At 64.6% G+C, this 113,827-nt stretch carries 104 protein-coding genes and 2 pseudogenes (1 of these 106 cut by a window edge); 58 read left to right on the plus strand and 48 right to left on the minus strand.

From position 1 onward, the window contains the following. Window positions 1-25: 25 nt before the first annotated feature. From IQ16_RS04565 to IQ16_RS04575, 3 genes are all read right to left on the minus strand, one after another. Window positions 26-589, minus strand: a complete 564-nt coding sequence (locus IQ16_RS04565) for a hypothetical protein (protein ID WP_018648187.1) — start codon at window positions 587-589, stop codon at window positions 26-28. A gap of 36 nt (window positions 590-625) precedes the next feature. Beyond that, entirely contained in the window at window positions 626-1,801 is a 1,176-nt protein-coding gene (locus IQ16_RS04570; RefSeq protein WP_018648186.1) for a TAXI family TRAP transporter solute-binding subunit, read from the minus strand. A 172-nt stretch (window positions 1,802-1,973) separates the two neighbouring features. Beyond that, complete coding sequence (locus IQ16_RS04575) at window positions 1,974-2,657, minus strand: GntR family transcriptional regulator (protein ID WP_018648185.1); 684 nt, start codon at window positions 2,655-2,657, stop codon at window positions 1,974-1,976. Window positions 2,658-2,832: 175 nt separating this feature from the next. On the opposite strand from IQ16_RS04575, the gene IQ16_RS04580 reads away from it, so the two are divergent. The 4 genes from IQ16_RS04580 to IQ16_RS04595 all read left to right on the plus strand — a co-directional run bounded on the left by IQ16_RS04580 (window position 2,833) and on the right by IQ16_RS04595 (window position 7,656). Continuing rightward, a complete protein-coding gene (locus IQ16_RS04580; protein ID WP_035668339.1) occupies window positions 2,833-4,548 on the plus strand; it encodes an IlvD/Edd family dehydratase in 1,716 nt (571 codons plus the stop codon). A gap of 59 nt (window positions 4,549-4,607) precedes the next feature. Then, on the plus strand, window positions 4,608-5,603 hold the full coding sequence (locus tag IQ16_RS04585) for a TRAP transporter substrate-binding protein (RefSeq protein WP_018648183.1): 996 nt from the start codon (window positions 4,608-4,610) through the stop codon (window positions 5,601-5,603). A 137-nt stretch (window positions 5,604-5,740) separates the two neighbouring features. Beyond that, entirely contained in the window at window positions 5,741-6,319 is a 579-nt protein-coding gene (locus tag IQ16_RS04590) for a TRAP transporter small permease (protein ID WP_018648182.1), read from the plus strand. Continuing rightward, window positions 6,316-7,656, plus strand: a complete 1,341-nt coding sequence (locus tag IQ16_RS04595; RefSeq protein WP_018648181.1) for a TRAP transporter large permease — start codon at window positions 6,316-6,318, stop codon at window positions 7,654-7,656. The genes IQ16_RS04590 and IQ16_RS04595 overlap by 4 nt, the downstream gene beginning before the upstream one ends. Here the strand turns inward: IQ16_RS04595 and IQ16_RS04600 are convergent. Continuing rightward, the gene (locus tag IQ16_RS04600) at window positions 7,616-8,221 is read right to left on the minus strand and encodes a histidine phosphatase family protein (RefSeq protein WP_018648180.1); all 606 of its coding nucleotides are present in this window, start codon (window positions 8,219-8,221) and stop codon (window positions 7,616-7,618) included. The genes IQ16_RS04595 and IQ16_RS04600 overlap by 41 nt on opposite strands. Further along, window positions 8,218-9,012 carry an enoyl-CoA hydratase/isomerase family protein gene (locus IQ16_RS04605; RefSeq protein ID WP_020608148.1) on the minus strand — a complete coding sequence of 265 codons (795 nt, stop codon included), beginning with the start codon at window positions 9,010-9,012 and terminating at the stop codon, window positions 8,218-8,220. The genes IQ16_RS04600 and IQ16_RS04605 overlap by 4 nt, the downstream gene beginning before the upstream one ends. 229 nt (window positions 9,013-9,241) lie before the next feature. Between IQ16_RS04605 and IQ16_RS04610 the strand changes: the two genes are divergently transcribed. Then, a complete protein-coding gene (locus IQ16_RS04610; protein WP_018648178.1) occupies window positions 9,242-10,462 on the plus strand; it encodes an NAD(P)/FAD-dependent oxidoreductase in 1,221 nt (406 codons plus the stop codon). On the opposite strand, the gene IQ16_RS04615 is transcribed toward IQ16_RS04610, so the two are convergent. Further along, a complete protein-coding gene (locus tag IQ16_RS04615; RefSeq protein WP_018648177.1) occupies window positions 10,459-11,391 on the minus strand; it encodes a ribokinase in 933 nt (310 codons plus the stop codon). The two genes, IQ16_RS04610 and IQ16_RS04615, sit on opposite strands and share 4 nt — an antisense overlap. A gap of 6 nt (window positions 11,392-11,397) precedes the next feature. Further along, window positions 11,398-12,291, minus strand: a complete 894-nt coding sequence (locus IQ16_RS04620) for a sugar kinase (RefSeq protein WP_018648176.1) — start codon at window positions 12,289-12,291, stop codon at window positions 11,398-11,400. 217 nt (window positions 12,292-12,508) lie between these two features. Between IQ16_RS04620 and IQ16_RS04625 the strand changes: the two genes are divergently transcribed. From IQ16_RS04625 to IQ16_RS04665, 9 genes and pseudogenes are all read left to right on the plus strand, one after another. Then, complete coding sequence (locus IQ16_RS04625; RefSeq protein WP_018648175.1) at window positions 12,509-13,357, plus strand: VOC family protein; 849 nt, start codon at window positions 12,509-12,511, stop codon at window positions 13,355-13,357. 152 nt (window positions 13,358-13,509) lie between these two features. Next, a complete protein-coding gene (locus tag IQ16_RS04630) occupies window positions 13,510-14,217 on the plus strand; it encodes a TetR/AcrR family transcriptional regulator (RefSeq protein WP_208751626.1) in 708 nt (235 codons plus the stop codon). A 358-nt stretch (window positions 14,218-14,575) separates the two neighbouring features. After that, a complete protein-coding gene (locus IQ16_RS04635) occupies window positions 14,576-15,385 on the plus strand; it encodes an ABC transporter permease (protein WP_018648173.1) in 810 nt (269 codons plus the stop codon). 52 nt (window positions 15,386-15,437) lie between these two features. Next, window positions 15,438-16,430, plus strand: a complete 993-nt coding sequence (locus IQ16_RS04640) for an ABC transporter substrate-binding protein (RefSeq protein ID WP_026312842.1) — start codon at window positions 15,438-15,440, stop codon at window positions 16,428-16,430. Between the two features lie 172 nt (window positions 16,431-16,602). Beyond that, window positions 16,603-17,445 carry an ABC transporter ATP-binding protein gene (locus tag IQ16_RS04645; RefSeq protein WP_018648171.1) on the plus strand — a complete coding sequence of 281 codons (843 nt, stop codon included), beginning with the start codon at window positions 16,603-16,605 and terminating at the stop codon, window positions 17,443-17,445. A gap of 4 nt (window positions 17,446-17,449) precedes the next feature. Next, window positions 17,450-18,847 carry a beta/alpha barrel domain-containing protein gene (locus tag IQ16_RS04650; RefSeq protein ID WP_018648170.1) on the plus strand — a complete coding sequence of 466 codons (1,398 nt, stop codon included), beginning with the start codon at window positions 17,450-17,452 and terminating at the stop codon, window positions 18,845-18,847. After that, window positions 18,844-19,995 carry a Gfo/Idh/MocA family protein gene (locus IQ16_RS04655; protein ID WP_018648169.1) on the plus strand — a complete coding sequence of 384 codons (1,152 nt, stop codon included), beginning with the start codon at window positions 18,844-18,846 and terminating at the stop codon, window positions 19,993-19,995. The genes IQ16_RS04650 and IQ16_RS04655 overlap by 4 nt, the downstream gene beginning before the upstream one ends. A gap of 166 nt (window positions 19,996-20,161) precedes the next feature. Next, window positions 20,162-21,355: a dihydrodipicolinate synthase family protein gene (locus IQ16_RS04660; RefSeq protein ID WP_145831288.1), complete on the plus strand. Its 1,194-nt coding sequence runs from the start codon at window positions 20,162-20,164 to the stop codon at window positions 21,353-21,355. After that, window positions 21,355-22,211: pseudogene (locus IQ16_RS04665) on the plus strand (sugar phosphate isomerase/epimerase family protein). The gene IQ16_RS04660 and the pseudogene IQ16_RS04665 overlap by 1 nt, the downstream one beginning before the upstream one ends. A gap of 107 nt (window positions 22,212-22,318) precedes the next feature. On the opposite strand, the gene IQ16_RS04670 reads toward IQ16_RS04665, so the two are convergent. Together IQ16_RS04670 and IQ16_RS04675 are read right to left on the minus strand one after the other, a co-directional pair. Continuing rightward, window positions 22,319-23,791: an adenylate/guanylate cyclase domain-containing protein gene (locus IQ16_RS04670; protein ID WP_244635553.1), complete on the minus strand. Its 1,473-nt coding sequence runs from the start codon at window positions 23,789-23,791 to the stop codon at window positions 22,319-22,321. A gap of 133 nt (window positions 23,792-23,924) precedes the next feature. Further along, window positions 23,925-24,680, minus strand: coding sequence for a hypothetical protein (locus IQ16_RS04675; protein WP_018648166.1), 756 nt, complete (start codon window positions 24,678-24,680; stop codon window positions 23,925-23,927). Between the two features lie 359 nt (window positions 24,681-25,039). Between IQ16_RS04675 and IQ16_RS47465 the strand changes: the two genes are divergently transcribed. Beyond that, window positions 25,040-25,609 (plus strand): hypothetical protein, encoded by a 570-nt coding sequence (locus IQ16_RS47465; RefSeq protein ID WP_321175593.1) that lies wholly within the window; start codon window positions 25,040-25,042, stop codon window positions 25,607-25,609. A gap of 75 nt (window positions 25,610-25,684) precedes the next feature. Here IQ16_RS47465 and IQ16_RS04685 read toward each other — a convergent pair whose 3' ends face one another. The 7 genes and pseudogenes from IQ16_RS04685 to IQ16_RS04715 all read right to left on the minus strand — a co-directional run bounded on the left by IQ16_RS04685 (window position 25,685) and on the right by IQ16_RS04715 (window position 34,143). Then, window positions 25,685-25,906, minus strand: a complete 222-nt coding sequence (locus IQ16_RS04685) for a hypothetical protein (RefSeq protein ID WP_145831289.1) — start codon at window positions 25,904-25,906, stop codon at window positions 25,685-25,687. Between the two features lie 143 nt (window positions 25,907-26,049). Then, on the minus strand, window positions 26,050-26,613 hold the full coding sequence (locus IQ16_RS04690; protein WP_018648163.1) for a hemerythrin domain-containing protein: 564 nt from the start codon (window positions 26,611-26,613) through the stop codon (window positions 26,050-26,052). Window positions 26,614-26,837: 224 nt separating this feature from the next. Next, on the minus strand, window positions 26,838-28,391 hold the full coding sequence (locus tag IQ16_RS04695) for a Spy/CpxP family protein refolding chaperone (RefSeq protein WP_244635531.1): 1,554 nt from the start codon (window positions 28,389-28,391) through the stop codon (window positions 26,838-26,840). A 540-nt stretch (window positions 28,392-28,931) separates the two neighbouring features. Further along, the gene (locus tag IQ16_RS04700) at window positions 28,932-30,119 is read right to left on the minus strand and encodes a 6-phosphofructokinase (RefSeq protein ID WP_026312838.1); all 1,188 of its coding nucleotides are present in this window, start codon (window positions 30,117-30,119) and stop codon (window positions 28,932-28,934) included. Between the two features lie 90 nt (window positions 30,120-30,209). Further along, the gene (locus IQ16_RS04705; protein ID WP_347340195.1) at window positions 30,210-31,361 is read right to left on the minus strand and encodes a fructose-1,6-bisphosphatase; all 1,152 of its coding nucleotides are present in this window, start codon (window positions 31,359-31,361) and stop codon (window positions 30,210-30,212) included. A gap of 117 nt (window positions 31,362-31,478) precedes the next feature. Further along, window positions 31,479-32,694 (minus strand): annotated as a pseudogene (rocD, locus tag IQ16_RS04710) (ornithine--oxo-acid transaminase). A gap of 228 nt (window positions 32,695-32,922) precedes the next feature. Next, window positions 32,923-34,143: a cytochrome P450 gene (locus IQ16_RS04715; RefSeq protein WP_018648159.1), complete on the minus strand. Its 1,221-nt coding sequence runs from the start codon at window positions 34,141-34,143 to the stop codon at window positions 32,923-32,925. 105 nt (window positions 34,144-34,248) lie between these two features. Between IQ16_RS04715 and IQ16_RS04720 the strand changes: the two genes are divergently transcribed. The 9 genes from IQ16_RS04720 to cnbZ all read left to right on the plus strand — a co-directional run bounded on the left by IQ16_RS04720 (window position 34,249) and on the right by cnbZ (window position 45,702). Further along, on the plus strand, window positions 34,249-34,791 hold the full coding sequence (locus IQ16_RS04720; protein ID WP_026312837.1) for a thiamine pyrophosphate-binding protein: 543 nt from the start codon (window positions 34,249-34,251) through the stop codon (window positions 34,789-34,791). Beyond that, window positions 34,788-35,378 (plus strand): thiamine pyrophosphate-dependent enzyme, encoded by a 591-nt coding sequence (locus IQ16_RS04725; RefSeq protein ID WP_018648157.1) that lies wholly within the window; start codon window positions 34,788-34,790, stop codon window positions 35,376-35,378. The genes IQ16_RS04720 and IQ16_RS04725 overlap by 4 nt, the downstream gene beginning before the upstream one ends. Before the next feature lie 141 nt (window positions 35,379-35,519). Then, window positions 35,520-36,221, plus strand: coding sequence for a TetR/AcrR family transcriptional regulator (locus IQ16_RS04730; protein ID WP_063710371.1), 702 nt, complete (start codon window positions 35,520-35,522; stop codon window positions 36,219-36,221). Window position 36,222: 1 nt separating this feature from the next. After that, window positions 36,223-37,416 carry an efflux RND transporter periplasmic adaptor subunit gene (locus IQ16_RS04735; protein ID WP_026312835.1) on the plus strand — a complete coding sequence of 398 codons (1,194 nt, stop codon included), beginning with the start codon at window positions 36,223-36,225 and terminating at the stop codon, window positions 37,414-37,416. A 68-nt stretch (window positions 37,417-37,484) separates the two neighbouring features. Next, window positions 37,485-40,580 carry a MexW/MexI family multidrug efflux RND transporter permease subunit gene (locus IQ16_RS04740; RefSeq protein ID WP_145831290.1) on the plus strand — a complete coding sequence of 1,032 codons (3,096 nt, stop codon included), beginning with the start codon at window positions 37,485-37,487 and terminating at the stop codon, window positions 40,578-40,580. Window positions 40,581-40,730: 150 nt separating this feature from the next. Continuing rightward, window positions 40,731-43,313: a sensor histidine kinase gene (locus IQ16_RS04745; RefSeq protein ID WP_018648153.1), complete on the plus strand. Its 2,583-nt coding sequence runs from the start codon at window positions 40,731-40,733 to the stop codon at window positions 43,311-43,313. After that, the gene (locus tag IQ16_RS04750) at window positions 43,310-43,699 is read left to right on the plus strand and encodes a response regulator (protein WP_018648152.1); all 390 of its coding nucleotides are present in this window, start codon (window positions 43,310-43,312) and stop codon (window positions 43,697-43,699) included. Before IQ16_RS04745 ends, IQ16_RS04750 begins: the two co-directional genes overlap by 4 nt. Continuing rightward, a complete protein-coding gene (locus tag IQ16_RS04755; RefSeq protein WP_018648151.1) occupies window positions 43,696-44,946 on the plus strand; it encodes an adenylate/guanylate cyclase domain-containing protein in 1,251 nt (416 codons plus the stop codon). The genes IQ16_RS04750 and IQ16_RS04755 overlap by 4 nt, the downstream gene beginning before the upstream one ends. Window positions 44,947-44,955: 9 nt before the next feature. Further along, a complete protein-coding gene (gene cnbZ / locus IQ16_RS04760; RefSeq protein ID WP_018648150.1) occupies window positions 44,956-45,702 on the plus strand; it encodes a 2-amino-5-chloromuconate deaminase CnbZ in 747 nt (248 codons plus the stop codon). A gap of 143 nt (window positions 45,703-45,845) precedes the next feature. Here the strand turns inward: cnbZ and IQ16_RS04765 are convergent, their stop codons facing one another. From IQ16_RS04765 to IQ16_RS04820, 12 genes are all read right to left on the minus strand, one after another. Next, window positions 45,846-46,736: an ABC transporter permease gene (locus IQ16_RS04765; RefSeq protein WP_018648149.1), complete on the minus strand. Its 891-nt coding sequence runs from the start codon at window positions 46,734-46,736 to the stop codon at window positions 45,846-45,848. A 4-nt stretch (window positions 46,737-46,740) separates the two neighbouring features. Next, window positions 46,741-47,682: an ABC transporter permease gene (locus tag IQ16_RS04770; protein WP_018648148.1), complete on the minus strand. Its 942-nt coding sequence runs from the start codon at window positions 47,680-47,682 to the stop codon at window positions 46,741-46,743. 157 nt (window positions 47,683-47,839) lie between these two features. Next, window positions 47,840-49,351: an ABC transporter substrate-binding protein gene (locus IQ16_RS04775; protein WP_018648147.1), complete on the minus strand. Its 1,512-nt coding sequence runs from the start codon at window positions 49,349-49,351 to the stop codon at window positions 47,840-47,842. 24 nt (window positions 49,352-49,375) lie between these two features. Then, on the minus strand, window positions 49,376-50,476 hold the full coding sequence (locus IQ16_RS04780) for an ABC transporter ATP-binding protein (protein WP_035668302.1): 1,101 nt from the start codon (window positions 50,474-50,476) through the stop codon (window positions 49,376-49,378). Further along, complete coding sequence (locus IQ16_RS04785; protein ID WP_018648145.1) at window positions 50,476-51,465, minus strand: ABC transporter ATP-binding protein; 990 nt, start codon at window positions 51,463-51,465, stop codon at window positions 50,476-50,478. The genes IQ16_RS04780 and IQ16_RS04785 overlap by 1 nt, the downstream gene beginning before the upstream one ends. Further along, window positions 51,462-52,172: a DUF1028 domain-containing protein gene (locus IQ16_RS04790; RefSeq protein WP_018648144.1), complete on the minus strand. Its 711-nt coding sequence runs from the start codon at window positions 52,170-52,172 to the stop codon at window positions 51,462-51,464. Before IQ16_RS04790 ends, IQ16_RS04785 begins: the two co-directional genes overlap by 4 nt. 9 nt (window positions 52,173-52,181) lie before the next feature. Beyond that, a complete protein-coding gene (locus IQ16_RS04795) occupies window positions 52,182-53,987 on the minus strand; it encodes a gamma-glutamyltransferase family protein (RefSeq protein ID WP_018648143.1) in 1,806 nt (601 codons plus the stop codon). Window positions 53,988-54,074: 87 nt separating this feature from the next. Beyond that, on the minus strand, window positions 54,075-55,064 hold the full coding sequence (locus IQ16_RS04800) for an ABC transporter ATP-binding protein (protein WP_018648142.1): 990 nt from the start codon (window positions 55,062-55,064) through the stop codon (window positions 54,075-54,077). Next, entirely contained in the window at window positions 55,061-56,047 is a 987-nt protein-coding gene (locus IQ16_RS04805; protein WP_018648141.1) for an ABC transporter ATP-binding protein, read from the minus strand. The genes IQ16_RS04800 and IQ16_RS04805 overlap by 4 nt, the downstream gene beginning before the upstream one ends. Before the next feature lie 13 nt (window positions 56,048-56,060). Then, on the minus strand, window positions 56,061-57,029 hold the full coding sequence (locus IQ16_RS04810) for an ABC transporter permease (protein ID WP_018648140.1): 969 nt from the start codon (window positions 57,027-57,029) through the stop codon (window positions 56,061-56,063). A gap of 10 nt (window positions 57,030-57,039) precedes the next feature. Further along, complete coding sequence (locus IQ16_RS04815) at window positions 57,040-58,020, minus strand: ABC transporter permease (protein ID WP_026312834.1); 981 nt, start codon at window positions 58,018-58,020, stop codon at window positions 57,040-57,042. A gap of 104 nt (window positions 58,021-58,124) precedes the next feature. Beyond that, window positions 58,125-59,720, minus strand: coding sequence for an ABC transporter substrate-binding protein (locus tag IQ16_RS04820; RefSeq protein WP_018648138.1), 1,596 nt, complete (start codon window positions 59,718-59,720; stop codon window positions 58,125-58,127). 398 nt (window positions 59,721-60,118) lie between these two features. Here IQ16_RS04820 and IQ16_RS04825 point away from each other — a divergent pair, with 398 nt between their 5' ends. The 6 genes from IQ16_RS04825 to IQ16_RS04850 all read left to right on the plus strand — a co-directional run bounded on the left by IQ16_RS04825 (window position 60,119) and on the right by IQ16_RS04850 (window position 67,845). After that, window positions 60,119-60,376, plus strand: coding sequence for a DUF6489 family protein (locus tag IQ16_RS04825; RefSeq protein ID WP_018648137.1), 258 nt, complete (start codon window positions 60,119-60,121; stop codon window positions 60,374-60,376). Next, window positions 60,376-61,176 (plus strand): esterase/lipase family protein, encoded by an 801-nt coding sequence (locus IQ16_RS04830; protein ID WP_018648136.1) that lies wholly within the window; start codon window positions 60,376-60,378, stop codon window positions 61,174-61,176. The genes IQ16_RS04825 and IQ16_RS04830 overlap by 1 nt, the downstream gene beginning before the upstream one ends. Window positions 61,177-61,221: 45 nt before the next feature. After that, window positions 61,222-62,772, plus strand: coding sequence for a WS/DGAT/MGAT family O-acyltransferase (locus tag IQ16_RS04835; protein ID WP_018648135.1), 1,551 nt, complete (start codon window positions 61,222-61,224; stop codon window positions 62,770-62,772). Window positions 62,773-62,782: 10 nt separating this feature from the next. After that, window positions 62,783-63,778 carry an alpha/beta fold hydrolase gene (locus IQ16_RS04840; RefSeq protein WP_018648134.1) on the plus strand — a complete coding sequence of 332 codons (996 nt, stop codon included), beginning with the start codon at window positions 62,783-62,785 and terminating at the stop codon, window positions 63,776-63,778. Window positions 63,779-63,903: 125 nt separating this feature from the next. Then, window positions 63,904-67,140 carry a bifunctional cytochrome P450/NADPH--P450 reductase gene (locus IQ16_RS04845; protein WP_018648132.1) on the plus strand — a complete coding sequence of 1,079 codons (3,237 nt, stop codon included), beginning with the start codon at window positions 63,904-63,906 and terminating at the stop codon, window positions 67,138-67,140. Window positions 67,141-67,170: 30 nt separating this feature from the next. After that, entirely contained in the window at window positions 67,171-67,845 is a 675-nt protein-coding gene (locus tag IQ16_RS04850) for a polyamine aminopropyltransferase (protein ID WP_018648131.1), read from the plus strand. A gap of 119 nt (window positions 67,846-67,964) precedes the next feature. On the opposite strand, the gene IQ16_RS04855 is transcribed toward IQ16_RS04850, so the two are convergent. Both IQ16_RS04855 and IQ16_RS04860 read right to left on the minus strand, forming a co-directional pair. After that, window positions 67,965-68,429, minus strand: coding sequence for a nuclear transport factor 2 family protein (locus IQ16_RS04855; RefSeq protein ID WP_018648130.1), 465 nt, complete (start codon window positions 68,427-68,429; stop codon window positions 67,965-67,967). 124 nt (window positions 68,430-68,553) lie between these two features. Then, window positions 68,554-69,468, minus strand: coding sequence for an alpha/beta fold hydrolase (locus tag IQ16_RS04860; protein WP_026312833.1), 915 nt, complete (start codon window positions 69,466-69,468; stop codon window positions 68,554-68,556). A 161-nt stretch (window positions 69,469-69,629) separates the two neighbouring features. On the opposite strand from IQ16_RS04860, the gene IQ16_RS04865 reads away from it, so the two are divergent. From IQ16_RS04865 to IQ16_RS04940, 16 genes are all read left to right on the plus strand, one after another. Next, window positions 69,630-70,013 carry a hypothetical protein gene (locus IQ16_RS04865; RefSeq protein ID WP_026312832.1) on the plus strand — a complete coding sequence of 128 codons (384 nt, stop codon included), beginning with the start codon at window positions 69,630-69,632 and terminating at the stop codon, window positions 70,011-70,013. Beyond that, window positions 70,010-71,092: a PHA/PHB synthase family protein gene (locus IQ16_RS04870; RefSeq protein ID WP_018648127.1), complete on the plus strand. Its 1,083-nt coding sequence runs from the start codon at window positions 70,010-70,012 to the stop codon at window positions 71,090-71,092. The genes IQ16_RS04865 and IQ16_RS04870 overlap by 4 nt, the downstream gene beginning before the upstream one ends. Then, a complete protein-coding gene (locus IQ16_RS04875; RefSeq protein WP_026312831.1) occupies window positions 71,089-71,682 on the plus strand; it encodes a GNAT family N-acetyltransferase in 594 nt (197 codons plus the stop codon). Before IQ16_RS04870 ends, IQ16_RS04875 begins: the two co-directional genes overlap by 4 nt. Window positions 71,683-71,902: 220 nt before the next feature. Then, entirely contained in the window at window positions 71,903-72,358 is a 456-nt protein-coding gene (locus tag IQ16_RS04880) for a phasin (protein WP_011085671.1), read from the plus strand. A gap of 143 nt (window positions 72,359-72,501) precedes the next feature. Then, window positions 72,502-73,788, plus strand: a complete 1,287-nt coding sequence (locus IQ16_RS04885) for a DUF445 domain-containing protein (RefSeq protein WP_020608147.1) — start codon at window positions 72,502-72,504, stop codon at window positions 73,786-73,788. 188 nt (window positions 73,789-73,976) lie between these two features. Then, the gene (locus tag IQ16_RS04890) at window positions 73,977-74,747 is read left to right on the plus strand and encodes an alpha/beta fold hydrolase (RefSeq protein ID WP_026312830.1); all 771 of its coding nucleotides are present in this window, start codon (window positions 73,977-73,979) and stop codon (window positions 74,745-74,747) included. Between the two features lie 206 nt (window positions 74,748-74,953). Beyond that, window positions 74,954-75,820, plus strand: a complete 867-nt coding sequence (gene paaX, locus IQ16_RS04895; RefSeq protein WP_018648123.1) for a phenylacetic acid degradation operon negative regulatory protein PaaX — start codon at window positions 74,954-74,956, stop codon at window positions 75,818-75,820. Between the two features lie 76 nt (window positions 75,821-75,896). Next, on the plus strand, window positions 75,897-76,889 hold the full coding sequence (gene paaA / locus IQ16_RS04900; RefSeq protein ID WP_018648122.1) for a 1,2-phenylacetyl-CoA epoxidase subunit PaaA: 993 nt from the start codon (window positions 75,897-75,899) through the stop codon (window positions 76,887-76,889). 10 nt (window positions 76,890-76,899) lie between these two features. Then, window positions 76,900-77,187: a 1,2-phenylacetyl-CoA epoxidase subunit PaaB gene (gene paaB / locus IQ16_RS04905; RefSeq protein WP_014496929.1), complete on the plus strand. Its 288-nt coding sequence runs from the start codon at window positions 76,900-76,902 to the stop codon at window positions 77,185-77,187. A 167-nt stretch (window positions 77,188-77,354) separates the two neighbouring features. After that, window positions 77,355-78,131: a 1,2-phenylacetyl-CoA epoxidase subunit PaaC gene (gene paaC / locus IQ16_RS04910; RefSeq protein ID WP_018648121.1), complete on the plus strand. Its 777-nt coding sequence runs from the start codon at window positions 77,355-77,357 to the stop codon at window positions 78,129-78,131. Further along, entirely contained in the window at window positions 78,125-78,628 is a 504-nt protein-coding gene (gene paaD / locus IQ16_RS04915) for a 1,2-phenylacetyl-CoA epoxidase subunit PaaD (protein ID WP_018648120.1), read from the plus strand. The genes paaC and paaD overlap by 7 nt, the downstream gene beginning before the upstream one ends. A 174-nt stretch (window positions 78,629-78,802) precedes the next feature. Continuing rightward, window positions 78,803-79,885, plus strand: coding sequence for a 1,2-phenylacetyl-CoA epoxidase subunit PaaE (gene paaE / locus IQ16_RS04920; protein WP_018648119.1), 1,083 nt, complete (start codon window positions 78,803-78,805; stop codon window positions 79,883-79,885). Between the two features lie 51 nt (window positions 79,886-79,936). Beyond that, window positions 79,937-80,386: a hydroxyphenylacetyl-CoA thioesterase PaaI gene (gene paaI / locus IQ16_RS04925; RefSeq protein ID WP_018648118.1), complete on the plus strand. Its 450-nt coding sequence runs from the start codon at window positions 79,937-79,939 to the stop codon at window positions 80,384-80,386. 40 nt (window positions 80,387-80,426) lie between these two features. Further along, window positions 80,427-81,758, plus strand: coding sequence for a phenylacetate--CoA ligase PaaK (gene paaK, locus IQ16_RS04930; protein WP_018648117.1), 1,332 nt, complete (start codon window positions 80,427-80,429; stop codon window positions 81,756-81,758). Window positions 81,759-81,938: 180 nt separating this feature from the next. Next, on the plus strand, window positions 81,939-82,943 hold the full coding sequence (locus tag IQ16_RS04935; protein WP_018648116.1) for a quinone oxidoreductase family protein: 1,005 nt from the start codon (window positions 81,939-81,941) through the stop codon (window positions 82,941-82,943). Window positions 82,944-83,058: 115 nt separating this feature from the next. Beyond that, window positions 83,059-84,114 (plus strand): YeeE/YedE family protein, encoded by a 1,056-nt coding sequence (locus IQ16_RS04940; RefSeq protein ID WP_018648115.1) that lies wholly within the window; start codon window positions 83,059-83,061, stop codon window positions 84,112-84,114. Here the strand turns inward: IQ16_RS04940 and IQ16_RS04945 are convergent. Next, window positions 84,093-85,007 carry a DMT family transporter gene (locus tag IQ16_RS04945; RefSeq protein WP_018648114.1) on the minus strand — a complete coding sequence of 305 codons (915 nt, stop codon included), beginning with the start codon at window positions 85,005-85,007 and terminating at the stop codon, window positions 84,093-84,095. The genes IQ16_RS04940 and IQ16_RS04945 overlap by 22 nt on opposite strands. Before the next feature lie 101 nt (window positions 85,008-85,108). Between IQ16_RS04945 and pdxR the strand changes: the two genes are divergently transcribed. Continuing rightward, window positions 85,109-86,539 (plus strand): MocR-like pyridoxine biosynthesis transcription factor PdxR, encoded by a 1,431-nt coding sequence (gene pdxR / locus IQ16_RS04950; protein ID WP_018648113.1) that lies wholly within the window; start codon window positions 85,109-85,111, stop codon window positions 86,537-86,539. Between the two features lie 82 nt (window positions 86,540-86,621). Here pdxR and IQ16_RS04955 read toward each other — a convergent pair whose 3' ends face one another. The 5 genes from IQ16_RS04955 to IQ16_RS04975 are packed head-to-tail and all read right to left on the minus strand — an operon-like array spanning window position 86,622 to window position 91,383. Further along, the gene (locus IQ16_RS04955; protein ID WP_018648112.1) at window positions 86,622-87,845 is read right to left on the minus strand and encodes a bifunctional alpha/beta hydrolase/OsmC family protein; all 1,224 of its coding nucleotides are present in this window, start codon (window positions 87,843-87,845) and stop codon (window positions 86,622-86,624) included. A 25-nt stretch (window positions 87,846-87,870) separates the two neighbouring features. Then, window positions 87,871-88,533, minus strand: a complete 663-nt coding sequence (locus tag IQ16_RS04960) for a sulfite oxidase-like oxidoreductase (protein ID WP_018648111.1) — start codon at window positions 88,531-88,533, stop codon at window positions 87,871-87,873. A 3-nt stretch (window positions 88,534-88,536) separates the two neighbouring features. Next, complete coding sequence (locus tag IQ16_RS04965; protein ID WP_018648110.1) at window positions 88,537-89,859, minus strand: MFS transporter; 1,323 nt, start codon at window positions 89,857-89,859, stop codon at window positions 88,537-88,539. A gap of 33 nt (window positions 89,860-89,892) precedes the next feature. Then, window positions 89,893-91,113 (minus strand): cytochrome P450, encoded by a 1,221-nt coding sequence (locus IQ16_RS04970; protein ID WP_018648109.1) that lies wholly within the window; start codon window positions 91,111-91,113, stop codon window positions 89,893-89,895. A 60-nt stretch (window positions 91,114-91,173) separates the two neighbouring features. After that, window positions 91,174-91,383 carry a ferredoxin gene (locus IQ16_RS04975; RefSeq protein ID WP_018648108.1) on the minus strand — a complete coding sequence of 70 codons (210 nt, stop codon included), beginning with the start codon at window positions 91,381-91,383 and terminating at the stop codon, window positions 91,174-91,176. A 157-nt stretch (window positions 91,384-91,540) separates the two neighbouring features. On the opposite strand from IQ16_RS04975, the gene IQ16_RS04980 reads away from it, so the two are divergent. After that, the gene (locus tag IQ16_RS04980; RefSeq protein ID WP_018648107.1) at window positions 91,541-92,188 is read left to right on the plus strand and encodes a TetR/AcrR family transcriptional regulator; all 648 of its coding nucleotides are present in this window, start codon (window positions 91,541-91,543) and stop codon (window positions 92,186-92,188) included. Here the strand turns inward: IQ16_RS04980 and IQ16_RS04985 are convergent. The 4 genes from IQ16_RS04985 to IQ16_RS05000 all read right to left on the minus strand — a co-directional run bounded on the left by IQ16_RS04985 (window position 92,185) and on the right by IQ16_RS05000 (window position 96,232). Beyond that, window positions 92,185-92,835 (minus strand): aspartate/glutamate racemase family protein, encoded by a 651-nt coding sequence (locus IQ16_RS04985; RefSeq protein ID WP_018648106.1) that lies wholly within the window; start codon window positions 92,833-92,835, stop codon window positions 92,185-92,187. The genes IQ16_RS04980 and IQ16_RS04985 overlap by 4 nt on opposite strands. Before the next feature lie 148 nt (window positions 92,836-92,983). Continuing rightward, window positions 92,984-93,994: an amino acid ABC transporter substrate-binding protein gene (locus IQ16_RS04990; RefSeq protein WP_018648105.1), complete on the minus strand. Its 1,011-nt coding sequence runs from the start codon at window positions 93,992-93,994 to the stop codon at window positions 92,984-92,986. Window positions 93,995-94,006: 12 nt separating this feature from the next. Continuing rightward, window positions 94,007-95,356, minus strand: a complete 1,350-nt coding sequence (locus IQ16_RS04995) for an aspartate aminotransferase family protein (protein ID WP_018648104.1) — start codon at window positions 95,354-95,356, stop codon at window positions 94,007-94,009. Between the two features lie 3 nt (window positions 95,357-95,359). Further along, window positions 95,360-96,232, minus strand: coding sequence for a MurR/RpiR family transcriptional regulator (locus IQ16_RS05000; RefSeq protein WP_018648103.1), 873 nt, complete (start codon window positions 96,230-96,232; stop codon window positions 95,360-95,362). A gap of 87 nt (window positions 96,233-96,319) precedes the next feature. On the opposite strand from IQ16_RS05000, the gene IQ16_RS05005 reads away from it, so the two are divergent. From IQ16_RS05005 to IQ16_RS05015, 3 genes are all read left to right on the plus strand, one after another. Next, a complete protein-coding gene (locus tag IQ16_RS05005) occupies window positions 96,320-97,504 on the plus strand; it encodes an amino acid ABC transporter permease (protein WP_018648102.1) in 1,185 nt (394 codons plus the stop codon). Window positions 97,505-97,506: 2 nt separating this feature from the next. Then, window positions 97,507-98,616 carry an amino acid ABC transporter permease gene (locus tag IQ16_RS05010; RefSeq protein ID WP_018648101.1) on the plus strand — a complete coding sequence of 370 codons (1,110 nt, stop codon included), beginning with the start codon at window positions 97,507-97,509 and terminating at the stop codon, window positions 98,614-98,616. 122 nt (window positions 98,617-98,738) lie between these two features. Beyond that, window positions 98,739-98,951, plus strand: a complete 213-nt coding sequence (locus IQ16_RS05015) for a hypothetical protein (protein ID WP_018648100.1) — start codon at window positions 98,739-98,741, stop codon at window positions 98,949-98,951. 106 nt (window positions 98,952-99,057) lie between these two features. Here IQ16_RS05015 and IQ16_RS05020 read toward each other — a convergent pair whose 3' ends face one another. Beyond that, entirely contained in the window at window positions 99,058-100,476 is a 1,419-nt protein-coding gene (locus tag IQ16_RS05020) for an amidase (protein WP_018648099.1), read from the minus strand. A gap of 120 nt (window positions 100,477-100,596) precedes the next feature. Then, window positions 100,597-101,373, minus strand: coding sequence for an SDR family oxidoreductase (locus IQ16_RS05025; RefSeq protein WP_018648098.1), 777 nt, complete (start codon window positions 101,371-101,373; stop codon window positions 100,597-100,599). Between the two features lie 156 nt (window positions 101,374-101,529). Here IQ16_RS05025 and IQ16_RS05030 point away from each other — a divergent pair, with 156 nt between their 5' ends. Continuing rightward, entirely contained in the window at window positions 101,530-102,603 is a 1,074-nt protein-coding gene (locus IQ16_RS05030; RefSeq protein ID WP_018648097.1) for a tartrate dehydrogenase, read from the plus strand. 158 nt (window positions 102,604-102,761) lie between these two features. On the opposite strand, the gene IQ16_RS05035 is transcribed toward IQ16_RS05030, so the two are convergent. The 5 genes from IQ16_RS05035 to IQ16_RS05055 all read right to left on the minus strand — a co-directional run bounded on the left by IQ16_RS05035 (window position 102,762) and on the right by IQ16_RS05055 (window position 107,910). Then, window positions 102,762-103,403 (minus strand): suppressor of fused domain protein, encoded by a 642-nt coding sequence (locus tag IQ16_RS05035; RefSeq protein ID WP_020608145.1) that lies wholly within the window; start codon window positions 103,401-103,403, stop codon window positions 102,762-102,764. A 164-nt stretch (window positions 103,404-103,567) separates the two neighbouring features. Next, window positions 103,568-104,641, minus strand: coding sequence for a malate/lactate/ureidoglycolate dehydrogenase (locus IQ16_RS05040; RefSeq protein WP_018648095.1), 1,074 nt, complete (start codon window positions 104,639-104,641; stop codon window positions 103,568-103,570). Between the two features lie 144 nt (window positions 104,642-104,785). Beyond that, window positions 104,786-105,697: an NAD(P)-dependent oxidoreductase gene (locus IQ16_RS05045; protein WP_018648094.1), complete on the minus strand. Its 912-nt coding sequence runs from the start codon at window positions 105,695-105,697 to the stop codon at window positions 104,786-104,788. A 12-nt stretch (window positions 105,698-105,709) separates the two neighbouring features. Further along, window positions 105,710-106,960, minus strand: coding sequence for a Zn-dependent hydrolase (locus IQ16_RS05050; protein ID WP_018648093.1), 1,251 nt, complete (start codon window positions 106,958-106,960; stop codon window positions 105,710-105,712). A gap of 32 nt (window positions 106,961-106,992) precedes the next feature. Beyond that, window positions 106,993-107,910 (minus strand): LysR family transcriptional regulator, encoded by a 918-nt coding sequence (locus tag IQ16_RS05055; RefSeq protein WP_018648092.1) that lies wholly within the window; start codon window positions 107,908-107,910, stop codon window positions 106,993-106,995. A gap of 120 nt (window positions 107,911-108,030) precedes the next feature. On the opposite strand from IQ16_RS05055, the gene IQ16_RS05060 reads away from it, so the two are divergent. The 6 genes from IQ16_RS05060 (at window position 108,031) to IQ16_RS05085 (ending at window position 113,490) form a co-directional block, all read left to right on the plus strand. Further along, window positions 108,031-108,846: a putative hydro-lyase gene (locus IQ16_RS05060; protein WP_018648091.1), complete on the plus strand. Its 816-nt coding sequence runs from the start codon at window positions 108,031-108,033 to the stop codon at window positions 108,844-108,846. A 92-nt stretch (window positions 108,847-108,938) separates the two neighbouring features. After that, a complete protein-coding gene (locus IQ16_RS05065) occupies window positions 108,939-110,183 on the plus strand; it encodes an ABC transporter substrate-binding protein (RefSeq protein WP_018648090.1) in 1,245 nt (414 codons plus the stop codon). 32 nt (window positions 110,184-110,215) lie between these two features. Continuing rightward, window positions 110,216-111,094: a branched-chain amino acid ABC transporter permease gene (locus tag IQ16_RS05070; protein WP_018648089.1), complete on the plus strand. Its 879-nt coding sequence runs from the start codon at window positions 110,216-110,218 to the stop codon at window positions 111,092-111,094. Then, window positions 111,094-112,074: a branched-chain amino acid ABC transporter permease gene (locus tag IQ16_RS05075; RefSeq protein ID WP_018648088.1), complete on the plus strand. Its 981-nt coding sequence runs from the start codon at window positions 111,094-111,096 to the stop codon at window positions 112,072-112,074. Before IQ16_RS05070 ends, IQ16_RS05075 begins: the two co-directional genes overlap by 1 nt. Next, window positions 112,071-112,802 carry an ABC transporter ATP-binding protein gene (locus IQ16_RS05080; protein ID WP_018648087.1) on the plus strand — a complete coding sequence of 244 codons (732 nt, stop codon included), beginning with the start codon at window positions 112,071-112,073 and terminating at the stop codon, window positions 112,800-112,802. Before IQ16_RS05075 ends, IQ16_RS05080 begins: the two co-directional genes overlap by 4 nt. Then, the gene (locus tag IQ16_RS05085; protein WP_018648086.1) at window positions 112,786-113,490 is read left to right on the plus strand and encodes an ABC transporter ATP-binding protein; all 705 of its coding nucleotides are present in this window, start codon (window positions 112,786-112,788) and stop codon (window positions 113,488-113,490) included. The genes IQ16_RS05080 and IQ16_RS05085 overlap by 17 nt, the downstream gene beginning before the upstream one ends. Before the next feature lie 16 nt (window positions 113,491-113,506). Here IQ16_RS05085 and IQ16_RS05090 read toward each other — a convergent pair whose 3' ends face one another. Continuing rightward, a protein-coding gene (locus tag IQ16_RS05090; protein WP_018648085.1) for a hypothetical protein crosses the window boundary here: on the minus strand, window positions 113,507-113,827 show its 3' portion. 81 nt of this gene lie beyond the right edge of the window; the window shows 321 of its 402 coding nt (coding positions 82-402); its start codon lies beyond the right edge, outside the window; it ends in the stop codon at window positions 113,507-113,509.

The raw sequence follows: 113,827 nt of genomic DNA on the forward strand, positions 1-113,827 counted from the left end.
ACCGCATCGGCGGTGCTGTCGTACGTCATTTTGCAACGCGCGCTTCCTGTTTCTTGGTCACATGCCAGAGCACCACATGGTAATGCGGCATATCCACGCCGGGGTGACCCGGGTTGAAGTAGAGGCTGACGTGGTCAACTGGTCCTGCTGACCCTGCCGCCTCCAATGTCTTGCGATCGTCGATGTCCTTGTTCGGGACCATGTACACGGTCGCGACCAGACGGTCCCTGCGATCGAAGCTCAGGAACGGCCCCAGTGGCAAAGTGTCGGGCTTGACGAAGATTATGCCGAGGCCTGGAAAGAACCTCGGGAAGTTCACGAGATCGCTGACCCGCTTGTATCCGTTTTTTTCCGCGACCTCCCGCTGATTTGGCGGCGGCCGAACGACTTCGTGCTTTCTGTGCGCCTTGCTCTTTCGATGAGGGGCGGCCCTGGTTTGCTTGACCTCATCGGTCGGTGGCGCGGTGGCCGGGGGGAGCAGCTGCGGCGCTTGTGGCCAGAAGGGAGCAAATTGGGCGGCGGGGCGCCTCACATCGGCGATCAAGGCGAGCAAAGCAACCAGGGCCGCCGTCACCACGGCTTTGCGCATCGACAACTCCCGAGGTTTGTGTTTGCCAAAGTTTGCTCACTTGACCGGATTGCGTTCTCTCCAGCGCAGGAAATCCCGGAACAATTCTTCTTGGTCGGGTAGATCGGCGGTGGGCTTTCCCTCGAGGAACCGGCCGAACGCCTTGCGAAGCGCGGCTTCGCCTCCCGATTGCTGCTGGAGCCAGCGCTCTGCCGGTCGGAATCGTCGCCATCCGGGGAGCTGCGCGGCCAGGTTTACCTCGCGCCATTTAGGGTGATGGGCGTCGCTCAGAAATTCGGGAAAGCGCGTGAACAATGTCTGGACGAAGAATTCCAGCAACCGAAATCGCTCGTTGCCCCTCGGCCAGTTGTAGGCGAAGAGAGCTGATTTGATCGCAATCGTGTCGACGCTCGCTTCGGCGGCGATCAAATTCGGGTAGTCCTTGTGGCGGAGCGTCGATGGCAGATAATCCTGTTGCAGCAGCTCCTTGAAGTAGGGGATCGGCACTATGTGAATACGATCGAGTTGCGAGACCTGCGTCAGGACGCTGACCGGTTTTCCCGAGACCAGCAGAGCGGCGGAGAGATCTCCCTTCCTGAGACCATCCAGCGCGGCCTCCGGCCCCAGGTTCGACTCGATGATCTTGACGCCCAGATGGTTCAACACTTCCCGGCCGAGAATGGCGCCGGCACTGCCCTCTTCCCCAAGATTGACCCTCTTTCCCGACAGCTCCGCCAAGCTTTTGATATCCACCCGCGCGAGAAGATGGAACTCCTCGATATGGAGCGGGACAATGTAGGTCAGCCTGTCAGAGATATCCCCGAAGGTCCTTGTCTCCCGGAGCCGGTCGACCAGGACGACGGGCGCGATCGCCACGTCGGCACCCGCGAGCGTGAGCACATCAAGGACGTTGCGGACACCGCCGTTTCCCACGATGGGCAGGACCCTCAATGCGACCTGGCCACGAGGACCGGTCTCCTGGCCGCTGGCGAGGGTGGTCGCAATGTCCTGAGCGATCGCGAATTCAGTGCATTGCGGCGAACCGGTTACGAATCCCACCGTATACGGGTCCGCAGGTCGTCCCGTTTCCTTCTTGGGGGTGTCTTCCTTTCTCGGAGACACCTTCGTGGATTCGCTCGGAGAAGCAGGCGGCCGCTTTTGCGCCAAAGAATCCTCGACCTGTCCGCCGAGCCAGGCTGCTGCAATCAATGCGATGAACAAACCGGTCCGCATCGCTCCGCAGACCCTCATTGTTCAACCCGCCCGGTCAGTCCTCCCTTGGCGACATGCTTCGAGAAACTGCCACCTACCGCGTCCGAAGTAAGACCGAGGCCAATGCTTGGCCTTCCAACGCGGCCGGGGCAGCGGCGTTCCGTGATGGATGCCTGCAGCAGAAGTTTGCCGACTAGCGCCCGGCCTCACCCGCGATCCTTGCCAGATAATCCGACTTGCTGAACTGCATGTGGTCGACGCAGAGCTGCGCCAGCGCCCAGCTGTCGCGGCCCTTCAACAGCTCGATCATCAGCTCGTGCTGGCGGCGCGATTGCGCGAGGCCCTCGCGGTCGGCGAGGTTTTTTGCGCGCATCGGCAGCGTCAGGTTCATGTAGTCCTGCAGCGAGCGCACCAGATAGGGATTGCCGCAGGCGGAGAACAGCGCGAGGTGGAAGGCGTCGTTGGCCTCGTGAATGCCGCGCAAATCCTGCACGTCGGCCTTGGCGCAATATTGCCGTTGCAGCGCGCTCAGCTCGTCGATCAGGCCTTGCGGTGCCGGCAGGGGGATCATCAGCGCGGCCTGCCGCGTCAGCATCTCCCTGACCTCGTAGATCTGTCGTACCTCCTCGGCCGAGTAGAACCGCACGGTGGCGCCGACATTCTTCTCGCGGCGGACGATGCCGCGCCGCTCCGCGTCCACCAGCGCCTGGCGGACGAAGTGCCGCGACGTGCCATAACGCGACATCAGCGCGTCCTCGGTGAGGCGCGCGCCGGGCGCGAGGCGGCCGAAGATGATGTCTTCCTCCAGCCGTGCGACGACGTCGTCCGGATCGTCGCGCCGGACCGTCATGGCGTCTGCGGTGCGAATGTCGGACATGCCCTCAGCCTCCCGGCCTCGAGCCGGTCCCGAACTGTGGAGCAGGGAAGGCGAGGATTGTCAATAATCTGGTCGTTTGGCGGTGCCGCGGTCCAGAAAATGGCGATGCTGGCGCCTGTCTTATTGACAATCAGGGGGCAGGCTGTACCACAATGGCAACTTCAGGAGTGGCATGATGACGAGTGGTTTGCGCAAGGGTCTGACGAGCTACGGCGATGCCGGCTTTTCGCTGTTCCTGCGCAAGGCGTTCATCAAGGCCATGGGATATTCCGACGACGCGCTGGAGCGCCCGATCGTCGGCATCACCAACACCTATAGCGACTACAATCCCTGCCACGGCAACGTCCCGCAGATCATCGAAGCCGCCAAGCGCGGCGTCATGCTGTCGGGCGCCATGCCGTTCGTGTTCCCGACCATCTCGATTGCCGAGAGCTTTGCGCATCCGACCTCGATGTACCTGCGCAATCTGATGGCGATGGACACCGAAGAGATGATCCGCGCCCAGCCGATGGATGCGGTGATCGTGATCGGCGGCTGCGACAAGACGCTTCCCGCACAGGTGATGGCCGCGATCAGCGCCGACCTGCCGACCGTGGTCATCCCCGTCGGACCCATGGTGGTCGGCCATCACAAGGGCGAGGTACTGGGTGCCTGTACCGACTGCCGCCGGCTGTGGGCGAAATATCGCGCCGGCGACATGGACGATGCCGAGATCGAAGCGGTGAATGGGCGCCTCGCGCCATCCGTCGGCACCTGCATGGTGATGGGCACGGCTTCGACCATGGCCTGCATGATCGAGGCCATGGGCCTTTCGCTGCCGATGAGCGCGACGATTCCTGCACCGCATGCCGAGCGTTTTCGTCTTGCTGAGGCCAGCGGCAAGGTTGCCGCCGAGATGGCCAAGACCAAGGGCCCGAAGCCGAGCGAATTGCTCACACCCGCGTCTTTCAAGAACGCGCAGGTCGTACTCCAGGCCATCGGCGGCTCGACCAACGGTTTGATCCATCTGACCGCGATGGCGCATCGCTCGCCGCACCGGCTCGACCTCGAAGCGTTCGACCAGATCGGCCGCGAGGTGCCGGTGCTGGTCGACCTCAAGCCATCAGGCGAGCACTATATGGAGCATTTCCATCATGCCGGCGGCGTGCCGAAATTGCTGGCGCAACTCGGCGACCTCGTCGATCTCGATGCCAAGACGGTCAGCGGCCAGACGCTGCGCGAGGTCGTGGCGAATGCCGAGGACGTGCCCGGCCAGGACGCCATCCGTCCGCGCGACAATCCGATCAAGAAGGAAGGCGGTCTTGCCATCCTGCACGGCAACCTTGCGCCGCGCGGTGCCGTCATCAAGCAGTCCGCGGCGAGCCCAAAATTGTTGAAGCACACCGGGCGCGCGGTGGTGTTCGAATCCGTCGAGGACATGACGTTGCGGGTCGACGATCCCGACCTCGACGTGAACTCCGATGACGTCCTGGTGTTGCGCAATGCCGGCCCGAAGGGCGCGCCGGGCATGCCCGAGGCAGGCTACCTGCCGATCCCGAAGAAGCTCGCGCGCGGCGGCACCAAGGACATGGTGCGCATTTCCGATGCGCGCATGAGCGGCACCGCGTTCGGCACCATCGTGCTGCACATCACCCCGGAATCCGCCGTTGGCGGGCCGCTGGCGCTGGTGAAGAACGGCGACATGATCAGCCTCGATGTGGCCAGGCGCAGCATCGAGCTGCTGGTCGACGCCGCCGAGCTGGAGCGCCGCCGCGCTGTCTTGAAGCCGGCCGCTGCACCCGAAGAGGCGCGGCGCGGCTACGCCTGGCTGTTCAACGAGACCATCATGCAGGCCGATGAGGGCTGCGATTTCGACTTCATGCAGAGGACTGGGAAGACCGAAAAGGGCTGATAGCAAGCAAACGAACGCTCAGACCGCACAAGCGGCGGGCGATAAAACAGGGGGAAACGATGATTGCACGATCCATGCGTGGGTTGGTGGCAGTGGCCGCCGTACTTTTCGTCACGGGGGCCGGGGCACAGGAGGTGAAGCATTATCGCTTCGCCTATGACCAGCCGCGCAACACCGGCTATTCCATCGCGGGTGACCTCTTCGCCGAGAAGCTCAAGGAACTGAGCAAAGGCACCATGATCATCGACCAGTATCCCGGCGCGCAGCTCGGGCAGGAGCCGCAAGTGCTCCAACTGGTGAAAGCCGGCGACGTCGAATTCGCCATCATCTCCTCCGCCAACACCGCGACGATCTCACCGCAGGCCGGCGTGATGTCACTGCACTTCCTGTTCCGCGACGAGAACCACGTCATCAAGGGCCTCGCCGATCCCCGCGTGTTCGAGGCGCTGAAAACCATGATCGACGACACCACGCAGGGCCTGCACGTGATCGCAACCGGCTCGCAGGGCGTGCGCCACATGTACTCGAAGCGCGAAATCCACAATGTCGGCGACGTCAAGAGCCTGAAGGTCCGCGTGCAGGCGACCGCGACCGAGGACACCATGTTCCCGGCCTACGGTGCCCAGACCGTGCACATGCCGTTCGGCAGCGTCTACACCAGCTTGCAGACCGGCGTGGTCGACGTCGCCGAGAACAGCATCAACGTCTACCTCGTCAACAAGCACTACGAGGTCGCGCCCGTCCTCAACATCACCGAGCACGAAGCCAACAATGCGCTGGTGTTCATCTCCGACAAGCTCTGGCAGAGCCTGTCGGCCGAGCAGAAGCAGTGGGTGCAGGCCGCGGCCAACGAGATCAGCACCAAGGAGCCTGCAAAGGCATTCGAGCTGGAGCGTACGGCGGCCGACAAGCTTAAGAAGATGGGCGTGAAGATCGTCGACAACGTCGACAAGAAGACCTTCACGGCGATCGCCGATCCCTATCTCGACAAGCTCGCCAAGGATCTCGGCCCGCACGCCGAGAAGATCAAGAATTTGATCCGGTCGATTAATTAGGCCTCTTGCTCCGAGTCGTCCCGGCGAAAGCCGGGACCCATACGCCGCAGCGGAGCCTGGGGCACGACAACAGTCAGCTTGCTTTCATCATAACGGCCTGGGGTTATGGGTCCCGGCCTTCGCCGGGACGCCATTGAATGGCCATCGCCGACAAACTGCTCGTTCAACGCCAACGCCACCTGAAATGGCGCGCGCTCGACTGGCTCGAGCTTGCGCTGATGATCCTCTGCGGCGTGCTGTGCTTCGGTTTCTCGCTGTCGGTGACCGCCGACATCGTCACCCGCACCATCGGCCATCCCTGGCTGTGGCTGCAGGAGGTGACCTCGACGCTCTTCATCTACGCGATCTTCATCGGCACGGCGGCCGCGACCCGGCGCAACGACCACCTCTATCTCACCGCGATCTCCGAGGCGATGCACGGAACGCCGCGGCTGATCGTCGAGGTGATCATCCGCCTCGTCGTGCTCGGCGTTGCCTTCTGCCTGATCTGGTACGGCTATCAGAACTATCTGCGCGGCTTCGGCAGCTTCCGCCTGCCCTCGGGTACGCCGATCGCCTCGCTTTACGCGATCATTCCGCTCTCGGGCGTGCTGATCGGCCTGTTCACCATCGAGCAGCTCGTCAACGGCCTGCGCAACGGCTTTGATCACCCCGAGCCGCCCGAAGAAGATGCTGCGCCAGGTCTCACCGAGGCACAGATGAGGGCCCAGCCGTGAGCGCACCTGTCGTCCTGGCTTTGATGTCGATCTGCTTCCTGTCGTTCGGCTATCTCGGCGTGCCCGTGCCGTTCTCGCTGATGGCCGGCGTCTTCATCGGCGCGATCCTGTCCGACGTCTCGCTCGCCGCCATCATCCAGAAGATTTTTGACGGCGTCGATTCCGAGGCGCTGCTGGCCATTCCGTTCTTCCTCTTGGTCGGTGAGCTCATGAGCTCGGCCAACGTGGTGGTGCGAATAGCCAACCTGTCGGTGTCGCTGGTCGGGCATATCAGGGGCGGGCTTTCGCAGGTCGTGGTCGTCTTCAGCATGTTCTTCTCGGAAATGTCCGGCTCGACCACCGCCGACGTCGCCGTGATGAGCCGCGCATTGGGCGGCCCGATGAAGCGCGAGGGCTATGAGCCCGCCTTCATCGCCGCCATCATCGCCTCGGCCTCGACGATCGCGGCTCTGGTACCGCCGAGCATCACGGCGGTGGTCTATGGCGCCGTCGGCAACGTTTCGATCGCCGGCCTGTTCATGGCGGGCGTGGTGCCGGGCCTGATGATCGGCTTCGGCCTGATGATCTATTGCTATTTCTTCGGCCCGTCGGGCCTGCGCAAGCCGCGCGCGCCGCTGCGGCAGGTGGTGTTCGCGGCGGGCGACGCGGCCCTGCCGCTGATGATCCCCGTGATCCTGCTAGGGGGCATCCTCACCGGCTGGTTCACGCCGACGGAAGCCGGCGTTGTCGCCGTGGCCTGGATTGTCATCGTCGTGATCCCCGCGCTCAACCGTGGGCATATCAGGAAGATCCCTTACGATTTCTGCCTCGCCGGCCTGATCTTCTCGCTGCCGCTGATCACGATCGGCGCCGCCAATGCCTTCGGCTGGATGCTCGCCTATTTGCGCGGCGCGACCTATATCGCCGAGTGGATCACCTCCATTGCCGGCAACGACCCGCATCTGATCATGCTGTTGATGGTGCTGCTGTTCACCGTGGTCGGCGACTTCATCGAGCCGGTCCCGACCATCATCATCTTCATGCCGCTGGTCAACGCCCTGACGGAGGCCGGCGACATCAACGCCGTGCACATGGGCGTGGTGCTGATCGCAACGCTCGCCTTCGGCTTGATCACGCCGCCTTATGGGCTCGTCTTGCTGATGGCCTCGAAGTTCGTCGGCATCAGCTTCGCCAAGGCGCTACGTGCGGCACTGCCGATCTACGTGGTGTTCCTGGCAACGATCGCGTTTGCGATCTATTTCCCGAGCGTGGTGCTTTGGCTGCCGCGGCACGTGCTCCCTGAATCGGTCGGCTGCTTCAAGTCGCCGGCGGGGACGGGCTATATCTGTCCGCAATAGCGACCTGCTCGACACGCCATTGCGCCTGCTCGTGCACGTAGCGGAACGGCGTGCCGTGGCTGTTCTTGAAATAGCTGCCGCACAGCGCGTTCGCCATGCCCTGCATCACGGCGTCGTGGCAGACGAACAGGAGGTTGTCGTCAGGATGACGCGCGAGCCACGTCGAGACGCAGGCGAGCGAGCGTGCGGTCATGGCGTCCCAGCTCTCGCCGTCGGCTGGCAGGATCGAGACGAGGCCCGTCGCCGATGTGACGCCGTGCTTGATCATGAGGTCGCGGACGGGAAGTCCCTCGAAGCTGCCGAAATCGAACTCGATGATGCCGTCGTCGATCGCGAGCGGAACCGAGATCGCGTCGGCGATGATCTCGGCCGTTCGCGCCGCGCGGACCAGCGGGCTTGCGACGATGCGGCTGATGCCGGCCCCGCGCAGCATCTCCGCGGCTTCGTGCGCCTGCCGCAGGCCGTCCTCGTTCAGCGGATTGTCGGTCCTGCCCTGGAACAGCCCCTTGCGATTCCAGTCGGTCGCGCCGTGACGCAGGCCGTAGAAACTGCGCGCGGGTGTCACTTCGACTTGCTCGTGAATTTCTTCACGGCGGTGCGGAACGCTTCCGTGTTCATCGCCATGATGATCTTGTGCTCCTCGGCATCGAGCTGCTGTTTTACGGGCGTGGTCGTGGCCGCATGGACCAGCGACTTGGTGCCGGCGATTGCCGCCGGCGGATTTTGCGCCAGCCGCTCGGCGAGCTGTCGCGTCGCCGCCTTCAATTCGGCGGCGGGAACGGTCTTGGCGACGAGGCCCCATTCATAGGCCTGCTGCGCGGTAAAGTTGTCCTCGGCGAGAAAGATCTGCAGCGCGCGGCGGGAGCCGACCGTGCCGACGATGCCGACCGTGGAGCCGCCATCCGGCGACACGCCGATCTTGGCATAGGCCGGCGTGAACTTGGCATCGTCGGCGGCGATGCAGAGATCGGTGACGAAGGCGAGGCCCATGCCGGCGCCGGCGGCCGAGCCGTGCACGCTCGACAGCGAGATTTTTGGCATGCGCCTGACGATCTCGATGAAGGCATGATAGTGCTTGAGCAGCTCGCCGACGACAGGCGTCACCGTGCCCGCTTCGGCAGCGGCGCCGATCGTTTGCAGATCGCCGCCGGCTGAGAAAGCGCGGCCCTCGCCCTCGATCACCAGGACCCTGATGGCATCGTCGCCTTCGATATAGGCCGCGAGCTGCTCGAGCTTCTGCGCGATCGGAAGATTGATCGAGTTGAACGCTGTGGGGCGGTTGAGCGTGATGGTTGCAATCGGGCCGTCGATCCGCAGCAGGGCAGGATCGTCGGGCTTTGAGACGGGAGCTGGCATCTGGAATATCCCCGGCATGAGGTTCGTTGCTGCAACTAAATCGCAGAAGGGGAGGGGTGACAATCCCCGGCCGCCGCTCTTGCGCCGGGCGGAACGATAGGCTCAAATGGGCCTGCCTTCGCCAAGGGACGGACACGAGCGCCGGCTCCTCGAAAGGCCCGCAAACCAAAATCAGTGAGAGAGGAGACGACATGGGTCACGCTCGTGTCTCCGGAAGTGGGCTGCTGCAATGACTGGCGGTCCGGTGATCATCGTCGGTGCCGGCCATGGCGGCTACCAGGTCGCGGCATCCCTGCGCCAGGCGGGCTTTTCCGAGCGCATCTGCCTGATCAATGACGAGGCGCATCTGCCTTATCAGCGGCCGCCGCTGTCCAAGGGCTACATCAAGGGGGCGGCCGGGCCGGAAAGCCTGATGTTCCGTCCCGAAAAATTCTATCAGGACCAGAAGATCGAGCTGATCGCGGGCCGCGCTGTGTCGATCGACCGCGCCGGGCACAAGGTGCTGCTCGCGTCCGGCGAGACGCTGCCTTACGGCCATCTCGTGCTGGCCACCGGCGCGCGCAACCGGCTGCTCGATCTGCCCAATGCCAATCTGCCCGATGTGAAATACTTACGCATTCTCGACGATAGCGAGGCGCTGCGCAGCATCATTCCGTCGAAGACGCGGGTGGTCGTGATCGGCGCCGGCTTCATCGGTCTCGAATTCGCCGCCACCGCGCGGATCAAGGGGCTCGAGGTTGACGTGCTCGAGCTCGCCCCGCGCGTGATGGCTCGCGCGGTGACCGCGGAGGTCTCCGAATATTTCCAGGAACGCCATCGCGAGGCCGGCATCCGCATCCATCTCGGTGTGCAGGCCACCTCCATCGAAGCGGAGGGCGGCAAGGTCACCGGCGTGTCCTTGAGCGACGGCCGGCATCTGCCCGCCGACCTCGTCGTGGTCGGCGTCGGTGTGCTGCCGAACATCGAGCTCGCGGCCGAGGCGGGGCTCCCCGTCGCCGCCGGCATCATCGTCGACGAATATCTGTCGACGACCGATCCGAACATTTCTGCCATTGGCGATTGCGCGCTGTTCGCAAGCCCCCGCTTCGGTAGCTCGCTGCGGCTGGAATCGGTGCAGAACGCCACCGACCATGCCCGCTGCCTCGCCGCGCGCCTGACTGGCGACAAGAAGCCGTACGACAGTCACCCCTGGTTCTGGAGCGACCAGGGTGACGACAAGCTCCAGATCGCCGGCCTCACCACCGGCTACGACCGCGTCGTGCTGCGCGGCGATCCCGCCAGGAAGGCGTTTTCCGCATTCTGCTATCACGGCGACAGGCTGCTCGGCATCGAATCCATCAACCGCGCCGGTGATCACATGTTCGGCCGCCGGCTGCAGGCCATGGACCGCTCGATCACGCCGGAACAGGCCGCCGATGAAGGTTTCGATCTGAAGAGCGCGCTCGCCTAGGTCGAGCTCAGCCGCTCCGCGCGAAGCGCCGCCGAGACTTCAGCAATCGTCGGCATCGACGGGGCGGCGCCCATTCGTTGCACGCTGACCGATGCCGCGACATTGGCGTAGCCCAGCGCGCTCTCGATCGGCTGACCATCGGCGAGTAGCGCCGCGACCGCGCCGACAAAGCAATCACCCGCGCCGGTGGTGTCCACCGGGGTCACATTGCGGCCTTGGATAGACATAAGTCGGTCGTCCACCAGCGCAATCACGCCTCGCTTACCAAGCGTGACGCAGATGATCTGATCGCGGTTCACCCGGATATGCCTCGCTGCATCGGCAATGCGGTCATATGGATCGTTGTCCGTAAGCTCGATGTCAGCCAGCAAGCCCAGCTCGGTCTCGTTCAGCACGAGAATATCGACGAGCCCCAGCAGCTCGCCGGACATCTTCTGCGCCGGCGCTGGGTTGAGCAGCGTTTTCGCACCAGCCTCGCGCGCCCGCGCAAAGAACGCGGCAATCGTCGGCAGCGGAATCTCGAACTGGCTGACGGCGACATCGCCCTTCGCCAGCGGTACGGCCGCCACATCCTCCGCGCTGACCAGCGCATTGCTGCCGGGAATGACGACGATGGTGTTATCAGTCTCCGCGACGGTGATGATGGCGGTGCCGGTGTGCGCCTCCGGCGTCTCGCGCACCGAGCCGAGATCGACGCCCTGCGAATCGAGGAAGGCCCTCAGCTCCGCGCCGAACGCATCCTTGCCCAGCCGCCCGATCAGCGTGGTCGGCGCTTCGAGCCGGGCCGCCGCGACGGCCTGATTCGCGCCCTTGCCGCCCGGAAAATACAGCACCTGCCGCCCGGCGACGGTCTCGCCGACGCGTGGGTGGCGATCGGCCGTCGCCACCACGTCCATGTTGATGCTGCCGGCGACGAAGACGCGCCCCATGTGAGTCTAGACCCTGACCTCGAACTCGTGCCTGACCTTGGCGATGTCGACGAGTGTCGGCAGGCCCGCCTCGTTGCCGAGGCGCTGGATCTTGAAGGTGGAGGCGGCGCGCGCAAAGTCAAAATGCTCGCGCCAGCTTTTGCCGGGATGGGCGAGGTAGGAATAGACATAGGCGCCGTGGAACACGTCGCCGGCGCCGTTGGTGTCGATCACACGCTCGCGCGGGATCGGCATCGCCGGCATGGTCTCGACCGCGCCGGTCTCGTTGTACCAGAGCAGGCCCTTCTCGCCCATGGTGACGCCGCCGATCTTGCAGCCGCGGCTCTTCAAATAGTCCAGCATCTTCTCCGGCGTCAGGTCCATCTGCTCGCACAGGCGCTCGGCGACGATGGCGACGTCGATATATTCCAGCAGCTCATGCGTGTTGGTGCGCAAGCCGCCGCCGTCGAGCGAGGTCAGGATGCCGGCCTCGCGGCAGACTTTTGCGTAGTGGATCGCGGCATCGGGCTGGTGGCCATCGATATGCAGCGCCCGGCAATTGCCGAGGTTGAGGATCGGGAACGGATGGATGTGGGAATCGTCGCGGCAGCGGACGATGGCGCGCTTGCCGTCCTTGGGCATGATGAAGGACAGCGAGGACTGGTTCACCTTCCGCGCATGCAGCGAGATGGCGTATTTCGCGCACATGTCCTGGAACATGCGCCCCAGCCAGTCATTGGCGGCGGTCGCGATCAGATCGGGCACGATGCCGAGCTTGGCGCAGCAGAACGCCGCCGTCACCGCATTGCCGCCGAAGGAGACCGCGTAGTCGGTTGCCACGTGCTTCTCGTCGCCGGTCGGCATGTGGTCGGTGATGAAGACGACGTCGATATAGGTCTGTCCGATAAAGAGAGCCTGCATTGGTTGTCCGTGATGCGCTGTGTGGTCCCGACCGGCTACTTACCTTAGCACCGCTTCGGCGGGAGCCAAAATATTCGCAAAGTCATGGCGATAGGCGCTTGAGGTCGGCCTGGGGGCGGAATACGACCGTGGCTGGGCGAGCTGCCCGGGCGGAGCCAACGACCTCCAAGGTCTTTTCTTGGGTGTTTCGGTTCCGGCCCGTTGCGGAGGAGGGAACATGATCACCGGCCTCGATCACATCGTCGTTCTGGTCAGGGATATCGGTGCGGCCCGGGCGGCCTATCAGACGCTGCTCGCCCGCGCGCCGGCCTGGCAGAACTCGGGTGACGGTGCGGACCGGGTGCTGTTCACGCTCGAGAACATGACGATCGAGCTGATGGCGCCGAACGGCTTCAGCGTCACCGCCGACCGCATGCGTGCGCTGCTCGACGACCAGGAGGGCGTGCTCGCCAGCCTGTGCTTTCGTGTCGCGGACATCGGCAAGATGCATCGCCGGCTGGAGCGGGTGGCGCTCAAGCCCGATCCGGTCGCCGAGGTCGAAAGCAGCGATGCCGCGACCGACGCCGTCCTGCACTGGAAGCGCACCCGCGCCGCCACGGAGCTGACGCGCGGCGTGCGCATGTTCTTCCTCGAGCTCGCCCAGGAGCGCCCGAAATCGGTTGCGACCGACATCGCGCCGATCGACGGGCTCGACCATGTCGTGATCACCACCGAGGATTCCGAGCGCGCCGCCGCGCTCTACGGCGCGCGGCTCGGGCTCGACCTCGCGCTCGACCGCTCTCACCAGGATTGGGGCCAGCTGATGTTCTTCCGCTGCGGCGACCTCATCGTCGAGGTGGTGCGCCGGCCCGTGGCGGGCGGCGATGCCGCGCGCGACCGTCTCTGGGGCCTGAGCTGGCGCGTCGCCGACATCGACGCCACCCGCGCCCGCCTGATCGCGGCCGGCCTCGACGTCACCGAGGTCCGCAACGGCCGCAAGCCGGGCACGCGCATCATGACGGTGCGGAGCGGGACGTGCGGGATCCAGACGGTGCTGCTGGAGCGCTCGCCGAAGCCGGTGGAGTGAGCGCAGGTCCGTCCACCCGTCATTGCGAGCGAAGCGAAGCAATCCAGAATCCCTCCGGGGTGACAGTCTGGATTGCTTCGTCGCAAGGGCTCCTCGCAATGACGGCTTCCTCGTGTTACACGCGTACCTGGACCACCCAGCGAGCACCCGGTTTGGCAAAGGCAAAGCGAACTCTGAAATGGCAGCGCGACCCCGAGGGGATGCGGCTGCGCATTCTCGAAGCCGCCAAGCAGGAGTTTTCCGCCCATGGGCTTGCCGGCGCGCGCGTCGACCGCATCGCGGCCAAGGCCGGCGCCAACAAGCGCATGCTGTACTATCACGTCGGCAACAAGGACGAGCTTTATCTGGCGGTGCTCGAAGGCGCCTATGACAAGATACGCAGCGAGGAGCGCGGGCTCGATCTCGAGCATCTCGATCCGCCCGAGGCGATCCGCCGCCTGATCGAGTTCACCTGGAATTACTTCCTGCGCAACCCGGAATTCCTGTCGCTGCTGCAGACCGAAAACCTCGCGCGTGCCAAGCACCTGAAGAAATCGACCAAGGTCAAGTCGATGCATTCGCCCTTCGTCGAGATGATCCGCACCGTGGTGCGGCGCGGCGTCGAGTCCGGCGACTTCCAGGTCGCGGTCGACCCGGTCCAGCTCTACATCTCCATTGCGGCGCTCAGCTTCTTCTATCTCTCCAACTCGGCGGCCCTCAGCGTGATTTTCGGCCGCGACCTGCTGGACAAGAAAGCCAAGGACGAGCGGCTCGCGCATATGTCCGGCCTCGTGCTCGCTGCGCTGACCGGGCGTTCGGTGGAGCTGTTCGAGATCGCGAAAGCGCCGAAATCGCGCAGCGCGGTGGCGCAGACAGTGTAGTCCGTAGCCCGGATGGAGCGCAGCGCAATCCGGGACTCCTGTCGCTGGTGGCACCGACCCCGGATTACGCTTCGCTCCATCCGGGCTACGAGGCAATGACCTCGCACCTTGCTCCGTCATTGCGAGCGTAGCGAAGCAATCCAGAATCTTTCCGCAGCGGCAGTCTGGATTGCTTCGCTGCGCTCGCAATGACGAGGTGGCGGCGGCGGGCCCAAATCGTGCTCTCGTGCTCCCGACGCAGCGCTGCCGCCACAAACGCCCGGAACCCGGCGCAAAACGTCACAGGGATTCCTCTAGACAGTATTTATCCAACGGGTTAATTTCTCCCCACAACGAAGAAGACTGCCGGGAGTGAAAATTGGCCGAGCCGAAGCCACAGGGTGCGATCTCCAAATTGCTGAATGCGGCCTGGGTTCGGCCGTTCTTGTTCCTCGTCTTCATCGTCGTCGCCTGGGATCTCGCGATCCGGCTGTTCAGGATCCCCGCCTACCAGATCCCGTCGCCGGGCGATGTTCTCGCCGTGCTGCGCACGGAATGGCCGGAACTGCTGCGGCAGTCCTCGCCGACGACCTATGCGACCGTCTGCGGCTTCCTGCTGTCGGCGCTGTTCGGCATTCCCGTCGCGATGCTGATCGCGGGCTCGAAGACGGTGGAGAGCTACGTCTATCCGCTGCTGGTGTTCTCCCAATCCGTGCCGAAGATCGCGATCGCGCCGCTGTTCGTGGTGTGGTTCGGCTTCGGCATCATTCCGAAGGTGATCTCGGCGTTTCTGCTCGGCTTCTTCCCGGTGGTCGTCTCCGCCGTACAGGGTTTCAAGTCGGTCGATCCCGACATGGTCGATCTTGCCCGCGCCATGCAGGGCAGCCGCCTGCAGGTGTTCCGTGCCGTGAACCTGCCGCATGCGCTGCCGGCGATCTTCTCCGGTCTCAAAGTGTCGGTGACGCTCGCCGTGGTCGGCGCCGTCGTCGGCGAGTTCGTCGGCTCCAATTCCGGCATCGGCTACGTCATGCAGCGCTCGATCGGCACCTTCGACCTGCCGACGATGTTCGCAGCCCTCGTGATCCTGGCGCTGCTCGGCGTGATCCTGTTCTGGATCGTGGACCGGATCGAGAAGCTGGTCATTCCCTGGCATGTCAGCCAGCGCGAGGACGTGATTTTCGCCTCTTAATTCAAGCAACGGCCATTAACGGCTGAAACATAACGACAAAGGGAGAGTGACGATGAAGCGGTGGATTGGGGCTGCATCTTTGGCGCTGATGGCGTTCGCGGTGTCGCCGGCGCAGGCGGCCGACAAGGTCGTGCTGATGCTGAACTGGTACGTCTATGGCGAGCACGCGCCGTTCTACTACGGCAAGGCCAAGGGCATCTATGCCGCCGAGGGCATCGACCTCGAGATCCAGGAGGGCCGCGGCTCGGCCGCGACCACGCAGGCCGTCGCCGCCAAGACCGCGGACTTCGGCTATGTCGACGTCCCCACCATGATGCGCGCCGCCATCAAGGGCGCGCCCGTGGTTGCGACCGGCGTGCTGCTGCAAACGAGCCCGATGTCCGCCATGGGCTTCGTCGACAAGAACATCAAGAAGCCCGAGGACATCAAGGGCAAGACGGTGGCGATCACGCCGGCGGACTCCATGACCCAGATCTGGCCGCTGTTCCTGAAGAAGACCGGCCTGAAGGAGAGCGACTTCCAGACCGTCGCCGGCGACGGCCAGACCAAGCTCAACGCCGTCATCAACGGCCAGGCCGATCTGCTGCTCGGCTACGTCATGGACCAGTCGATGAAGATCAAGGACGCCACCGGCAAGGACGTCTATCCGATCAAGTTCGCCGACTACGGCATCAACATGGTCTCCTCGGGCATCATCGCCAACGCCGATTATGTGAAGGCCAATGCCGATCTCGTCCGCCGCTTCATGTCGGCGACGACCAAGGCGGTCGAGGCCGCCGAGAAGGAGCCGAAGGCCGCGGCGCAGGCGATCCTCGATGCCAATCCCAAGGGCGGCAAGATCGACACGCTGACGCAGGGCTTTGAGCTGACCATTCCGCTGTACCGGACCGCGGAGACCAAGGCCAAGCGGCCGTTTCAGGTAACCGACCAGAACATGACCGAGACCGTCAACCTGCTGGTCGAATATGGCGGGCTCGACGCCAAGGCCAAGGACAACCCGAAGGCCTTCTACACCAACGACTATCTGCCGAAGAGTGGCTCGTGAGCGACAAATATCCGCTGTCGTCCCGGCGAAAGCCGGGACCCATAACCACCTGCTTTGATTGTTGCGGAAGGTCTCTCCCCGCGTGCTCGGACTCGCCGGCACGGCGTATGGGTCCCGGCCCCCCGTGCGCAAGTTGCGCACTAGGCCGGGACGACGGGCGGAGAGGGCTGCGATGAACCCCGCGACCAAACCGATCGACGTGCAGCCGGCCGCGCATCTGAGACTGGTGAGCGACCGGGCCGGCGATGCGTCGGGCATCAAATTGTCCGGCGTGTCGAAGACCTACCGGACGCGCGACGGCGACGTGCCGTCGCTGCGGCCGCTCGACTTCCACATCAATGACGGCGAGTTCTTCGTCGTGGTCGGACCCTCCGGCTGCGGCAAGTCCACGCTGCTCAAGCTGATCTCGGGCCTCTTGCCGCCGACGTCAGGCGAGATCCTGGTCGAGGGCGAGAAGGTGACGACGCCGCATGGCAATGTCGGCATCGTGTTCCAGAACGCGCTGCTCTTGCCCTGGCGCAACATCCTCAACAACGTGATGCTGCCGATCGACATGAAGCGGCTGCCGCGGCAGCAATATCTCGATCGCGCCAAGCAGCTGTTGAAGCTGGTCGGCCTCGAAGGGTTCGAGAAGAAGCTGCCCTGGCAGCTCTCCGGCGGCATGCAGCAGCGCGCCTCGATCTGCCGCGCGCTGGTGCATGATCCCAGGATCATGCTGATGGACGAGCCGTTCGGCGCGCTCGATGCGCTGACGCGCGAGCGCATGAACGTCGAATTGATGCGGATCCAGCGCGAGACGAAGAAGACCGTGCTGCTGATCACGCATTCGATTCCGGAAGCCGTATTCCTCGCCGACCGCGTGCTGGTCATGACCGAGCGGCCCGGCGCGGTCGCCGCGATCTACGACGTGCCGCTGCCGCGCCCGCGCTCGCTCGACGTGATGGCCGATCCCGTCTTCACCGAGCTCGTGCAACGCATCCGCAAGCATTTCTTCTCGCAAGGTTCGCTGGACTGAAACGATGGCGCCGCGCCTGAAGCTGCGAGACATCGCCTTCTTCGAACGCCCCGTGCATTTCGCGCGACCGTTCCGCTTTGGCGCGATCACGATCAACGCGACGCCGCAGCTGTTCGTGCGGGTCGAGATCGAGGTCGAGGGCAGGGGCGTTGCGGTCGGCGCCAGCGCCGAGCTGCTGGTGCCGAAATGGTTCGACAAGCGGCCTGAGCTGTCGCCGGCGCAGACGGTCGATGGCCTGCGACGGTCGCTGCAGATCGCGCGCGGACTTTATCTTGCGCGGACCGGATTCCAGACGGCGTTCGATCTGCATGCCTCGTGCATCGGAGCCCTGATCGCGACGTGCGCGAAAAAGAACATTCCGGCACTTGCTGCTGCTTATGGTCCCGCAGAGATCGACAAGGCGATCCTCGATGCGCTCTTGCGCGGCGTTGAAGCCAACTTCTTCGACGGCATGGCGGGCAACATCGCCGGCATCGATGCGCGACTTTCGCCGGATCTGAAGGACGCGGATCTCACGACGTTTCTCGCCGTGCGCAAACCGCTGCCGCGCGTTGCGATCAGGCATACCGTTGGCCTCGACGACACCGTCGAAGGTAAGGGCGGTGTTGCCGATCCACATGAGAACGCCGGCGCGAGCCATTTCAAGCTGAAGCTGTCGGGCGATCCCGCAGCCGATGCGGCGCGGCTGGTACGTGTCGGCAAGGAGCTCGACACGCTCGGCCGCCATTACAAGGTCACGCTCGACGCCAACGAGCAGTATGCTGATCTCGCTGGGCTGCAGGCGCTGATGGATCGGCTCGACCGTGATTCGGCGCTGCGTCCGATCGCCTCGCACCTGCTCTATGTCGAGCAGCCGATGCCGCGCGACATTACGCGGCGATCGCCACTGGGTTCGCTGGCGGCGCGTGGCTTCATCATCGACGAGGCCGACGATTCCTACGATGCTTTCCCCGCAGCGCGGGCGCTCGGCTATCGCGGCATTTCCTCAAAGTCCTGCAAGGGACTCTACAAGTCCATCGTCAACGCAACGCGCGCGGCAAAGTGGAGCGCGGGCGGCGAAACCTTCTTCGTCACCGGCGAGGACCTGACCTGCCAGGCCGGCCTTGCCGTGCAGCAGGACCTCGCGCTCGGTGCCTTCCTCGGCGTTACCCACGCTGAACGCAACGGCCACCACTATGTCGACGGCTTTGGCGAGACGCCCGCCGCCGAAGCCGCGGCCTTCGCCGCCGCGCATCCCGATCTCTACGCCGATGCCGGGCAGGGCATCCGGCTCTCCATTCACAACGGCGATCTCCTGACGGGATCGCTTCATGCTGCGGGCTTTGCGACGTCGGTCCATCCGGACTGGTCGGCGCTCCGCCCGCTCGAACAGCCAGGATCACTTCAGGAGCAATTGGCATGACCACCCAACGCCTCGGCCTCATCATGAACGGCGTCACCGGCCGCATGGGGCTCAACCAGCATCTGATCCGCTCGATCGTCGCGATCCGCGACCAGGGCGGCGTCCGCCTCAAGAACGGTGACCGCGTGATGCCCGATCCGATCCTGGTCGGCCGCAGCGCCGAGAAGGTCGAGGCGCTTGCGAAGCGCTACAACATCACGCGCTGGACCACCGACCTCGACGCCGCGCTCGCCGACAAGAACGACACCATGTTCTTCGACGCCGCGACCACGCAAGCCCGGCCCGGTCTGCTGACCCAGGCCATCAATGCCGGCAAGCACGTCTATTGCGAGAAGCCGATCGCGACGAATTTCGAGGAAGCGCTCGAAGTCGTGAAGCTCGCCAACGCCAGGGGCGTCAAGCACGGCACGGTGCAGGACAAGCTGTTCCTGCCCGGTCTGAAGAAGATCGCCTTCCTGCGCGATTCCGGCTTCTTCGGCCGCATCCTCTCGGTGCGCGGCGAGTTCGGCTATTGGGTGTTCGAAGGCGGCTGGCAGGAAGCGCAGCGGCCGTCCTGGAACTACCGCGACGAGGACGGTGGCGGCATCATCCTCGACATGGTCTGCCACTGGCGCTACGTGCTCGACAACCTCTTCGGCAATGTCCAGAGCGTGGTCTGCATCGGCAACACCGACATTCCCGAGCGCTTTGATGAGCAGGGCAAGAAGTACAAGGCGACCGCGGACGATTCCGCCTACGCGACCTTCCAGCTCGAGGGCGGCGTCATCGCCCACATCAACATGTCCTGGGTGACGCGCGTCTATCGCGACGACCTCGTCACCTTCCAGGTCGACGGCACGCTCGGCTCGGCGGTCGCGGGACTTTCCGACTGCATGATCCAGGCGCGGCAGGCGACCCCGAGGCCGGTGTGGAATCCCGACGAGAAGCGGCTGCACGATTTCTACGGCGATTGGCAGAAGCTGCCCGACAACGTCACCTACGACAACGGCTTCAAGGAGCAGTGGGAGATGTTCATCCGCCACGTCTACGAGGATGCTCCCTACAAGTTCACGCTGCTGGAAGGCGCCAAGGGCGTGCAGCTCGCCGAATGCGCGCTGAAGAGCTGGAAGGAGCGGCGCTGGATCGACGTCGCTCCGATCAACGTGTGAGGTTGATTGGATAAATGTCTGCTGAGCCGTCATTGCGAGCGAAGCGAAGCAATCCAGAGTCTTTCCGCAGAGGCAGTCTGGATTGCTTCGTCGCGGAGTTTATCATCCGGCCGGCCGAAGGCCGGACCGGGTGGCTCCTCGCAATGACGGGGAGAGGTTCGAAATCATGAACAAGCCCGTCCCACCCATGTCGTCATTGTCACTCAAGCTGCCCAAGGCCGATCGCTCGATCGAGACCTACCGGCTCGCGGCTTCGCGAACGTTCCCCGCAAAGCTCGAGGGACCGCTGAACCGCATTGCCTTCTCAGCCGTGCATACGGTCGCCGATCCCTTCGCGGACAACGATCCCTGGCTCTCGGTCGCCGTCGACTGGGACAAGACCATCGCCTTCCGCGAGCACGTCTGGGACCTTGGTCTGGGCGTTGCTGAAGCCATGGACACCGCGCAGCGCGGCATGGGGCTGGACTGGCCGACCTCGCTCGAGCTGATCACGCGCTCGGTCGGCGCCGCCAAGCGCCGCAATGCGCTGGTGTTCTCCGGAGCCGGCACCGACCACCTCGCGGTCGAGGATGCCAAAACCATCGACGACGTCATCCGCGCCTATGAGGAGCAGATCTCGGCAGTCGAGAAGATCGGCGGCCGCATCATCCTGATGGCCTCGCGCGCGCTGGCCAAGCTTGGCCGCAACGCTGACGATTACGCAAAAGTCTATGACCGCGTGTTGTCGCAGGTCCGCGAGCCCGTGATCATCCACTGGCTCGGCGACATGTTCGATCCGGCGCTGACGGGATATTGGGGGGGCACCAAAGACCTCGACAAGGCGATGGACACGGCCGTTTCCATCATCAACGGCAACGCCGCCAAGGTCGACGGCGTCAAGGTGTCGCTGCTGGACAAGCAGCGCGAGATCGATATGCGCCGGCGCCTCGACAAGCGCATCAAGATGTACACCGGCGACGACTTCAATTACGCGGAGCTGATCGCCGGCGACGAGAAGGGCTTTTCGCACGCGCTGCTCGGTATCTTCGATGCCATCGCGCCGGCAGCGTCCTACGCGCTGTCGCGGCTGGCGGCGGGTGACGAGGCCGGCTTCCACGACGTGCTGGGGCCGACTGTGCCGCTGTCGCGCCACATCTTCAAGGCGCCGACGCGCTTCTACAAGACCGGCGTCGTCTTCATGGCTTACCTCAACGGCCACCAGGACCATTTCACCATGGTCGGGGGACAGGAGAGCACGCGCTCCACGTTGCATCTGGCCGAGCTGTTCCGTCTCGCCGACAAGGCCGGCCTGCTCGCCAATCCCGAACTCGCGACGCAGCGGATGAAGACCGTGCTCGCCACCCACGGTATCGAATCCTGATGCGCGATTTCTCGTCTGACCACGGCTGGATGTCGCTGAACACGGCGACCGTCCGCAAGCAGGGTGACCTCGTCGAAATCATCGATGCCTGTGCGAGGCACGGCATCCGCGCCATCGATCCCTGGCGCGACCAGGTCGCTGCCGTCGGTCTCGACCGCGCCGCGCGCGCGGTGCGCGATGCCGGTCTCGATCTCTCAGGCTATTGCCGCGGCGGCATGTTCACCTCCGACGCCTCGCGCCGGGGCGAGGTGCGCGACGACAACCGGCGCTGCGTCGATGAGGCCAAGGCGCTGGGTGCGTCCTGCTGGTCGTCGGCGGCCTGCCGCAATATTCGCGGCCGGGCAGCGAAGTCTCGAAGGATATCGCGGGAGCGCGCGGGCAGGTCGAGGAAGCCCTCGCCGAGATGCTCGACTACGCCAAACAGGCCAACCTGCCGCTGGCCATCGAGCCGTTGCATCCGGCCTATGCGGCCGACCGTGCCTGCGTGAACACGACAAAGCAGGCGCTCGACATTTGCGACCGTCTCGATCCCGGCCGCACCGGCATGCTCGGCGTTGCGCTCGACGTCTATCACATCTGGTGGGATCCGGAGCTGATGGGCCAGATCGCGCGGGCCGGCAAGGATCGCCTGCTCGCGTTCCATGTCTGCGACTGGCTGGTGCCGACAAAAGACATCCTCAATGACCGCGGCATGATGGGCGACGGCGTCATCGACATCAAATCGGTGCGTCAAGCGGTCGAAGCGCAGGGCTTTGCCGGCTATTCGGAGATCGAGATCTTCTCCAATGACTGGTGGGGCAAGCCGATGGACGAAGTGCTTCGCACCTGCATCGCGCGGCACAGGACGGTGGTGTAGGCTCCGCGAGCGTGGCCGTGACGGGCTGCGGCCCGTTGCAGCGTGCCTTCAGCTCACCCAGCGAGGCATGGAACTGGTCCAAGGCACCTCGGCAGGATTGCGCTCGTTCACGTCTGCGTCGGCGGGATTGTCATGCGATGGACTTCCATCTTTTGACCGATACCCTTCAGGTTCTCGTAGTCGCGCGACACCGAGCGCGAATTGACGATATCACCGACGCCAGGCGCCTCCATCGCGGTTGCACTGATGCAGACTTCGTTGACATCGGCGAGACCTTGCACGCGTGCGGCGATATTCACGTCCTGTCCGAAATAGTCGATCCGGTCGTTGAGCGTCACCGCAATCGCCCGACCCTTGTGGACGCCGACCTTGAGGCCCAGCGGCCGTGAAGCGGTCCGGTTGAATCGCGACAGTTCTTCGATCATCTCGACTGAGGCGCAAACGGCGTCCTGGGGACGCTCGAACCCGGCCATGACTGCATCGCCGATCGTCTTGATAATGGTGCCGGATCGTTCCCGGATGATCCTGTTCAAGATCTCAAAGTGCTGACGGACCAGGAAATACGCGTTCACGTCACCAACGCTTTCATACAGCGGGGTCGACTGCTTCAGATCGGTGAACAGGAAAGTCATGTCCGAGACCTTGATGCTCTCGCCCTCATCCACCAGCTGCGCCTTGTACAGTTCGCGGAAGCTCGGGGTGAGCAGCAACCGCTTGCCGGACAGAAACGGTTCATATTCGACCCGATGGGGTTCGAAACCGAAGGGGTACTGGACGAACCAGAAGCGGCCGCGATCGCCAGTACGGTTCTCGATCCGGATGGTGTGCTTGCCCGGGTTGAGATCGGCCGTCTGCCGGAACGAAAACCGTCCGTCGCCGAGGACGATGTCTCGCGGTGCCGTTGGCCGGTCCGGTAGCAGAAAGCGACCCGACTCGAGCTGGACCAGCGTCTCCTGCGGCTCTGCTGGCGTCCCGTTCGCGAAGAAGACCAGAAGGAGTTTGTGGCTCAAATCCAGCACCTCGAAGCGGCCAGCCGTGACCTCGAAGTCGAAGCTGCGGTGCTCATGCGCCTCGATATCGGCGAATCCCCGTGAGAGCGCGGCAACGAGCTGCTGGTGCGTCATTCCGTGCGGAGCGATGAAGCCTTTGGAAAAGTTGTAGCGCAGGTAAAAATCCTCGACGGACAGCCTTTCGGGATGGCGGAATATGATGTCGCGGACGCCGCTCGAGACTGTAAATGCGACCTGGATGTAGTCGTCCAGCGCCACATCGTTGATCGCGTTGCAGAACGCGCACTGAAAGCGCGGATGGACCTGGTCGAGTTCGCGGAAGCTGCCGGCGACCTGCGGGCAATAGGCGCAGATCAGCAACCAGTCCATATCGAACAGGCCCACCTTGGCAGCGTGCACGAACAGCCCGATCGCGTCTGCCTCGGACATGCCGACGGCGCGGCCGTATTGGATGGGGTTGACGCGAAGAAGATCGTAGTCGCCGGCGGTCCGGATGAAGCGCTCGAGCTCCGGCAGAACATTCGGTGCCCAGCTTCTTGCCGCTGCGAGCGCGGCGAGCCGCTGGTTCAGGAGACTCTGTTGACTGGAGACGGGACATTCATCTCACGCTCCCTACCTGATGGGCTGACGACGCTATTGGTGTCTCCGGGTGCGGCTATACCGTCGCGAAGTCCTGGCTGTGTCGCTGCGCACACCTGGAAATTCAGCGATCGATACGTGCTACGGCCTCCTGTGTCTCGGCAGGTGCGGCTTCATTGGTCCGCACAAATACAAAACGGGATGCCATGGAGATCTGTGCGTCGGGGCTGCCATCCTGGCCGATGAGAATTAGTCCCGCTCCGCCATTGGCTACATTCAAGATGACGGGAGCACCCTTCCACGTTCTGATTGGCTCCATTCCGATGATGAGAAATTCACCGATCGGCTGGTCAAAATATTGAAGCCTCAGCTGTGGCCCGACTTCTGCCGCCGCAAGTCCGAAACCCAGCTTCTTGGCGCGCGCATAAATGTCCGCCAGCGACGCAGTATCGGTCTGAAAGCCGAGTTCGGCTGCCGACACCGCAAAAAGCTCTACGTTTGCTTTCGCGCGGCGAAGGGTAAAGCTCGGTCGTGCGAGAATTTCGCCAGCCGAGTTTCCGATACCGCAACCCGCCGCATCCAATGCGTTACTGAGGGCAAAGAGATTTGCAAGCGTCCCGATTGTGATCTTCTTCCACACCTGGACTTCGACGGCGGATTTGATCGGGATTTGCGGCCTGTCGGCTGACGGGGCTTTCTTGAGCCTTAGCTGGTTCTGCAGGACATCTCGCGCCGTGCATTGAGCGCTGGCTTCGCTGGCAAACAGGAGAGTGCAAGCGGTGCAGAGCACCGCAACAATATGAATTCCACAGCGGCGCCATCCTGGGGAATGACACCGTATGGTATGGCAACTGACTTTCTTGCCAGCTGTAAGGTCCATAACGGACCTCTCTTGCGCTATTGCAGCGCCAAAAAAATCAAACTGTCACTTCGCAATGGTCAGGCCGGTTCACGGCAGAAAAGCCGTCGTTCGCGCAGCTTATAGAGTTTGGTCCCGGAAATCCCGAAAAGGTTCAGCGGCGATGACGCCGGATGACGAAGCGTGGTGCACGTTTTGCGAAGCGACCAGCTCGTGCGGGTCAGCGAGCTTGTGGGAGTACCACCAATGATGAGGTGGACTGCCATCAGCTTTCAGGCAGAATATCATCATCCCGATGCCGCAGCCTCGCCACAGTCTGTGCCAGATCGGATGTGGTAATCAGTGGCATCAACGATCAGCAGGTAGGGCGGATGTACCCATTGCCTGTTGATCTTGAATGGCCCCGACGTGCAAACGTCGGGGCCATTGCTGTGATCGGCGCGACAAGGCTGGCGAGCTTCGCCGAAGTCGCCGGCGCGCTTTATTGCGGAGCGCCAGGGACGATCCTGCAATTCAATGCGCCGGCCAAACTGGTTTCGAGGTCAAATTTTTTCGGGCTGGACTGTTCGGTGACTGGACTGTTCGGTGAAAAGTCAGACGATTGCGCTATCATCGATTCACCGTCAAACACCGGGCTATCACTCGTCAATTCGATCTGCGAAGCTGTGACGACACAAATGCGCTTGCAAGCAAGCAAGCGCGAAGGGAGGTTCGCAGTGGATAAGGTGCGACGCTTGCGTGCGATGAGCTCACTTTGCCGCCAACAGGCCGCGTACAACAGCATGAACAAGTGGAAGCTGCTCGCAGAAGCAGAATACTGGGATCATCTGGCCGAGCTTGCGTTGTCTTCGCACTTCCAACAATGCAACGCCATTGGCTCGAATGAGATAGATCAGCCTCAAGCGGTCGCTAACACGAAAGATGCTGGGCGGAAGACGATTTCCGCGTGAGTTCTGAAATGGGGCTGTAGCTGCGTTACGTGCCGCTGCACCCATGCAGAGAGTGCGCGGCAGCGACATCCATGTTTAGGACCACGGCGGCTCTTCGCCCGCCGCGGCTGCCTCGTGGTTGATCGTGACACCCGCCGAACGCAATCCAGTCAGAAATACAGTTCTTACAGAGGCAGTATCAAATCCAATATCCTTGGCGTTTGGTGGATGGGCCTCGCTGTCCTTCAAGCGGAGCGCCAAATGCAATTGCTCGCAAAGGTGCCGAACGACGAGATTGACTTGATCGTCAGTCATCATTGTCTTCTCCTGCTATCCCAACCCTACGCTCATGGTTGCGGGGCCGGTCCGTCTGGCACACCGGAAGTGACCAAGCGGCGATTGGGGCGACGCTTTGACCTTTCGGACATTGAATCCGATCAGCACAATGCGGATGAGCTTGACTAGTGCCGTTCGGCTTCGGCTTCTTGTTCCAACTGCGAGATGCGTACCCGTAGCGCGTCGAACGTCTCTTCGGCCGCCTCGCTAAACAGCGGATCCTCAGGATTGGATATAGCTGAAGCGATCTCCGTCCAATCTTGAGGCTCGAGAGCCTTCACGGCAGCGGGAAAGAAATCGCGATCTTCCATCGTGATGTGGCGTCGCTCGTGCTCGATGAAATCGTGAACGATGGCATGCACATCTTGCCGAAGGAGTTCGCGGCCCGCAAGAACATTGCCAATCTCCTGAGCGACTCGGCGCAAAAGTTCAGCCCCTCTCTGGTGCTCGCGAGCGAGATCACCGATCTTCGCAGCCGCACCGGGATCGCGAATTTTTAACTTGGCGAAGACCAGGTCTTCCTGAGGGTGGTGGTAAATCTCGGGATAAAGTTCGAAATAGCTAATGACCGCGCCAATAACCTCATAATCGGGGCGGTCGCCCAGGTCGAAAACCTGAAGCTCCCGCTCAAGGATCGCGAGCAGTTTCTCGATATTGCGGTGCTCTTGGCTTAAGCGCTCAATGATCATTGCTGTGATCCACAAAGTGACCGATTGAGAAGCTTTGAAAGCTTAGCCCGAAGTCGCCTCAGCTTCTTGCGCTAAATCAAGTCCCGGGCGCATAGTGCGCCATCCGCTCTTGGGCCGCCGTTGGGAGTTAACCGGACACCAGCCAGCCGCTTAATGAGTACACGCCCGAGTCACCCCGCTTCGTTCGACCGCTGCGCAAATTGCAACGAGAGAACGCGACGCCCTCATTGGCCTGCGACCTGTTGCAGCGTGTTGAAGCGCGCCTTCTGCTCGCTGCTCAGCGTGGCATAGAACTCGTCCAGCGCAGGTTCGACCAGCTTGGCGGCCGTGAGCATCGCCTCGAGCCGGCGCTGCATCGCCTCCAGTCGTCCGACCGGCGTCAGCGGTACATCGTTCGGGCAAGCCGCCTGCAGGCCTTCAACGCCCTTGGCTGTCGCTTCACTGAGGCGGTCGAGCGCCTCCTTCTGCTTGCCGGCGGGGTGCAGCACAGCCTCGATCCTTTGGATCGGCAACTGGGTCAGGCCGGATTTCGGATCGCCACAGCCGTCGGTATTGGCTTGGGCGTTGGCTTGCTGCGGCAGCGAGCGCTCACCGACATTGGGACCGAGCGCGTTGAAGCTGGCCTGCTGCTCGTCACTGAGCGAGTTGTAGAAATTCTCCAGCGCCGGCCGCACGATCTTGACGGCTTCCAGCGTCGCGCTGACGCGGTTCATCATCGCGCGCAGGCGGCCAGGCGGAGTGAGTGCATAGGTCTCTGCGCAGGAGTCCTTGAACACACCGGCAGCGTTGGCCGCCGCGGTCTTCAGCTCGTCGAGCAGCGCGCGTTGCTCCGGTGTCGGCCGCACCGCCCGCGCGATATCGGCAAGCGGCCAGGCGGTCACGCCCTTGTCCGGCGTGCTGCACAATTGCTGCAGCGTTTGCTGACTCGCGCTGGCGCGCGGACGGGCGCGGCCGCCGCCGGCTTGCGGATAGTCATACGGGTTGATGCTGGCATAGGCGGAATAGGCGCCGTCACCACCCCAGAACACGGTGTCGACGAAGTCGTCATAGGCATACGCCCAATAGCCGGGCTCGTAGGCGTAGGACCAGAACGTGTAGTCGAAAATGTCGGAATAGGCATAAGGCCAGAACACGGGCCCGAGCCAGGCCACGAACACCGCGGGATGGCGATGACGCCAGGCCTGCCGGGGAGCCCAGCCGCTCTGGCGGGTGGTGAGCGCCGCCTGGGCTTGTTGCGCAGGGGTCTGTTCGCGGAAGCGCTCGGCAAACCGCCCGCTCCGGGCCGCCTGCACAGCGGCTGCGGCCGCGGCTGTCGTCGCTGCCGCCCGCCCGGCCGGAGCCTGGAGGCCAAGCCGCTGCTGGCGCGCCAGGTCGCTTTGCTGAGCGCGCTGCTCACGCTGAAGCAGGCGGTTCTGGGTCTGGAGCGTCCGTTGCTGCTCGCGCAACGCCCGCGCGCCTTCCGGTTTCTGCGACTGGAGCTGCTGCACGCGCTGCTGCAGGCGATCGATGCGGGTCTGGCGTTCCGTGGTCTGGCGCGACAGCGTCTCGCGCTGCCGCTGCTGCACCATCTCCTGGCGCTGCTGGACTTGCTGCTGGCGCTGTTGCGCGCGCTGTTCGATCTGATCCCGCCGCGACAGCCGCTCGCTCGCGGCCGGCGGTCCGTTGGGCCGCGCCGGAGCGGCCGAGGGAGCGGCGATGTGCGGCGTCGGCCGGGGTGCTATGGCCGGGCGCTGCGGTGCTGCCGGCGCCCGATGGAATTCAGGCCGCGGTGCCGCCACGTGCGGGGCCGCTCGCGGCGGCGGTGCAGCGAAATGTGGGGTCGGGCGGGGTGGCGGTGCGGCAATGCGCGGTGCAGGATGTGGTGCCATGGCCGGTCGCTGCGGCATGGCCGGGGGATGGAATGCCGGTGCGGCGGGACGTGCCATGGCTGGCGGCGCCGCCGGACGGGCCATGGCCGGTGGTGCTGCAGGCCGTGCTGCCGGCGCTGCGGCTGGGCCGGGTGGTCCGCCTCTTCCATGTCCCTGGCCGGGTCCTTGGGCGAACGCACTGATGCTCGTCGCCAGCACCGAGGCACCAACTAAAACCGCCGTCAGGCAAACGCCACGCGGAAGCATGTTTGTCGCTCCCAGCTCGTAATCGCCCACGACGTTCCAACGCACGGCTGGCGGAATCGTTCGTTGTCGGCCACCGCCGGCATTGCGATCTTCCGACGCAGGCGCCTCAGGAGAAATCCTGCGTCAGGGGTGGCCAGCCGCTCCAGCGCCCAGTCGATTTCACTGACATTGGTCGGACTTACTGCTGGCTCCCGGTCCGGCACGCTAGGACGCGCGGTTGAGAAAGATCGGCAGCCCCTGCTTGTTGGCGTAGATGGGGCGGTAGCGCTCCGTGTTGTAGCTGCTCGCAACGTCCAATTTGCGCGGACCGAGCTTGGCGTCAGGGATGGGCACGAGGTCGTAGCGGCCCTCGACCAGTGCCGACATGAGGCCGGTCTTGCTTTCCAGCATGGCATCGTAGGCCATGTTACCGAAAGTCAGGGCCACAAGCTTGTCGATGAAGTCCGGATCGCCCGATCGCAAATCGTAGGTGAGATCGGAGGTGATCGTCTCCTCGCCGGTGCGCTGCTTGATCTCGTCGGCAAGCGATTCCGCCACGTTGGCCTTCTTGCGATGACCGTAGGCGTCAGGCTCGCCGTATTCCCGCAGCTTGTAGCCTTCCCACTGAGCTCCCTCGCTGAGCACGATCAGCGCGTAGTTGCTTGGATTGGCGCGCTTGTCCTCGATGAGCAACTGGATCAGCTTGTTGAGGTCGACCTTATACTCCGGTATGACGCATCGTATCGAGGTCGCATACGCGGTGTACAGTGCCGTAAATCCGGCATCGCGGCCAAAGACGCGGAAAATGCCAATTCGCTCATGCGAGCCGACGGTGGTGCGCTGCCGCTGGATGGCATCGCTGGCGCGGGTGATCGCGGTCGAGAAGCCGATGCAGTACTCGGTGTTGCGGACGTCATTATCCATCGTCTTCGGGATGGCGATGATCTTGACGCCGAGTTCGTTGAGGTTGGCCGCATAACTGAGCGTGTCGTCGCCGCCGATGGCGATCAGGTGTTCGATGCCAAGTCCCGAAAGGTTGGCGAGCACCCGGCTGGTGAGGTCCCACGTCTTTGTCGCGATGCCGCCGCTGGTGCTCAACGAGACCGGAACATCATTGCCGACGAGATGATCGGGCAGCTTTTTTATTTTGGAGGGATTGACGCGGCTCGAGTGCAGCACGGTGCCGCCGCGCCGGTCGATGGTTCGAGTGTTTTCACGGTTCAGCGGGATGACGTAGTGGGACCTGCTGTTTGGGTCGTCGAGGTTCAGGTGCGTGAGGGCCTCCCAACCACGGCGCAGACCGACAACCTCGATGTCGTCCTCGCTGCCGCGATAAGTCACGCTCTTGATGACTGCATTGAGGCCGGGGACGTCGCCGCCGCCCGTGAGAATGCCGATGCGTTTTTTGGCCATATCCACCTCCCGGATCGGCATGTCGTCATAGCGCCTGCATCTGTCGATTGAACAATGAACGTCGCTCCAGCTTCTGATTGGAGGCGGTCGCTACTCGGCCGCTTCCGGCTTGCGGTCGTCGCGTAGTCGAAAACGCTTCAGCAGTCCGGACACGGTGTCGCGGAAGCCGCCATATTCCAGTTCGGAATAGGGCAGCATGGCGGCGCCAGACCAGCCTTGGCTGCGCATCTCGATGGCCTTGCGCTGGGCGCGCCGGCGGACCTCATCCCATGCCGGGTTGTCGAAGAAATCGGTGTAGGACTCGGCAAAGCGGCCTTCCCTGTCGATCGAAAAGCCGACGCAAGAAACGATCGGCAGGCAGTACATGCCGGTAACGGGCGTGTTGAGTGGCACCGGCATGAGCGGCATCACATGTGAGCCGCGTGCATCGCCGCCCACGAAGTGCGCCTTGGCGAACGGTGAGACTATTTCCTCCGGAGCTGGGAAAATTCCCTGGTTCCTGACGATCGCGACTGGATCATCCTTGCCGGTGTACTTGCCTGCGATCGCGTGGAGGCGCTGTGCCGAAACGGCCACGACGACCTCGCCATGGGTTCGAGAAATGATGCGATCGATGCCGAAGCGCTCGTTGTCGCGAAGCAGGGCGGCAATGTGGTAGCAGTCGGCGGGTGCGTCGAGCTCGATCAGGCTGTCGCCGGCTGTGTTGTCCATGTCGATGACATGGAAACGGAATCCCTTGATCATCGGAGGCAGCATCAGCCCGGCGCAGTACATGGGGTCGGCAAAGGCGAGATAGAGCGGCAGGTTGTAGGCGCCGGGGCCGCATTTGTCGGCCGCGAACACCATGAAGGACTCCGCGGGCCGCACGCCGGAGAGGCTGTGGTCGAAGCTGAGCTCGGCGACGCCTGGGCCGGCGCCGCGAATGTTCCCGGAAGGCGCGTCGGCGAGAAGATCCTGGCCAGCGCCATAGAGCCCGGAGGTTTTCGCGACCGAGGTGGCCGCGAGGAACGTCCTCCAGGCGAGTTGATGGACCTCGGAGCTTCCTTCGCCCCGTGTGTGCGTCATGATGATCGCAATGTCGTCGCCGGTGTGGCAGATGAAACCGTCGATCAACAGACCATTGCAGATCGCCTTGGCAACCTCGCCCTCGACAGTCGCGATCATGCGTGAAGACGGTTTCGTATGCCCGCCAACGGAGCCAACGTCAGCTTTGATGACTGAAAGAGTGAGTCTCATGAGCATTTCTCCCGCGCAGCTCAGCGCCTCCGGCCTCGGCGCTTGCTGCGCCGGGCACGGCGCTGCTCATTCGCGGACCCAAACGTCCGTCGCTCCGATAAGTTCCTTCCGACGCAGGCAGGCTCAGGAGAAATCCTGCGTCAGGGTGGTGGCGAGCCGCTCCAGCGCCCAGTCGACCTGGTCGCTGGTGATCACCAGCGGCGGAGCGATGCGGATCGTTTGCTCATGGGTATCCTTGGCGAGGATGCCCTTGCCCTGAAGCGCCTCGCAGTAGCGGCGCGCGCGGCCGGCCTCGGGATGCAGCTCGACCGCGAGCATCAGGCCGCGCCCGCGCACCTCGCGGATCGTGTTGGCGCGAATGTCCTTCAAGCCTTCCAGAAAGCGCGCGCCTTGCCTTGCCGCGTTCTCGATCATGCCTTCCTCGACCAGCACCCGCATCGCCGCCCGCGCCACCGCGCAGGCAAGCGGGTTGCCGCCGAAGGTCGAACCATGCTGCCCGGGTCTCAAGGTCCCGAGCACGTCGTTGTTCGAGAGCACGGCCGACACTGGATAGAAGCCGCCGGACAGGGCCTTGCCGAGCAGCGTCACGTCCGCCTCTATCCCCTCGTGCTGTTCGGCGAGCAGCTTGCCGGTGCGGCCGAGCCCGGTCTGGATCTCGTCGAGCACCAGCATCACGTTGTTGGCGGTGCAGAGCTCCCGGACTTTCGTGAAATAGCCGGCGGGAGGAATGACGACACCGGGCTTCGCCCTGGATCGGCTCGACCAGGAAGGCAACCGTGTTTGGTGTGATGGCCTGCTCCAGCGCCGCGGCATCGCCGAACGGGATGATCTTGAAGCCCGGCGCGAACGGCCCGAAGTGCCCGTGTGTCTCGGGGTCGGTTGAAAAGCCGACGATGCCCAGCGTGCGTCCGTGGAAATTGTTGGCGCAGACGATGATCTCCGCCTGGCCGTCCGGCACACCCTTCACCTCGTAGCCCCATTTGCGGACCGACTTGATCGCGCTTTCGACCGCCTCCGCACCGCTGTTCATCGGCAGCACCTTGTGGGACCCGGTGAGCGCCGCGATCTCCTCGTAGAACAGGGCGAGCTGGTCGTTGTGGAAGGCGCGCGAGGTGAGCGTCAACCTGTGCGCCTGTTCGACCATCGCCGCCAGGATCTTGGGGTGGCAGTGGCCCTGGCTGACCGCCGAATAGGCCGAGAGGCAATCGAGATAGCGGTTGCCGTCGGTATCCCAGACCCAGACACCTTCGCCGCGCGACAGGACGACCCCGATCGGCGCGTAATTTTGGGCCCCAAAGTGTGCTTCCGTTGCGATGAAATCAATGATCGACGAGCTCATCTGTCGTCACTCCATTGCTGCGCGCGGGGGCGTCAACCGACTGCACCGGCGGCCTCCAGCTTGATTTGGGGATCAGCCGGCCGCCTTGGAAGCCTTCCTGCGCCAATGGCGTGGCGCGGCCCGATTTGCCCGAAAGGTCAGATGGTTCTGTGGAATCACATGATGTCGTCCGCCGATCCGGCTTCTACTGTGCATGGGGTTGTTTTCGACATTTTTTGTTTGGGGCCCTCAGCCAAGCGCGCACGGCACGCTCAAGAACCCGCGGAACCGCACCCGTCCGCCCCGCACCGGCTGGCCGCTGACGGCATAGTTCGGGAAGCGCGCCAGGAAGCGGGAGATCGCAATGGCACCTTCCAGCCGCGCCAGCGCCATGCCGGCGCATTGATGCGCGCCGGTGGCGAAGGCGAGGTGTCGGTTCGGCGTGCGCGCGATATCGAAGCGTTCGGGGTCGGCAAACTGCGCGGGATCGCGGTTGGCCGCCCCGATGCACAGAGTTACCGACGTGCCGGCCTCGAGCATGACGCCGCCGAGCTCGACCTTCTCGGTGGTCATGCGGTTGCCGAGCTGGTTCGAGCTCTCGTAGCGCAGCATCTCCTCGACTGCGGTCTTGATCAGGTCGGGCGTGTCGATCAGACGCTGTTTCTGGTCCGGATTGCGGTCGAGCGCGACGAGGCCGTTGCCGATCAGATTGGTCGTGGTCTCGTGGCCGGCATTGAGCAGGAAGATGCAATTGTGCAGCAACTCCTTCTCGGTCAGCCGCTCGCCGTTCTCCTCGCCTTGAATGAGGCGCGTCAGCACGTCGCGCTCGGGATTGCCTGGCTTTTCGCGCCGCCGTGCGACCAGCGTTTCGAGATAGGCGAGGAAGTCCGTCACCGCCTTGTTGCCCCGCGCGGCCACGTCAGGCGACACCACGGGTTCGAGTGCGCCGAGGATCGCCAGCGACCAGTCGCGCAGCGGTCCGCGCTCGTCATGGGGCACGTCGAGCAGATTGCCGATCACCTCGATGGGTATAGATGCGGCGAAATCCTCGATCAGCTCGCAATGGCCCTTGGCGGCGATGGCATCGAGCAGGCCGTCGACCAGCTTGATGAGATCGCCTTCCATCCCCGCGATCGCACGCGGCGACAGCGCGCCCATGATCAGGCGGCGCACGCGGGTGTGGGACGGCGGATCGTTGAAGACGAGGCTGGTGGTGTGGTGCTCGTAGAGCGGGGTGTCGCCGTATTTCGGCGCGAACTCGCGCTTCTTGTCCGAGCTGAACGACTTGGTGTTCTTGTAGGTGGTGACGAGATCGTCGTAGCGGGTCAGGAACACGGTGCCGTTCGGCAGGCGCTTGACCGGCTCGTTCTCCCGCAGTGCACGATAAGTCGGATAGGGGTTGTCGTAGAATTCCGGCGTCAGCTTCTCGAGGTCGAAGCTTGCCGCCAGCGCCTTCGCATCTGCGTTCATCCCGTTATACTCGCCGGTTAAAGCCGTTATGCCGTTTTTGTTGTTCTGGTCGGCGCATGCATGCGTCTACAGTCTTTGCATCTTGCTAGCCGACCGGACAGGAAAATGCACGCACGCGCTGACGCTGCCGACACGGTGCCGAACTGGCCCGACGATATTTTCGCGACCTTGCAACGCTTCGACGTCCGGCAGGTGCCGTACGTGCCCGATGCCGGTCATTCGAAACTCATCCAGCGGGTGCTGGACTCCTCCACCATGCGCGGCATTCCGCTGACGACGGAGGAGGAGGGCGTGGCGCTGCTCGCCGGCGCCTGGGCAGGCGGCCAGCGCGGCGTGCTGCTGATGCAGTCGAGCGGCGTCGGCAATTGCATCAACATGCTGTCGCTGATCTCGATCCTGCGCTTTCCCTTCCTCACGCTCGTGACCATGCGCGGCGAGTGGGGCGAGTTCAATCCGTGGCAGGTGCCGATGGGTTCGACCACGCAAGGCGTGTTCGAGCTCTCGGGCGTCCAGGTGCTGCGCGCCTCCAGCGCGGCTGAAGTTCCTGCGGTGCTCGAAGCTGCTGCATCGCAAGCCTACAACGCGCTCACGCCCACCGCCGTCCTTCTGTCGCAGCGCCTGATCGGCGCCAAGGTTTTCACCAAATGAGCAAGGCCAATCTCCTCGACCGCCGCCGGGTGGTCTCCACCCTGCTGGCGAACCGCAAGGACGTGGTCGCGATCGGCGGCCTCGGTGCCTCCACCAACGACATGTGCGCGGCCGGCGACCATGCCCGCAATTTCTATCTCTGGGGCGGCATGGGCGGCGCGGCGATGATCGGGCTGGGTCTGGCCCTGGCGCAGCCAAAGCTGCCGGTGCTGGTCATCACCGGCGACGGCGAGATGTTGATGGGCCTCGGCAGCCTTGCCACCATCGGCCTGCAGAAGCCGGCCAATCTCTCGATCGCCGTGCTCGACAACGAGGCCTATGGCGAGACCGGCGGCCAGACCAGCCACACCTCGGCCGCTGCCGACCTCGTCGGCGTCGCCAGGGCCTGCGGCATCAAGGACAGCCAGTCGATCTCGACCATGGCCGAGGTCGAGGCCTTCGCCAAAGCCGTCCATGACGTGTCGGCGGGCCCGCGATTTGCCAATGTGAAGATCGACAGCGCCAATCTGGAGCGAATTCTGCCGATTCGGGATGGGACCTACATCGTCAACCGGATTCGCGGGGACCTCGGCTTCCAACCCATCTAGGCGCCCGGTCTGCCCCATTCTGTCGACGCTCTGCACGCGGGCCGTGTAGACTGGATCAATTTCCACTAAATTAATGCCGCATGCAGGTTGCGGTGCAGTATAGTGCTTGACTTTTGCGTGGGTGAGTGCTTACTCACTAACATGAGCTCATTGCGTATGACGAGCGACCTGAGGCGTCAATTGATCCTCGGTGCCGCGAAACGCTGCTTTGCCCGCCACGGATATAACGGCACCACGACGAAGAGCGTGGCGGCCGCCGCTGCCATTTCCGAGGCGCTGCTGTTCAAGCATTTCCCGTCCAAGGCGGCGCTGTACGCCGAAATCCTCAGCGACGAATGCGAGGCGGATCCGGCCTTGATGGAGCTGCTCGAGCGCGAGCCGTCGACGGCGGCTCTGGTCGAGCTGATCCGCGGCATGGTCCAGCACTTCCTCCACATCGCCGATGGTCCCGACAAGGAAGAAGCGCAGCGCCTGCGACTGATGGCCACGAGTCATTTGGATGATGGCGAATTTGCCCGTCTGCTATATGCCAAAATCGAGAAGCTGATCGGGGCGGTCTTCGTCGCCTCGCTCGAGCGTGCGGTTGCCAGCGGTGAGGCGCGGCCTTTCAGCGGCGATCCGCTCAACCTGTTCTGGTTTGCGCATCACACGGTGATGATGGCTGCGCTGACCAGGCTGCCGGCTGCGCCCTGTCTCGCTTACGGCAAGGCGAACGATCTGGAGCGGCAGCTCTGTGAGTTTCTCCTGAGGGGTATCGGACTTAACGACGCCGCAATTGCTTCGCATTTGGGCCGCGATCAGGCCGCGGATGCGGGCAAGACGGCGATTGCAGAAAGTGCATGACATGAACATCGTAGCCGAACACAAGATTTCGGGCGAACCGATCGACAACAAGGCTCCCAAGCGTCCGGTCCGGCCGGTGCGCTGGTTCATCATCGTCGGCACGCTGCTTGCCGTGCTCGTTGGTGGTCTCGTCTGGTTCAATAATTTCCGCGGCCAGATGATCAAGCAGTTCTTCGCCAACAACAAGCCGCCGCCGACGGCCGTCAGCGCAGCCGAGGCGAAGTCGGAGGTGGTGCCGAACCTGCTCACGGCGGTCGGCAGCCTCGTCGCCGTGCATCAGGTCGACGTCAGCGCCGACGTCAACGGCCGCGTCACCGAGATCAAGTTCGAGCCGGGTACGCGTGTCGAAGCCGGCACGCCGCTGGTGCAGCTGTTCGACGCGCCGGATCAAGGTGACCTCGCCAACTACAAGGCGCAGGCGACCGTCGCGCAGCTCTCGCTCGACCGCGCCAAGCAGCTGGCCTCGCGCCAGTTCGGCCCGCAGGCGACCGTCGATACCGCGCAGGCTGCCTACGACCAGGCGCAAGCGGGGATCGCAAAGACCGAGGCGCTGATTTCGCAGAAGCTCGTGCGCGCGCCGTTCTCGGGTGATCTCGGCATGCGCAAGGTGGAGGTCGGCCAGTATCTGACGGCCGGCACCGCGATCGTCTCGTTGACCGACCTGTCGGAGCTGTGGGCCAACTTCACCGTCACCGAAAAGGATTCCGCCAGCCTCAAGGTCGGCCAGACAGTTCGGCTGAAGGTCGACGCCTATCCCGGCCGCACCTTCGAGGGCAAGATCACCACGATCGAGCCGCAGATCGCGACCGACACCCGCAACATCCGCGTGCAGGCGACGATCGCCAATCCCGAGAAGATCCTGAAGCCCGGCATGTTCGTGACCACGACGGTGGTGTTGCCGGAGAAGCCGGCGGTGATCACCGTTCCGGAAACAGCGGTCGACTACACTCTGTATGGCGACTCCGTGTTCGTGATCACCGAGAAGAAGGAAGAGGACGGCAAGACCAGCCTCTCCGCGGTGCGCACCTTCGTGCAGACCGGCAGCCGGGTCGAGGGCCGCGTCGAGATCGTCAAGGGTCTGAAGGCGGGCGACAAGGTCGTCGCCGTCGGCCAGCTCAAGCTGCAATCGGGCGCGGCGGTCGCGATTTCGACCGACCCGGCTCCGCAGATCCCGGCGCAGCCGCCGCGCTACTGACAACATCCTCGCGTGATCCGGCTCGGCCGGATCACGCTTCTTGAGACAAAGAAATCGAGATCGCCGCGATGGCCTTTACCGATATTTTCATCAAGCGCCCGGTTCTGTCGGTCGTCGTCAGCCTGCTGATCCTGCTGATCGGCCTGCGCGCGGCGATGGTGCTGCCGATCCGGCAATATCCGAAACTGTCGAACACGGTCATCAACATCACGACCGTCTATCCCGGCGCGTCCGCGGACCTGATCCAGGGCTTCATCACCACGCCGATCGAGCAGGCGGTCGCCTCCGCCGAAGGCGTGGACTACATCACCTCGTCCTCGGTGCTCGGCACCTCGACGATCCAGGTCTACATCAAGCTCAACTTCGATCCGAACCAGGCGCTCACCGAGGTGCTGGCGAAGACGAACTCGGTGAAGTACCTGATCCCGAAGGAGTCGAACGACCCGATCGTCACCAAGACCACGGGCCAGACCACGGCCGTGATGTATCTCGGCTTCTCGTCGGAGGAGCTGTCGGGTTCGGCGATCTCCGACTATCTGACGCGCGTGGTGCAGCCGGTGCTGTCGACGGTCGACGGCGTCGCCTCGGCGGACATCCTCGGCGGCCAGACTTTTGCGATGCGGCTGTGGCTTGATCCCGTGAAGATGGCCGGCCGCAACGTGTCGCCGGCCGACGTTGCCGCTGCCATCCAGGCCAACAACTTCCAGTCGGCGGCGGGCCAGACCAAGGGCTACCTCATCGTCTCGAACGTCTCGACGAATACGGGCCTGACCGACGTCAACCAGTTCAGGAAGATGATCGTCAAGGCCAAGGACGGCGGCTTCGTGCGGATGGAGGACATCGCCACCGTCGAGCTTGCCGCCCAGAGCACGGACGCCAGCGTCGCCTTCAACGGCGAGCATGCGATCTTCATCGGTGTGCAGGCAACGCCGCAAGGCAACCCGCTGACCCTGGTCAAGGGCGTGCGCGCGCTGTTCCCCGAACTCGAGCGCAATCTGCCGCCGTCGATGAAGATGAAGGTCGCCTACGACTCGACCAAATTCATCCAGTCCTCGATCGACGAGGTGGAGAAGACGCTGGGCGAAGCCGTGATCATCGTGATCGTGGTGATCTTCCTGTTCCTGGCCTCGCTCCGCTCGGTCATCATTCCCGTCGTCACCATCCCGCTGTCGATGATCGGCGTCTGCACCCTGATGCTGGCGCTCGGCTTCAGCTTCAACCTGTTGACGCTGCTCGCGATGGTGCTGGCGATCGGTCTCGTCGTCGACGACGCCATCGTCGTGGTGGAGAACATCCATCGCCATCTGGAGGAGGGTAAGACGCCGGTCCAGGCGTCGCTACAGGGCGCACGCGAGATCGTCGGGCCCGTCATCTCGATGACCATCACGCTCGCGGCGGTGTACGCGCCGATCGGCTTCCTCGGCGGCCTCACCGGTTCGCTGTTCCGCGAATTCGCCTTCACGCTCGCCGGCTCGGTGATCGTGTCGGGCGTGATCGCGCTGACGCTGTCGCCGATGATGTGCTCGGTGCTGCTCAAGAACACCGAAGAAGGCCGTTTCGCCAAGCTCGTGAACCGGGTGTTCGGCGCCCTGACGCGCTGGTACGGGCGCAAGCTCGACCGCACGCTCGACTACAAGGCGATCACCGGCCTGTTCGCGATCACGATCCTCGGCCTCGTCGGCTTCCTCTACATGCACACCTCGAAGGAGTTGGCGCCCGAGGAAGACCAGGGCATCGTGTTCGCGGTGACCAAGGCGCCGAAATACGCCAACATCGACTATGTCGATTTCTACGGCGAGAAGCTCGACGAGAAATTCCAGAAATTCCCCGAGACCGATCTGCGCTTCGTGCTGAACGGCATCAACGGTCCGCAGGGCGGCATCGCCGGCATGCTCCTGAAGCCCTGGGACGAGCGCAAGCGCTCGTCGATCCAGCTGAAGCCGCTGGTCCAGGCCGAGCTCTCCAAGATCGAGGGCGTGCAGGCCTTCGCGTTCAACCTGCCGCCGCTGCCGGGCGGGCCGGGCGGCCTTCCGGTACAGATGGTCATCAACTCCACGGCCGGTTTCCAGACGGTCTATGAGCAGATGGAGAAGCTGAAGGACGCCGCGCGCAAGAGCGGCATGTTCATCGTCTCCGACAGCGACCTCGCCTACAACCAGCCGAACGTGAAGGTGACGATCAACCGCACCAAGGCGCAGGATCTCGGCGTCAACATGCAGAACCTCGGCTCGACGCTCGCGGTGCTGCTCGGCGGCAACTACATCAACCGCTTCAATCTCGAGGGCCGTTCCTATCAGGTGATCCCGCAGGTTCCGCGCGGCCAGCGGCTCTCGCCGGAATCGCTCGGCGGCTACTATGTGACGACCAACACCGGCCAGCAGCTGCCGCTGTCGAGCGTGGTGTCGATCGAGACCAGGACCGACCCGAATTCGCTGACCCACTACAACCAGCTCAACTCGGCGACGTTCTCGGCCGTGCCGATGCCCGGCGTGACCGTCGGTGCTGCAGTCGACTTCCTCGAAGGCGAGGCCAAGAAGCTGCCGCAGGGTTTCAGCCACGACTACCTGGCCGACTCCCGGCAGTATGTGCAGGAAGGCAACCAGCTCGCGATCACCTTCGGCTTCGCGTTGATCATCATCTTCCTGGTGCTGGCGGCGCAGTTCGAGAGCCTGCGTGACCCGTTCGTGATCATGATCTCGGTGCCGATGGCGATCGTCGGCGCGCTGATCCCGCTGTTCTTCGGCGTGGCGACCATGAACATCTACACCCAGGTCGGTCTGCTCACCCTGGTCGGCCTGATCACCAAGCACGGCATCCTGATGGTGGAGTTCGCCAACGAACTCCAGGTCAAGGAGCGGCTCGACCGCCGTTCGGCCATCGAGATGTCGGCCCGCATCCGCCTGCGGCCGATCCTGATGACGACGGCCGCGATGGTGACCGGTCTGATCCCGCTGCTGACCGCGACCGGCGCGGGCGCGGCCAGCCGCTTCTCGATCGGTCTGGTCGTCGTCGCCGGCATGTCGATCGGAACGCTGTTCACGCTGTTCGTGCTGCCCGCGGTCTACGTGGTGCTGGCGACCGACCATCGTGCGGCGGCCGATTCCGAGCGGAACAAGCAGGTCAACGAACTCGACCTCGGCGCCAAGGCGCTGCGCCCGACCTGAGGCCGGAAGCAAGCAAATCGGAGGGCGGCAGCGGCGAGTCCGCTGCCGCCCTTTTTCGTTGGGTCCCGCTGCGGCGGCCGCAACCTTGGGGCTGGCCCTTGGCCGCGCTGGCGAGAGACAAGGTCCGGTCTTCTTGCTAGGTTCCGCGGGATGAGCCTTTCCCTCCATCCCGACACACCGCAAGCCAGGACGCTGCCGAGCGCGGCGCAGGATGGCGTCGCGCCCGGCGCGGCGGCGGGGAAGGGAATCAGGACCCGGCTGTTCGCCAAATACGTCGCACTGTTCGTGGCGGTCGTCGCCATCGCGTTGCTTGCCAACGGCCTGTTCGAGGTCTTTTTCTATTATCGCGAGCACAAGGCCTCGCTGATCCGGGTCCAGCATGAGCAGGCCGAGGCGGCTGCGGCCAAGATCGGGCAGTTCGTCAAGGAGATCGAGAGCCAGCTCGGCTGGACCACGCAGCTGCCATGGTCGGCGGGCTCGATCGAGCAGCGTCGGTTCGACGCGCTGCGGCTGCTGCGCCAAGTGCCGGCGATCACGGAACTCGCCCAGGTCGATGCGAGCGGCAGGGAGCGGCTGCGCGTGTCGCGGCTGGCGATGGACGCGATCGACAGCGGGATCGATCTGTCTGACGACCCCAAATTCACCGAGGCGGTCGCGCACAAGGTGTTCTACGGGCCGGTCTACTTTCGCAGGGACTCCGAGCCCTACATGACGCTGGCGCAGGCCGGGTCGCGCAAGGACGCCGGCGTCAGCATCGCGGAAGTCAACCTGAAGCTGATCTGGGACGTCGTGTCCCAGATCAAGGTCGGCCAGCACGGGCACGCTTACGTCGTCGGCCCGGAGGGGCGGCTGATCGCGCATCCCGATATCAGCCTCGTTCTGCGCAACACCGACATGTCGAACCTTGCGCAGGTGCGCGCCGCGCTGGCCGGGGGCGGGGGGACTGCTGACGCGCTCTCCGAGGCGCGCAACATCCAGGGCCAGAAGGTGCTGACCGCATCGGCCCCGATCGAGCCGATGCACTGGACCATGTTCGTCGAGCTGCCGGTCGAGGAGGCCTATGCGGCGCTCTATGCCGCGCTGGAACGGCTCGCATTTGTGCTGCTCGCGGCCTCGGTCTTCGCGGTGCTGGCCGGGATCTTCCTGGCGCGCCGCATGGTCGGGCCGATCCAGGCGCTGCGCATCGGCGCCGAGCGCATCGGCGGGGGCGATTTCGCCCAGCGTATCTCGATCAAAACCGGCGATGAGCTGGAGGGGCTCGCGGACCAATTCAACCACATGGGCGAGCGCTTGCAGGAATCCTATGCCGACCTCGAGAACAAGGTCGAGCAGCGGACCGCCGAGTTGCGGGAAGCGCTGCAACAGCAGACCGCAACCGCCGACGTGCTGAAGGTGATCAGCCGCTCGACGTTCGATTTGCAGACCGTGCTCGACACGCTGGTCGGGTCGGCGGCCCGCCTGTGCGACGCGGATGAGGGAACGATCTTCCGGCCCCGCGATGGCATCTTTTATCTGGCAGCAAGCTGTGGCCTCGACGCAGAGCAGGAGAACAAGCTTCGGACATTTGCTTCCGTGCCGGAGCGGGGAAGTGTCGTCGGGCGTACCCTGCTCGATCGCAAGACGGTTCATGTTCCGGACGTGCAGGCCGATCAGGAATATGCCCCTTCGTCGGCCCGAAGGCGCTCCAACGTCCGTACGATGCTCGGTGTGCCCTTGCTTCGAGAGGGCGCGCCCATCGGCGTGTTCGTCCTGACGCGGCATGTCGTGCGTCCCTTCAGCGAGAAGCAGATCGAGCTCGCCACGACCTTTGCAGACCAGGCCCTCATCGCGATCGAGAACGTCCGGCTGTTCGACGAAGTCCAGGAGCGCACCAGGGAATTGTCGCGATCCCTGAACGAACTGCGCGCCGCACAGGATCGCCTGGTGCAGACCGAGAAGCTTGCCTCCCTCGGCCAGCTCACGGCAGGGATCGCCCACGAGATCAAGAATCCTCTGAACTTCGTCAATAACTTCTCTTCGGTCTCGACCGAGCTGATCGACGAGCTCAACGAGACCCTGCAATCGGTCTCGCTCGACGACAAGACCAAGGAGGAGATCGACGAGCTGACTGCTATGCTCAAGGGCAATCTCGAGAAGGTGGTGCAGCACGGCAAGCGCGCCGACTCCATCGTCAGGAACATGCTGCTGCATTCGCGCCAGGGGTCTGGCGAACATCGTCCCGTCGATATCAATGCGGTCGTGGAGGAGAGCCTCAATCTCGCCTATCACGGTGCGCGCGCCGAGAGGCCCGCCTTCAACATCACACTCGAGCGCGTGTTCGACCCCGCCGCCGGCATGGTGGACATCTATCCGCAGGAGATCACGCGCGTCTTCCTCAACCTGATCTCGAACGGCTTCTACGCCGCTGCCAAGCGCAAGGCGAGTGCGGCGGAAGGTTTTGAACCCACTCTGAGCGCTGCAACGCGGAACCTCGGTGACGAGGTCGAGATCCGGATCCGCGACAACGGCACCGGAATTCCGCCCGAGGTGCAGGAGAAGCTGTTCAACCCGTTCTTCACGACCAAGCCGGCCGGCGAAGGCACCGGGCTCGGCCTGTCCATGAGCCACGACATCGTCGTGAAGCAGCATGGTGGCACGATCGACGTGAAGACCGACGCCGGTGTATTCACCGAATTCATCATCACGCTGCCGCGGACGATGGCAGCGGGCGACACCCCCGGAGGCAAGACTTGAACGTTTACATTCTGGTCGTCGACGACGAACCCGACGTCGAGCCGCTGTTCAGGCAACACTTCCGGCGCGACCTGCGCGCCGGCCGTTTCCAGATGGAGTTCGCGCCCTCTGCGGCCGATGCGCTGAGGCGTGCCGCCGAGGTTCGGGATCCTTCGCTGATCCTGATCCTGTCGGACATCAACATGCCTGGCATGAGCGGGCTCGACCTGCTGCCGAAGGTGCGCGCCGACTATCCGCATGTCCCCGTCATCATGATCACGGCCTATGGCGACGCCGAGACGCGCCGGAAAGCGATCGAGCGAGGCGCCCACGGGCTCCTGACCAAGCCGATCGACTTCGCGCTGCTGCGCCAGGAGATCGATACGAGGCTCGAGCAAGCCGCATGACTGCGACAATCCTCTTCGTCGACGACGAGCCGGATCTCGAAGCGCTGATCCTGCAGAAGTTCCGCAGGCAGATCCGCGATGGCCAGTTCGCCCTGATGTTCGCCCGCGACGGCCTCGAGGCGCTGGAGTCGCTGGAGCAGAATCCGCATGTCGACATGGTGGTCTCCGACATCAACATGCCGCGGATGGACGGGCTGTCGCTGCTGGCGAAACTCCAGGAGGCCGAGGACAAGAAGTCGACCATCATCGTCTCGGCCTATGGCGACATGAGCAACATCCGTACCGCCATGAACCGCGGCGCATTCGACTTCCTGACCAAGCCCATCGACTTCGCCGACCTGGAAACCACGATCCAGAAGACCATCCGCCATGTGGAGATGCTGCGCGACGTGCGGCGGCGCCAGATGGAAGCCGAGCGCGCCCATGCCTCGCTGTCGCGCTTCTTTTCGCCGGAGATCGCAAGACGCCTGGCGGCGGATGTCGAAGGCGACGGCATGGAGGTGCAGTGGCGCGATGTCGCCACCCTCTTCACCGACATCACCGGCTTCACCTCGCTGGTCGAGACCGCGCCTCCGCAGACACTCGGTCAGCTCCTCAACGAATATGTCGGCGGGATGACCGAGATCGTGTTCGCACATGAGGGGACGGTCGCCAAGATCATCGGCGATGCGATCCAGGTGCTGTTCAATGCCCCCGGCGACCAGCCGGATTATGCGACGCGTGCGGTCGCCTGCGCGCATGCTCTCGACGCCTGGGCGCAGGATTTTTCGGCGCGCTGGCAGGCGAAGGGCGTGAATTTCGGCACGACCCGCATCGGTGCCCATGCGGGTCCCGCGCTGGTGGGTAATTTCGGTGGCAATCGTTTCTTCGACTACACGGCCTATGGCGACTCGATCAACATCGCGGCGCGGCTGGAAGCCGCCAACAAACACCTGGGCACGCGCATCTGCGTCAGCGCCAACGTCGCCAAGGCGGCTGAGAATTTTCAAGGACGTCCCGTCGGCGAGCTGATGCTGCGCGGACGCAGCGAGCCGCTGCGCGCGTTCGAGCCGTTGTTGCCGAACAAATTCGAAGCGCCGGAGACGGCGATCTATTCGGAGGCTTTCGCCAAGATGGAGGCTGGCGACGCCGCAGCCATGCCGGCCTTCGCCGCGCTGGTCGGCATGCATGCCGACGATCCGCTGGCCGGTTTTCACCTGAAGCGCCTGCTCAACGGCGCCAAGGGCATTCGCATGCAACTGGAATAGGAGCCCGTCATGACGCGTGAATTCTCCGCCGGCAATTATCGTTTCATTCCCTCCGTGTTCCAGTACTCGGCCGGCGCGGCCGCTGATGACGGCTACGAGATCGAGCGTGTCCGTTTCGATCGCCTGGTGCCGCTTGCGGAAGGATTTGCGCTTGCGGCGAAATTCATCCAGGAGGCGGGGCGTCCGCTGACGGCGTTCTGCGCCTGCGAGCTGCGCTCGCCGGCGGCCTTCAGCGAGGAAGGCTTCCGCGCCTTCAACCTGCATTATGTGAAGACGCTATCGGAATGGGGCATCTTCGACGGCACCACCAATCCGGTGGCGCGCAGCAACGTCTGTCCCGAGATCGATCCGCCGTCCGAGCCGTCGTTCTACGCGTTCTCCTTCACGCGCCCGACGCGGTCAAGCGCACCGAGCTTCGTCATTGCCGGCGGTGCGGAGGCACGCGAGGGCAGCGGCACCTATGTCGAGCGCACGGTGCGCTACCGCGATCTCAGCCCGGAGGGTCTGCGCGAGAAGGTGCGCTTCACCACGACCTCGCAGATGGAAAACCGGATGACGGCGTTCGGCTTCGGCTGGAAGGACACGACCGGCGTGCAGGCCTATTCGGTGCACGACTTCCACCATGCCCTCGTCGATGAGCTGGTCCGCCGCGGCGCGCTGCGCTCCGGCCTGACCTGGCATTTTGCCCGGCCGCCGGTGGTCGATCTCGAATACGAGATGGATTGCCGCCGCGTGATGCGGGAGGTGGTGATCTGAGGTCCTCATCCTGAGGAGCGGCCGTCAGGCCGCGTCTCGAAGGATGGACGCGGGTTGCAGCGGGGCCTTCATGGTTCTGCCCGGCGATGCAAAGCATCGTCCGGAGACGCGCGCAAGAATGCGCTCCTCACCATGAGGAATAACTAGCGCTGCCTTGGGTCGAGCGCGTCGCGCAGGCCGTCGCCGAGTAGGTTCAACGAGAGCACCACGAGGAAGATCGCAAGTCCCGGCCAGATCGCCATCCACGGCGCCTGGGTCAGAAAGCGTTGTGCCGCGTTGAGCATGCTGCCCCAGGACGGCGCGGGCGGCTGCTGGCCGAGGCCGAGGAAGGACAACGCGGCCTCGGCGATGATGGCCGCGGCGATCGACAGCGTCGCCTGCACCAATAGCGAGGGCAGGATGTTCGGCAGGATGTGGGAGAACGCGATCCGCCAGGGTGGGTTGCCGAGCGCTCGCGCGGCCTCGACATAGTCCTCGGCCTTGACGCTCAGCACCTGGCCGCGGGTCAGCCGGATGAAGATCGGCGTGGCCGAGATGCCGATCGCGATCATGGCGTTGCCGAGGCTCGGACCGAGGAATGCGGCGAGCGCGATCGCCAGGATCAGGAACGGGCAAGCCAGCATCGCATCGGTGATCCGGCTGATCAGCGCATCGACAAAACCGCCGCGATAGCCGGCGAGGAGGCCGAGCGGCACGCCGATGCCGAGCGCGATCGCGACCGAGATGAGGCCCGCGAGCAGGGAGGCGCGCGCGCCGTAAACGACGCGGCTGAGGATGTCGCGGCCGAGCTCGTCGGTGCCGAACCAGTGCGCCGCGGTCGGCGGCTTGCGCACCAGGCTCCAGCTCGTCGCGATGGGATCGTAGGGCACGACGATGGGCGCAAGGACCGCCAGCGCGATGAACAAGGTGATCACGACAAGCCCGAACACGGCGGCCTTGCGTTTGAACAGCCTCCGCCGCGCGCGGCGCGCGGGGCTGTCGAGCTCATAGCTCTGCGTGGCGGAGGGGGCGGCGGGCAGCGCGGCGTCGGTCATGGCGCTAGCTCCGCAGCCGCGGATTGACGAGGATATAGGCGATGTCGGCAACGAGGTTCAGCGTGATGTAGACGGTGGCCGTCACCAGCACCACGCCCTGCACGACCGCGTAGTCGCGATTGAACACTGCATCGACGATCAGCTTGCCGAAGCCGGGAATGGAGAAGATCTGCTCGGTCAGCACGGCGCCCGACAAGAGCGTGCCGAGCTCGAGCGCGCCGAGCGTAATGACGGGCGTCAGCGCATTGCGCATCGCGTGCTTGAGGATCACCGACCGCTCCGACAGGCCCTTGGCGCGCGCGGTGCGGACATAGTCGCTTTCCAGCACCTGAAGCATCGCGCTGCGGGTATGCCGCATCAGGATCGCGGAAATCGCGTTGCCGAGCACGAAGGCCGGCATGATGGTGGCGGCCAAGCTCGCGCGCCAGTTCTCGGTCAGCGGGACGTAGCCAGAGGCCGGCAGCCAGCCGAGCTCGATCGAGAACAGGAAGATGAGGAGAATTCCGAGCCAGAAATTCGGTGTCGAGATGCCCCACAGCGCGAACAGATTGGCGCCATAGTCCCAGGCCGTGCCCTTCTTCACCGCGGAGACGATGCCGGCGGGAATGCCGATGAAGAACGCGATCAGGATCGCCATCGAGCCGAGCTGCAGCGTCACCGGCAGCTTCTGCGCGATCAGCTCGCGCACCGGCATCTTGTTGCGCAGGGACTCGCCGAAATTGCCCGTCAGCACGCCCTTGAGCCAGTAGACGTATTGCACCGGAATCGGCTGATCGAGCTTGTATTGCTGGCGGATCTGCTCGATCACGGCGGGATCGCGCTCCTCGCCGGCCATCACCAGCGCGGGATCGCCCGGGAGCAATTGTTGCAGCGAGAAGATCAGCACCGACACGAAGAACAGTGTCGGCACGATCTGCGCGATGCGGCGGGCGAGAAAATTCAGCATGGTTCGACCCGTGTCCCGGGCGCTGCGCAACATGCAATGTTGCGCTGCTGAACCGGGGCCCATCTATCCTGATGAGCAGTTGTCATGGGTCCCGGCTCTGCGGTGCAGCGCTTACGCGCTGCGCCGCGTCCGGAACACGCACTCATCGTCAGCTTTGTCACTTGAACTTCAGCCCGACCACGCGCACCAGCCCGTCGGGCATCTGCCGGTAGCCCTCGAGCTTCTTCGTGTGCGCGATCAGCAGCGTGCGGTGATAGATGTAGATGATCGGCAGGTCGTCGAGCAGGATCTTGGTCAGCTTGGCGTAGATCGCCTTGCGCTCGTCGACGTTGGATGTCGCCCGGCCCTCTTCCAGCAGCTTGTCGGCCTCGGGGTTCGAATAGCCTCCGTCGTTCTGCGGTGCCTTGCTGCGCATGAAGATGTAGGAATTGCCGTCGGGATCGATGCGGCCGCTCCAGGGGATCTGGAACGCCTGGAATTCGCCGGCCTGGGCCTGCTTGAAGGTGGTCGCGAATTCGACGGCGCGGATCTTGATGTCGAAGCCGGCTTCCGCGGCCATGGACTGCACGACCTGGGCGACGGCCTCGTACTCGGTGCCCTTGGGAACCATGTAGTCGACGGTGATGGGGAGGCTGACGCCGGCTTCCTTCAGCAACGCCTTGGCCTTGGCGACGTCGCGGCCCGGAATGGGAAACGCCTTCTGGTAATAGGGATGCGTCGGGCTGACCCATTGGTTGCCCGGCGTGAACTCGCCGTTGAACACGACCTGGTTGATGGCCTCGCGATCGATCGACAGGCTGAGCGCCTGGCGCACCTTCGCCGACTGGCTGAGCGGCCCCTTGGCCTTGTCGTTGCCGATATTGATGGTCAGGCCCTGATAGCCAAGCTCGGGTGCGGTCGATAGCACCAGCTTGGGATCGGCGCGGACGTCCTTGATGTCGGTCGCGAGCACGCGTTCGATCAGGTCGAGCGCACCGGATTTCAGGTTGGCAAGCCGCACGGTCGAATCGATGATCGGCTGGAACACGACGCGGTCGATGTGAACGTTGTCCTTGTTCCAGTAGTCGGCGAACTTCTCGAACACCATGCGGTCCTGCTGGACGCGCTCGACGAACTTGTAGGGGCCGGCGCAGACCGGATGCAGGCCGAACTTGTCGCCTGCTTCCTTGGCCGCCTTGGGCGACACCATCATGCCGGAACGATCGGTGAGCTGGGCGATCAGGGGCGAGTAGGGAGTCTTGAGCACCAGCTTGATGGTGAGGGGATCGACCACCTCGACGTGGTCGACGCTGGCAAGCTCGGATTTCCGGAACGAGGTCGGCAGCGTCATGTGACGATCGATCGAGAATTTCGCGGCCTCCGCATCCAGCGGCTCGCCGTCGTGGAATTTGACGCCAGGCCGGAGCTTGATCGTCATCTCCTTGCCGTCGGCCGAAGTCTCGTGGGACAGCGCCAGCTGTGGCACGATGTTGAGCTTCTCGTCGATGTCGAACAGCTTGTCGCAGAAGGCGGAGAACACGATGCGGCCGACATAGGTGCGGCCGATGCTGGGATCGAGAATGTCGGGGTCTTCGGCGATCCCGATGCGAAGTGTGGTCTGAGCCTGGGCGGTGCCCACGAGCGACGTCAGCAGGGCCGACGCCAGGATTGTCAAACGCATGAAACTCATCGCTCTCAACCTCTGTTTCGCGGGCTAGGCCAGGTCCGTTCCCAATGAACTAACCCCGCCGCCGCGGACTGCTTCCGGGCCCCCGCTGAAGGCGGCGACCAATTTTTCAAGGACCGGCGAAAAGCCGCCGTCGGACGGGACGATCGCCGCGGAGGACGGCAGTTCCGACGCTCGGTGGCAGGCCGTTGCATGTCCGATGCCATCCGCCACGAGCCGGGGCATTTCGCTGCGGCAGCGGTCGACCACATAGGGGCAGCGAGTGTGGAAGCGGCATCCCGCGGGTGGATTGAGCGCGCTGGGGATCTCTCCCTGCAGCACAATCCGGCTGCGCTTTGCCCGCGGTTTGGGCACGGGGATCGCGGACAGCAGCGCGCGGCTATAGGGATGGCGCGGCGCGGCGAACAGCGCGTCGGCCTCTGCGGTCTCGACGATCTGGCCGAGATTCATCACCGCGACGTGGTCGGCGATGTGCTTGACCACGGCGAGATCGTGCGAGACGAAGATATAGGCGAGACCGAGCCGGTCCTGCAGCTCGCGCAGCAGGTTGAGAATCTGCGAGCGGATCGAGACGTCGAGCGCCGAGACCGGCTCGTCGCAGATGATCAGTTTCGGTTCGACCGCGAGCGCGCGGGCAATGGCGATGCGCTGGCGCTGGCCGCCGGAGAACTCGTGCGGATAGCGCCGGGCGAGGCGCGGCTCCAGCCCCACCAGCCGCAGCAACTCCGCGACGCGCTCGGGCCGCCGCGCCGCCGGAACGAGACCGTGCAGCGCCAGCGGCTCGGTCAGGATCTGACCGACCGTCATGCGCGGATTGAGCGAGGCGTAAGGATCCTGGAAGATGATCTGCGCCTCGCGGCGGAAGGCGCGCAAGCCGCCGGCATCGAGCGAGAGCAGGTCGCGTCCGTCGAAGCGCACCGTGCCGGCATCCGGCTCGATCAGCCGCAGCACCAGGCGGCTGACGGTGGACTTGCCGCAACCGGATTCGCCGACGAGCGCCAGCGTCTTGCCGGCGTCCAGCGAGAATGACACGCCATCGACCGCCTTGACATGCGCCAGCGCCCGCCCGAACAGCGAGCGCTCGGCGACGAAATGCTTGACCAGGCCTTCAACTTCGAGCAGCGCCATCAAGACACCAGCAGTTCGAGCGGCGCGCGGATGCAGCGCGAGAGGTGACCGGAGCTGATTTCGACCAGCGGCGGCGGCGCCTTGGTGCAGGCGTCCAGCACGAACGGGCAGCGCGCGGCGAAGCGGCAGCCGGCGGGCGGCTGCGCCATGTTCGGCACCATGCCCTCGATCGTGGCAAGCTGCTCGGCGCGGTGGTCGAGCCGCGGGATCGAGCCGAGCAGGCCGACGGTGTAGGGATGCTGCGGCGTGGCGAACAATTCGTCCACCGGCGCGCGCTCGACGATCTCACCGGCATACATCACGGCGACCTCGTCGCAGACCTCGGCGACAACGCCGAGATCGTGGGTGATCAGGATGATCGCGGCGCCGCTCGCCGCCTTCAGCTCGCGCATCAGCTCCAGGATCTGGGCCTGCAGGGTGACGTCGAGCGCCGTGGTCGGCTCGTCCGCGATCAGCAGCCGGGGATCGCAGGCGAGTGCCATCGCGATCATCACGCGCTGGCGCATGCCGCCGGAGAGCTTGTGCGGATATTCATCGATGCGCCGCTCGGGCGAGGGGATGTGGACCCGGCGCAGGAGCTCGATCGCGCGGTCCCGCGCACTCTTCCGCGAGCCGCCACGATGGCGCAGGATCGTCTCGATGATTTGGTCGCCGATCGTAAAGCTCGGATTGAGCGAGGTCATCGGCTCCTGGAAGATCATCGCCAGCCGGTTGCCGCGCAGATCGCGCAACGTCTGGTCCGGGGTCTTCAGCAGGTCAAAACCGTCGAAGCGGATCGAGCCAGTGATCTCCGCGCTCTGCTTCGGCAGCAGGCCCATGATCGCCAGCGAGGTCACGCTCTTGCCGCAGCCGGATTCGCCGACGAGGCCGAGCGTGGCGCCATTGGCGACGCTGAGGTCGACGCTGTCGACGGCGTGGGTGACGCGGCCATCGTCACCATGAAAGCGGATGCGCAGATCGCTGATCTCGATGAGGGGGCTCGCGCTCATGATCGTCTCGCGCGCGCCGCAGCGATGCTGGCGTCGATGACACTCCGATCGGTGTTGCCGGCCGGGTTCTGCCGCGTCGGCATGGAGGGGCGGAAGTGCACCCAGAGCTCGTGGCTGACGCGCTCGAGCCGTTTGAGTTCGCCGAGCGGATCGGGATGGTCGTCGGCGCGAATATCCAGCGCCGGCCATTCCTCTTCGCCGTGGATCAGGAGCGCGGCCGACTGCTTGCCGCGCTTGTCGCCGCCGGCGGCTTCGCCTGCGCGCATCGCGGCGAGCAGGCGGCGCGGGAAGGGCAGGCTGTCATTGGCGATAAAAGTCTTGGCGGTCTCGTCGAGCACGTCGGCCCCGGCGAGCATGTTGCCGGCGATCGAGAAGCCGCTGCCGGCGATGTGGCCGCACCAGTCGACGCAGTCGCGCCCCGTATGCGCCGCGATCTCGCCGCTGGCGTCCATGATGTGCATCTGACGGCTTTCGCGCCCGTCGTCCGTCGCGAGCAGGGTGGCGAGCACGTCGTGGACGTTTAAACCTTCGCGCAGCAGCTTCACGCCGTCGATGCCATAGTAGGGATTGACGAAAGCCTGCGTCGCGATGGCGCCGACGCCGGCGGCGATATAGGGCACGCGTGCGCCGACGGCGAAGAAGCGGGTCGCAACCGCGATGCCGAACTGGCCGGTGGCAGGATCGCGTGCGATGATCGACCAGGTCATGTGCTGCCTTCAGCGTCCCGCGGCGTAGCCCTGCATGCCGCGCGGATTGGCGGCGGCGCGCCGGCGTACGCCGACGCGCGAGGCCGCGGTGAGGCGGCCTTCCGACCAGTCTGGGCCGACCTCGACGATGTGCCCGCGTTCGCGCAAATTCTCGATCGTCGCCTTCGGCACGCGGTTCTCGACCACGAGCACGCCGGGCCGCGCGGTGCGGGGCCAGAACGAGATCGGGAAATGCTCGGAATGCCAGGCCGGCGCGTCGATCGCCTCCTGGAGATTGAGATTGCAGTGGACGTGGCGCAGGAAGAACTGCGTGATCCACTGGTCCTGCTGATCGCCGCCGGGCGAGCCCCAGGCGAGGTAGGGCTCGCCGTCGCGCAACGCCATGGCCGGCGACAGCGTCGTGCGCGGCCGCTTGCCCGGGGCGAGCGAGCCCGGTTGGTTTTCCTCCAAATCGAACATTTGTGCGCGGCTGCCGAGGCAGAAGCCCAGCTCGGGAATGACAGGCGAGGATTGCAGCCAGCCCCCTGAAGGCGTCGAGGACACCATGTTGCCAGCCTTGTCGATGATGTCGAAATGCACGGTGTCGCCGCGCACCTCGCCGAAGCGCCCGACGGTTGGTTCACCGGCGCCGAGCGCGCCAACGGCCTCGCGTTGGCCCTCAGCGCGGCGCAGCTTGACCACGCCGCCGAAGCCCTCGACCGTGCCGGGCCGGAGATCGAGCGAAGCCTTCTCGGTGACCAGCTTGCGGCGCTCGTCGTTGTAGGCATCCGACAGCAGCGTCGCGATCGGGATCTCGCTGAATTTGGGATCGCCGTAGAATTTTTCGCGGTCGGCGAAGGCGAGCTTGGCGCATTCGATCTGGAGATGGATGAACTCCGGCCCGGTCGGATCGAGCGCGTCGAGCGCAAAGCCCTTCAAGAGTGCAAGCTGCTGCAGCGTCACCGGGCCCTGGCTCCAGACGCCTGCCTTGCAGACGGTGTAGCGGCCGTAATCATAGGTGAGGGGTTCTTCGACCGTCGGCTGCCAGCGTGCCATGTCGTCGGCGGAGAGCACGCCGCGATGCGGCGAGCCGCTGACGTCCATCACCTCCTGCGTCCGGCAGAACTTGTCGATAGCTTCGGCGACGAAGCCCTGCGACCACGCCTTTCGCGCGCGCTCGATTTCGGCATCGCGGCCACCGCCGCCGCTTTCGGCTTCGCTCAGGATCCGGGCGTAGGTCGCAGCAAGCGTCTTGTTGGTGAAGAGCGTGCCGGGCTTCGGCACTTCACCGTTCGGAAGATAGACCGCGGCCGATGTCGGCCAGTGCTTGCGGAAGAGCTGCTCGACGGTCTGGATCGTGGCGCAGGCGCGCTCGACCAGCGGATAGCCGTCGCGGGCGTAGGAGATCGCGGGCTCCAGCACATCGCGCACGCGCATCGTGCCGTAGTCGCGCAGCAGCATCATCCAGGATTCGAAGGTGCCGGGGACGCAGGCGGCGAGCAGGCCGGTGCCCGGCACCATGTCGAGGCCTTCGCTCTTGTAATGCGCGATGGTCGCACGCGCCGGCGCCGGACCCTGGCCACAGATCACCTCGGTACGGCCACGCTTGACGTCGTGCACGATAACAGGGACATCGCCACCGGGACCGTTCAGATGCGGCTCGACCACCTGAAGCGTGAAGGCCGTCGCAACGCCGGCATCGAAGGCGTTCCCGCCTTTTTCCAGAATGCCCATGCCGACGGCGGTCGCGATCCAGTGCGTGGTGGCGACGACCCCGAACGTGCCCTCGATCTCGGGCCTCGTCGTGAACGGGTCGGGATTGATATTGCTGCCCATGGGACTTCACCACCTTATTTCCGGCGCGCGCAATTGATCACAGCCGATGCCGCGCCGCCAATGCGCAGGCTGCATGGCACGCGCGCGTCACGCCGGGACCGGCGCGGTGTTGACTGCGTGGCAGGCGACGCCGTCGATCAGTTCCGGCGTTTCCTTGCGGCAGAGATCGAACGCCAGCGGGCAGCGCGGATTGAAGGCGCAGCCGGGCGGCGGATTGATCGGGTTCGGGATCTCGCCCTTCACCGGAATGCGCTGACGGCCGCTCATCGCGAGGTCAGGCACGGCCCCCAGCAGCATCTTGGTGTAGGGCATGCGCGGCCGGGAAAACAACTCGCGTCCCTCCGCGATCTCGACGATGCGGCCGAGATACATCACGCCGACGCGGCTCGCCATGTGGCGGACCACGGCGAGGTTGTGGCTGATGAACATGTAGGTCAGGCCGAACTTGTCCTGGAGATCGCGCATCAGATTGAGGATCTGCGCCTGCACGGAGACGTCGAGCGCCGAGGTCGGCTCGTCGCAGACGATGAATTCGGCGTCGGATGCGAGCGCGCGCGCAATCGCGATGCGCTGGCGCTGGCCGCCGGAGAATTCGTGCGGAAATTTCAGCCGGTCGTCGGGATGCAGGCCGACGAGGCTGAGCAACTCGCCGACGCGGGCCTGGATGTCGCGCTCGCCCTGGATCAGGTCGAAGGCGCGGATCGGCTCGGAGATGATGGCATCGACGCGGAAGCGCGGGTTCAGGCTCGCATAGGGGTCCTGGAAGATCATCTGGATGCGGCGGCGCAGCTTGCGCCGCGCGAGGGCCTGCCTGGGATCGCCCATCGAGACGCCGTCGATCAGCACGTCGCCGGAAGTCGGCGGCAACAGGCCGACCACCATCCGCGCCACCGTGGTCTTGCCCGAGCCGGATTCGCCGACCAGGGCAAAGGTCTCGCCCTTCCTGATCTCGAAGGAGACGTGATCGACCGCCTTGAGATATTCGAGATGCCCGCCCTCGAGCACGCGGTTGAGCCAAGGTTTTGAGACGTCGAAGACGCGACGCAGATTTGTGGCCTGGACAAATGGCGTGCTCATGCCGCGCTCTCCGCCGGCATGGTGTCGTAGAGATGGCAGGCGACCGATTGCGCGCCGCGCGGCAGCGGCTCCGGCCGCTCGACACGGCAACGATCGAACGCGAAGGCGCAGCGCGGGTTGAACGAGCAGCCGCGCGGAATCGCCGACAGGCGTGGCATCGAGCCCGGAATCTGCACCAGGCGCTTGTCTTCGCCGGCAAGCGTCGGGATCGCGCCCATCAGGCCCTTGGCATAGGGATGCAACGGGTTCTTCACGACGTCCTGCACCGGGCCGATCTCGGCGACGCGTCCGGCATACATCACGGCGACGCGGTCCGAGGTTTCCGCGATCACGCCCATGTCGTGGGTCACCAGCATCACGGCGGTGCCGTGGTCGCGGCCGAGCCGCTTGATCAGCGAGATGATCTGCGCCTGCACGGAAACGTCGAGCGCGGTGGTCGGCTCGTCCGCGATGATCAACTCGGGCTCCGCGCAGATCGCGAGCGCAATCACCACGCGCTGGCGCATGCCGCCGGAGAATTCGTGGGGATAGCCGTCGATACGCTTTTCCGGCGCGGGAATGCCGACCTCGGCGAGCAGGTCGATGGCGCGGCGGCGGGCGGCGGATTCGGACAGATTGAGATGGGTCCGGATCGTCTCGACGATCTGGTCGCCGACCTTGTACAGCGGATTCAGTGACGTCAGGGGATCCTGGAAGATCATCCCGATGCGCTTGCCGCGGACGCGGCGCATATCCTCCGGCGGCAAATTGTCGATGCGCATGCCTGCGAGGCGGATCTCGCCGCCGGCAATACGGCCGGGCGGATCGATCAGGCCGATCACCGCGAGGCCGGTGACGGATTTGCCGGCGCCGGATTCGCCGACCACACCGAGCACCTCGCCCTTGGCAATGTCGAAGGAGACGTCGTCGATGGCGCGCAGCGTGCCGCGGCGGGAGGCGAACTCGACCTGGAGATTACGCACGGAGAGAACGGGTTCGGTCATGGGCGAGGCGTACTCATCGAAGCTTCGGGTTGAGCGCGTCGCGCAGCCAGTCGCCGAGCAGGTTGATCGACAGGATCAGCGCGGCCAGCGCGAGCCCGGGGAAGGCGACGATCCACCATTCGCCGGCGAACAGATAGTTGTTGCCGATCCGGATCAGCGTGCCGAGCGAGGGCATGGTGTCGGGCAGGCCGACGCCCAGGAAGGACAGCGTCGCCTCCGTGATGATGGCGAGCGCGAGGTTGATCGTGGCGATGACCAGGATCGGGCCCATCGTGTTCGGCAGCACGTGGCGCAGCATGATCTTAGGCGCGGGCAGGCCGATCAGCTGCGCGGCGGCGACGTAGTCCTTGTTCTTCTCGACCATCACGGAGCCGCGCACGGTCCGGGCATATCCGACCCAGAAGCTGAGGCCGATCGAGATCACCAGCACGAACAGCATGCTGGTGGCGTCCAGCCGGTTGCCGAGGATCGACTTCGCGATGCCATTGACCAGCAGCGCGATCAGGATGGCGGGGAAGGTGAGCTGCACGTCGGCGATCCGCATGATCACCCCGTCGACGGCGCCGCCGAAATAGCCGGCGACGAGGCCGAGCCCAATACCGAGGGCGCCGGCGAAGATCACGCCGGCGACGCCCACGGCGAGCGAGATGCGCATGCCGTAAAGGATCGCGGAGAACACGTCGCGGCCCTGCTCGTCGGTGCCAAGCAGGAACGGGCTCTGGCCGTCGGCGGTCCACAGCGGCGAGATCCGCGAGTTGATCAACTGGAGCTGTGCCGGATCGAACGGGTTCTGCACCGCAAGCACGGATGCAAAGATCGCAAGCAGGAAGAACACGACCGTGATGGCGGCCGCAACCATGGTGAGCTTGGAGCGACGGAACGAATAGAAGACGTCGCTGTCGAGCGCGCGGCTGAGCCAGCTGCGGGCGTGGGGCGGCTGCGTGCTCTGCCGATCGGAATTGGAGACGACTGCGTCGGACATGCAGGCTGCCTTACGTGGCGCGGCCGACCGTCGCGCGCAGGCGCGGGTCGACCACGGTGTAGAGGATATCGACCACCAGGTTGATGGTGACGAAGATCAGCGAGACCATCAGAAGGTAGGCGGCCATGATCGGGATATCGACGTTTTGCACGGCCTGGACGAACAGAAGTCCCATGCCCGGCCACTGGAACACGGTTTCGGTGATGATTGAAAATGCAATAACCGAGCCAAACTGCAGTCCGGCCACGGTGATCACGGGAATGAGGGTGTTCTTCAGCGCGTGGCCGAAATGGATCGCACGCGTGGTCAGCCCCCGCGCGCGGGCGAAGCGGATATAGTCAGTCCGCAGCACCTCCAGCATCTCCGCGCGCACCAGCCTCATGATCAGGGTCATCTGGAACAGGCCGAGCGTGATCGAGGGCATGATCAGCGCCTTCAGGCCCGACAACGTGAGCAGACCGGTCGTCCACCAGCCGAGCTTCACCACCTCGCCGCGGCCGAACGAGGGCAGCCAGCCCAATGTCACCGCGAACAGATAGATCAGGAGGATGCCGATCAGGAAGGTCGGCAGCGAGATGCCGATCAACGAGACCGCCTGGAATAATTTGGCGAGCACGGTGTCGCGCTTGAGCGCGGAATAGACGCCCATCAGGATGCCGAACACCATCGCAAACACGGTCGCGCAGATCGCCAGTTCCAGCGTCGCGGGCATGCGCTCGCTGAGCAGCGCCGAGACCGGCTGGCGGAACTGGTAGGAGACGCCGAACTTGAACTGCGCGGCATCGGCGAAATAGCGCACGAACTGCACCGGCACGGGATCGTCGAGGCCGAGCGACTTGCGTACGATCGCGCGCTCCGCCGCCGAGGTGTCGATCGAGACGATCTGGTTGACGGGGTCGCCGGCGAAACGGAACATCGAGAACGCGATGATGCCGACGGCGAACATGACGCCGATGGCCTGAACGGCGCGGCGAAGCGTGAAAGCGAGCATGCCTTCCACTTTCCTTGGGTGTGCGTACGGCCGACGTCCTTGTCAGCCGGAAGAGGATTGGTCCCGGAAGCCTGACGCTGCCGGGACCTCGTGTTCAAATAACGCTATTCCTTCTTGGTCGCCCAGTGGAACATGACGAGATTGTCGGCGCGCTGCGGCAGGTTGACCTTCTTCGATACGCCCCAGGCCAGCGCCTGCTGGTGCAGCGGGATGTAGGACCAGTCCTTGATGCCGATCTCGTAGGCCTCCTTGATCAGCTGGTTGCGCTTCTCGGTGTCGGTTTCGACCAGCACCTTGTCGGTGAGGGCGTCGAACTCCTTGTTGCAGTAACCGCCGAGATTGGCCTCGCCGCGCGAGGATTTCGCATCGTCGCGGCAGCCCATGATGTCGTAGAGCACGTTGTGGGAGTCCATCGTGCTCGGGGTCCAGCCCAGCAGGTAGAACGAGGTCTGGTAGCCGCCCTGCTTGAGCACCTTGGCGAAGTACTGCGCCTTCGGCTGCGCCAGCAGGTTGATCTTGACGCCGATGCGAGCAAGCATGCCGACCACGGCCTGGCAGATCGCGGCGTCGTTGACGTAGCGGTCGTTCGGGCAGTCCATGGTGACCTCGAAGCCGTCGGGATAGCCGGCCTCGGTCAGCAGCTTCTTGGCTCCATCAGGATCGAATTTCGGCCGCGTGAAGCTCTTGGACAGAGCGAACAGCTCCGGCGCGATCATCAGCGCCGACGGCGTCGACAGCCCGCGCATGACGCGCGTCTTGATCAGCTCGATGTCGATCGCCTTGTAGAAGGCCTCGCGGACACGGGCGTCCTTGAACGGGTTCTTGCCCTTGATGTTGGAGTAGAGCAGCTCATCGCGCATCTGGTCGAAGCCGATGAAGATGGTGCGCAGCTCCGGCCCCTTCAGCACCTGGGCATTCGGGCTGGAGTCGACGCGGGAGATGTCCTGGATCGGAACCGGCTCGATGACGTCGACTTCGCCCGAGAGCAGGGCGGCGACGCGGGTGGCGTCGGAGGAGATCGGGGTGAAGATGATCTCCTTCAGATTGCCTTCAACCTTGCCCCAGTAGTTGGGATTGGCCTTGAACACCGTCTTCACACCGGGCTGATGGCTCTCGATGATGAAGGGACCGGTGCCGTTCTCATGGAGCGAGGCGTAGCTCGGCGTGGTCGCCGCCACCGGCGTCGGATCGACGACGTTGTTCTCCTCGGCCCATTTCTTGTCCATGATGTACCAGACATCCCACGAGTTAAGCAGGATGGGATTGGGCGAGGGCAGGACGAAATCGACGGTGTAGTCGTCGACCTTGACCACCTTGACGTCGGGCGCAAGGCGGGTCTGCATGTTCGACCCCTTCTTGCGGACGCGATCGGCGGAGAACACCACGTCGTCGGCGGTGAATGGATCGCCGTTGTGGAACTTCACGCCCTTGCGCAAATGGAAGCGCCAGCGGGTCGGCTCCGGAGTTTCCCAGCTTTCTGCCAGCGCCGGGATGATCTTGAGGTCCTTGTCGCGCGCGGTGAGGCCTTGATAGACGTGCCCGAGATGGGCGTGGGTGGTGCTCTCGTTGAGCGTATAGGGATCGAGCGACTTCAGGTCACCCTGGTTGGCATAACGCAGCGTCTGGCTCGACGCCGGCGAGACCGCCAACGCAAGCGTACCGGCGAGCGTCGCCGCAAACAGACTTCGACCGACTGACATTCTTGACCCTCTCCACATGCCACGCCGGTGATTTTTGATTGTTCGGCGGGGCTGACTGATCCATGTTGCCCAGAGTTCACGACCCGTGCAAGCGCCATTCCAGCAAGGAACGCGCCAAGTTGCACCGCTGTGCAGCAATGCTGCCCGGCAATCTAGGGGAGGCCGGCGCGCGAACGACATTCGACTTTCGACCTGTGAAGTCTCCGGAAGCAGGGACATGGGCCCTGCCGGCCCCGGGCATTTCAGTCGTCCGCTGCGGTCGCGGCCGGGCGATTTGATTGACCATACCCGTCGATTGCGGAAGCCGGTCCCGGCGGCTTCCCCTCAGGTCGCTTGCGTTGCACACCGTGTCGCGGTGATACTACCAGCAGGCCGCTCGAATCTCATCCGGAGGGGACATGAAGGTTAACATCGAAATCGACTGCACCCCCCTCGAGGCCCGCCAATTCTTCGGATTGCCCGACGTGGCGCCGATGCAGACGGCGGTGATGGACAAGCTGCAGCAGCAGGTCCTCAGCAATATCGAGAAGGTCTCGCCGGAGTCGCTGATCCAGAGCTGGTTCACCTTCGATCCCAAGATCGCCGAGCGGTTTCAGGACATGTTCGTCACCATGGCTGGTCTCGGCAGCCCGCGCAGCAGCGACAAGAAGAAATAGTGCAGTCCGGGCGGGACGGAGCGCAGGATCCAGGTCGGCTTCGTCCGCCGGCTCTCGGCCTGCTGCTGGCCGAAGCCCGTGGACTGTTCGAGTTCAACGCGAGCCTGCTGCTCTCGCCGCTCCTGATGCGTGCGCCCAAAGGCGACGGCCATCCGGTGCTGGCGCTGCCGGGCTTTCTCGCCAGCGATCTTTCGATGGCGCCGCTGCGGCGCTATCTCAGTGAGCTCGGCTACGAGGCACATGCCTGGCGGATGGGTCGCAATCTCGGCGGGCTGGAGCGGATGCGGGAGGCATTGCGCACGCGTCTCGCCGAAATCCATGCCGCGACCGGGCGCAAGGTCAGCCTGGTCGGATGGAGTCTCGGCGGCGTCTATGCCCGCGATCTCGCGCTTCGGGCGCCCGACATGGTCCGCTACGTCGTCACGCTCGGCAGCCCTTTTGCCAACGACGTGCGCGCGACCAACGCCACGCGGCTCTACGAAGCGCTGTCCGGCGAGCGGGTCGAGGATTTCGCGGAAGCGCGCGAAGCGATCGCCGGCGAACTGCCGGTGCCGGCGACGTCGATCTATTCGCGCGCCGACGGTGTCGTGAACTGGCGGACGTGCCTGTTGCATCCCTCCGACCGCGCCGAGAACATCGAGGTGCACCTGGCGAGCCATATCGGGCTCGGCGTGAACCCCGCGGTGCTGTGGGCCGTGGCGGACCGCCTGGCGCAACCGGAGGGAGAGTTCTGGCCATTTGACCGGGCGGGGCCCTTTGCCATTGCATATGCCCCGCCGGAGCGGGCAGTATCGGCCTGACGAGAAGCGCCGCCAAGGCGCCCGTCGATTATTCGGGAGGGAACTATGGCTGACGGTAAGAAGCTGTCGTCGCTGGACGCGTCGTTTCTGTATCTGGAAACGCCTGAGATGCCGATGCATGTCGGGAGCATGGCGATCTTCCGCCTGCCCGACGACTACAAGGGCGACTTCTTCGAAGACTTCAAGGCGATGATCGTCTCGCGCCTGCACATCGCGCCGATCCTGAAAGCACGGCTGGAGAAGGCGCCGCTCGACATCGACCATCCCTCCTGGGTCGAGGACGACCAGTTCGATATCGACCGTCACATCTTCCGCGCCAGCCTGCCGCAGCCGCGCGACCGCGCCACGCTCGAGCGCATCGTTGGCTGGATGCATGCCAAGCTGCTCAACCGCGCCCGCCCGCTCTGGGAGTTCTACGTGTTCGAGGGCATGAAGGACAACGAGGTCGGGCTCTATTCCAAGATGCACCATGCCGCGATCGACGGCGGCGCCGGTGCGGCGCTGACCAACATGATCTACGATATCTCGCCGATCCCGCGGCAGGTCGAGCCGCCGACGGGCGGAGTCAAGCCCGGCCAGGAGCCGCGCGACATCGCCGCGAACCTGCTCGATTCCTACCAGCAGCTGTTCAGCCAGCCGCTCGATGCCTCGCAAGCGGCGAAGAACCTGCAGCTGCCGCGCACCGGCAAGAGCGACATCGGCTCGATCCTGTTCGACAACGCGATGTACCAGATCGAGAGCGCGGTGCGCTTCGCCGGCAACATCCCGACCGTGCTCAAGAGCGTGTCCGATGTGCTCGGCAAGGTCGCCGATCCCAAATCGCGCGAGAGCCTCGCCAGCATGGTGTCGCCGCCGACCATGCTCAACAAGACGATCTCGTCGGAACGCAGCTTTGCCGGCGTGTCGATCTCGCTGTCGCGGGCGAAGGCGCTGGCCAAGCAGGCTGGCGGCAAGCTCAACGACGTCGTGCTGGCACTCGCCTCCGGCGTGGTCCGCCGCTATCTGCAGCAATATGGCACGTTGCCGGCGAAATCCCTGACCGCCGCGGTGCCGATCTCACTGCGCGAGGAGGGCAACACCGAGGCCAACAACCAGGTGTTCGGCATGATCTGCGCGATCGCGACCAACATCGACGATCCCAAGGCGCGGCTGGAGGCGATCATCGCGCAATCGACCAAGTCCAAGGAGATGTCGCATCCGCTGCGCGCGCTGATGCCCCAGGTCTCCAACATCTCGATGCTGGGCGCGCCGATCATGGTGCAGATCCTGGCGCTGCTCTACAGCCGCTCGAATCTCTCCGACGTGCTGCCGCCGGCCGCCAACATCACCGTGTCCAACGTGCCCGGGCCGCGGCAGACGCTCTACGCCGCCGGCGCCGAGCTCTTGCACATCTTCCCGGTGTCGATCTCGACGCATGGACAGGCGCTCAACATCACCGTGCAGAGCTATCGCGACCAGCTCGATTTCGGCTTCATCGTCGGCGCCAACATCATTCCGCACGTGCAGGTGATGTGCGACATGCTGCCCGAGGAGTTCGCCGCGCTGGAGGCGGCCTATGCGCCGCCGTCGGCGGACATCAAGGGTGCTGCCGAGTAGGAGTGTTGCAATGATTGAAATGCCGCCGCTCAAGTTCGCGCAGACGAACGGAATCCGCATGGGCTATTACGAAGCGGGCCCGGCCGACGACAAGCCGCCGGTGGTTCTGTGCCACGGCTGGCCCGAGCTCGCCTTCTCCTGGCGCCACCAGATCAAGGCGCTCGGCGAAGCCGGTATCCGCGTGATCGCGCCCGACCAGCGCGGCTATGGCGCGAGCGACCGGCCCGAGCCGGTCGAGGACTACGACATGGAGCATCTGACCGGCGATCTCGTCGGGCTGCTCGATCACCTCGGAATCGACAAGGCGATCTTCGTCGGCCACGACTGGGGCGGCTTCGTGGTCTGGCAGATGCCGCTGCGGCATCCCACGCGCGTCGCCGGCGTCGTCGGCGTCAACACCCCGCACTGGGATCGCGCGCCGATCGACCCGATCGCGCTGTTCCGCCAGCGTTTTGGCGACCAGATGTACATCGTCCAGTTCCAGGATCCCGCGCGCGAGCCGGACAGGATTTTCGGCAGTCGCGTCGAACAGACGTTTGATGCCTTCATGCGCAAGCCGGCCGCGCGCCCTCCGGGTGCGCCCGAGGAACAGCCGATTGCCGGCATTGGTGCTTCGCCCCGCATCAACCTGGCGTTCCCGCAGATGATCGCGAATTACGACGCCAGACATGATCCGCGCACGCCGATCCTGTCGGCGGAGGAAAAGAAGGTGTTCGTCGACACGTTCTCGGAAACCGGCTTCACGGGCGGCATCAACTGGTATCGCAACTTCAGCCGCAATTGGGAGCGCGCGAAGGGGCTGGATCATCACATCCACGTGCCGTCATTGATGATCATGGCCGAGAACGACGCGGTGCTGCCGCCATCTGCGGCCGACGGGATGGAAAAGCTGATCGCCGACCTCGAGAAGTACCTGGTGAAGGACAGCGGCCATTGGACGCAGCAGGAGAAGCCGGAAGAGGTCAGCGCCAAGCTGATCGAATGGCGTAGAAGGCGGTTTGGCTAGCTCGTCATTGCGAGCGAAGCGAAGCAATCCAGGAATGCGTCCGCGGAGACACTCTGGATTGCTTCGTCGCAAGGGCTCCTCGCAATGACGACGTTGAATATCGAGGCAGGGGGGAAGCGCATTTAATGTCGTCATCCAAGAATCGACTGGACCCGATCCCGCAGCCGCCGACCAAGCCGGTGGTCGGCAATATGCTGTCGCTGGATTCGGCGGCGCCCGTGCAGCACCTGACGCGGCTCGCCAAGGAGCTCGGTCCGATCTTCTGGCTCGACATGATGGGCTCGCCGATCGTCGTCGTCTCCGGCCACGATCTCGTCGACGAGCTCTCTGACGAGAAGCGTTTCGACAAGACGGTGCGCGGCGCGCTGCGGCGCGTGCGTGCGGTCGGCGGCGACGGCCTGTTCACCGCGGATACCAGGGAGCCGAACTGGAGCAAGGCGCACAACATCCTGCTGCAGCCGTTCGGCAACCGCGCCATGCAGTCCTATCACCCGAGCATGGTCGACATCGCCGAGCAGCTCGTCCAGAAATGGGAGCGGCTCAACGCCGACGACGAGATCGACGTCGTCCATGACATGACCGCGTTGACGCTGGATACGATCGGCCTGTGCGGCTTCGACTATCGCTTCAATTCGTTCTACCGGCGCGACTACCATCCCTTCGTCGAGTCCCTGGTGCGTTCGCTCGAAACCATCATGATGACGCGGGGCCTCCCGTTCGAGCAGCTCTGGATGCAGAAGCGGCGCAAGACGCTCGCGGAAGACGTCGCCTTCATGAACAAGATGGTCGACGAGATCATCGCCGAGCGCCGCAAGAGCGCGGAGGGGATCGACGACAAGAAGGACATGCTCGCCGCGATGATGACCGGCGTTGACCGTTCGACCGGCGAGCAGCTCGACGACGTCAACATCCGCTACCAGATCAACACCTTCCTGATCGCGGGGCACGAGACCACCAGCGGCCTGTTGTCCTACACGCTGTATGCACTGCTCAAGCATCCGGACATTCTCAAGAAGGCCTATGACGAGGTCGACCGCGTCTTCGGCCCCGACGTCAATGCGAAGCCGACCTACCAGCAGGTGACTCAGCTCACCTACATCACGCAGATCCTCAAAGAGGCGCTGCGGTTGTGGCCGCCCGCGCCGGCCTATGGCATCTCGCCGCTGCAGGACGAGACCATCGGCGGCGGCAAGTACAAGCTCAGGAAGGGCACTTTCGTCACCATCCTGGTGACGGCGCTGCATCGTGACCCCAGTGTTTGGGGTCCCAACCCCGACGCCTTCGATCCCGAGAATTTCAGCCGCGAGGCGGAAGCGAAACGGCCGATCAATGCCTGGAAGCCGTTCGGCAACGGCCAGCGCGCCTGCATCGGCCGCGGCTTTGCCATGCACGAGGCAGCGCTCGCGCTCGGCATGATCCTGCAGCGCTTCAAGCTGATCGACCACCAGCGCTACCAGATGCACCTGAAGGAAACGCTGACGATGAAGCCGGAGGGCTTCAAGATCAAGGTGCGTCCGCGCTCCGATCGCGAGCGCGGCGCCTATGGCGGACCTGTCGCAGCGGCGACGGCGCCGAAGACGCAGCGCCAGCCCACCACGCGGCCCGGCCACAACACGCCGATGCTGGTGCTCTACGGCTCCAATCTCGGCACCGCCGAGGAGCTCGCGACGCGCATGGCGGACCTCGCGGAGATCAACGGCTTTGCCGTGCATCTCGGCCCGCTCGACGACTATGTCGGCAAGCTGCCGCAGGAGGGCGGCGTGCTGATCATCTGCGCCTCCTATAACGGCGCGCCACCCGACAATGCGACGCAGTTCGTCAAATGGCTTGGCGACGACCTGCCGAAGGAGGCCTTCGCCGGTGTGCGCTACGCCGTGTTCGGCTGCGGCAACAGCGACTGGGCGGCGACCTATCAATCGGTGCCGCGCTTTATCGACGAGCAATTGTCGAAGCACGGCGCCCGCGCGGTCTATCCGCGCGGCGAGGGCGATGCGCGCAGCGATCTCGACGGCCAGTTCCAGAAATGGTTCCCGGCGGCGGCCCAGGTCGCGACCAAGGAATTCGGCATCGACTGGAATTTCACCCGCACGGCGGAGGACGATCCGCTCTATGCGATCGAGCCGGTCGCGGTCACGGCCGTCAACACGATCGTCGCCCAGGGCGGCGCGGTGGCGATGAAGGTGCTCGTCAACGACGAGCTCCAGAACAAGAGCGGCCCCACTCCCTCGGAGCGTTCGACGCGCCACATCGAGGTGCAGCTGCCGTCCAACATCACCTACCGCGTCGGCGATCATTTGAGCGTCGTCCCGCGCAACGATCCGACGCTGGTGGATTCGGTCGCCCGCCGTTTCGGCTTCCTGCCGGCCGACCAGATCAGGCTGCAGGTCGCCGAAGGCCGGCGCGCGCAATTGCCGGTGGGGGATGCCGTTTCGGTCGGACGCCTGCTCAGCGAGTTCGTGGAACTGCAGCAGGTCGCGACCCGCAAGCAGATCCAGATCATGGCCGATCACACCCGCTGCCCCGTCACCAAGCCGAAGCTGCTGGGCTTTGTCGGCGAGGAGCCTGAAACGCTCGAGCGGTACCGCACCGAGATTTTGTCCAGGCGCAAATCCGTGTTCGACCTGCTGCTGGAATATCCGGCCTGCGAATTGCCGTTCCACGCTTATCTGGAAATGCTCTCTCTGCTGGCGCCGCGCTATTACTCGATCTCGTCCTCGCCGTCGGTCGACCCGGTGCGATGCAGCGTCACGGTCGGCGTGGTCGCGGGGCCGGCCGCGTCCGGGCGCGGTGTCTACAAAGGCATCTGCTCGAACTATCTCGCCAATCGCCGCGCGGGCGATACGATCTATGCCACCGTGCGCGAGACCAAGGCGGGCTTCCGGCTGCCGGATGATTCCTCCGTGCCGATCATCATGATAGGCCCCGGCACCGGACTTGCGCCGTTCCGCGGCTTCCTCCAGGAGCGCGCGGCGCGCAAGGCGAAAGGGACCACGCTCGGCCCGGCCATGCTGTTCTTCGGCTGCCGCCATCCCGATCAGGATTTTCTCTATGCGGACGAGCTGAAAGCACTGGCGGGCGCCGGCATCACCGAGCTGTTCACCGCATTCTCGCGCGCGGACGGACCGAAGACCTATGTGCAGCACGTGCTCGCCGCGCAGAAGGACCGGGTGTGGCCGCTGATCGAGCGGGGCGCGATCATCTATGTCTGCGGCGATGGTGGAAAAATGGAGCCCGACGTGAAGGCCGCGCTGGTCGCGATCCATGGCGAGAAGAGCGGCAGCGATGCCGTCGCCGGCGCCCGGTGGATCGAGGAGATGGGCACGAAGAATCGCTATGTGCTCGACGTCTGGGCGGGTGGGTGATTGTTCGTCCGATCGTGCTAAAGCATTCCCATGATTCCCTGGGAAAAGATCGACACCGCCAAGATCCCCGGCTCCGACGAAGAGCTCCGCCTGATGCGGCGGGGCAAGGAGTTCTCGATCAAGCTCGGCAGCAACGAGCTGATGAACAACCGCCTGTCGGGCTCGGAGGCGGCGCTGGCGACGCTCGCGGCAAAGCAGATCGAGAAGGTCGCTAAGCCCGTCATCCTCATCGGCGGCCTCGGCATGGGCTTTACGCTGCGCGCGGCGCTGGCCGTGCTCGGGCCTAAGGCGAAGATCGTGGTCTCTGAGCTGGTCCCGTCGGTCGTCGCCTGGGCGCGAGGGCCGATGGCGGAAGTCTTCGGCGAGAGCCTCGATGATGCCAGGGTGAGCATCCGCGAAATCGATGTCGGCGAGATCATCCGGGCGCAGCGGTCGGCGTTCGACGCCATTCTGCTCGACGTCGACAACGGACCGGAGGGGCTGACCCGGAAGGGCAATGATACGCTTTATAATGCGAGCGGGTTGACGGCGGCCAAGACTGCGCTGCGGCCGGGCGGCGTGCTCGCTGTCTGGTCGTCAGGACCCAATCCGGCATTCACCAGGCGCCTTCGGACCGCCGGCTTCGATGTGAACGAAGTCAACGTCCGCGCCACCGGAAGGGGCGGCGGCGCGCGCCATGTGATCTGGATGGCAAGGAAGGGTTAGGCGCCCTGAAAATCGTAGGGTGGGCAAAGCGAAGCGTGCCCACCATTTGCATCGATTTGATGGATGGTGGGCACGGCGCGCGAAGGGTGCGCCTTTGCCCACCCTACGCGGCTGCGATATCAGAACATCGTGTTGCCGTTCGCCGGATTTTCAGGAATCTCCTGAACGACGTCCCAGTGCTCGACGATCTTGCCGTTCTCCAGCTTGAAGATGTCGACGATCGCGCGGCCCCTGGCGCCGGGCTCGCGAACGGAGTGGACGTGCAGGATGACGTAGTCGCCGTCCACGAAGCTGCGCTTGATCTCGCTGTGCGAGTTCGGAAACTTTTCACGGAGGAAGCCGATGAACTTCCGGAAGCCGTCCGGGCCATCGGCGGCATTTGGATTGTGCTGCACATAGCGGTTGCCGATATAGGCGATGGCTGCATCGGCGTCCTTCTGGTTGAGGCCCTTCTCGTAGAAGGCGAGCACAGCAGTGCGATTGGCTTCTTCCTGCGCGCTGCCGGCGATTGCGGCGCCGTTGCCGAGGAACAGCATGACAATGGAAGCCGCAATCATGGCGACCGGGCGGACGATGAGATGCATGTGAGCTCCGAGAGGCCGTAGCCTCTTTTGTGATCGAGGGAGGCCTCTATAGCTTTCGTGCCGGCTTCCGTTAAGACAGTCACCGGCAGCTCACATGGTCACCGCGGAGAGACCGCCCGCGAGTCTACGCCGCCCGCGCCGCTGCGCCACGCGCGTGCTTGTCGATGGCGCCGATGATCTCCGGCCAGAAGCGCATCGGCAGCGCGTGGCCCATGCCCGGGATCATCAACAGCTTTGCGTTCGGAATTGACGCCGCCGTGTCCTTGCCGCCTTCGGGATGGACCAGCGGATCGACGGTGCCGTGAATGACGAGCGTCGGCGCCTTCACGGTATGCAGCCGCTCCTTGCGGCTGCCGGAGGCAAGCACGGCGCGAAGCTGGCGGCCGACGCCGGCCGGATTGAGCCCGCGCGCGAACACGCGCTCGGCACGGTCAGGGTCGAGCGCTTCCTCTTCCGGAAAGGAGCCTGCGCGCAGCACCTTCCAGGTCTGGCCGAAGCGGACCATGAACTCCTCCTTGCTGCGCGGCGGCGGCGCCATCAGCATCGCCGCGGCCTCACGTGTCGGCGGCGGTATGCGCGGGTTGCCCGTGGTCGACATGATCGAGGTCAGCGAGCGCACGCGCTGCGGAAACGACAGCGTCACCTCCTGCGCGATCATGCCGCCCATGGACGCCCCGACCAGATGCGCCGACTTGATGCCGAGCGCATCCATCAGACCGACCGTGTCCTTGGCCATGTCGATCAGCTTGTAGGTTGCGGCCACGGGAATCCGCAGGAAGCGGAGCTTCAGCAGCTCGAGCGGCGTCAGGCGCTTGCCGCCGGTGAGATGGCTCGACTTGCCGATGTCGCGATTGTCGAAGCGGATCACGCGGAAGCCGTGCGTGGCGAGCTGCTCGCAGAACGCATCGTCCCAATGGATCATCTGCGCGCCCAGACCCATGATGAGCAGCAGCGGCTCGGCGTTGTCGTTCCCGAAGATCTCGTAACAGATGTCGATGCCGTTGGCGCGGACGGTCTGGGGCGGCTGATGGGCGGTCACGGGTCCCTCCTGCTGATCGCTGCTGTATCGCACGGTTTGCCGCCGCAAAGAAGCGCATGCGCGACGACGCGTCCGCTGCTTGCCGGTTGACCGGCCCCGCGCAACGGTGTGGTATGGCGAAAAAGAAGGGCATCGCAGCTCTCGATACCAGGAGGACGCCGATGACCGACAAGACCAATGACCCCGTCGCCATGTGGCAGAAGATGATGGGTGAGATGGAGAAGGGGTTCAATTCCTTCGCCAATCAGGCCATGTCGTCGCCAGAGTTTTCTCAAGCGCTGAACCGGGCGGGCGGCGTTGCTGCAGGTGCTCAGAAGCAGCTCGGCGAGCTCATGGAGAAATATCTCGTCACGATGAATCTGCCGAGCCGCGAGCAGGTGACGGCGCTCGCGGAACGGCTGCAATCCATTGAAGGCCAGATCGGCGAGATGAAGTCGATGCTGAGCCAGATCGCGGCAAGTTCCGGAATCTCGCAAAGCTTCGATGCTGCGCCGCGGCCGCCGCGGACGAAACGTCCGCCCTCCGAAAACGGAGGACAGACATGAACGCGCCGGCGGCACTTGATTTCGCGTCCATCCCTGAGCGCATCCAGTCCGAGGTGCAGCGCGCGATCCGGCGCAGCATCAAGGGCGTCGAATATTTCTCGACCTCGGGCCCTTCGCTCGGCTCGACGCCGAAGGACGTGCTGCATTCGCGCGGCACCATGAGCCTCTATCACTATCGTCCGATGTCGGACGAGATCTACCGCGTGCCGGTGCTGATCGTGATGGCCACCACCAACCGCGGCTACATTCTCGACCTCGTGCCCGGCCAGAGCTTCATCGAGTTCCTGCTGAAGCGCGGCTACGACGTCTACATGCTCGATTGGAGCGCGCCGCGGCCGGAGGAGAAGAGCCTGCGGATGGAGGACTACGTCCTCGACTTCATCCCGGATTGCGTCCGCCGCGTGCAGCAGGATTCGGGCGAGAAGGACGTTTCCGTCATCGGCTATTGCTTCGGCGGCGTGCTGTCGCTGCTCTACGGCTCGATCCACCAGGACGGGCCGATGAAGAACCTGATCTGCTTCACCACGCCGATCGATTTCCGCGAGATGAAGCTGTTCTCGAATTTCTCCGACCGCCGCTATTTCGACGTCGACCACCTCGTCGACAGCGTCGGCAACGTGCCGCCGGAGATGATCCTGTCCTCGTTCGAGATGCTGCGGCCGGCCTCGCGCACGGTGAGCCAGATCCAGCTCTGGGAGAACATCTGGAACGACGAATTCGTGAAGTCGTACCGGATGTTCGACCGCTGGGCGACCGACACGCTGCCGCTGGCCGGCGAGTATTTCCGCGCCATCACCAAGGACCTGATGTGGGACAACAAGCTGTTCAACGGCACCATGTCGGTCGGCGGCCGTGCGGCCAGGCTCGAGAACATCAAGGTGCCGATCTTGCACGCGGTCGCCGAGCACGACCACATCGTGCCCTATGACGCCGCAAAGCACCTGATCGCCAAGATCGGGTCGGCGGACAAGGAAGAGGTGATGTTGAAGGGCGGTCACGTCTCGCTTGTCGCCGGCGCCAATGCTGTGAAGCGGCTGTGGCCGAAACTGGATTCCTGGCTGGGGAAGAGATCGACATGAGCGAGCAGCGTTCCTATCCGCGCCACGTCAAGACCGACGCCGGCGATATCGAGATCCGTTTGATGTCGCCCGCGGACGAGGCCGCCGTGCTGGCGTTCGGCAAGGGCCTGCCGACCCATGACCTGTTGTTCCTGCCGCGCAACATCAGCGAGCCCAAGGTGCTGTCGGCCTGGGTCAAGGAGATCGAGCGGGGTGCGATCACGAGCCTGCTCGCGGTCAGGGACGGCAAGGTCGTCGGCTGCGGCACGCTGGTGCGCGATCCCCACTCCTGGTCGCCCCATGTCGGCGAGATCCGGATGGTCATTTCGCCTGAGGTCCGCGGCCAGGGCGTGGGCAAGGCGCTGTCGCAGGAGACCTTTGCCCTCGCGCTCGGGGCGGGCCTGGAAAAGCTCTCGGTTCAGATGACCGTCGATCAGCAGGCGGCCATCGCCCTGTTCGAGAGTCTCGGCTTCAAGGCCGAAGCGCTGCTGCGGGATCATGTCCGGGACGTCGACGGCAAGACCCACGACATCGTCGTGCTCGGCCACAACATCGCGCAGGTCCAGGCCCAGATGGAGGCCTACGGGCTGCCAGGCGCGGTCCAGCACTGAGGCGGCCGCCCAGCATTAGGTCCAAATCGGGCCGATCGCGAGGCCAATTGGCTACGGAGGCATCACGATGCCTACCGCTAAGGCTGTTCACGATTTCGTGATATCGCACTGCAATACAAATATTGCATCGCACAATTAACCGTGCCATATAAGCCGTGCCCCGGGCCAATGCGGACGGGGTGAGCCCATAGCTCAACCCAATGAGGATGGAGAGAACCCCATGACCACTGAAACCAACACCGCTTTCGAGGGCTTCAAGGACGCTTTCAAGAACATCCAGAACCTGGAAGTTCCCGAGGCCGCCCGCGAATTCGTCAAGAAGACTGCCAACACCGCCAAGGACCGTGCTGCCGAGGTGTTCGCTGGCTCCGAGCGCGTGACCGCCGCCGTCGAGAACGCGGTGACCGAGTCCGTCACTGAAGCCGGCAAGATCAGCCGCAACATCCAGCAGGCGATCTACGAGGACGCCGAGGCGTTCTTCTCGGGCATCGACAAGCTCGCGTCCGCCAAGTCGTTCAGCGAAGCCGTCGAGATCCAGTCGAGCCTGCTCCGCTCCCGCGGCGAAGCGTTCGTCTCGCGCGCCAAGGCGACCACCGACTATCTCGGCAAGCTCGCCGCCAACGGTGCGAAGTCCGCTCAGGACAACTTCGCCAAGGTCTACAACAAGACCGCCTGATCTGGCCGCCTGAGTAGAAACTGAATTTGAGGCCCGCTTCGGCGGGCCTTTTGTTTTTTGTTTTGCGCCGCCGTCATGGCGAGGAGCGAAGCGAGACTGGATTGCTTCGCTTCGCTCGCAATGACGAGTACTGTGATGCAGTCATGAACGCACCCGTCACCTTCTCCTTCGACACCCCCGGCGATGCCGAACGTGCGGCTGAGCTGCGCCGTGTGAAGGCGCTGGCGACGCTTGTGCTGGTCTCGACGCTTCTGCTCTTCATCGTCGCGAAATGGCTGCTGCCCGTGCATCCCGTGTTCGGCTTCATTGCCGCCTTCGCGGAAGCTGCGACCATCGGTGGCCTCGCCGACTGGTATGCGGTGGTCGCGCTGTTCAAGCGGCCGCTCGGCCTGCCGATCCCACACACCGCGATCATCCAGAGCAACCAGGCCCGCATCGCCGACAAGCTCGGCGAGTTCATCCAGGTGCATTTCCTCGAGGCCGGTCCCGTCGAGGCCAAGCTGAATGAGATCGATTTCGGCTCCTTCGTCTCGGACTGGCTACGCGACCGCAAGCGCAGTGACGATCTGGCGCGTTTCGCGCTGCGTCTGTTGCCGGAGGCCGTGTCCGCGACGGAAAGCTCCGGCCTGATGACCTTCATCATCCGCCGCATGTCCTCGCAGCTCCAGGCGATCGACCTCGCTCCGCTCGCGGCCGGCACGCTGCGCGGCTTCGTTGCGGAGGGGCGGCACCAGATCCTGTTCGACGATCTCTTGCGCGTGATGCACGAGACCTTGAACCAGAAAGAGACGATGGCGATGATCCGCGAGAAGGTGCGCGCGGAGTTGCCGACCCTGCTCAATCTCTATCGCGCCGACAAGTTTCTGGTGAACAAGATCGTCGCCTCCGCCACGGCTTTCTTCAACGAGGTGCGCAGCGATCCCAAGCATCCGTTCCGCGGTGAGTTCGACCGCATGGTGCTGAACTTCGTCGACCGGCTCGGCACCGATCAGGCTTATATCGACCGCATCGACGGCTTGAAGCGCGACCTGCTGGCGCGGCCGGAGCTTGCCGATCTCGCCCGCACCGTCTGGGCCAATACGCGCGCCTTCATCGAGCGCAGCGCGAGCGGCGAGACGCAGGTGCTGCAGCATCATCTCGCCGGCATGTTCGTCTCGGCAGGCGAGGCGCTCGCCGGCGATGCCGAGCTGCGGGGCGAGATCAACAAGGGCCTGGTGACCGTGCTGCGCAGCTTCGTCGCCGATCAGAAGAGCGGCGTCTCCACCTTCATCTCTGACCAGGTCAAGGCGTGGAATATGACGCAGCTGATTTCGCTGATCGAAATCAACATCGGCCGCGACCTGCAATACATCCGCTTCAACGGTTCGCTGATCGGCGGGCTCGCCGGGCTCGCGCTCTACTCCGTAGAATTCCTGCTCCGATGGCTGTGACTTTTGCGTCACGGCCGTTAGCATTAACGCGCGGGCCTATTGTCGGCCATCGTCTCTCCCGCTTGAATATGCGGAACCGGCCGCCTAGCTGATTCATGTTGCGCTGCGGAACGTTCGCGAAGCCGGCGTATTGGAATTCATGCCCATTTGCCGGCATCGCAGCCGGCGCCTTCTCAGGGGAAATCTTGATGACCGCTACTGCCCAGACGCTGCGTCCGCCGTCCCGCACTTTGATGTTTCTGGAAGGGCGCGCGATCCACGAGTTCGGCGCGTTCCTCGGCGCACTGCCGCTGCTGAGCCTCGCGCCGCGCGGGGACGGGCATCCGGTGCTGGTGCTGCCGGGCCTCGTGGCTTCCGATGCGTCCACGCGCGCGCTGCGCTCGTTCCTGACCAGCAAGGGTTATGCGGTGAGCGGCTGGCGCCAGGGCCGCAATTACGGCCTGCGTCCCGGCGTGCAGCACGCGATGGTCGATCTGGTCGAGGAGCTTAGCGACACGCACGGCCGCAAGATCAGCCTGGTCGGCTGGAGCCTCGGCGGCCTCTATGCGCGCCAGCTCGCCAAGATGATGCCCGAGCGTGTGCGCCAGGTCATCACGCTCGGCAGCCCGTTCGCGGGCGATCACCGTTCGACCAATGCCTGGCGGGTCTATGAATGGGCGAGCGGCCGCAAGGCCGACGAGGTCGATCCGCGCTTCGGCGGCGAGCTCGCTGTCCCGCCGCCGGTGCCGACCACCGCCATCTTCAGTCGCACCGACGGCGTCTGCGCCTGGCAGGGCTGCATGGAGAAATCGGGCGCGCAGACCGAGAGCATCGAAATCGAGAGCAGCCATTGCGGCATGGGCCATCATCCCGCCGCGGTCTACGCGGTCGCCGACCGGCTTGCGCAGAAGGAAGGCCAGTGGCGCCCGTTCGACCGCAGCGGCTGGCGCAGCCTGGCCTATCCCGATCCGCATCGGTGAACCTTCGCCTTTCCCCGCACGCGGGGAGAGGCCGGATCGCATCGGAGATGCGATCCGGGTGAGGGGGACTCTCCGCGAGTCCAATTCTCACCGAACGCGCGGAGGCTCCCCCTCATCCCGACCTTCACCCCGCAAGCGGGGAGAAGGAGAAGAGCCGTCGCTGCCGTCCATTGTCGCAGCCGCACCAAACGCGCTATGCCTCGCGCATGGCGCATCCGCTCTCCCGCATCATCGACCAGCTCAAGCGCGAACCGTCGCGCACCGGCTCCATCGTCATCACCGTCTTTGGCGACGCCATCGTGCCGCGCGGTGGCTCCGTGTGGCTGGGGACGCTGCTGGAATTCTTCGAAAGCCTGGACATCGATAGCGGTGTCGTTCGCACCGCGATGTCGCGCCTTGCGGCCGATGGCTGGCTGACGCGCGAAAAGGTCGGTCGCAACAGTTTCTATCGCCTGGCCGACAAGGGCCGGCAGACGTTCGAAGCTGCCACGCGCCACATCTACGATCCGCCGCCATCGGACTGGACCGGGCGCTTCGAGCTGCTGTTGATCGGCAATGGCGAGGACCGCGACGCCTCGCGCGAGGCGCTGCGCAATGCCGGCTTCGGCAGTCCATTGCCGGGGGTCTGGGTCGCACCGTCAGGCGTGCCGGTGCCGGACGAGGCTACGGGCGCGATCCGTCTCGAAGTCTCCGCGGAGGACGACAGCGGCCGCCGCCTGCTCAGCGCGAGCTGGCCGCTGGAGCGCACCGCAGACGCTTATCTGAAGTTCATGAAGACGTTCGAGCCGCTCCGTGCCGCTCTCGCGCGCGGAACAGATCTGTCCGAGGCCGACGCCTTCACCGCGCGCATCCTGCTGATCCACTACTATCGCCGCGTCGTGCTGCGTGATCCGCTGCTGCCCGAAAGCCTGCTGCCGGCGGACTGGCCGGGCAGGGCGGCCCGCGCGCTCTGCGGCGAAATCTATCGCGCGCTGCTTGCTCCGTCCGAGCAATGGCTTGACGGCCATGGAACCAATGAAAAGGGGGCGCTGCCGCCGGCGCGGAAGCTGTTGGAACGGAGGTTTGGCATCTGATTTTTATGTTACAGAAATATCTTGCATGATGTAATTCTTGTTATATATTGCCTCCCAATAAAACGGGAGGACGCGCATGTATACCCAGGCGCTGAACACGGCCGAGACCGATGATCGCGGTCTGGAGGACGCAGGCAAAGCTGCGCAGTTTCAGGCCCGCGTCGATGCGGAGGAACGCATCGAGCCGAACGACTGGATGCCGGCGGCCTATCGCAAGACACTCACCCGCCAGATATCCCAGCACGCGCACTCCGAAATCGTCGGCATGCTGCCCGAGGGCAACTGGATCACGCGCGCGCCGACCTTGCGCCGCAAGGCGGCGCTGCTTGCCAAGGTGCAGGACGAGTGCGGCCACGGGCTCTATCTTTACGCCGCCGCCGAGACGCTCGGCTCCTCGCGCGAGGAGCTCGTCGACGCCATGCTCGCGGGGAAAGCAAAGTATTCCTCGATCTTCAACTATCCGACGCTGACCTGGGCCGACATCGGCACGATCGGCTGGCTGGTCGACGGTGCCGCGATCATGAATCAGATCCCGCTGTGCCGCTGTTCCTACGGGCCCTACGCCCGCGCGATGATCCGCGTCTGCAAGGAGGAGTCCTTCCACCAGCGCCAGGGCTACGAGATCATGCTGACGCTGTGCCGCGGCTCGGACGAGCAGAAGGCGATGGCGCAGGACGCGCTGAATCGCTGGTGGTGGCCGGTGCTGATGATGTTCGGCCCACCGGATGCGACGAGCCAGCACAGCGACACCTCGACGAAGTGGAAGATCAAGCGCTTCTCCAATGACGAGCTGCGCCAGAAGTTCGTCGATGCCACCGTTCCGCAGGCGCAATATCTCGGCCTCACCATTCCAGATCCCGGCATGACGCAGGATGCGGATGGCCACTGGCGCTACAGCGAGATCGACTGGAGCGAGTTCAAGCAGGTGCTCGCCGGGAATGGCCCCTGCAACCGCGATCGCATCGCCGCGCGCCGCAAGGCGCACGAGGAGGGGGCATGGGTGCGCGAAGCCGCCGCCGCTTACGCCGCGAAGCGCGCGCGTCGCCAGACCGCGCAGGCAGCCGAGTAGGGAGATCACGATGGCCACGCCGAACACGCCGCTGTGGGAAGTCTTCATTCGCAGCCGTAACGGGCTCGCGCACAAGCATGTGGGATCGCTGCATGCGAACGACGCGACGATGGCGCTGCAGGCGGCCCGCGACATCTACACCCGTCGCGGCGAAGGCCTGTCGATCTGGGTCGTGCCGTCCACCGCGATCACCGCGAGCGATCCCGCCGAGAAGGGCATGATGTTCGAGCCGGCGGAATCGAAGATCTACCGGCACCCGACGTTCTATGAAGTGCCGGAAGAAGTGGGGCACATGTAGCGCTCTCTCTCCTCATGGTGAGGAGCCGCGAAGCGGCGTCATCGGACGATGCTCCGCATCGCCGAACGAACCATGAAGGCCCGTGACTCGTGGCCCATCCTTCGAGACGGCGCTTCGCGCGCCTCCTCAGGATGAGGTCGGAACAAGTGGGAAGATGGATAGGACAGATGCCGGTCGCCAACATTCAGGTCTCCGAAACGCCGCTGGTGTTCTACGCGCTGCGCCGCGCCGACGATGCGCTGATCCTCGGTCACAGGCTGTCCGAATGGTGCGGGCACGCGCCGATGCTGGAAGAGGACATGGCGCTCTCCAACATCGCGCTCGACCTGATCGGCCAGGCGCGCGAGCTCTATAGCTACGCGGCCAAGGCCGAAGGCAAGGACAATGACGAGGACAAGCTCGCTTATCTGCGCGATGTCAGACAGTACCGCAATCTGCTGCTGGTCGAGCAGCCCAACGGCGACTTTGCCCAGACCCTGGTGCGCCAGTTCTTCTATTCCGCTTTTGCCGACCTCTACTGGCGCGCGATGATGACATCGCGCGATGCGACGCTGGCGGCCATTGCCGCCAAGTCGGAGAAGGAGAGCGCCTATCACCTGCGTCACGCTTCGGAATGGATCATCCGGCTCGGCGACGGCACGGACGAAAGCCATCGACGCGCCCAGGCCGCGATCGATCATTTCTGGGCCTTTACCGGCGAGATGTTTGCCGTCGACGACGGCGAGCGCGCCCTGATCCATGCCGGCATTGCCATCGATCCCGGCACCTTGCGCGGTCGCTGGCTGACGACGCTCTCGGATGTCACCCGTGAAGCAACGCTCACGTTGCCGCAGAACGACTGGATGCAGCAGGGCGGCCGCTCCGGTCGCCACAGCGAGCATCTCGGTCATCTCCTGTCCGAGCTGCAGTCGATGCAGCGCACATTTCCGGGGCAGGCATGGTGACGGTGCTGGACCACGACAGCGAGCTGCGCCGGCGCGCCTGGGATGCCGCCGCGAGCGTGGTCGATCCGGAAATCCCGGTGTTGAGCATTGCCGATCTCGGAGTGCTCCGTGATGTCGTGCTCGACGGCGAACATGTCGAAGTCGCGATCACGCCGACCTATTCGGGCTGCCCGGCCATGAACATGATCGCGCTCGAAATCGAGATTGCGCTGGAGCGGGCCGGTTTTCGTCAGCCAAAGGTGCGAACCGTGCTGTCACCGGCCTGGACCACGGACTGGATGAGCGAGGAGGGGCGCGAGAAGCTGCGCGCCTACGGCATCGCGCCGCCGCAGGCCTCGGGCTCGCGCCGCGCGCTATTCGGCGAGCAGGCCGTCGTTTGCCCGCAATGCGGCTCGGACAAGACCGAGCTGCTGTCCGAATTCGGCTCGACCTCCTGCAAAGCGCTGTGGCGCTGCCAGACCTGTCGCGAACCTTTTGATTATTTCAAGTGTCATTGAGAGACGCACGATGCCAACCCTGTCGTCATTGCGAGGAGCTCTTGCGATGAAGCAATCCAGACTGCTTCCGCGGAAAGACTCTGGATTGCTTCGCGGAGCCTGTCGTCGGGCCGCGCTTTGCGCGGACCCGGTGGCTCGCAATGACGACGGAGAGACCGAACGAGGACGCCTGTAATGTCCGCAGCCGCACCGCGCTTCCACCGTCTGGCCGTCAGCGACCTCCGCCGCGAGGCGTCCGATGCCGTGTCGATGACCTTCACCATTCCCGGCGAGCTTGCCGGCGACTACGCCTTCACGCCCGGACAGTACCTGACGCTCCGCACCATGCTCGACGGCGAAGAGGTGCGTCGCTCCTATTCGATCTGCTCCGGCCCTGACGACGGCGAGATCCGCATCGCCGTGAAAAAGGTCGACGGCGGTGCGTTTTCGAATTGGGCGGCGGACGAATTGAAATGCGGCGACGAGCTCGACGTGATGACGCCGACCGGACGCTTCGGCGCGGTCCCGCCGGCAGATCGCGCGCGGATCCACGTCGGCTTCGCCGCGGGCTCCGGTATCACGCCGATCCTGTCGATCGTGAAGGGCATCCTCGCGCGCGAGCGGGACAGCCGCTTCTTCCTGTTCTACGGCAACCGCACCACCGACAACATCATGTTCCTCGAAGCACTCGAGGAGCTCAAGGATCGCTTCATCGATCGCCTCTCGATCTTCCACGTCATCTCCGGCGAGGAGCAGGACATTCCGATCCTGCATGGCCGGCTCGACGGCGACAAGGTGAGGGTCTTGCTGCGCTCGCTTGTGCCGGCGGGAAGCGTCGATCACATTTTCGTCTGCGGTCCCCTTGGCATGAGCGAGGAGATCGAGGTGACCTGCCGCGATCTCGGCATTGCTGACGAGCGTATTCACGTCGAGCGCTTCGTCTCCGAATTCGGCGGCAAGCCGCGGCCGAAGAAGGCCGTTGCGCCCGACGCGCCGCCGAAGGCGATCGCCTCGCTGATCATCGACGGCAAACGCCGCGACGTGCCGGTCGCCGAGGACGAGGCCATTCTCGATGCCGCGCTGCGCGCCGGCGTCGATCTGCCCTTCGCCTGCAAGGGCGGCATGTGCTCGACCTGCCGCGCCAAGCTGGTCGAGGGCGAGGCGCCGATGGACATCAACTATTCGCTGGAACCGTGGGAGCTCAAGGCCGGTTTTGTTCTCACCTGTCAGGCCAAGCCGTCCACGGAGCGGGTCGTCGTCGATTACGACCATGTTTGACAGTGTGGGCCAACCAGCAGAACATTGCGTGCAAACAGCCGGGAGAAGCGCGTGAACGTCAAAGCCGCCCTGTCACCTGAGGATGTTGCCCGCGCCTGCGCTCAGGCGATGTGGGCCGAGGACGATGCTTCCAAAGGTCTCGGCATGGAGATCGTCGAGATCGGCCCCGGTTATGCGACGCTTGCGATGACGGTGCGGCCGGACATGGTCAATGGCCAGCGCATCGCCCATGGCGGCTTCATCTTCACCCTCGCCGATTCCGCCTTCGCCTTTGCCTGCAACTCGCACAACGAGCGCGTCGTGGCCGCGCAGGGACAGATCACCTTCATCAAGCCGGGAAAGCTCGGCGACCGGCTCGTCGCGAAGGCGGGTGAGGTGACTCGAGGTGGACGCTCCGGCATCTACGACGTGCGCGTCACCGTTGGCGACACTGTCATCGCCGAATTCCGCGGGCATTCGCGTGTCATTCCCGGCACGTGGCTGCCGGCGCAAGATCAATAAGACCAAATAAGAAAAAACAAACCAATGTGGGGAAACGAGAATGGCTCTGACGAGGCGCAAGGAAGGTGCCAGCAGCTATAGTGCCGAGATGGATGCGCATGAGCGCGCATCGCGCGACGAGCTCATGGCGCTGCAGACGCAGCGGCTGGCCTGGTCGCTGAAGCACGCCTACGACAACGTCGCGCATTACCGCAAGGCGTTCGACAAGGCCGGCGTGCATCCGTCCGATTTTCGCGAACTCTCCGATCTCGCAAAATTTCCGTTCACGGTGAAGACGGACCTGCGCGACAACTACCCCTTCAACATGTTTGCCGTGCCGCGCGAGAAGCTGGTGCGGGTGCATGCCTCTTCCGGCACGACCGGCAAGCCGATCGTGGTCGGCTACACCCAACGTGACATCGACACCTGGTCGGAGGTGATGGCGCGCTCCATCCGCGCCGCCGGCGGCCGCACCGGCATGATCATCCACAATGCCTACGGCTACGGGCTCTTCACCGGCGGATTGGGGGTGCACTACGGCGCCGAAAAACTCGGTTGCACGGTGGTGCCGATCTCCGGCGGCATGACCGAGCGGCAGGTGCAGCTCATCAACGACTTCCGGCCCGACATCATCACGGTGACGCCGAGCTACATGCTGGCGATCCTCGACGAGTTCAAGCGCCAGAAGCTCGATCCCCGCCAATGCTCGCTCAAGGTCGGCATCTTCGGCGCCGAGCCCTGGACCAATGCGATGCGCGGCGAGATCGAGGACGCCTTCGACATGGATGCGACCGACATCTATGGCCTCTCCGAGGTGATCGGCCCCGGCGTCGCGCAGGAGTGCATCGAGACCAAGGATGGCTTGCACATCTGGGAGGACCATTTCTACCCCGAAGTGATCGATCCCCAGACGGGTGCGGTGCTTCCGGACGGCGAGAAGGGCGAGCTGGTGTTCACCTCGCTCACCAAGGAAGCTTTCCCCGTGATCCGCTATCGCACCCGCGACCTGACACGGCTGCTGCCGGGCACGGCGCGGCCGGGCATGCGGCGGATGGAGAAGGTCACGGGCCGCTCGGACGACATGATCATCCTGCGCGGCGTCAATCTGTTCCCGACCCAGATCGAGGAGGTGCTGCTCGCCACCGACTGGTGCGGCGGCCATTTCATCCTCGAACTGACCCGCGAAGGCCGGATGGACGAGCTGACCATCATCGCCGAGGCGCGGCCCGAAAGCTGGGACGGCCGCGGGCTCGTCGATCATGCGGACCGGATCGCGACCCACATCAAGAATACGATCGGCGTCAGTTCGAGGGTTCAGGTGGTCGCGCCGGCCACGCTGGAGCGCTCGCTCGGCAAAGCCAAGCGGCTCTACGACAAGCGGCCAAAGGACTAGCTCTCAACCCTCATGGTGAGGAGGCGCGTCAGCGCCGTCTCGAACCATGTGGGCCCGGCTCTCGCAGCGGGGCCTTCATCCTTCGGACGCCTGCTTCGCAGGCTCCTCAGGATGAGGGGAGGCGGTTGACTCGACCGGCCCCAAAGGCGACAAGGCCCGCGAGGAAACGCGGGTCTGTTCATGTCGCCAGCCGATGCCAAAACGGTCGAAGCGCGCTGTGTGCGCCTCAATGCCAAGGCTGAAAACGCCGCTGCGCTTGCGCCGGTGGTCGAACGCCAGCCTCTTGCGCGCGGGCCGAACGATCTGCTGATCGAGGTGAAGGCCGCCGCCGTCAATCCCTCCGACGTCAAGGCTGCGACCGGGCTGATGCCCTATGCCGTGTTCCCCAGGACCCCCGGCCGCGACTACGCCGGCGTGGTGGTCGACGGGCCCGCCGGCACAATGGGACGCGAAGTGTTCGGCTCCTCCGGAGACCTCGGCATCCGCCGCGACGGCACCCACGCAACCCATCTCGTCGTCGAGGCCGATGCGGTCGTGGACAAGCCCAAGACCGTGTCCTGGGAGGAGGCCGCCGGCATCGGCGTGCCCTTCGTCACCGCGATGGAAGGCTTTCGCCGTGCCGGGGTGCCGAAGAGTGGCGAGACCGTGCTGGTGTTCGGCGTCAACGGCAAGGTCGGCCAGGCCGCGGTGCAGATCGCGACCTGGCAGGGCGCGCGCGTCATCGGCGTGGTGCGCAAGGCGGAAGCTTATGAAGGTCACGCCAACGCACCCATCGAGGTGATCGACGCCTCCGCCACCGACGTTGCCACGCGCGTGCGCGAATTGACCGGCGGCAAGGGCGCCGACATCGTCTTCAACACGGTCGGCGATCCCTATTTCCAGGCCGCGCACAAGTCGCTCGCCTTGCGCGGCCGCCAGATCCTGATCGCCGCGATCGACCGTATCGTGCAGTTCAACATCCTCGAGTTCTATCGGGGCCAGCACACCTATGTCGGCATCGATACGCTCGGCCTATCCTCGACCGCGACGGGCGCGGTCCTGCGCGACCTCGGGCCCGGCTTTGCGAGCGGCCATCTGAAGCCGTTTCCGATCAACGCGAATGCGATCTATCCGCTGGAGCGCGCCAAGGAGGCGTACGTCGCCGTCGCCGGCTCGTCGCGCGACCGTGTGATCCTGAAGCCGTAACACACCGTCATTGCGAGCGCAGCGAAGCAATCCAGAAATGCAGCCGCGGAGACAGACTGGATTGCTTCGCTGCGCTCGCAATGACGGAGAATGGCGAGAGGTCTGAGAACAACCGATGGAATCCACCCAGCTCGTCATTCTCGCCGGCCTCGTCATTGGCCTCGTCTACGGTGCCGTGGGCCTGCTCAGCGGTTTCTGCCTGATGAGCAGCATGCGCGGCTTTCTGGTGGACGGCGACGGACGGCTGGTGCGGACCTATGCGCTGGCAATCGCGGTCGCGATTGCCGCGAGCCAGCTTCTCGTCGGCAGCGGCACCGTCGATCTCGGCAAGTCGATCTACTTGCAACAGACCTTCTCGGTGCCGGTGCTGTTCCTCGGCGGCCTGCTGTTCGGCTACGGCATGGTGCTGTCGAATGGCTGCGGTTCGCGCGCCCTGGTGCTGCTGGGGCGCGGCAATCTCCGCTCCTTCGCCGTGGTGATTGTGCTGGCGATTGCTGCGCAGATGACGCTCAAGGGCCTGATCGCACCGGCGCGCATTGCGCTGGTCCAGGCCTCGCAAACCACGGTCAACGCCAATTCGCTCCCGTCCGTGCTGGCGACGCTCGGTCTGACGGAGGCGCTTTCGCGTGCGCTTGCCGCCGCGACGATTGTCGTGGCGTTGATCCTGTTTGCGTTTGCCCATCCGGCGTTCCGCCGCTCGCCCGGCCAGATCGCTGCCGGTGTCCTTGTCGGCCTCCTCGTCGCCGGCGGCTGGTACGTCACCGGCTATGTCGGCGCCGACGACTTCAATCCCGTCCCGGTAACCTCGCTCACCTTCATCGCGCCGATCGCTGATGCCCTGCAATACGCCATGCTCTCGACCGGGCTGACGCTCAACTTCGGCATCGCGACGGTGGCCGGCGTCTTCGCCGGCAGCCTCGCGACGGCGCTCGCGACGGGCCGCTTCAAGCTCGAGGGCTATTCATCGCCACGCCACATGCTGCGTTCGGGCGCAGGTGCCGCGCTGATGGGGATCGGCGGCGTGATGGCGTTCGGCTGCTCGATCGGGCAGGGGCTCACGGGCGTTTCGACCCTCGCGCTGGGGTCGTTCATCGCGGTTGCCGGCATCCTGCTCGGCACCGCGGCGGGGCTGCGCGGAAGCTTGCGCGTTCAGCCGCTCGCTGTGGCCTGACTCCGCAGGAGCCGATCGCCCAGCGTGGCAAGACCGATGCCGGTGACGATCAGCCCGGCCGCGACAGCGAGGCTCATGTCGATCGGCTCGCCCAGCAGGATCGCCGCGCTGGCGATGCCGACGAGCGGCGTTCCCGTGGTGCCCAGCGCCGTGGTCAGCGCCGAGATGCTCTTGTTGACCATCGACATCGCCCAATAGGCCAGCGCGGTCCCGATCAGACCGGAATACAGGAACAGCAGGATGAGCCTCCACGACCATTCCGCATGCGGCAGGCCGTTCGTGACCATCGCCGACGCTGTCAGCACGATCGTCGCCACGAGCACCTGCCAGATCAGAAGCTGGAGCGGCGAGGCGATCCAGCGATGCGCGCGGATATAGATGATGTTCGCGGCCCAGGAGATCGCGGCCAGGATGACCATGCCGGCGCCGAGCACGACGTTTGCATTGGTCCAGTCGATGGACGCGGGGTTCAGGATCACGGCAAGGCCGATCAGCCCGAGCAGGGCGCCGGCGAGCTTTGGCGCGGTCAGCGTATCCTTCCCCAGCAAGGGCGCGGCGATCGCGACCCAGAGCGGCGTGGTGTAGCCGAGCACGATGGCCTTGCTCGCAGGCAGGAAGCGCACACCAGCCGCGACCAGGACCGAAAATATCGTCATGTGCAGCAGCGCCACGCTCAGGACCACGGGAATGTCGCGCCGCTCCGGGATCACCAGATTGTTGCTCAGTCCGAGGATCACGAACAATCCGGCCAACGCGATCCAGCTCCGGATCGCTGAAGTCCACAACGGCGGAAGGAACTGGACGAGCTGCTTCGTCACCGACCAGTTCACGCCCCAGGCCAGCACGACGATGAGGAACAGGCCGACGGCGGCGCGAGGGGACAGGGAATTCATCTCGGTGGTCCTTGAAGCAGTCCAGCGCGGCGGATAGCATCCTGTCTGGCACCAGAAAAAGTGCCAGATTGGAGAAGAACAAGGTGCCAGTTTCAGAAGGCATGATCGCGGGCCTGATCGATCTGAGGCGGGCCGACGAGGAGGGATTGGCAAGGCAGCTGACGGGGCAGCTCCGAAGCCTGATTGCGAGCGGTCGCCTCGGCAGGGGCCGTGCGCTGCCGTCGAGCCGCCGGCTCGCGAGCGATCTCGGTGTGTCCCGCAACACCGTCACCTACGCGTTCGAGCAGCTCGCCGCGGAGGGGTATTTGGCAGCGTCGCACGGGCGGCGCCCGGTCGTGACCGTCGACGGCGCCGAGCGGATCGATGCAGCAGGGGCAGCTGCATCCCGTCCACGCTCCGGTAAGCCGCGGCTCTCGCCCTGGGCCTCAAAGCTCGGGCAGACCGACTGGCCGATGTCTTATCTGGCGCCGTTAAAGCCGTTGCGTCCGGGGCATGGCGACGCAAGGGAGTTTCCGAACGACATCTGGGGACGCTGCCTGCGCCGCAGCGCCATAGGGGCAGCCAGGCGCGAGCTCGGACCGGTCAACCGGCCGCGCCTGCGCGAGGCGCTGGCGCATTACCTCGCGACCAACCGAGGCGTTCGCGCCACGGCGGAACAGATCCTGATCCTGCCGAGCGCGCAGGCGGCGCTCATGTTGATCGCTGCTGTCGTCATCACGCCCGGCGATGAGGTCTGGGTCGAGGATCCCGGCTATCCCGGTGCCGCGGCAGCCTTCCGTGCGTCTGGCGCGCGCGTGACCGGCATCAAGCTGGACGAGCAGGGCATGCAGCGGATGCCGGGGCCCGCAGCGCCAACACTGATCTTCATGACGCCGTCGCACCAGCATCCGACCGGGCGCCTGATGTCGCTGGCCCGCCGCACCGAGTTTCTCAGGGCGAGCAGGCCCGGCAGGACCTGGATCGTGGAAGATGACTACGACGGCGAATTCCACTACGACAGCCGGCCGGTGCCGGCGTTGCAGGGCCTCGATGCACACGGCCGCGTGTTCTATGTCGGCACCTTCTCGAAGGCGATGACATCGGATATCCGGCTCGGCTATCTCGTCGCGCCGCCGGCACTGGTCAGTACGCTGGAGATCGCGCAGCGACATATCGGGCTGATCGCGTCCAGCCACATCCAGGAGGCGTTGGCCGAGTTCATCGCCGACGGGCATTTCCTCGCGCATCTGCGCCGGATGCGCCGGCTCTATCACGCGCGCCGCGATCATCTCGTCGCGGGGCTGGAGCGCCATCTCGGCGATGTGCTCACGGCCGAAGTGCCCTCGGGCGGCATCCAGCTCGTGGCGCGTCTCAAACGCGGTCGTGCCGATCAGGCGGTGGTCAAACGGCTGGTCGAGGCGGGCGTTGTCACGCGAGCCATATCCAGCCTGGCGCTCGGCAAGCCGCGCGATCACGGCCTGCTGCTCGGCTTTGCGGCGTGGCGCGAGAGCGAGATCAGCGCGGCCGTGCGGACGATGGCGTCGTGCTTCTAGAGCATGATCCGGACCCGAAGGGCCGCGTTAGCGCAAAGTGTGGAGCGGTTTTCCGAATAGATCATGCTCAAACAATAACGCTTCACTCCACGGCCTTCGTCACGATGCGGATCTCCGATGTCAGCGTGCGATGCACCGGGCACTTGTCGGCGATCTCCATCAGCTTCTTGCGCTGCTCGGCATCGAGCGCGCCGTCGATTGCGATGTCGCGCTCGATCTGGTCGAGCATCCCCTCGCGCGTCTCGCACTCCGCGCAGTCCTTGGCATAGATCTTGGAGTGCTTCAGCGTGACCGTGACGCGATCGAGCGGCAGCGACTTGCGGTCGGCATAGAGGCGCATGGTCATGGAGGTGCAGGCCCCGAGCCCTGCAAGCAGGAAGTCGTACGGGCCGGGGCCGGCATCCTCGCCGCCGGCCGCCTTCGGCTCGTCCGCCACCAGATGGTGTGGGCCGACGGTGATGAGCTGGTTGAACTTGCTCTTGCGGGTCTCCTGCACCACGACGTTCCGCGGTTCCTCGGGGAGATCCATCGCTTTTGCGGGTTTTGCGGTGTCGATGTAGCGGCTCGCCCAGGCCACGACCACGTCGGCCGCGTAGAGCGCGTCGGCCGGCCTGGTCAGGAGATGATCGGCGTGGTCGAGCGAGACGAAGCTCTTGGGATGCTTGGCCGCAACGAAAATCTTTGTCGCGTTGTCGATGCCGACGGTGTCGTCAACGGGCGAATGCATCACCAGCAGCGCCTTGTGCAGGCCGGTGACATCCTTCATCAGCTCGTGCTCGACGATGTCGTCGAGGAATTCGCGCTTGATCCGGAACGGGCGCCCCGCGAGCGAGACTTCGACCTCGCCCTGCGTGCGGATGTTGTCGATGTGCTCTTTGAACAGGCCGGTGACGTGGGCGGGATCGGAGGGCGCCGCGATGGTGACGACCGCTCTTGCCTCGGGAATTTTTCCGGCAGCCGCAAGGATAGCGGCACCACCGAGGCTGTGACCGATCAGGAGCGACGGTGCCTTGCGGACACTGCGCAGGTGATCGGCGGCGCGCACGAGATCGGCGACGTTGGAGGAAAAGGTCGAATTGGCGAAATCGCCCTCGCTGGAGCCGAGACCGGTGAAGTCGAAGCGCAGCACGGCGATGCCCCTGGCCGCGAGGGCGACCGAGATGCGCTTGGCCGCCAGCGTGTCCTTGCCGCAAGTGAAGCAGTGCGCGAACAGCGCGTAGGCGGCGGGCTCGCCGTCGGGCAGCTCAAGCGCGGCAGCAAGCTGATGGCCGCCTTCGCTGGTGAACTGAAAGCGTTCCGTAGGCATGGGCTTCCCCCGTTGTTGTTCGAACCTAATCGTCTGAATAGCGCTGCTCGGCCCAGGGATCGCCGCGGTTATGATAGCCGCGGACTTCCCAGAAGCCCGGCGCGTCCCCGGTCAGGAATTCGATCGCCTGGAGCCATTTCGCGCTCTTCCAGAAATAGAGATGCGGCACCACCAGCCGCACCGGCCCGCCGTGTTCCGCCGTCAGCGGCTGGCCGGACCAGCTATGGGCGAGCAGGGCATCCTCGGCGGCAAAGTCCTCCAGCGCGAGGTTGGTGGTGTATCCGTCATAGGAATGCAGCACGACGAAGCGGGCATCCTCGCGCGGCCGGCAGGCGGCGAGCAGCTCGCGCGTGGCGAGGCCTTCCCACTCATTGTCGTAGCGCGACCAGGTCGTCACGCAGTGGATGTCGGAGGTGAACTGCTCCTGCTTCTGCGCGGTGAATTCGGCAAAGGTCCAGAACACGGGATTGTCGACCGCCCCGTAGACGTCGAGCCGCCAGCGCTCGCGCGAGACCGGCGGCATGACCCCGAGATCGAGCACCGGCCAGTCCTTGGTCAGGTGCTGACCGGGCGGCAGGCGCTGGTCTTCCGGCCGCGTGACCTTGCCGGTGAGGAAGCGGCCCTCGCGCGCCCATTTCTCCTTGGTGCGCGTCAGCTTGCTGTCGGGCGGCTCGTTGTCGTCGGCCATGGGTTACTCGTGACGGTGCATTGCGGAAGCGTGCTTGGTGTCGCGCATGGTGGAATAGATGATCAGCGACAGGCAGATGATGCCGGCGAGATAGTAGTAGAACCAGTCCTCATGCCCGATGCTCTTGAAGTAGAGCGCGATCGCCGGCGCGGTGCCGCCGAAGATCGAGACCGTGATGGCGTAGGGCAGGCCGACGCCGAGCGCGCGGACATTGGTCGGGAATAGCTCGGCCTTCACCACGGCGTTGATGGAGGTGTAGCCGGCGACGAACAGCCAGGCGCAGCAGATCAGGATGAAGGCCATGAAGGGCGACTTGGTCTCCTTCAGAGTCATCAGCAGCGGAACGGTCGCGAGCGTGCCGGCGACACCGAAGAAGATCAGCAGCGGCTTGCGGCCGATCCTGTCGGAGATGGCGCCGTAGATCGGTTGCAGGATGGTGGCGAAGATCAGCGTGCCGAAGATCACGAAGGTGGTTTGATCCTCGGTCAGCCCGACCGAGAGCTTAACGAAGGTCTGCATGTAGGTGGTGAAGGTGTAGAACGCCGCGGTGCCGCCGGCGGTGAGGCCGACCACCAGAAGCAGCTCGCGCGGATAGCGCAGCAGATTGGTGATCGAGCCTGTCGGCTTCACCACCTTCTTGGCTTCCTCGAAGGCCTCGGTCTCGTGCAAGCCGCGCCGCATGACTGCCGCAAAGATCGCGAGCGCCGCGCCGATCGCGAAGGGGATGCGCCAGCCCCAGGCCTTCAGCTCTTCCGGCGTCAGGAAGACCTTCTGCAGGAGCAGCAGCACAATGATCGCGGTGAGCTGGCCGCCGATCAGCGTGACGTACTGGAAGCTCGAATAGAAGCCGCGATGCCTGGGATCGGCAACTTCACTCAAGTAGGTGGCGCTGGCGCCGTATTCGCCGCCAAGACTTAAGCCCTCGATCACGCGCGCGACCGCCAGGATGGCCGGGGCGGCAAGACCGATCGAGGCATAGGTCGGCGTCACCGCGATGATCAGCGAGCCGAAGCACATGAAGACGACGGAGAGCGTCAGCGAGATCCGGCGCCCGAAATGATCGGCGAGATAGCCGAAGAACCAGCCACCCAGGGGGCGCATCAGGAAGGTCGCCGCGAACACGACGGCGACGTTCAGTTGCTGGACGACGGGATCGTTGCCGGGGAAGAAGGCGGGGGCGAAATACAGCGCGAACGCGGTGTAGGCGTAGAAGTCATACCATTCGACGAGATTGCCGATCGAGCCGATGAAGATCGCCTTGATGCGGCGTTCGGCGTCGGCAATGTCGAAATGCTCGGAGGCCGGCTTGATTGCTTGGTCTGTCATCGCCGGCCTCCCAGGACATTTGCTGTCTCGAGGCTAGATGGCCTTTCCAAGCAGAAATGGCAACTGGCGGGGGCCGCGCACGGTCCCTTGCGACCAGGTCACGGTGCCCGCCGGGTCGAGCCGGAAGTCCGGGATTCGCTTCAACCATTCCTCGATTGCGACCTGCATCTCCATGCGCGCAAGGTTGGAACCGACGCAGCGATGGATGCCGAGGCCGAAGGCGGCGTGGCGGTTTTCCCGGCGGTCGATCACGACTTTGTCAGCGTCGGGAAACATTTTTGGGTCGCGGTTGGCGGCCGGGAAGGACAGCAGCACCATGTTGCCCGCCTTGACCGGGCAGCCCGAGATCGTGGTTTCCTTGACTACCTCGCGGGCCATGGTCACCGGTGAATAGGCGCGCAGTAGCTCCTCCACGGCGGTCGGGATCAGGGCGGGCTCTGCGATCAATCGCTCGCGGTCGGCCGGTGTCCGGGCGAGATGCCACAGCGAAGAACCGATCGCGCTCCAGGTGGTGTCGATGCCGGCGATCAGAAGCAGCCGCAGCGAGCCCAGCACGTGCGAATCCTCGAGCGGGTTGCCTTCCTTGTCCTTGGCGTTCATCAGATAGGAGATGAGATCGTCGGTCGGCCTCGATCGGCGCGCCTCGATATGCGTCCTGAAATAGTCGCTCATCTCGTGCACGGCCTGGAGCAGCATGTTCTCGTCTTTGATGCCGAGCTCCAGGATCATGTGGATCCAATTGATGAAGAGATCGCTGTCGCTCTCAGGGATGCCGAGCATGTGCGCGATAGCCTGAACCGGGATGTATTTGCTGTAGCGTGCGGCAGCATCCACCTTGCCGTCCGCGATGAACCCGTCGATCAGCTCGTTGCAGATCGCGCGCATCCGTGGTTCCAGCTTCTTCATCGCGTCCGGCGTGAACGGCGGCAGCAGCAACTGCTTGGCCGGCTTGTGCACGGGCGGATCGGACGTGATCGGAGGGGCGGCGTTCCTGGAAATTTCCGGCCGCACGTCGCGGACGATGATCCGGCGCGAGGAGAAATGCTCGGTGTCGTTGGCGATCTCGCGCACCGCCTCGTAAGTCGTCGGCATGTAGCAGCCGAGGAAGCGTTCGGTGCGCACGACCGGGCTTGCGGCGCGCAGCTCATCCCAGATCGGGAAGGGATCGTCCGTCCATTGCGGATCGGTGTGGTCGAAGTCGTTGACCCAGTCGGTGACGGGCGGATGGGCGACAGGCTGGCTGACGTCGGACATCTCGAAAGATCCCTTGGGGCTCGTGTTCGCTGAAAGCATGCGGGACGGCCGGAGACCGCGCTATTCCTCGATCACATCGATGGCGATTTCCGGGCAGTTGGATTTGGCAAGCCACGCCTTGTCTTCGAGTCCCGGCGGGACCGTGCCGTCGCCGGCTTCATGCGCGTTGCCGTATTCGTCGAGCTCGAACAGCTCCGGCGCCAGCGCCTTGCAGCGCGCGTGGCCCTGGCATTTGTCGGGATCGACGTGAACCTTCAGTCGCTCTGCCATGGCGGCGTCCTCGGTCGTTTTGCGTGCGCGCGAAAGGCGGCCCGCGTTCCTCGTGTCAATTTTGTCGGCGGCATTTGCCGCTCGCTTTAAGTTATATGCTATTACATTCGCGGCGGGCTTCCCCTGTCAAGCGCAAACTTATAGGCTTCGCCGTAACATGCGTTCACAACTCGCTCGCAAGCCCGAGAACACCTACCATCATGGCGACCTCCGGGACGCCCTGATCAAGGCGGCGTTGCGCGAGGCGGAGCGGGGCGGCGTCGAGGCGATCAGCATCAAGGCGCTGGCAAAACAGCTCGGCGTCTCGCAGCCGGCGCCGTATCGGCACTTTGCCGATCGGGAGGCCTTGCTTGCGGCAGTGACGGCGGAAGCGTTCCGGCAGCTCAGCGCGATCTTGCGCGAGGCGATGGCAAAGCCGTCGAAGCAATCAAAGCTGTCGCGGCTGGCGCAGGCGACGCTCGATTTCGGCCTGCGTCGCAACGGCATCTACCGCTTGATGTTCGCGTCTCGCACCGTCTCCTGCGCGGCCAAGGGCAGCGAGCTGCACGAGGCGACACGCGAGACGTTCGGGCTGGTGATCGAAGCCCTGGAAGCGCCGGCGGTCGGCTATTTACGGGAACGACACGCACTCAAGATCTGGGCGGCGGTGCATGGCGTGGTGATGCTGGCCGAGCAGGGCCTGTTCACCGGCGAGTCCGCCCATGCCACGCGCGAGGAGCTGGTCGAGGATTTTGTGAGCGAAACCAAGGCCGCGCTGGCGCTCGCGATCAAGAATGCACGGCGCCGGACGAAGGCGGGCGCCTAGGCCTTCGCCTTGAGCAGCCTCATCAGCTTCTCGACCGCGCTGTCCGGCGTCGTCACGACCGGGCGACCCGTGGCCTCCGCGACCAGCGGCGCCGTTGCCGCGATGCTGAACTGCGCCAGCGCGATGACGTCGCAATCGTGCAGATCGCGCGAGGCTTCGGCGATCAGCCGGTCGTGCGTGGCGCGATCGCCCCCGTCGAGCGCGGCAAGTGCGCCCTCGGCGAGCTTCGGCACGACCTGGACCGAAGAGGGGAATTCCGGCGGCATCGAAACCAGCGTTGGCGGGAAGGTGGAGAGCAGGCCGATCCGCTTGCCCATCGTCACCGCGCGCTCGATCATCGCTTCGTTCGGCTTCAAGACCGGCATCGGCGCATGCGCTTGTGCGACGGCCTCGATGCAGGGGCCGAAGGCCGAGCATGTGAACAGGATCGCGTTCACCCCGGTTGCCACAGCATAGCCGCCGAGCGCGAGGAAGCGCTCGGTCATGGCGTCGGTGAGCTCACCGTCGCGCGCCAGATCCGCAGACAGGCTGTCGTCGAGCAGGTTCATCAGCCGCGCCTCGGGCCACGTCTTCGCGAACGCCGCTTCGATCGGGGCGATGGAATGCTTGAGGGCGTGGATGAGTGCGATGCGAGGGGGCGTCGTCATTGAACGTGACTACCTGGTAGGTCTCGCGCCCCGGACGCAGCGCAATGCGAAGTATTGCGTTGCAGAGCCGGGGCCCATTGTGGCCGCTGGGTTCCGGCCCTGCGCAGCGCCGTTGCACGGCGCAGCGCGTCCGGGACACGCGTGCTGTTTACTTGAACGGCACGGCGTACATCACGCCGCCCTTGCTCCAGAGGCCGTTGAGGCCGCGGTCGAGCTTGAGCGGGCTCGCCTTGCCGACGTTGCGCTCATAGATCTCGCCGTAGTTCCCGGTGGCCTTGATCGCCGTGACCAGCCATTTGTTGTCGAGCCCGAGCCGCGAGCCGAGATCGCCGGAGGCGCCCAGCAGGCGCTGGATCGCGGGCGTCTGCGACTTCGTCATCTCCTCGACATTGGCTTGCGTCACGCCGAGCTCCTCGGCCTCGATCAGGCCGTAATGCAGCCAGGTGATGATGTCGCTCCACACCTCGTCACCGTTGCGGGTGAAGGGCCCGAGCGGCTCCTTGCTGATGGTCTGCGGCAGCACGACGTAGTCGGCCGGGTTCGGCGCAGCGGTCGTCACCGCGCCGGCGAGTGCGGAGGCATCCTGGGTCATGGCATCGCAGCGGCCGCCGAAGAAGGTCTGGTACATGGTATCGACGCGGTCGAACACCAGCGGCTTCCAGTCGATGCCGTTGGCGCGGCCGTAATCGCCGAGCGTGACCTCGTGCGTAGTGCCCTGCGCGACGCAGACGGTGGCGCCCTTGAGGTCCTTCAGCTCTTTCACGCCGAGGTCCTTCTTCACCACAAAGCCCTGGCCGTCGTAGAAGTTGATCGGGCCCTGGCGCAGGCCGAGCGTCACGCCGCGCAAATAGGTCTGCGTCGAGTTGCGGTAGAGCACGTCGATCTCGCCCGATTGCAGCGCGGTGAAGCGGTTTTGCGCCGTCAGCGAGACGTAACGTACCTTGCTGGCATCGCCGAGCACGCCGGCGGCAAGCGCGCGGCAATAGTCGACGTCGAGGCCCTTGTAATTGCCTTGCGAGTCCGGCGCCGAGAAGCCGGCAAACCCGGCGCTGACGCCGCACACCAGCGTGCCGCGGCTCTTCACCGTATCCAGCGTCGCCGCCGACGCAACGATCGTCGATGCCGCGAGCACGCCCGCTGCGATAACCACGTTCCTCATATGACTCTCCCCTCAGTGATTGACACTACGCAATACGTTGTCGACGGCCGTGCCGAGCTTGTCGACGATCTGATCGATCTCATCTGCCGATGCGATATAGGGCGGCGCCAGCAGCACATGATCGCCGCGCACACCGTCGACGGTGCCGCCACCGGGATAACAGCCGAGCCCGTTCGCGAAGGCTTCGGCCTTGATCTTCTGATGCAGCTTGAGCGCCGGATCGAACGAAGCGCGCGTCGCGCGATCGGCGACCAGCTCGATCGCCCAGAACAGCCCGCGGCCCCTGATGTCGCCGACATGGCGGTGATTGCCGAAGCGCTCGGTCAGGCGCTGCTCGAGCTGCTTGCCGCGTTCCTTGACGCGGTCGAGCAGGCCGTCCTCGCGGATCACATCCTGCACCGCGAGCGCGGCCGCGCAGGCGAGGGGATGTGCGAGGTAGGTATGGCCGTGCTGGAACGCGCCCGACCCCGCGCGGATGGTGTCGATGATCTTGCCGCTCGCAAGCATCGCGCCGATCGGCTGGTAGCCCCCGCCGAGGCCCTTCGCGATCGCCTGGATATCCGGGGCGACGCCTTCCTGTTCCCAGGCGTGCGTCGTGCCGGTGCGGCCCATGCCGCTCATGACCTCATCGAGGATCAGCAGCGCGCCGTGCCGGTCGCAGATTTCGCGCACCGCCTTGAAGTAGCCGTCCGGCGCGGTCACCGCGCCGGCGGTGGCGCCGACGACGGGCTCGGCCAGGAACGCCGCCACAGTGTCAGGGCCAAGCCGCTGGAATTCGGCTTCGAGCTCCGCGGCCAGTCGCGCCACGAACTGCGCATCCGACTCACGGTCGTGCTTCTCGTGATAGGCAAAGGCCGGCGTGACGTGGCTGAATGCAGAGGAAAGCAGCGGTGCATACGGTGCGCGCCGCCAGGCATTACCGCCGGCGGCGAGCGCGCCGAGCGTGTTGCCGTGATAGCTCTGCCGTCGCGCGATGAAGTGCTGCCGCTGCGGCTCGCCGCGCTCGATGAAATATTGCCGCGCCAGCTTGATGCTGGCCTCGATCGCCTCCGACCCGCCGCTGACGAAATAGGCGTAGGCGAGGCCCCCCGGCTCGTGCCCGACCAGCCTCTCGGCCAGCGCCTCCGCCGGCTCGGAGGAGAAGAAGGCGGTGTGGGCATAGGCCAGCGTCGAGGCCTGTTTCGCCATTGCGGCGATCACGCGCGGGTGCTGGTGGCCGAGGCAGGAGACGGCCGCGCCGCCGGAGGCGTCGATCACACGGCGTCCGTCCTCGGCAAACAGATAGACGCCTTCGCCGCCGATCGCCTTTGGCGGTGTTTCGCGCAGCGAGCGATGCAGCACGCGGCTGGTGCGAGTGCTCATGGATCAACCTTTCTCTGAGACGTAAGTCGAGGCCGCGGCAAGCCGCGCTTCGGTGTTTTCCAGACGCTTCTTCGCGGCGACGCCGCCAAGCGAGAACGTGACCGCAGCGAGCGATTGCGCGATGGCGATCGCGCCGGTGAGGCTGGGAAAGAAACCGGGGGAGGAGGCCGCTTCGAACAGCAGCACATGGTCGGCGCCTTCGGCCATCGGTGCCGAGAGGCTGTCCGCAATCGCGATCAGCGTTGCGCCGCTGCGATGAGCGGCCTGCGCGACGCGGACGCTCGCATGCGTGTAAGGCAGGAAGCCCACGACGATGACGGCTTCGCCGGGACGGAACGCGCCGAGATCGAGATCGTCGGGGCCGGATGCGCCGACGAGCTGCGCCTGCTCGGGCCGGAACAACCGCAGCTCGTAATTCAAGAGTTCCGCCACGCTGCGGCAGCTCCGATAGCCTGCGATCCATATCCGCTTCGCATCGTGCAGCGCACGGGCCGCTTCCGCAATGGGGTGCGCCGGAATGCGCGGCAGGCCGGCGGCCTCGGCTGCGAGCTTGTCGATGACGAGCGCGACATCGGCGTTGGGGCCGTGGCGGCGGCTCTTCGCCCGGCCGGAGAAGGGTGAAGTCTGCGAGGGCCGTCGCGCTTCCGTCAGGGCGGCGCGCAGCTCGTCCCAGCCTGAATAGCCGATCGCCTTGGCGAGCCGCGTGAACGCGGCAGGGTCGGCGCCGGCTTCGGCAGCGAGATCGCGCATCGAACGGGTGGTGGCGTCGTAATCATTGGCGGCGACGAAGCGGCCGACCTCCTGCAGGCGCAGGGGGAGCGATGGCAATGCGATGCGCAGTTCGCTCAGGGGCGAGGATTTCGCGGGCTCGGCCATGAAACATTTGTTGCATGAAACGAGGTTTGGTGCAACAGTTGACGTGCGCCGCCGGAAATCGCTGCATTTGAGAAGGATTTTTGTGCTGTGACCGCCGATCATCCCAGACCGCCGCCGCGCCGCCGCTTCTTCGCGCTCGGGCGCAACGAATTGAAGGGCCTGTTCTGGCAGGTGCTGGTGGTCGGGATCGCGGTCGGAGTGATCGCCTTCCTCTGGTCCAACACAGTCACCAACCTGTCGGCCCGTCGCATCACCACCGGCTTCGCCTTCCTCGGCCGCGAGGCCGGTATGCCGATTGCCGACAGCCTGCTCGCCTACAATCCGAGGGATACGTATCTCTGGGCCTTCGTCGTCGGCATCGCCAACACGCTGCGTGTCGCAGTGATCGGCATCGTGCTCGCGACCGTCCTCGGCACGCTGATCGGTATCTCCAGGCTGTCGGCCAACTGGCTGCTGTCGCGGCTCGCCGCGGTCTATGTCGAAACGCTCCGCGATATCCCGCTGCTGCTCCAGCTACTGTTCTGGTACGTGCTGATGCAGGCGCTGCCCGCCGCGCGCGCAGCGTGGCGGCCCGTCGAGGGCGTGTTCCTCTCCAATCGCGGCCTGATCCTGCCGGCGATCCCATTCGGGCCGCCACAGCTCTGGGTGCTCGGCACGGCGGTGCTGGGTCTGGCTGTGTTCTACATCATCCGGCGATGGCTGATCGCCCAGCAGATGCGCGACGGCAAGCCGCGGCCGGCCTGGCCCTTTGCGCTCGGTCTCATCGTTGCGGCGCCGGCGGCCGTCTCGCTGGTGCTCGGTGTCTCCTGGACGATCGAATGGCCGCAGCTGCGCGGGTTCAATTTCGTCGGCGGGCTGACGCTCGCGCCGGAATATTTCGCGCTGCTGATCGCGCTCGTGACCTACACCTCGGCCTTCATCGCCGAGATCGTGCGCAGCGGCATCCAGTCGGTGCCGCGCGGCCAGTGGGATGCCGCCAATGCGCTCGGCCTGCGCCGCAGCTTCATGCTGCGGCAGATCATCCTGCCGCAGGCGCTGCGTGTGATCGTGCCGCCGATGACGAGCCAGTATCTCAACCTGACCAAGAACTCCTCGCTGGCGGTCGCGATCGGTTACCAGGACGTGGTCTCGGTCGCCAACACCACGCTGAACCAGACCGGGCAGGCGATCGAGGCGATCGCGCTGATCATGGCGGTGTTCCTGACCATCAGCCTTTCCATCAGCTTCTTCATGAACTGGTACAACGCGCGCATCGCGCTGGTGGAGCGCTGAGCATGACTGCGATCACCGACATCCCCGATGCACCCCGCGCCGCCCGCCGGCCGCAGACGGGTAATCCGGTGCTGCGCTGGCTGCGCAAGAACCTGTTCTCGTCGATTCCCAACGGCATTCTCTCAATCGTGCTGTTGGCGATTCTCGCCAAGGGCATCTACAGCTTCGTGCAATGGGGCCTGGCAAACGCGGTCTGGCTGACGCCGGCGAACGATTCCAGCGCCTGCCGCGCGGTGCGTGGCGTCGGTGCCTGCTGGGCCATCATCCCCGAAAAGTACCGCTTCATCCTGTTCGGCACCTATCCGTTCGACGAGCAGTGGCGACCGGCGCTGGCAGTGCTGCTGTTCATCGCGCTGTACTATCTCTCGACCCGCCGCGCGCTGTGGCGGCGCGAGCTGATCTATCTCTGGATCGGCGCGCTGGCGCTGATCAGCGTGCTGATGTGGGGCGGCGTGTTCGGCCTGTCCTTCGTCTCGCAGGACCGCTGGGGCGGCCTTCCCGTGACGCTGATCCTGGCGACGTTCGGTCTCGCCTTCGGCTTCCCGCTCGGCATCCTGGTCGCGCTCGGCCGCCGCTCGAAGCTGCCGGCGATCCGCTCGCTCAGCGTGCTCTATGTCGAGCTGATCCGCGGCGTGCCGCTGGTCAGCCTATTGTTCATGGCAAGCGTGATGTTTCCGCTGTTCATGCCCAGCGGATTCAACATCGACAAGCTCTTGCGCGCGCAGATCGCGATCATCCTGTTCGCCGGTGCCTATCTTGCCGAGGTCATCCGCGGCGGGCTCCAGGCCGTGCCGCGCGGGCAATATGAAGCCGCCGACGCGCTGGGACTGTCCTACTGGCGCAAGCACCGGCTGATCGTCCTGCCGCAGGCGATCCGCCATGTCATCCCGCCGCTGGTCAACACCTTCATCGCCTTCTTCAAGGATACCAGTCTCGTCCTGATCATCGGCATCTTCGACCTGCTCACGACGGCCAAGACCGCGATCATCGATCCTGCCTGGCAGCAGTTTTCGGTCGAGGTCTACATCTTCGTGGCCGCGATCTACTTCGTGTTTTGCTTCGCGATGTCGCGCTACAGCCGCAGCCTGGAGGCGCATACGGCATCGAGGTAACGCTGGACCACGAAATGCCTATGCGACGCCTATGACGCGAGCCCGGATTCAGACTGGGATTTCTACGTTGCCAAAGCCATCTCCAGTTTGCTGGTGGCATTCAACAAGAGGCACGTCGAATCATGATGAAGTCTGTTCTCGCCGCGTCGGCCGTTCTGGTCGCGCTTTGCTCCGCCGCCACCGCGCGCGAGGTGGTGCACCATCCCCATGCGAACTCGGAAGCCGCCGTCCAGCTGTCGCAAGTCCATCCGGGCTCCATGGGCTATTCAGCCATGGCCGAGGACGCCGGCTATGATGCGCACCAGTACACCGGCGGCCCCAAAATGAACGACTAGGACTGACCTTGGCGGCCACGCCGTGGTGACTGGCGGCCTACCAATGGTTTGCTGGCGGAGATGCCGGCACCGGGGGACAGTCAAGGTCCCGCCGGTGCGGCGTATCTTATGCCTTCACCTTCGGGGCGATCGGCGTCGTTGCGCGCAGGCCGAGAATGTCCTCCAGCACCTTTGCGCCGGCGATCACCTGCGCGTCGGCGCGCGGGGCGCCCACCACTTGCACGCCGACCGGCAGGCCCGACGCCGTGAAGCCGCAGGGCAGCGACAGCGACGGGCAGCAGGCGAGCGTGATGGCGTAGACGATGCCGAGCCATTCGATGTAGTTCTCGAACCTCTTGCCGTCGCATTCGGCGACGTAGCGGTTTTCGATCGGGAAGGGCGGCACGATCGTCGTCGGTGTCAGCAACAGATCATAGGTCTTGAAGAACTCGACCGCGCGAGCGGTCATGCCGACGCGCTGCGCCTCGGCGCGCGCGAGCTGCTCGACCGTCAGCTTGAGGCCTTCCTCGATGTTCCAGATCACCTCGGGCTTGAGCAGGTCGCGCTTGGTGCGCAGCAGATTGGCCTTGGTGATCGCGAAATCGAAGGCGCGCAGTACGTGGAAGCATTCATGCGCCTCGCGCCAGTCCGGATGCGCCTCCTCGACGATGGCGCCGGCCTCCGCAAAACGTTCGGCGGCCTTGCGCGTGATCGCCTTCACTTCGGGATCAACAGGGGTGATGCCGAGATCGGGCGAATACGCGATGCGCTTCGGTCTCTTGCCCGCCTGGGCCGCCGACAGGAACGAGGTTGCGGGCGCCGGCAGCGATAGCGGATCGTCCGCATAGTCGCCGCTCATGGCATCCAGCAGCAGCGCGAGATCCTCGACGTTGCGTGCCATCGGGCCGACCACGCCGAGATTGCGATCGATGCTCGATTTGGGGGTATGCGCGACGCGCCCGATGCTCGGCCGCATGCCGACGACGCCGCAGAACGCCGCCGGGCTGCGTAAAGATCCACCCATGTCGGAGCCCTGCGCGAGCCAGGCCATGCCGGTCGCAAGGGCCACGGCCGCGCCGCCGGAGGAGCCGGCTGCCGATTTCGTCGTATCCCAGGGATTGAGCGTCGCGCCGAACACCTCGTTGAAGGTGTTGGCGCCGGCGCCGAATTCCGGCGTATTGGATTTGGCGTAGACCACCGCGCCGTTGGCTTCGAGATTCTCGACCATGAGGTCGGACTTCGCGGGGATGTTGTCCTTGAAGATCGGCGAGCCCTGCGTGTTCAGCACGCCGGCGACGTCGGTCAGGTCCTTGATCGGTACCGGCAGGCCCGCGAGCAATCCGCGCGCACCGGCCGGTTTCTGCATCATGGCTTTCGCATTGGTCCGGGCGCGATCGAAGCACAGGATCGGCAGCGCGTTCACCTTGCCGTCGACCTCACCGATGCGCTTCTCCAGCACATCCAGCAGCTCGAGTGGCGAGACGTCGCCGGAGCGCAGCTTGTCGACGACGGTGCTGGCGGTTTCGCGGATCAGGTCTTGAGACAACTATCTTACTCCTGTGCTTATTCTTGGTTCGTCATTGCGAGCGTAGCGAAGCAATCCAGACTGCTACCCGCGGATACAATCCTGGATTGCTTCGCTGCGCTCGCAATGACGAGGATAGGGCTAACCCCAGCCTGCGCTGATGCCGCCGTCGACCGTGTAGATCACGCCCGAGGTATAGCCGGCGCGATCCGAGGCGAGGAACGCCATGAGGTCGCCGATCTCACGCGCGTGCGCGGGGCGGCCGAGCGGCAGGCTCTTCTGGAATTCCTTGTAGCGGCTCTCGTCGCCGAACTGGTGCTTTGCGCGCGTCTTGAGCAGGGTGACGTGGCGGTCGGTGCCGACAGGACCGGGATTGATGCCGACCACGCGGATGTTGTCGGCAAGACTCTTGCCGCCGAGCGCACGGGTGAAGGCCATCAGCGCCGCATTGCCGGCGCTGCCGCAGATGTAATTGGCGTCGAATTTCTCGCCGGCCGCGCCGATGTCGTTGACGATGACGCCGCCGCCCTTGGCCTTCATCTGCGCGTAGATATACCGCGTGAGGTTGATGTAGCCGAACACCTTCAATTCCCAGGCGTGCCGCCAGGTTGCCTCGTCGATCTTGTCGATCGAGCCGCCGGGGATATCGCCGGCGTTGTTGACGAGGACGTCGATGTCGGCGGCTTCCTTGGCCAGCCGCGCCACGTCCTCTTCCTTGCGCAGGTCGACAATGCTCGTTGCGGCGTCGATCTGGTGCGCGGCGCGCAAGCGATCGGCCAGCGCTTTCAGCGCCTCGCCGCTGCGGGCTGCCAGCAGGAGATGCGCGCCTTCCTCGGCAAACGCCTCGGCGGCGGCTGCGCCAATGCCCTTGGATGCGCCGGTGATCAGGACGCGCTTGCCACGCAGATGCAGATCCATGGGGAGTACTCGCAGGATGGGAACAGGATAAAATCAGTAGGCGCCCGGCTGCGCCATGGTCAACATTGCAGTGCAGCGTTGCACTGCCGCCGACTTTGGTTCATTGCAGTGCGGTCAAAAAAGACGGCGCTGCCGGACCAACCAAGGACGTTCTCGATGAGCAAGAAACAATACCGGATCGCGGTCATTCCCGGCGACGGCATCGGCAAGGAAGTGATGCCGGAAGGCCTGCGCGTTCTGGAGGCGGCCGCGAAGAAGCATGGAGTTTCCGTGCATTTCGACCATTTCGACTTCTCGTCCTACGATTATTACGAGAAGCACGGCCAGATGATGCCCGATGACTGGAAGGAGAAGATCGGCAAGCACGACGCGATCTATTTCGGCGCGGTCGGCTGGCCGGCCAAGATTCCCGATCACGTCTCGCTGTGGGGCTCGCTGATCAAGTTCCGCCGCGAGTTCGATCAGTACGTGAATTTGCGTCCGGTGCGGCTGATGCCCGGCGTGCCGTCGCCGCTGGCGGGCCGCAAGCCCGGCGACATCGATTTCTGGGTGGTGCGCGAGAACACCGAAGGCGAATATTCCTCGGTCGGCGGCCGCATGTTCCCGGACACCGACCGTGAGTTCGTCACCCAGCAGACGGTGATGACCCGCACCGGCGTGGATCGCATTCTCAAGTTCGCCTTCGAGCTCGCGCAGTCACGGCCGAAGAAGCACCTGACCTCGGCGACCAAGTCCAACGGCATCTCCATCACCATGCCCTATTGGGACGAGCGTGTGGAGGCGATGGCCAAGAAGTTCCCGGGCGTGAAGTGGGACAAGTACCACATCGACATTCTCACCGCGAACTTCGTGCTGCATCCGGACTGGTTCGACGTCGTGGTCGGCTCGAACCTGTTCGGTGACATCCTGTCCGATCTCGGCCCCGCCTGCACCGGCACGATCGGCATCGCGCCGTCCGGCAACATCAATCCCGAGGGCGATTTCCCCTCGGTGTTCGAGCCGGTGCACGGTTCGGCGCCTGACATCGCAGGGCAGGGCATTGCCAACCCGATCGGTGCGATCTGGTCAGGCGCAATGATGTTCGAGCATCTCGGCGAGAAGGAAGCCGGCAAGTCGATCGTCGAGGCGATCGAGCGCACGCTCGCCGAACGCACGCTCCGCACCAAGGACCTCGGCGGCAACGCCGACACCACGGCCTGCGGCAAGGCGGTCGCGGATATGGTGGATTGAGGCAGGGCGACACTGCGTAGGGTAGGTTAGCCCCGCGGCCGCGCGAAGCGTGGTCCGCTGGGCGTAACCCACCTCTTCTGTTTCCGCGGATACGAACAGTGGTGGGTTACGCCGCGCAGATGCGCTTCGCGCATCCGCACGACTAACCCACCCTACGATTAAACATAAGACTTCCGCGCCGGATCGAAGATCGGCGGATAATCATTCTCGTCGAGCAGATCGAGAAACGGGTCGAGCCCCCTGGTCTTGATGAGCCCGAGCTCCTGATGCGAGATCAGGTTCACGGTCAAAATCTCCACGGGATCGCCCGCGATCTCCAGCGCCTCGGCGATCTGCTTATCGGGGCCGATGATCGGTGTGAGAAACAGGAATGTCTGGAAGTCCGTTCCTGCAACCGGCGGCCACGGCAGCGCGACGCGATGGCCGAAGCCGAACCAGGTCGTGTCGACGAACGGCAGATTGGCCAGCCAGCGAAGATTTGCGCAAACCTCCTCTGTCGGTTCGCGGACATACCACATCAGCTCGGCACGCGGCTTTGCGTCCCCAGGCACCCCCGGCATCCGTTGCTCGCTCATGCCGTTGGTCAGAAGCACGTAGCCTTCGTCAGATCCCTCCTGGCACACCGGCACGAAATCGCGGCCAAAGGCGTGGATGTCGATGCGGCGCTCCGCGCTTTCCTTGAAGCTGTACTCGGGCTCGCCAAGCTCGCTCTCATAGATGCCGAGCCGTTGCCGGTAGAGGTCGGCTGCGTGTGATGGCTCCGCGGAGCCGGACATGAGCTTTGCGAGACGGGAGAACATGTGAACCTCGGGGCGGATGTGGACCGGGATATCCGCGTTGTCGCGAGACGACGCGGGCCGGTTCAAATCCGCTCCACGAGGGCGGCGATGCTGCGCTTTAGTCCAGACCTACTTGCGCGATAGTGCATTCGGCCGGGCTATTCTCAGCGATGCGCTTCATTCGGTCAGCCCACGATCTTCTCGATCGCCGCCTGATCCAACCCGAACTTCTTCCCGGCCTCCAGAATCTCCTGCCAGGTGGTTGGATCGACCGGAATGCCCTGGGCGAGGCGCTTCTTCTTGGTCTCGCGCTCGGGATCGCCGGCGATCAGTACCTTGTCGACGCCGGGGCCGGGCGGTGAGCCGGTGTGCCAGGCAACAAAACTCTCGACTTCGCGCGCGAGATTTTCGCCGGTGCCGAGCTTGCCCGGGTCGATGATGATCGAGAGCATGCCGTTGAGGACGTTGTACTTGCCGTCGGACGGGCCCTTGACCACCTGCCCGCCGGAGAGCGCGCCGCCGAGGATTTCGCACACGAGCGCGAGCCCCGAACCCTTGTGCTCGCCGAACGGCAGGATGGCGCCGTACGGCGGAATCACGGTGTAGCGCGGATTGACCGTGGGCTTGCCTTCATTGTCGATGATGGTGCCGGGCTCCAGCTCGACGCCCTTGTTGTGGGCGACGCGGGTCTTGCCTTGCGCGATCCTGCTGGTGGCGAAGTCGAGCACGATGGGATCCTTGCCCCTGCGCGGGATGCCGACGCAGAACGGGTTGGTGCCGTGACGGGCATCGCTGCCGCCCCAGGGCGCCACGATCGGGCGCGAAATCACGTTGACGAAGTGAATCGAGACCAGCCCGTGGTCGATGCACTGCTCGGCCCAGTGGCCGATGCGGCCGATATGGTGCGAGTTGGAGAGGCCGACGAGACACACGCCGTTGCGCTTGGCGCGCTCGGCCGCCAGCTCCATCGCTTCATGGCCGATCACCTGGCCGTAGCCGGTGAGACCGTCGAGGGTGAGAAGCGGACCCGTGTCGAGCACGATCTTGACGTGCTGGTTCACGGCGAGGCCGCCATTGGTGACGCTCTGGACATAGCGCGGGATCATGCCGACGCCGTGCGAGTCGTGTCCTTTAAGATTGGCCTCGACGAGGTTGGCGGAGACGAGATCGGCTTCGCGGTCCGAGGAGCCGCCCGCCTTGACGATGGCGCGGATGGCGTTGGTGAGAGGCTCTGCCTTGATGGTGCGATAGTCGGCCATTGTTGTTGCTCTTATCCTTTCACGATTTGATGGCGGCGTAGGGTGGGTTAGGCGGAGCCGCCCACCTCTTCCGTCTCCGCGGAAGTAGAAGTGGTGGGTTAGGCCGAGCAGATGCGCTTTGCGCATCTGCTGGGCTAACCCACCCTACGAATTTACGATCCGGCGGCAGTGAACCCACGCCGCTTCAATCAGGTTTTCGCTCGCCTCCGGCGTGCGGAAGGCGGAATGCGCCGACAGCGTCACGTTCGGAATCTTCGTCAGCGGATGATCGACGGGCAGCGGCTCGATGTTGAAGACGTCGAGGCCGGCATGGCGGATATGGCCGGACTTCAGCGCGTCGATCATCGCGGCCTCGTCGACGATCGCGGCGCGGGCGGTGTTGACGAGGATGACGCCGCGCTTCATCGCAAAAATCTTCTCGCGGGTGATCATGCCGCGCGTCTCGTCGTTGAGCAGCAGATGCAGCGACACGACGTCGCTTTTCGCCAGTACCGTGTCGAGATCGGTGAATTCGACGCCGGGATGGCTCTTCGGCGAGCGGTTCCAGGCGATCACCTTCATGCCGCTGCCCGTGGCAATGCGCGCGACCTCCGCGGCGATGCCCCCGAAGCCGATCAGGCCGAGCGTCTTGCCGGTGAGCTGCATGCCGTCCTCGCGCAGCCAGCTGCCGGCGCGCATCTCGCGGTCCATCATCGCGATGACGCGGGCCGAGGCCCACATCAGCGCGATCGCGGATTCCGCCACGGCGGTGTCGCCATAGCCCTTGATCAGATGCACGGAGATGCCGAGCTCGGCGAGCTCTTCCGGGTTCATGTAACTGCGCGCGCCGGTGCCGAGGAAAACGACATGCTTCAGGCCGGTGCATTTCTTCGCCACCTCGGTCGGCAGCGCCGTGTGGTCGACGATCGCGATCTCGGCTCCGTCGAGGATCTCAGGATATTGCTCGGGCTTGATGTCGGGATCCCGGTGAATCCGCACCTCGGGATCACCTGATCTCTCCAGCCGCTCCATGATCACGGCGAGGGCTTCGTTGGCGTCGACGAAAACTCCGCGCATGGCTCTCTCCGGTCAGGATGCGACGCCGGCGATCGCCAGCACGGTATGCATGAGGACGTTGGTGCCCGCGGCGCAGTCGGGCTGCGTGGCGTCCTCCAGCTCGTTGTGGCTGATGCCGTCCTTGCAGGGCACGAAAACCATCGCCGCCGGCATGACAGTGTTGAGATTGCAGGCGTCGTGGCCGGCGCCGGAGGTGATGCGGCGGGAGGAATAGCCGAGCGTCTTCGCCGCGTTCTCGACCGCCGCAATCAGCTTCGGATCAAAATGTGTCGGCGGCTTGCGCCAGACGAGGTCGATCTTGACCTCGACCTTGCGGCGCGCGGCGATCTCGGCGATGCCGGCGCGCAGGTCGCGGTCGAGCGCATCCATGATGGCGCCATCCGCGCTGCGGCAGTCCATGGTGAAGGCGATCTCGCCGGGAATGACGTTGCGCGAGGGGTTTGCGATCACGGCCTCGCCGATGGTGCCGACCGCGTTCGGGCCGTGCTTCTTCGCAATCGCCTCCATCGCCAGCACGATCTCCGACAGCGTTGCCAGCGCATCGCGCCGCAGCGGCATCGGCGTCGAGCCCGCATGGCTCTCGAAGCCGGAAATCTTGCCGTCGTACCAGAGCACGCCCTGGCCGGAGTCGACGACGCCGATGGTCTTGCCTTCGGCTTCCAGGATCGGGCCCTGCTCGATATGCAGCTCGACGAAGCAGCCGAGCTTCTGGAAGCCGACCGGCTTGTCGCCGCGATAGCCGATGCTGTCGAGCGCCTGACCGACGGTGGTGCCGTCGATGTCCTTGCGCGACAAAATGTCGTCGGTGGTGAAATCGCCGACATAGGCGGCGGAGGCCATCATCGCCGGCGCGAAGCGCGAGCCTTCCTCATTGGTCCAGTTGACGACGCAGATCGGAGCCTCGGTCTCGATGCCAGCGTCGTTCAGCGTGCGGATCACTTCCAGCGCGCCGAGCGTTCCCAAAATGCCGTCATACTTGCCGCCGGTCGGCTGGGTGTCGAGATGCGAGCCGATGCCGACCGGCAGCTTCGACATGTCGCGGCCCTTGCGCAGGCCGAACTGCGAGCCAAGCGCATCGACATGCACTTCGAGGCCGGCGTCCTCGCAAGCCTTGCGGAACCAGTCGCGCACCTGCTTGTCTTCGCTGCTCAGCGTCAGTCGCCGCACGCCGCCCTTGGCCGTCCCGCCGAACTGCGCGGTCTCGTGAATGGAGCCCCAGAGGCGGGCGGAATCGATTTGCAGATTGGTGGCGGCTCGGCTCATGCGGTCGTTCTCTCTTTTGTCCGGCGCCTTTTTCAATGACGCGCCAGCGCGGGCGCGTCAACCGCGAGGCTGCTCTGCGCAATCTGACATGCAAGCTCGGCGACGCGCTCCACGGCGACGACGTCGGGTGAGGCGAGCCAGCTTGCGGTGAACGTCAGCGGTGCGATTGCAAGATCGGTGTCGAGCAGTTGCAGCCGCCCGTCGGCAAGCTCGTTCTCGACGATGGCATCGGGGATCACGGCGATGCCGAGCCCCTCGACCGCCATGTGGATGACGGTCGCCAGCGAAGCGGACGCATGCAGCCGGATCGGCGGCAGCTCCGGCCGGTCGAACACCTCGCGCACGACCTCGTAAGGCTTGGTCTTGCGCGGGAAGGTGATGATCGGAAACCGCGCGAGCTCCGCCGGCGTGACCGGGCCCTTGCCGAGCCCGAGCGAGGGGCTTGCTAGGAATCCGATCGGGTAGTCGGCGAGCACGCGGTTGTGCACGCCGGAGGCCGACAGCGGCCCGACCACGAAGGCGAGCTCGATCTCCTGCGCGAGCAGGCGCGCGGTAAGGTTCGGCGTGATGTCGACCTCGATCTCCAGCGACAGGTTCGGATAGATCTCGTTCACGCTCTTCACGAGGCGCGGCAGCCAAGTGTGCACGATGGTTTCGGCGACGCCGAGCCGCATCACGCCGCGCATCGCCGAGCGGTCGCCGATCTCCGCCATCATCTGCGCGCGCAGGCCGATCAGCTTCTCGGCATAGACCATCATCTGCCGGCCGCTTGGCGTTGGCGAAGCGACGCGATGATCGCGGTTCAGCAGCTTCACGCCCATCTCGCGCTCGAGCTGGGCGATGCGCTGGGAGATCGCCGGCTGGGTGGTGTTGAGCCGTGCGGCGGCGCCGCGAAAGCTGCCGAGCTTCACAACCCAGAGGAATGTCTCGATCGACCTGAAGTCCAGCATTGGAAGGATTTTCCCAGTCGATAAATTGGATTTATCGATATTGATTAGAAAGGAAGATTAGACTTTATAGCACGCTTGGTGTTGGCTTGTCTTTGTCGAGTTTATAGGCAGGTCAATCGCATGACTGTTTTGGTGGCAGCGCAGCAAACTGAAACACCTGACGCCCTCCCGAGCCGCCAGGCGCGGCTCGCCTATCGCGCCGGCGAGGAGGGATCCACCGCCGGGGTCGCCCCCGGCTTCGTCCAAGGCAATCTGGCGATCCTGCCTGCCGAATATGCCAGCGCCTTTCACCGTTTCTGCCAGCTCAATCCGAAACCGTGCCCGATCATCGGCATGTCCGACGCCGGCAGCCCGCATATTCCGGCACTCGGCGCCGATCTCGACATCCGCACCGATGTTCCCCGCTACCGCGTCTGGCGCGACGGCGAAGTCGTCGACGAGCCGACCGATGTGAAGAGCTACTGGCGCGACGATCTCGTGACCTTCGTGCTCGGCTGCTCGTTCTCGTTCGAGGAGGCTTTGCTCGACGAGGGTATGCCGATCCGCCACATCGAGCAGAACGTGCGCGTGCCGATGTACCGCACCAACATCGCCTGCGGCGAGGCCGGTCCGTTCGCAGGCCCCATGGTGGTGTCGATGCGCCCGTTCAAGCCGGCCGATGCGATCCGCGCGGTGCAGATCACCTCGCGCTATCCCGCAGTGCATGGTGCTCCCGTGCATCTCGGTCATCCACACCTGATCGGCATCAAGGACATCGCCAAGCCCGACTACGGCGACCCCGTACCTGTCGCCGATGACGAGATTCCGGTATTCTGGGCCTGCGGCGTGACGCCGCAATCGGTGATCAACGCGGCGAAGGTACCCTTCGCGATCACGCATTCGCCCGGCCTGATGCTGGTGACGGATCTGAAGAACAGGACCATGGCCGTGATTTAATGGGCAGCGTTTGCTGCTTCTTCAGGCTTTACGCTATCTGCCAATCGCTTCATTCGATACGCGCAAAATTCGGATAACAGGGGACTTTGCCAATGACGATCACTCGCCGCGACGTTCTGCTCGGAGCCACCGCCGCCGCTGCGCTGCTGCCGCTAGCTGCGCGTGCGCAAACCTCTGAAGTGGTGATCGGCGCAACCTATCCGCTGTCGGGCTCCGGTGCCCAGGTGGGCGTCGATGCGCAGCGTGCGTTCGAGACCGCGATCGACATCATCAACAACGACCAGGACTTCGAGCTTCCGCTGGCAAAGGGCGTCGGCTTGCCGGGCCTCGGCGGCGCCAAGATCCGTATCGTCTATGCCGACACCCAGGGCGACCCGCAAAAGGGGCGCGCCGAAGCCGAGCGCCTGATCACGCAGGAGAAGGTCTCCGCCATCCTCGGTTCTTACCAAAGCGCGGTCGCAGTCACGATCAGCCAGATCTGCGAACGCTACCAGATTCCGTTCATGTCGGCGGACAACTCCTCCCCGAGCCTGCATCGCCGCGGTCTGAAGTATTACTTCCGCGCCTCGCCGCATGACGAGATGTTCTCGGCCGGGATGTTCGACTTCCTCGATGCGATGAAGAAGAAGGGCGCCAAGGCCCAGACGCTGGCGCTGTTCCACGAAGACACCATCTTCGGCACCGACTCCGCCAACGCCCAGACCAAGCTCGCGACCGAGCGCGGCTACAAGATCGTCGCCGACATCAAGTACCGCGCCAACTCGCCGTCGCTGTCGGCCGAGGTGCAGCAGCTCAAGGCTGCCAATGCCGACGTGCTGATGCCGTCGAGCTACACCACGGACGGCATCCTGCTGGTCAAGACCATGGCCGAGCTCGGTTACAAGCCGAACGCGATCGTGGCCCAGGCGGCCGGCTTCTCCGAAAAGGCTCTCTACGACGCCGTCGGCGACAAGCTCGAGGGTGCGATCACCCGCGGCAGCTTCTCGCTCGATCTCGCCGCCAAGCGGCCGATGGTCGGCAAGATCAACGATCTGTTCAAGGCGAAGTCGGGCAAGGACCTCAACGACAACACGTCGCGGCAGTTCATGGCCATGATCATCATGGCGGACGCCATCAACCGCGCCAAATCGACCGACGGCGAGAAGATCCGCGATGCGCTGGCCGCGACCGAGATGTCGGGCGAGCAGACCATCATGCCCTGGAAGCGCGTCAAGTTCGACGAGTCCGGCCAGAACAACGATGCCGATCCGGTCCTGCTGCAATATGTCGGCGGCAAGTTCGTCACCATCTTCCCGTCGCAGGCGGCGGTGGCCGAACCAATCTGGCCGATGAAGTAAGCGATCAGGTTGCGGGCGGGGGACGAAGCGACGTGACAGCTGAAACGATTATTCAGAGTCTTGCGAGCGGCCTGCTGATGGGGCTGCTCTACGGACTGATTGCCGTCGGCCTGGCCTTGATCTTTGGCCTGATGGACGTCGTCAACTTCGCCCATGGCGAATTCCTGATGCTGGCGATGTACGTGACATTCTTCCTGTTCACGTTCTTCGCGATCGATCCACTGCTGTCGGCGCCGCTGGCCGCTGCCGCCCTGTTCGTTCTGGGGGCGGCGGTCTATCTCGTCATCGTGCGGTTTGCGATGCGGGCCAAGGCCAATGTCGGCATGGTGCAGATCTTCGCGACCTTCGGCCTCGCGATCGTGATGCGCGGCCTGGCGCAGCTGTTCTTCACGGCCGACTATCGCAGCGTCCCCAACTCATGGCTCGGCGGCAAGACGGTATCGGTCGCCGGGATCTTCCTGCCGCAGCCGCAGCTGTTCGGCGCGCTGGTCGCGATCGCCGCGTTCGGTGGACTTTATCTCTTCATCAACCGCACCGATTTCGGCCGCGCCCTGGAAGCGACCCGCGAGGATCCCGGAGCGGTGGCCCTCGTCGGCATCGACAAGAACCGCGTATTCGCGCTCGGCTGGGGCCTCGGCGGTGCGCTGGTCGGGCTTGCCGGCGCCATCATGGCGACGTTCTTCTACATCTATCCCGACGTCGGCGCGTCCTTTGCGCTGATCGCCTATGTCACGGTGGCGCTCGGCGGCTTCGGCAGCGTATTCGGCGCCTTTGCCGGCGGTATCGTCGTCGGCCTGGTCGAAGCCACCACTGCGTTGATCTTGCCGCCATCGTTGAAGTCGGTCGGCATCTACGCGGTTTATCTGCTCGTCGTGTTCATTCGGCCGCGTGGCCTGTTCGGGTCGATGTGATGGACAAGCAATTCGTCGAGCGGCGCCGCCGCGACCTCATCACCGCCGCCGGTCTCGCCGCCGTCGCCGCGATCGTGCCGCTGTTCGTCAAGGACGTCTACGTCCAGAACATCATGGTGCTGACGCTGATGTACGCGGCGTTGTCGCAGAGCTGGAACATCCTGTCCGGCTATTGCGGACAGATATCGCTCGGGCATGCGCTGTATTTCGGGCTCGGTGCCTACACCACCGCGCTGCTGTTCACCAAGTTCGGCGTGCTGCCCTGGTTCGGCATGATCGCCGGCGGGCTGATCTCGGCCGCAATCGCGATGGCGCTGGGCTATCCCTGCTTCCGCCTCGGCGGCCACTACTTTGCGATCGCCACCATCGTGATCGCCGAGATCGGATTGCTGCTGATCCAGAACTGGGATTGGGCGGGCGCGGCCCTTGGCATCGACATTCCCGTGCGCGGCGACAGCTGGCTGAAATTCCAGTTCACGCGCTCGAAGCTGCCATACTTCTACTTCGCGCTGGTGCTCGCTTGCGTGGCGTGGTTCGTCACCTGGTGGCTGGAAGATTCCAAATGGGGCTATTGGTGGCGCGCGGTGAAGGACAATCCGCAGGCGGCCGAGAGCCTCGGCGTCGTCGTGTTCAACTCGAAGATGGGCGCGGCGGCGGTGTCTGCCTTCCTGGTCGCGGTCGGCGGCAGCTTCTATGCGCAGTTCGTTTCCTACATCGATCCCGGAAGTGTCATGGGCTTCCAGTTCTCGCTCTTGATGGCGTTGCCGGCAGTGCTGGGCGGCATCGGCACGCTGTGGGGGCCGATGCTCGGCGCCGTCATCCTGATCCCGATCACCGAGCTGACGCGGTCCTATATCGGCGGCTCCGGCCGCGGCGTCGACTTGATCGTCTATGGCGCGCTGATCGTCCTGATCGCACTCGCGCGGCCGGAGGGTCTGGTCGGCCTGTTCTCGCGCCGGCGCAAGGAGGCCACGCGATGACGGCGCTCCTGGAAACCCGCGGCGTCTGGCAGCGCTTCGGCGGCCTGATTGCCAACAGCGACGTCTCGATCTCGGTCGGGCGCGGCGAGATCGTCGGCCTGATCGGCCCGAACGGCGCCGGAAAGTCGACGCTGTTCAACCTGATCGCCGGCGTGCTGCCGCCAACCCAGGGCTCGATCATCTTCGACGGCGAGGATGTCACCAATCTGCCGGCGGCCGCGCGCTGTCAGCGCGGAATCGGGCGCACCTTCCAGGTGGTCAAGAGCTTCGAGACCATGACTGTTATCGACAACGTCATCGTCGGCGCTCTCGTGCGCAACACCGTGATGCGCGAGGCCCGCCGCAAGGCGCATGAGGTGCTGGAGTTCACCGGCCTGGCCGCGCGCGCCGACGTGCTCGCGAGCGACCTCGTGCCGGCCGAGAAGCGCCGCCTCGAAGTCGCGCGTGCGCTCGCGACCGAACCGAAGCTGTTGCTGCTCGACGAGGTCCTCACCGGCCTGACGCCGACCGAGGCGCAGACCGGCGTGGCGCTGGTACGCAAGGTGCGCGAGACCGGCGTCACCGTGCTGATGGTCGAACACGTCATGGAAATCGTGATGCCGCTGGTCGATCGCGCCATCGTGCTCGACCTCGGCAAGGTGCTGGCCGAGGGCAAGCCTTCCGACGTCGTCCGCGATCCCAACGTGATCAAGGCATATCTGGGAGATCGTCATGCTGTCGGTGCATGAAGTCACGACCGCCTATCAGGGCCTGGTCGCGATCTCCGCGGTCTCGATCAATGTCGAGAAGGGCGAGATCGTCTGCGTTGCCGGCGCCAATGGCGCGGGCAAGTCGACACTGCTGAAATCCATCGCCGGCGCCGAGCGTCCGCGCTCGGGCACGGTGACCTTCGACGGCAAGCGCCTCGACGGCATGGCGCAGCATCTCATCACCGCAACTGGCATCGCCTATGTGCCGGAGAACCGCCGCCTGTTCCCGCGGCTGTCGGTGCGCGACAATCTGCGCCTCGGCAGCTACCTCTACCGCGGCGATGCGAATCGCGAGGGGCCGCTCGATCTCGTCTTCAACCTGTTTCCGCGTCTCCAGGAACGTTTGGAGCAGCGCGCCGAGACGCTCTCCGGCGGCGAGCAGCAGATGCTCGCGATCGGTCGCGCGCTGATGACGCGCCCGCGGCTGTTGATGCTGGACGAGCCCTCGCAAGGAATCATGCCGAAGCTGGTGGACGAGATCTTCCAGGCGGTGAAGCGCATCCGCGATGCCGGCATGACCGTGCTGATCGTCGAGCAGCGCATGGCCGAGTGCCTGGAGATCGCCGACCGCGCCTACATCCTGCAGACCGGCCGCGTGCTGATGCAGGGCCCATCCGCGGAGATCAAGGGCAATCCGGACGTCAGGAAGGCGTATCTCGGATTGTAGCCGCTCGCTACGATCCCTATCCCGATTGCTTCTTGTTCCGGTTCTTGCTTGCGCCGCGCAGCGTTGACGCGGGTGCGGAGGGTTGCCCGAAGCCATTCATCTGGATGCAAGAGAGCAGGTCGACGTAGCTTTCGATGCCACCGGCGGAGGCCTCGGCGTAGCATTGGGTGCGAATTGTCTCGGGCGTTGTCGCCCAGATGGACCCGAGCTGTTGCTGGGCGGTTTGCTCGTCGTTCATGCAGGCCTCGTAGGACTGCGGCTCGGTCAGCGACTTGTCGATCTCCTGAGTTGCCTTGCAGTTGGCCTCGACCTTGAGATCGGGGACGCCGCCGCGCGC

It is taken from the genome of Bradyrhizobium huanghuaihaiense, from assembly GCF_007830635.1.
In the GTDB taxonomy this organism is placed as follows: domain Bacteria; phylum Pseudomonadota; class Alphaproteobacteria; order Rhizobiales; family Xanthobacteraceae; genus Bradyrhizobium; species Bradyrhizobium huanghuaihaiense.

Bases quoted from the DNA above. Each gene is read 5' to 3' on its own strand.
- IQ16_RS04565 (WP_018648187.1), bottom strand. From the start codon at position 589: ATGCGCAAAGCCGTGGTGACGGCGGCCCTGGTTGCTTTGCTCGCCTTG.
- IQ16_RS04570 (WP_018648186.1), bottom strand. From the start codon at position 1,801: ATGCGGACCGGTTTGTTCATCGCATTGATTGCAGCAGCCTGGCTCGGC.
- IQ16_RS04575 (WP_018648185.1), bottom strand. From the start codon at position 2,657: ATGTCCGACATTCGCACCGCAGACGCCATGACGGTCCGGCGCGACGAT.
- IQ16_RS04580 (WP_035668339.1), top strand. From the start codon at position 2,833: ATGACGAGTGGTTTGCGCAAGGGTCTGACGAGCTACGGCGATGCCGGC.
- IQ16_RS04585 (WP_018648183.1), top strand. From the start codon at position 4,608: ATGATTGCACGATCCATGCGTGGGTTGGTGGCAGTGGCCGCCGTACTT.
- IQ16_RS04590 (WP_018648182.1), top strand. From the start codon at position 5,741: ATGGCCATCGCCGACAAACTGCTCGTTCAACGCCAACGCCACCTGAAA.
- IQ16_RS04605 (WP_020608148.1), bottom strand. From the start codon at position 9,012: ATGCCAGCTCCCGTCTCAAAGCCCGACGATCCTGCCCTGCTGCGGATC.
- IQ16_RS04610 (WP_018648178.1), top strand. From the start codon at position 9,242: ATGACTGGCGGTCCGGTGATCATCGTCGGTGCCGGCCATGGCGGCTAC.
- IQ16_RS04615 (WP_018648177.1), bottom strand. From the start codon at position 11,391: ATGGGGCGCGTCTTCGTCGCCGGCAGCATCAACATGGACGTGGTGGCG.
- IQ16_RS04620 (WP_018648176.1), bottom strand. From the start codon at position 12,291: ATGCAGGCTCTCTTTATCGGACAGACCTATATCGACGTCGTCTTCATC.
- IQ16_RS04625 (WP_018648175.1), top strand. From the start codon at position 12,509: ATGATCACCGGCCTCGATCACATCGTCGTTCTGGTCAGGGATATCGGT.
- IQ16_RS04640 (WP_026312842.1), top strand. From the start codon at position 15,438: ATGAAGCGGTGGATTGGGGCTGCATCTTTGGCGCTGATGGCGTTCGCG.
- IQ16_RS04645 (WP_018648171.1), top strand. From the start codon at position 16,603: ATGAACCCCGCGACCAAACCGATCGACGTGCAGCCGGCCGCGCATCTG.
- IQ16_RS04650 (WP_018648170.1), top strand. From the start codon at position 17,450: ATGGCGCCGCGCCTGAAGCTGCGAGACATCGCCTTCTTCGAACGCCCC.
- IQ16_RS04655 (WP_018648169.1), top strand. From the start codon at position 18,844: ATGACCACCCAACGCCTCGGCCTCATCATGAACGGCGTCACCGGCCGC.
- IQ16_RS04660 (WP_145831288.1), top strand. From the start codon at position 20,162: ATGAACAAGCCCGTCCCACCCATGTCGTCATTGTCACTCAAGCTGCCC.
- IQ16_RS04675 (WP_018648166.1), bottom strand. From the start codon at position 24,680: ATGGACCTTACAGCTGGCAAGAAAGTCAGTTGCCATACCATACGGTGT.
- IQ16_RS04685 (WP_145831289.1), bottom strand. From the start codon at position 25,906: ATGATGACTGACGATCAAGTCAATCTCGTCGTTCGGCACCTTTGCGAG.
- IQ16_RS04690 (WP_018648163.1), bottom strand. From the start codon at position 26,613: ATGATCATTGAGCGCTTAAGCCAAGAGCACCGCAATATCGAGAAACTG.
- IQ16_RS04700 (WP_026312838.1), bottom strand. From the start codon at position 30,119: ATGGCCAAAAAACGCATCGGCATTCTCACGGGCGGCGGCGACGTCCCC.
- IQ16_RS04705 (WP_347340195.1), bottom strand. From the start codon at position 31,361: ATGCTCATGAGACTCACTCTTTCAGTCATCAAAGCTGACGTTGGCTCC.
- IQ16_RS04715 (WP_018648159.1), bottom strand. From the start codon at position 34,143: ATGAACGCAGATGCGAAGGCGCTGGCGGCAAGCTTCGACCTCGAGAAG.
- IQ16_RS04720 (WP_026312837.1), top strand. From the start codon at position 34,249: ATGCACGCACGCGCTGACGCTGCCGACACGGTGCCGAACTGGCCCGAC.
- IQ16_RS04725 (WP_018648157.1), top strand. From the start codon at position 34,788: ATGAGCAAGGCCAATCTCCTCGACCGCCGCCGGGTGGTCTCCACCCTG.
- IQ16_RS04730 (WP_063710371.1), top strand. From the start codon at position 35,520: ATGAGCTCATTGCGTATGACGAGCGACCTGAGGCGTCAATTGATCCTC.
- IQ16_RS04735 (WP_026312835.1), top strand. From the start codon at position 36,223: ATGAACATCGTAGCCGAACACAAGATTTCGGGCGAACCGATCGACAAC.
- IQ16_RS04740 (WP_145831290.1), top strand. From the start codon at position 37,485: ATGGCCTTTACCGATATTTTCATCAAGCGCCCGGTTCTGTCGGTCGTC.
- IQ16_RS04745 (WP_018648153.1), top strand. From the start codon at position 40,731: ATGAGCCTTTCCCTCCATCCCGACACACCGCAAGCCAGGACGCTGCCG.
- IQ16_RS04755 (WP_018648151.1), top strand. From the start codon at position 43,696: ATGACTGCGACAATCCTCTTCGTCGACGACGAGCCGGATCTCGAAGCG.
- cnbZ (WP_018648150.1), top strand. From the start codon at position 44,956: ATGACGCGTGAATTCTCCGCCGGCAATTATCGTTTCATTCCCTCCGTG.
- IQ16_RS04765 (WP_018648149.1), bottom strand. From the start codon at position 46,736: ATGACCGACGCCGCGCTGCCCGCCGCCCCCTCCGCCACGCAGAGCTAT.
- IQ16_RS04770 (WP_018648148.1), bottom strand. From the start codon at position 47,682: ATGCTGAATTTTCTCGCCCGCCGCATCGCGCAGATCGTGCCGACACTG.
- IQ16_RS04775 (WP_018648147.1), bottom strand. From the start codon at position 49,351: ATGAGTTTCATGCGTTTGACAATCCTGGCGTCGGCCCTGCTGACGTCG.
- IQ16_RS04780 (WP_035668302.1), bottom strand. From the start codon at position 50,476: ATGGCGCTGCTCGAAGTTGAAGGCCTGGTCAAGCATTTCGTCGCCGAG.
- IQ16_RS04785 (WP_018648145.1), bottom strand. From the start codon at position 51,465: ATGAGCGCGAGCCCCCTCATCGAGATCAGCGATCTGCGCATCCGCTTT.
- IQ16_RS04790 (WP_018648144.1), bottom strand. From the start codon at position 52,172: ATGACCTGGTCGATCATCGCACGCGATCCTGCCACCGGCCAGTTCGGC.
- IQ16_RS04795 (WP_018648143.1), bottom strand. From the start codon at position 53,987: ATGGGCAGCAATATCAATCCCGACCCGTTCACGACGAGGCCCGAGATC.
- IQ16_RS04800 (WP_018648142.1), bottom strand. From the start codon at position 55,064: ATGAGCACGCCATTTGTCCAGGCCACAAATCTGCGTCGCGTCTTCGAC.
- IQ16_RS04805 (WP_018648141.1), bottom strand. From the start codon at position 56,047: ATGACCGAACCCGTTCTCTCCGTGCGTAATCTCCAGGTCGAGTTCGCC.
- IQ16_RS04810 (WP_018648140.1), bottom strand. From the start codon at position 57,029: ATGTCCGACGCAGTCGTCTCCAATTCCGATCGGCAGAGCACGCAGCCG.
- IQ16_RS04815 (WP_026312834.1), bottom strand. From the start codon at position 58,020: ATGCTCGCTTTCACGCTTCGCCGCGCCGTTCAGGCCATCGGCGTCATG.
- IQ16_RS04820 (WP_018648138.1), bottom strand. From the start codon at position 59,720: ATGTCAGTCGGTCGAAGTCTGTTTGCGGCGACGCTCGCCGGTACGCTT.
- IQ16_RS04825 (WP_018648137.1), top strand. From the start codon at position 60,119: ATGAAGGTTAACATCGAAATCGACTGCACCCCCCTCGAGGCCCGCCAA.
- IQ16_RS04835 (WP_018648135.1), top strand. From the start codon at position 61,222: ATGGCTGACGGTAAGAAGCTGTCGTCGCTGGACGCGTCGTTTCTGTAT.
- IQ16_RS04840 (WP_018648134.1), top strand. From the start codon at position 62,783: ATGATTGAAATGCCGCCGCTCAAGTTCGCGCAGACGAACGGAATCCGC.
- IQ16_RS04845 (WP_018648132.1), top strand. From the start codon at position 63,904: ATGTCGTCATCCAAGAATCGACTGGACCCGATCCCGCAGCCGCCGACC.
- IQ16_RS04850 (WP_018648131.1), top strand. From the start codon at position 67,171: ATGATTCCCTGGGAAAAGATCGACACCGCCAAGATCCCCGGCTCCGAC.
- IQ16_RS04855 (WP_018648130.1), bottom strand. From the start codon at position 68,429: ATGCATCTCATCGTCCGCCCGGTCGCCATGATTGCGGCTTCCATTGTC.
- IQ16_RS04865 (WP_026312832.1), top strand. From the start codon at position 69,630: ATGACCGACAAGACCAATGACCCCGTCGCCATGTGGCAGAAGATGATG.
- IQ16_RS04870 (WP_018648127.1), top strand. From the start codon at position 70,010: ATGAACGCGCCGGCGGCACTTGATTTCGCGTCCATCCCTGAGCGCATC.
- IQ16_RS04875 (WP_026312831.1), top strand. From the start codon at position 71,089: ATGAGCGAGCAGCGTTCCTATCCGCGCCACGTCAAGACCGACGCCGGC.
- IQ16_RS04880 (WP_011085671.1), top strand. From the start codon at position 71,903: ATGACCACTGAAACCAACACCGCTTTCGAGGGCTTCAAGGACGCTTTC.
- IQ16_RS04885 (WP_020608147.1), top strand. From the start codon at position 72,502: ATGAACGCACCCGTCACCTTCTCCTTCGACACCCCCGGCGATGCCGAA.
- IQ16_RS04890 (WP_026312830.1), top strand. From the start codon at position 73,977: ATGACCGCTACTGCCCAGACGCTGCGTCCGCCGTCCCGCACTTTGATG.
- paaX (WP_018648123.1), top strand. From the start codon at position 74,954: ATGGCGCATCCGCTCTCCCGCATCATCGACCAGCTCAAGCGCGAACCG.
- paaA (WP_018648122.1), top strand. From the start codon at position 75,897: ATGTATACCCAGGCGCTGAACACGGCCGAGACCGATGATCGCGGTCTG.
- paaB (WP_014496929.1), top strand. From the start codon at position 76,900: ATGGCCACGCCGAACACGCCGCTGTGGGAAGTCTTCATTCGCAGCCGT.
- paaC (WP_018648121.1), top strand. From the start codon at position 77,355: ATGCCGGTCGCCAACATTCAGGTCTCCGAAACGCCGCTGGTGTTCTAC.
- paaD (WP_018648120.1), top strand. From the start codon at position 78,125: ATGGTGACGGTGCTGGACCACGACAGCGAGCTGCGCCGGCGCGCCTGG.
- paaE (WP_018648119.1), top strand. From the start codon at position 78,803: ATGTCCGCAGCCGCACCGCGCTTCCACCGTCTGGCCGTCAGCGACCTC.
- paaK (WP_018648117.1), top strand. From the start codon at position 80,427: ATGGCTCTGACGAGGCGCAAGGAAGGTGCCAGCAGCTATAGTGCCGAG.
- IQ16_RS04935 (WP_018648116.1), top strand. From the start codon at position 81,939: ATGTCGCCAGCCGATGCCAAAACGGTCGAAGCGCGCTGTGTGCGCCTC.
- IQ16_RS04940 (WP_018648115.1), top strand. From the start codon at position 83,059: ATGGAATCCACCCAGCTCGTCATTCTCGCCGGCCTCGTCATTGGCCTC.
- IQ16_RS04945 (WP_018648114.1), bottom strand. From the start codon at position 85,007: ATGAATTCCCTGTCCCCTCGCGCCGCCGTCGGCCTGTTCCTCATCGTC.
- pdxR (WP_018648113.1), top strand. From the start codon at position 85,109: ATGATCGCGGGCCTGATCGATCTGAGGCGGGCCGACGAGGAGGGATTG.
- IQ16_RS04955 (WP_018648112.1), bottom strand. From the start codon at position 87,845: ATGCCTACGGAACGCTTTCAGTTCACCAGCGAAGGCGGCCATCAGCTT.
- IQ16_RS04960 (WP_018648111.1), bottom strand. From the start codon at position 88,533: ATGGCCGACGACAACGAGCCGCCCGACAGCAAGCTGACGCGCACCAAG.
- IQ16_RS04965 (WP_018648110.1), bottom strand. From the start codon at position 89,859: ATGACAGACCAAGCAATCAAGCCGGCCTCCGAGCATTTCGACATTGCC.
- IQ16_RS04970 (WP_018648109.1), bottom strand. From the start codon at position 91,113: ATGTCCGACGTCAGCCAGCCTGTCGCCCATCCGCCCGTCACCGACTGG.
- IQ16_RS04975 (WP_018648108.1), bottom strand. From the start codon at position 91,383: ATGGCAGAGCGACTGAAGGTTCACGTCGATCCCGACAAATGCCAGGGC.
- IQ16_RS04980 (WP_018648107.1), top strand. From the start codon at position 91,541: ATGCGTTCACAACTCGCTCGCAAGCCCGAGAACACCTACCATCATGGC.
- IQ16_RS04985 (WP_018648106.1), bottom strand. From the start codon at position 92,835: ATGACGACGCCCCCTCGCATCGCACTCATCCACGCCCTCAAGCATTCC.
- IQ16_RS04990 (WP_018648105.1), bottom strand. From the start codon at position 93,994: ATGAGGAACGTGGTTATCGCAGCGGGCGTGCTCGCGGCATCGACGATC.
- IQ16_RS04995 (WP_018648104.1), bottom strand. From the start codon at position 95,356: ATGAGCACTCGCACCAGCCGCGTGCTGCATCGCTCGCTGCGCGAAACA.
- IQ16_RS05000 (WP_018648103.1), bottom strand. From the start codon at position 96,232: ATGGCCGAGCCCGCGAAATCCTCGCCCCTGAGCGAACTGCGCATCGCA.
- IQ16_RS05010 (WP_018648101.1), top strand. From the start codon at position 97,507: ATGACTGCGATCACCGACATCCCCGATGCACCCCGCGCCGCCCGCCGG.
- IQ16_RS05015 (WP_018648100.1), top strand. From the start codon at position 98,739: ATGATGAAGTCTGTTCTCGCCGCGTCGGCCGTTCTGGTCGCGCTTTGC.
- IQ16_RS05025 (WP_018648098.1), bottom strand. From the start codon at position 101,373: ATGGATCTGCATCTGCGTGGCAAGCGCGTCCTGATCACCGGCGCATCC.
- IQ16_RS05030 (WP_018648097.1), top strand. From the start codon at position 101,530: ATGAGCAAGAAACAATACCGGATCGCGGTCATTCCCGGCGACGGCATC.
- IQ16_RS05035 (WP_020608145.1), bottom strand. From the start codon at position 103,403: ATGTTCTCCCGTCTCGCAAAGCTCATGTCCGGCTCCGCGGAGCCATCA.
- IQ16_RS05040 (WP_018648095.1), bottom strand. From the start codon at position 104,641: ATGGCCGACTATCGCACCATCAAGGCAGAGCCTCTCACCAACGCCATC.
- IQ16_RS05045 (WP_018648094.1), bottom strand. From the start codon at position 105,697: ATGCGCGGAGTTTTCGTCGACGCCAACGAAGCCCTCGCCGTGATCATG.
- IQ16_RS05050 (WP_018648093.1), bottom strand. From the start codon at position 106,960: ATGAGCCGAGCCGCCACCAATCTGCAAATCGATTCCGCCCGCCTCTGG.
- IQ16_RS05055 (WP_018648092.1), bottom strand. From the start codon at position 107,910: ATGCTGGACTTCAGGTCGATCGAGACATTCCTCTGGGTTGTGAAGCTC.
- IQ16_RS05060 (WP_018648091.1), top strand. From the start codon at position 108,031: ATGACTGTTTTGGTGGCAGCGCAGCAAACTGAAACACCTGACGCCCTC.
- IQ16_RS05065 (WP_018648090.1), top strand. From the start codon at position 108,939: ATGACGATCACTCGCCGCGACGTTCTGCTCGGAGCCACCGCCGCCGCT.
- IQ16_RS05075 (WP_018648088.1), top strand. From the start codon at position 111,094: ATGGACAAGCAATTCGTCGAGCGGCGCCGCCGCGACCTCATCACCGCC.
- IQ16_RS05080 (WP_018648087.1), top strand. From the start codon at position 112,071: ATGACGGCGCTCCTGGAAACCCGCGGCGTCTGGCAGCGCTTCGGCGGC.
- IQ16_RS05085 (WP_018648086.1), top strand. From the start codon at position 112,786: ATGCTGTCGGTGCATGAAGTCACGACCGCCTATCAGGGCCTGGTCGCG.